This window comes from Streptomyces chisholmiae, from assembly GCF_031845445.1.
GTDB lineage: Bacteria > Actinomycetota > Actinomycetes > Streptomycetales > Streptomycetaceae > Streptomyces > Streptomyces chisholmiae.
In genome coordinates, this window is record NZ_JAVREO010000009.1 from 1 (window position 1) to 115,343 (window position 115,343).

At 73.7% G+C, this 115,343-nt stretch carries 95 protein-coding genes, 1 tRNA gene, 1 rRNA gene, 1 other RNA gene and 2 pseudogenes (1 of these 100 running past the window's edge); 65 read left to right on the forward strand and 35 right to left on the reverse strand.

Annotated features, from left to right (window positions below):
* The first annotated feature begins 9 nt into the window (after positions 1–9).
* Positions 10–126: ribosomal RNA gene (rrf, locus tag RM844_RS16150) — 5S ribosomal RNA — on the forward strand.
* Between the two features lie 116 nt (positions 127–242).
* Here rrf and RM844_RS16155 read toward each other — a convergent pair.
* From RM844_RS16155 to RM844_RS16175, 5 genes are read right to left on the reverse strand one after another with little or no spacing between them, the layout of a single operon-like run.
* Positions 243–1,550: a DUF58 domain-containing protein gene (locus tag RM844_RS16155; protein ID WP_311667903.1), complete on the reverse strand. Its 1,308-nt coding sequence runs from the start codon at positions 1,548–1,550 to the stop codon at positions 243–245.
* Positions 1,550–2,515 (reverse strand): AAA family ATPase, encoded by a 966-nt coding sequence (locus RM844_RS16160; RefSeq protein ID WP_311667904.1) that lies wholly within the window; start codon positions 2,513–2,515, stop codon positions 1,550–1,552. The genes RM844_RS16155 and RM844_RS16160 overlap by 1 nt, the downstream gene beginning before the upstream one ends.
* Entirely contained in the window at positions 2,512–3,750 is a 1,239-nt protein-coding gene (locus RM844_RS16165) for a DUF4350 domain-containing protein (protein WP_311667905.1), read from the reverse strand. The genes RM844_RS16160 and RM844_RS16165 overlap by 4 nt, the downstream gene beginning before the upstream one ends.
* Complete coding sequence (locus RM844_RS16170) at positions 3,747–4,409, reverse strand: DUF4129 domain-containing protein (protein ID WP_311667906.1); 663 nt, start codon at positions 4,407–4,409, stop codon at positions 3,747–3,749. Before RM844_RS16170 ends, RM844_RS16165 begins: the two co-directional genes overlap by 4 nt.
* A gap of 4 nt (positions 4,410–4,413) precedes the next feature.
* A complete protein-coding gene (locus RM844_RS16175) occupies positions 4,414–5,577 on the reverse strand; it encodes a hypothetical protein (protein ID WP_311667907.1) in 1,164 nt (387 codons plus the stop codon).
* 160 nt (positions 5,578–5,737) lie between these two features.
* Between RM844_RS16175 and mtnA the strand changes: the two genes are divergently transcribed.
* The 7 genes from mtnA (at position 5,738) to RM844_RS16210 (ending at position 14,006) form a co-directional block, all read left to right on the forward strand.
* Positions 5,738–6,832, forward strand: a complete 1,095-nt coding sequence (mtnA, locus tag RM844_RS16180) for an S-methyl-5-thioribose-1-phosphate isomerase (protein ID WP_311667908.1) — start codon at positions 5,738–5,740, stop codon at positions 6,830–6,832.
* Positions 6,829–7,506 carry a two-component system response regulator MtrA gene (gene mtrA, locus RM844_RS16185; protein WP_062203694.1) on the forward strand — a complete coding sequence of 226 codons (678 nt, stop codon included), beginning with the start codon at positions 6,829–6,831 and terminating at the stop codon, positions 7,504–7,506. Before mtnA ends, mtrA begins: the two co-directional genes overlap by 4 nt.
* Before the next feature lie 13 nt (positions 7,507–7,519).
* The gene (mtrB, locus tag RM844_RS16190) at positions 7,520–9,310 is read left to right on the forward strand and encodes an MtrAB system histidine kinase MtrB (RefSeq protein ID WP_311668151.1); all 1,791 of its coding nucleotides are present in this window, start codon (positions 7,520–7,522) and stop codon (positions 9,308–9,310) included.
* A complete protein-coding gene (locus RM844_RS16195; RefSeq protein WP_311667909.1) occupies positions 9,310–11,169 on the forward strand; it encodes an LpqB family beta-propeller domain-containing protein in 1,860 nt (619 codons plus the stop codon). Before mtrB ends, RM844_RS16195 begins: the two co-directional genes overlap by 1 nt.
* Before the next feature lie 266 nt (positions 11,170–11,435).
* The gene (locus tag RM844_RS16200) at positions 11,436–12,143 is read left to right on the forward strand and encodes a ComF family protein (RefSeq protein ID WP_311667910.1); all 708 of its coding nucleotides are present in this window, start codon (positions 11,436–11,438) and stop codon (positions 12,141–12,143) included.
* Positions 12,144–12,427: 284 nt separating this feature from the next.
* Positions 12,428–13,123, forward strand: coding sequence for a ribosome hibernation-promoting factor, HPF/YfiA family (gene hpf, locus RM844_RS16205; RefSeq protein ID WP_311667911.1), 696 nt, complete (start codon positions 12,428–12,430; stop codon positions 13,121–13,123).
* Between the two features lie 163 nt (positions 13,124–13,286).
* A complete protein-coding gene (locus RM844_RS16210) occupies positions 13,287–14,006 on the forward strand; it encodes a response regulator (RefSeq protein ID WP_394814533.1) in 720 nt (239 codons plus the stop codon).
* 85 nt (positions 14,007–14,091) lie between these two features.
* Here the strand turns inward: RM844_RS16210 and RM844_RS16215 are convergent, their stop codons facing one another.
* Positions 14,092–15,294 carry a winged helix-turn-helix domain-containing protein gene (locus RM844_RS16215; protein WP_311667912.1) on the reverse strand — a complete coding sequence of 401 codons (1,203 nt, stop codon included), beginning with the start codon at positions 15,292–15,294 and terminating at the stop codon, positions 14,092–14,094.
* Between the two features lie 133 nt (positions 15,295–15,427).
* On the opposite strand from RM844_RS16215, the gene secA reads away from it, so the two are divergent.
* A complete protein-coding gene (gene secA, locus RM844_RS16220; RefSeq protein ID WP_311667913.1) occupies positions 15,428–18,253 on the forward strand; it encodes a preprotein translocase subunit SecA in 2,826 nt (941 codons plus the stop codon).
* A gap of 113 nt (positions 18,254–18,366) precedes the next feature.
* Here secA and RM844_RS16225 read toward each other — a convergent pair whose 3' ends face one another.
* Positions 18,367–18,789, reverse strand: coding sequence for an Rv3235 family protein (locus RM844_RS16225; protein WP_311667914.1), 423 nt, complete (start codon positions 18,787–18,789; stop codon positions 18,367–18,369).
* A 190-nt stretch (positions 18,790–18,979) separates the two neighbouring features.
* Here RM844_RS16225 and RM844_RS16230 point away from each other — a divergent pair, with 190 nt between their 5' ends.
* The 4 genes from RM844_RS16230 to RM844_RS16245 all read left to right on the forward strand — a co-directional run bounded on the left by RM844_RS16230 (position 18,980) and on the right by RM844_RS16245 (position 26,499).
* Positions 18,980–19,483 carry a DUF6912 family protein gene (locus tag RM844_RS16230; protein WP_311667915.1) on the forward strand — a complete coding sequence of 168 codons (504 nt, stop codon included), beginning with the start codon at positions 18,980–18,982 and terminating at the stop codon, positions 19,481–19,483.
* 58 nt (positions 19,484–19,541) lie between these two features.
* Positions 19,542–20,228, forward strand: a complete 687-nt coding sequence (locus RM844_RS16235; RefSeq protein WP_311667916.1) for an HAD family hydrolase — start codon at positions 19,542–19,544, stop codon at positions 20,226–20,228.
* Positions 20,229–20,486: 258 nt separating this feature from the next.
* The gene (locus tag RM844_RS16240) at positions 20,487–25,442 is read left to right on the forward strand and encodes an NAD-glutamate dehydrogenase (RefSeq protein ID WP_311667917.1); all 4,956 of its coding nucleotides are present in this window, start codon (positions 20,487–20,489) and stop codon (positions 25,440–25,442) included.
* 193 nt (positions 25,443–25,635) lie between these two features.
* On the forward strand, positions 25,636–26,499 hold the full coding sequence (locus tag RM844_RS16245) for a class I SAM-dependent methyltransferase (protein ID WP_311667918.1): 864 nt from the start codon (positions 25,636–25,638) through the stop codon (positions 26,497–26,499).
* A gap of 115 nt (positions 26,500–26,614) precedes the next feature.
* Here RM844_RS16245 and RM844_RS16250 read toward each other — a convergent pair whose 3' ends face one another.
* The 4 genes from RM844_RS16250 to RM844_RS16265 all read right to left on the reverse strand — a co-directional run bounded on the left by RM844_RS16250 (position 26,615) and on the right by RM844_RS16265 (position 33,240).
* Positions 26,615–27,526 carry a carbohydrate ABC transporter permease gene (locus RM844_RS16250; RefSeq protein WP_311667920.1) on the reverse strand — a complete coding sequence of 304 codons (912 nt, stop codon included), beginning with the start codon at positions 27,524–27,526 and terminating at the stop codon, positions 26,615–26,617.
* Between the two features lie 11 nt (positions 27,527–27,537).
* Positions 27,538–28,836 (reverse strand): carbohydrate ABC transporter permease, encoded by a 1,299-nt coding sequence (locus RM844_RS16255; protein WP_311667921.1) that lies wholly within the window; start codon positions 28,834–28,836, stop codon positions 27,538–27,540.
* 21 nt (positions 28,837–28,857) lie between these two features.
* Positions 28,858–30,192 (reverse strand): ABC transporter substrate-binding protein, encoded by a 1,335-nt coding sequence (locus tag RM844_RS16260; protein WP_311667922.1) that lies wholly within the window; start codon positions 30,190–30,192, stop codon positions 28,858–28,860.
* 363 nt (positions 30,193–30,555) lie between these two features.
* Positions 30,556–33,240, reverse strand: a complete 2,685-nt coding sequence (locus RM844_RS16265; RefSeq protein ID WP_449657327.1) for an FHA domain-containing protein — start codon at positions 33,238–33,240, stop codon at positions 30,556–30,558.
* 632 nt (positions 33,241–33,872) lie between these two features.
* On the opposite strand from RM844_RS16265, the gene RM844_RS16270 reads away from it, so the two are divergent.
* The 4 genes from RM844_RS16270 (at position 33,873) to RM844_RS33745 (ending at position 39,460) form a co-directional block, all read left to right on the forward strand.
* Positions 33,873–35,621 (forward strand): serine/threonine-protein kinase, encoded by a 1,749-nt coding sequence (locus RM844_RS16270; protein WP_311667923.1) that lies wholly within the window; start codon positions 33,873–33,875, stop codon positions 35,619–35,621.
* Between the two features lie 233 nt (positions 35,622–35,854).
* A complete protein-coding gene (locus RM844_RS16275; RefSeq protein ID WP_311667924.1) occupies positions 35,855–37,171 on the forward strand; it encodes a serine/threonine-protein kinase in 1,317 nt (438 codons plus the stop codon).
* A 102-nt stretch (positions 37,172–37,273) separates the two neighbouring features.
* On the forward strand, positions 37,274–38,380 hold the full coding sequence (gene prfB / locus RM844_RS16280) for a peptide chain release factor 2 (protein ID WP_311667925.1): 1,107 nt from the start codon (positions 37,274–37,276) through the stop codon (positions 38,378–38,380).
* A gap of 246 nt (positions 38,381–38,626) precedes the next feature.
* Complete coding sequence (locus RM844_RS33745; RefSeq protein WP_311667926.1) at positions 38,627–39,460, forward strand: LPXTG cell wall anchor domain-containing protein; 834 nt, start codon at positions 38,627–38,629, stop codon at positions 39,458–39,460.
* 94 nt (positions 39,461–39,554) lie between these two features.
* Here RM844_RS33745 and RM844_RS16290 read toward each other — a convergent pair whose 3' ends face one another.
* Positions 39,555–39,749, reverse strand: coding sequence for a hypothetical protein (locus RM844_RS16290; protein ID WP_311667927.1), 195 nt, complete (start codon positions 39,747–39,749; stop codon positions 39,555–39,557).
* Between the two features lie 217 nt (positions 39,750–39,966).
* On the opposite strand from RM844_RS16290, the gene ftsE reads away from it, so the two are divergent.
* The 6 genes from ftsE (at position 39,967) to RM844_RS16320 (ending at position 46,030) form a co-directional block, all read left to right on the forward strand.
* Positions 39,967–40,656 carry a cell division ATP-binding protein FtsE gene (gene ftsE, locus RM844_RS16295; protein ID WP_311667928.1) on the forward strand — a complete coding sequence of 230 codons (690 nt, stop codon included), beginning with the start codon at positions 39,967–39,969 and terminating at the stop codon, positions 40,654–40,656.
* Between the two features lie 21 nt (positions 40,657–40,677).
* On the forward strand, positions 40,678–41,586 hold the full coding sequence (gene ftsX / locus RM844_RS16300) for a permease-like cell division protein FtsX (protein WP_311667929.1): 909 nt from the start codon (positions 40,678–40,680) through the stop codon (positions 41,584–41,586).
* 79 nt (positions 41,587–41,665) lie between these two features.
* Entirely contained in the window at positions 41,666–42,826 is a 1,161-nt protein-coding gene (locus tag RM844_RS16305) for a S41 family peptidase (RefSeq protein WP_311667930.1), read from the forward strand.
* Positions 42,827–42,861: 35 nt separating this feature from the next.
* Positions 42,862–43,341, forward strand: a complete 480-nt coding sequence (smpB, locus tag RM844_RS16310; RefSeq protein ID WP_311667931.1) for an SsrA-binding protein SmpB — start codon at positions 42,862–42,864, stop codon at positions 43,339–43,341.
* A 137-nt stretch (positions 43,342–43,478) separates the two neighbouring features.
* Positions 43,479–43,847: a transfer-messenger RNA gene (gene ssrA, locus RM844_RS16315) on the forward strand.
* A gap of 302 nt (positions 43,848–44,149) precedes the next feature.
* Positions 44,150–46,030, forward strand: coding sequence for a penicillin-binding transpeptidase domain-containing protein (locus RM844_RS16320; protein ID WP_311667932.1), 1,881 nt, complete (start codon positions 44,150–44,152; stop codon positions 46,028–46,030).
* A gap of 202 nt (positions 46,031–46,232) precedes the next feature.
* On the opposite strand, the gene RM844_RS16325 is transcribed toward RM844_RS16320, so the two are convergent.
* Together RM844_RS16325 and RM844_RS16330 are read right to left on the reverse strand one after the other, a co-directional pair.
* The gene (locus RM844_RS16325) at positions 46,233–47,336 is read right to left on the reverse strand and encodes a helix-turn-helix transcriptional regulator (RefSeq protein WP_311667933.1); all 1,104 of its coding nucleotides are present in this window, start codon (positions 47,334–47,336) and stop codon (positions 46,233–46,235) included.
* Positions 47,337–47,503: 167 nt separating this feature from the next.
* A complete protein-coding gene (locus RM844_RS16330) occupies positions 47,504–48,412 on the reverse strand; it encodes a helix-turn-helix transcriptional regulator (RefSeq protein WP_311667934.1) in 909 nt (302 codons plus the stop codon).
* A 412-nt stretch (positions 48,413–48,824) separates the two neighbouring features.
* Here RM844_RS16330 and RM844_RS16335 point away from each other — a divergent pair, with 412 nt between their 5' ends.
* The 7 genes from RM844_RS16335 (at position 48,825) to RM844_RS16365 (ending at position 59,611) form a co-directional block, all read left to right on the forward strand.
* A complete protein-coding gene (locus RM844_RS16335; protein ID WP_311667935.1) occupies positions 48,825–50,063 on the forward strand; it encodes an ATP-grasp domain-containing protein in 1,239 nt (412 codons plus the stop codon).
* A 106-nt stretch (positions 50,064–50,169) separates the two neighbouring features.
* Positions 50,170–51,081 (forward strand): DUF1015 family protein, encoded by a 912-nt coding sequence (locus RM844_RS16340; RefSeq protein ID WP_394814524.1) that lies wholly within the window; start codon positions 50,170–50,172, stop codon positions 51,079–51,081.
* 228 nt (positions 51,082–51,309) lie between these two features.
* On the forward strand, positions 51,310–52,710 hold the full coding sequence (locus tag RM844_RS16345) for a nitrate/nitrite transporter (protein ID WP_311667936.1): 1,401 nt from the start codon (positions 51,310–51,312) through the stop codon (positions 52,708–52,710).
* A 138-nt stretch (positions 52,711–52,848) separates the two neighbouring features.
* On the forward strand, positions 52,849–54,045 hold the full coding sequence (locus tag RM844_RS16350; protein ID WP_311667937.1) for a uroporphyrinogen-III synthase: 1,197 nt from the start codon (positions 52,849–52,851) through the stop codon (positions 54,043–54,045).
* A gap of 445 nt (positions 54,046–54,490) precedes the next feature.
* Positions 54,491–56,824: a HelD family protein gene (locus RM844_RS16355; RefSeq protein ID WP_311667938.1), complete on the forward strand. Its 2,334-nt coding sequence runs from the start codon at positions 54,491–54,493 to the stop codon at positions 56,822–56,824.
* Positions 56,825–57,433: 609 nt separating this feature from the next.
* Positions 57,434–58,837, forward strand: coding sequence for an NAD-dependent malic enzyme (locus RM844_RS16360; RefSeq protein WP_311667939.1), 1,404 nt, complete (start codon positions 57,434–57,436; stop codon positions 58,835–58,837).
* Between the two features lie 492 nt (positions 58,838–59,329).
* Entirely contained in the window at positions 59,330–59,611 is a 282-nt protein-coding gene (locus RM844_RS16365; RefSeq protein ID WP_062203791.1) for an HU family DNA-binding protein, read from the forward strand.
* Between the two features lie 134 nt (positions 59,612–59,745).
* Here the strand turns inward: RM844_RS16365 and murA are convergent, their stop codons facing one another.
* Positions 59,746–61,065 carry a UDP-N-acetylglucosamine 1-carboxyvinyltransferase gene (gene murA, locus RM844_RS16370; protein WP_311667940.1) on the reverse strand — a complete coding sequence of 440 codons (1,320 nt, stop codon included), beginning with the start codon at positions 61,063–61,065 and terminating at the stop codon, positions 59,746–59,748.
* A gap of 131 nt (positions 61,066–61,196) precedes the next feature.
* On the opposite strand from murA, the gene RM844_RS16375 reads away from it, so the two are divergent.
* The 11 genes from RM844_RS16375 to RM844_RS16425 all read left to right on the forward strand — a co-directional run bounded on the left by RM844_RS16375 (position 61,197) and on the right by RM844_RS16425 (position 72,831).
* A complete protein-coding gene (locus tag RM844_RS16375; RefSeq protein WP_311667941.1) occupies positions 61,197–61,754 on the forward strand; it encodes a YqgE/AlgH family protein in 558 nt (185 codons plus the stop codon).
* 11 nt (positions 61,755–61,765) lie between these two features.
* Positions 61,766–62,074 (forward strand): DUF3039 domain-containing protein, encoded by a 309-nt coding sequence (locus RM844_RS16380; RefSeq protein WP_311667942.1) that lies wholly within the window; start codon positions 61,766–61,768, stop codon positions 62,072–62,074.
* A gap of 262 nt (positions 62,075–62,336) precedes the next feature.
* Complete coding sequence (locus RM844_RS16385) at positions 62,337–63,230, forward strand: FAD binding domain-containing protein (RefSeq protein ID WP_311667943.1); 894 nt, start codon at positions 62,337–62,339, stop codon at positions 63,228–63,230.
* Positions 63,227–64,471: a 2Fe-2S iron-sulfur cluster-binding protein gene (locus RM844_RS16390; protein WP_311667944.1), complete on the forward strand. Its 1,245-nt coding sequence runs from the start codon at positions 63,227–63,229 to the stop codon at positions 64,469–64,471. The genes RM844_RS16385 and RM844_RS16390 overlap by 4 nt, the downstream gene beginning before the upstream one ends.
* Positions 64,471–66,804, forward strand: coding sequence for a molybdopterin cofactor-binding domain-containing protein (locus tag RM844_RS16395; protein WP_311667945.1), 2,334 nt, complete (start codon positions 64,471–64,473; stop codon positions 66,802–66,804). Before RM844_RS16390 ends, RM844_RS16395 begins: the two co-directional genes overlap by 1 nt.
* Positions 66,805–66,911: 107 nt before the next feature.
* Positions 66,912–68,450 (forward strand): MFS transporter, encoded by a 1,539-nt coding sequence (locus RM844_RS16400; RefSeq protein WP_311667946.1) that lies wholly within the window; start codon positions 66,912–66,914, stop codon positions 68,448–68,450.
* A 41-nt stretch (positions 68,451–68,491) separates the two neighbouring features.
* Positions 68,492–68,695, forward strand: a complete 204-nt coding sequence (locus RM844_RS16405; RefSeq protein WP_311667947.1) for an Arc family DNA-binding protein — start codon at positions 68,492–68,494, stop codon at positions 68,693–68,695.
* Positions 68,696–68,699: 4 nt separating this feature from the next.
* On the forward strand, positions 68,700–69,083 hold the full coding sequence (locus tag RM844_RS16410) for a type II toxin-antitoxin system death-on-curing family toxin (RefSeq protein WP_311667948.1): 384 nt from the start codon (positions 68,700–68,702) through the stop codon (positions 69,081–69,083).
* A gap of 79 nt (positions 69,084–69,162) precedes the next feature.
* Positions 69,163–70,980, forward strand: a complete 1,818-nt coding sequence (locus RM844_RS16415) for a DEAD/DEAH box helicase (protein ID WP_311668154.1) — start codon at positions 69,163–69,165, stop codon at positions 70,978–70,980.
* A 312-nt stretch (positions 70,981–71,292) separates the two neighbouring features.
* Complete coding sequence (locus RM844_RS16420) at positions 71,293–71,937, forward strand: IclR family transcriptional regulator (protein ID WP_311667949.1); 645 nt, start codon at positions 71,293–71,295, stop codon at positions 71,935–71,937.
* Between the two features lie 57 nt (positions 71,938–71,994).
* Entirely contained in the window at positions 71,995–72,831 is an 837-nt protein-coding gene (locus RM844_RS16425) for a S16 family serine protease (protein WP_311667950.1), read from the forward strand.
* Positions 72,832–72,917: 86 nt separating this feature from the next.
* Here the strand turns inward: RM844_RS16425 and hppD are convergent, their stop codons facing one another.
* Positions 72,918–74,051, reverse strand: a complete 1,134-nt coding sequence (hppD, locus tag RM844_RS16430; RefSeq protein WP_311667951.1) for a 4-hydroxyphenylpyruvate dioxygenase — start codon at positions 74,049–74,051, stop codon at positions 72,918–72,920.
* Positions 74,052–74,194: 143 nt separating this feature from the next.
* Here hppD and RM844_RS16435 point away from each other — a divergent pair.
* A pseudogene (locus tag RM844_RS16435) lies at positions 74,195–74,665 on the forward strand (Lrp/AsnC family transcriptional regulator); the annotation flags it as partial.
* A gap of 432 nt (positions 74,666–75,097) precedes the next feature.
* Here RM844_RS16435 and RM844_RS16440 read toward each other — a convergent pair.
* Positions 75,098–75,562: pseudogene (locus RM844_RS16440) on the reverse strand (SsgA family sporulation/cell division regulator); the annotation flags it as partial.
* 504 nt (positions 75,563–76,066) lie between these two features.
* On the opposite strand from RM844_RS16440, the gene RM844_RS16445 reads away from it, so the two are divergent.
* Together RM844_RS16445 and RM844_RS16450 are read left to right on the forward strand one after the other, a co-directional pair.
* Complete coding sequence (locus RM844_RS16445; protein ID WP_311667952.1) at positions 76,067–77,977, forward strand: RDD family protein; 1,911 nt, start codon at positions 76,067–76,069, stop codon at positions 77,975–77,977.
* Positions 77,978–78,033: 56 nt separating this feature from the next.
* A complete protein-coding gene (locus RM844_RS16450; RefSeq protein ID WP_311667953.1) occupies positions 78,034–78,717 on the forward strand; it encodes an RDD family protein in 684 nt (227 codons plus the stop codon).
* A gap of 420 nt (positions 78,718–79,137) precedes the next feature.
* Here RM844_RS16450 and RM844_RS16455 read toward each other — a convergent pair whose 3' ends face one another.
* Positions 79,138–79,434, reverse strand: coding sequence for a hypothetical protein (locus tag RM844_RS16455; RefSeq protein ID WP_311667954.1), 297 nt, complete (start codon positions 79,432–79,434; stop codon positions 79,138–79,140).
* A gap of 332 nt (positions 79,435–79,766) precedes the next feature.
* Between RM844_RS16455 and RM844_RS16460 the strand changes: the two genes are divergently transcribed.
* The gene (locus RM844_RS16460; RefSeq protein ID WP_311667955.1) at positions 79,767–82,118 is read left to right on the forward strand and encodes an immune inhibitor A domain-containing protein; all 2,352 of its coding nucleotides are present in this window, start codon (positions 79,767–79,769) and stop codon (positions 82,116–82,118) included.
* Between the two features lie 181 nt (positions 82,119–82,299).
* Positions 82,300–82,620 (forward strand): hypothetical protein, encoded by a 321-nt coding sequence (locus RM844_RS16465; RefSeq protein ID WP_311667956.1) that lies wholly within the window; start codon positions 82,300–82,302, stop codon positions 82,618–82,620.
* A gap of 46 nt (positions 82,621–82,666) precedes the next feature.
* Here the strand turns inward: RM844_RS16465 and RM844_RS16470 are convergent, their stop codons facing one another.
* Together RM844_RS16470 and RM844_RS16475 are read right to left on the reverse strand one after the other, a co-directional pair.
* Complete coding sequence (locus RM844_RS16470) at positions 82,667–83,257, reverse strand: isochorismatase family protein (RefSeq protein WP_311667957.1); 591 nt, start codon at positions 83,255–83,257, stop codon at positions 82,667–82,669.
* A gap of 130 nt (positions 83,258–83,387) precedes the next feature.
* Entirely contained in the window at positions 83,388–84,728 is a 1,341-nt protein-coding gene (locus RM844_RS16475; protein WP_311668155.1) for a nicotinate phosphoribosyltransferase, read from the reverse strand.
* A 105-nt stretch (positions 84,729–84,833) separates the two neighbouring features.
* Between RM844_RS16475 and clpS the strand changes: the two genes are divergently transcribed.
* The 12 genes from clpS (at position 84,834) to rdgB (ending at position 94,222) form a co-directional block, all read left to right on the forward strand.
* On the forward strand, positions 84,834–85,145 hold the full coding sequence (gene clpS, locus RM844_RS16480; protein ID WP_311667959.1) for an ATP-dependent Clp protease adapter ClpS: 312 nt from the start codon (positions 84,834–84,836) through the stop codon (positions 85,143–85,145).
* Entirely contained in the window at positions 85,145–85,750 is a 606-nt protein-coding gene (locus RM844_RS16485) for a DUF2017 domain-containing protein (RefSeq protein WP_311667960.1), read from the forward strand. Before clpS ends, RM844_RS16485 begins: the two co-directional genes overlap by 1 nt.
* Before the next feature lie 59 nt (positions 85,751–85,809).
* Entirely contained in the window at positions 85,810–87,393 is a 1,584-nt protein-coding gene (locus RM844_RS16490) for an alanine/glycine:cation symporter family protein (RefSeq protein ID WP_311667961.1), read from the forward strand.
* Positions 87,394–87,444: 51 nt separating this feature from the next.
* Positions 87,445–87,882, forward strand: coding sequence for a M67 family metallopeptidase (locus RM844_RS16495; protein ID WP_311667963.1), 438 nt, complete (start codon positions 87,445–87,447; stop codon positions 87,880–87,882).
* Positions 87,883–88,142: 260 nt separating this feature from the next.
* Positions 88,143–88,421 (forward strand): MoaD/ThiS family protein, encoded by a 279-nt coding sequence (locus tag RM844_RS16500; protein WP_311667964.1) that lies wholly within the window; start codon positions 88,143–88,145, stop codon positions 88,419–88,421.
* Entirely contained in the window at positions 88,421–89,371 is a 951-nt protein-coding gene (locus RM844_RS16505; protein WP_311667965.1) for a PLP-dependent cysteine synthase family protein, read from the forward strand. The genes RM844_RS16500 and RM844_RS16505 overlap by 1 nt, the downstream gene beginning before the upstream one ends.
* Before the next feature lie 259 nt (positions 89,372–89,630).
* Positions 89,631–90,164 (forward strand): EF-hand domain-containing protein, encoded by a 534-nt coding sequence (locus tag RM844_RS16510; RefSeq protein ID WP_311667966.1) that lies wholly within the window; start codon positions 89,631–89,633, stop codon positions 90,162–90,164.
* Between the two features lie 59 nt (positions 90,165–90,223).
* Positions 90,224–91,435, forward strand: a complete 1,212-nt coding sequence (rodA, locus tag RM844_RS16515; protein WP_394814526.1) for a rod shape-determining protein RodA — start codon at positions 90,224–90,226, stop codon at positions 91,433–91,435.
* Positions 91,436–91,570: 135 nt separating this feature from the next.
* Positions 91,571–92,335 (forward strand): MBL fold metallo-hydrolase, encoded by a 765-nt coding sequence (locus tag RM844_RS16520; protein ID WP_311667968.1) that lies wholly within the window; start codon positions 91,571–91,573, stop codon positions 92,333–92,335.
* A gap of 64 nt (positions 92,336–92,399) precedes the next feature.
* A complete protein-coding gene (gene rph, locus RM844_RS16525; protein WP_311667969.1) occupies positions 92,400–93,128 on the forward strand; it encodes a ribonuclease PH in 729 nt (242 codons plus the stop codon).
* A 40-nt stretch (positions 93,129–93,168) separates the two neighbouring features.
* Positions 93,169–93,543: a hypothetical protein gene (locus tag RM844_RS16530; RefSeq protein ID WP_311667970.1), complete on the forward strand. Its 375-nt coding sequence runs from the start codon at positions 93,169–93,171 to the stop codon at positions 93,541–93,543.
* A gap of 70 nt (positions 93,544–93,613) precedes the next feature.
* The gene (gene rdgB / locus RM844_RS16535; protein ID WP_311667971.1) at positions 93,614–94,222 is read left to right on the forward strand and encodes an RdgB/HAM1 family non-canonical purine NTP pyrophosphatase; all 609 of its coding nucleotides are present in this window, start codon (positions 93,614–93,616) and stop codon (positions 94,220–94,222) included.
* 41 nt (positions 94,223–94,263) lie between these two features.
* On the opposite strand, the gene RM844_RS16540 is transcribed toward rdgB, so the two are convergent.
* The 4 genes from RM844_RS16540 to bcp form a co-directional block, all read right to left on the reverse strand.
* Positions 94,264–94,914 (reverse strand): class F sortase, encoded by a 651-nt coding sequence (locus tag RM844_RS16540; RefSeq protein WP_311667972.1) that lies wholly within the window; start codon positions 94,912–94,914, stop codon positions 94,264–94,266.
* Positions 94,911–95,900, reverse strand: a complete 990-nt coding sequence (locus RM844_RS16545; protein ID WP_311667973.1) for a hypothetical protein — start codon at positions 95,898–95,900, stop codon at positions 94,911–94,913. The genes RM844_RS16540 and RM844_RS16545 overlap by 4 nt, the downstream gene beginning before the upstream one ends.
* A gap of 121 nt (positions 95,901–96,021) precedes the next feature.
* Positions 96,022–96,801, reverse strand: coding sequence for an HAD-IIA family hydrolase (locus RM844_RS16550; protein ID WP_311667974.1), 780 nt, complete (start codon positions 96,799–96,801; stop codon positions 96,022–96,024).
* A gap of 31 nt (positions 96,802–96,832) precedes the next feature.
* A complete protein-coding gene (gene bcp / locus RM844_RS16555) occupies positions 96,833–97,300 on the reverse strand; it encodes a thioredoxin-dependent thiol peroxidase (protein ID WP_311667976.1) in 468 nt (155 codons plus the stop codon).
* A gap of 146 nt (positions 97,301–97,446) precedes the next feature.
* Between bcp and RM844_RS16560 the strand changes: the two genes are divergently transcribed.
* Together RM844_RS16560 and RM844_RS16565 are read left to right on the forward strand one after the other, a co-directional pair.
* A complete protein-coding gene (locus RM844_RS16560) occupies positions 97,447–97,791 on the forward strand; it encodes a DUF3618 domain-containing protein (RefSeq protein WP_311667977.1) in 345 nt (114 codons plus the stop codon).
* 73 nt (positions 97,792–97,864) lie between these two features.
* Positions 97,865–98,167: a GroES family chaperonin gene (locus tag RM844_RS16565; RefSeq protein ID WP_311668156.1), complete on the forward strand. Its 303-nt coding sequence runs from the start codon at positions 97,865–97,867 to the stop codon at positions 98,165–98,167.
* Between the two features lie 81 nt (positions 98,168–98,248).
* On the opposite strand, the gene RM844_RS16570 is transcribed toward RM844_RS16565, so the two are convergent.
* Entirely contained in the window at positions 98,249–100,762 is a 2,514-nt protein-coding gene (locus RM844_RS16570) for a transglycosylase domain-containing protein (RefSeq protein ID WP_311667978.1), read from the reverse strand.
* Between the two features lie 220 nt (positions 100,763–100,982).
* Positions 100,983–102,299, reverse strand: coding sequence for an SGNH/GDSL hydrolase family protein (locus RM844_RS16575; protein ID WP_311667979.1), 1,317 nt, complete (start codon positions 102,297–102,299; stop codon positions 100,983–100,985).
* A 179-nt stretch (positions 102,300–102,478) separates the two neighbouring features.
* Here RM844_RS16575 and RM844_RS16580 point away from each other — a divergent pair, with 179 nt between their 5' ends.
* Together RM844_RS16580 and RM844_RS16585 are read left to right on the forward strand one after the other, a co-directional pair.
* Positions 102,479–103,792, forward strand: coding sequence for a DUF445 domain-containing protein (locus RM844_RS16580; protein ID WP_311667980.1), 1,314 nt, complete (start codon positions 102,479–102,481; stop codon positions 103,790–103,792).
* A gap of 74 nt (positions 103,793–103,866) precedes the next feature.
* Positions 103,867–103,954 (forward strand) — tRNA-Leu (locus RM844_RS16585).
* 92 nt (positions 103,955–104,046) lie between these two features.
* Here RM844_RS16585 and RM844_RS16590 read toward each other — a convergent pair.
* Positions 104,047–104,475 (reverse strand): OsmC family protein, encoded by a 429-nt coding sequence (locus RM844_RS16590; RefSeq protein WP_311667981.1) that lies wholly within the window; start codon positions 104,473–104,475, stop codon positions 104,047–104,049.
* 214 nt (positions 104,476–104,689) lie between these two features.
* On the opposite strand from RM844_RS16590, the gene RM844_RS16595 reads away from it, so the two are divergent.
* Positions 104,690–105,013 carry an antibiotic biosynthesis monooxygenase family protein gene (locus tag RM844_RS16595; RefSeq protein WP_311667982.1) on the forward strand — a complete coding sequence of 108 codons (324 nt, stop codon included), beginning with the start codon at positions 104,690–104,692 and terminating at the stop codon, positions 105,011–105,013.
* 48 nt (positions 105,014–105,061) lie between these two features.
* Here RM844_RS16595 and RM844_RS16600 read toward each other — a convergent pair whose 3' ends face one another.
* The 8 genes from RM844_RS16600 to RM844_RS16635 form a co-directional block, all read right to left on the reverse strand.
* Entirely contained in the window at positions 105,062–105,847 is a 786-nt protein-coding gene (locus tag RM844_RS16600) for an IclR family transcriptional regulator domain-containing protein (RefSeq protein WP_311667983.1), read from the reverse strand.
* 154 nt (positions 105,848–106,001) lie between these two features.
* Positions 106,002–106,808 (reverse strand): ectoine/hydroxyectoine ABC transporter ATP-binding protein EhuA, encoded by an 807-nt coding sequence (ehuA, locus tag RM844_RS16605; RefSeq protein ID WP_311668157.1) that lies wholly within the window; start codon positions 106,806–106,808, stop codon positions 106,002–106,004.
* 79 nt (positions 106,809–106,887) lie between these two features.
* The gene (ehuD, locus tag RM844_RS16610) at positions 106,888–107,541 is read right to left on the reverse strand and encodes an ectoine/hydroxyectoine ABC transporter permease subunit EhuD (RefSeq protein WP_311667984.1); all 654 of its coding nucleotides are present in this window, start codon (positions 107,539–107,541) and stop codon (positions 106,888–106,890) included.
* Positions 107,538–108,284 carry an ectoine/hydroxyectoine ABC transporter permease subunit EhuC gene (gene ehuC, locus RM844_RS16615; protein ID WP_311667985.1) on the reverse strand — a complete coding sequence of 249 codons (747 nt, stop codon included), beginning with the start codon at positions 108,282–108,284 and terminating at the stop codon, positions 107,538–107,540. The genes ehuD and ehuC overlap by 4 nt, the downstream gene beginning before the upstream one ends.
* Positions 108,284–109,195, reverse strand: coding sequence for an ectoine/hydroxyectoine ABC transporter substrate-binding protein EhuB (ehuB, locus tag RM844_RS16620; RefSeq protein ID WP_311667986.1), 912 nt, complete (start codon positions 109,193–109,195; stop codon positions 108,284–108,286). The genes ehuC and ehuB overlap by 1 nt, the downstream gene beginning before the upstream one ends.
* Before the next feature lie 72 nt (positions 109,196–109,267).
* On the reverse strand, positions 109,268–110,566 hold the full coding sequence (gene nhaA, locus RM844_RS16625; protein ID WP_311667987.1) for a Na+/H+ antiporter NhaA: 1,299 nt from the start codon (positions 110,564–110,566) through the stop codon (positions 109,268–109,270).
* A gap of 238 nt (positions 110,567–110,804) precedes the next feature.
* Entirely contained in the window at positions 110,805–111,533 is a 729-nt protein-coding gene (locus tag RM844_RS16630) for a potassium channel family protein (protein WP_311667988.1), read from the reverse strand.
* Between the two features lie 120 nt (positions 111,534–111,653).
* Positions 111,654–113,030 carry a TrkH family potassium uptake protein gene (locus tag RM844_RS16635; protein ID WP_311667989.1) on the reverse strand — a complete coding sequence of 459 codons (1,377 nt, stop codon included), beginning with the start codon at positions 113,028–113,030 and terminating at the stop codon, positions 111,654–111,656.
* Positions 113,031–113,192: 162 nt separating this feature from the next.
* Between RM844_RS16635 and RM844_RS16640 the strand changes: the two genes are divergently transcribed.
* On the forward strand, positions 113,193–113,846 hold the full coding sequence (locus tag RM844_RS16640; RefSeq protein WP_311667990.1) for a DUF1449 domain-containing protein: 654 nt from the start codon (positions 113,193–113,195) through the stop codon (positions 113,844–113,846).
* A 257-nt stretch (positions 113,847–114,103) separates the two neighbouring features.
* On the forward strand, positions 114,104–115,343 hold the 5' portion of the coding sequence (locus RM844_RS16645; RefSeq protein WP_311667992.1) for an SPFH domain-containing protein. 839 nt of this gene lie beyond the right edge of the window; the window shows 1,240 of its 2,079 coding nt (coding positions 1–1,240); it begins with the start codon at positions 114,104–114,106; its stop codon lies off the right edge, out of view.

A 115,343-nucleotide genomic window follows, 5' to 3' on the forward strand; every position in this document is an offset into this window, starting at 1 on the left:
TTTTAGGGTTCCGGTGGTCATGGCGGAGAGGAAACGCCCGGTTACATTCCGAACCCGGAAGCTAAGCTCTTCAGCGCCGATGGTACTGCATGGGGGACCGTGTGGGAGAGTAGGACGCCGCCGGACAATTTTTGAATGAGGAGTGGTGGGGTTTATCCGAGGAATCGGGTAGTCCCCACCACTCCTTTTTGCGTTGCGCCACCCCCCGTTATGCACCGGCCTTTCGCCTCACCCGCCGGTTCTCACAGCCGGCCGGCGGCCTTGAGGGCCAGGTAGGCGTCGGCCAGCGCCGGGGCCAGCGTCGCCGGAGGCGCCTCGACCACCGTGACCCCCAGGGACCTGAGGCGTTGCGCCGTCGCCTGACGCTCCGCCTGGTGGCGGGCGGCGGCCGCGGCCTCGTAGACGGCGCTCACCGTGCCTCTGCCGGCGGCTAGCTCGTCGATACGGGGGTCGCTCACCGCGGCGATCAGCACCGGGTGGCGTTCGGTCAGTCGCGGAAGCACCGGGAGCAGGCCGGCCGTCACGGGGGCCGCGTCCAGGCCGGTGAAGAGGACCAGCAGGGAGCCGCGCGGCGCCTGGGCCAGGGCGGTCGCCGCCATCGCCGAGGTGTCGGTCTCCACCAGCCTGGGCTCCAGGGTGGTCAGCGCGTTCACGGTGGCCGGCAGCACGTCGCCGCCGGTCCGGCCGCGGACGGTGGCCCGGGGCTCGCGGTCGAAGGCCAGCAGGTCGACGCGGTCCCCGGCGCGGGTGGCCAGGGCGGTCAGCAGCAGCGCCGCGTCCATGGCGGCGTCCAGGCGCGGGATGTCGCCCACCCGGCCGGCCGAGGTGCGGCCGGTGTCCAGTACCAGCAGCAGCTGCCGGTCCCGCTCCGGGCGCCAGGTACGCACCGCGACGGCGGACTGCCGGGCGGTGGCCCGCCAGTCGATGGACCGGACGTCGTCACCCGGGACGTAGTCCCGGAGGCTGTCGAACTCGGTGCCCTCGCCCCGGGTCAACAACGTGCTGCGGCCGTCGAGTTCGCGGAGCCGGGCGAGCTTGGCCGGCAGGTGCCGGCGGCTGGTGAACGGCGGCAGCACCCGGACCGTCCAGGGCACCACATGGCTGCCCTGCCGGGCGGCCAGGCCCAGCGGGCCGTGCGAGCGGACGGTGATCCGGTCCGGCCGGTGGTCGCCGCGGCGGATCGGGTGCAGCGTGGTGGTGACCCGGCGGCGCTCGCCGGGCGGCACGGTCAGCCGGTGCCGGGCCGCGGCGAACGCCTCGCCCGGCTGCCAGGCGCTGGGTGCCCAGGCGTCGCGCAGCTCGGCGCGGAGCGGGCGGCGGCTCGGGTTGGCGACGCTCAGCCGCACCTCGGCCGGCTCGCCCAGGCGGGCCGAGGTGGCGCCGTCCCTGGCGAGCCGCAGGGTGCGGACCGGGGCGGCGCCGGCCAGGTCGAAGAGCACCGCGGCGAGCAGCGGCAGCGCCACGGCGAGGAGGCCGTGCCAGCCGGGCAGCAGGCCGACGACGGGGGTGCCGAGTGCGGCGAGCAGCGCGGTGCGGCCGGTGAGCGCCATCAGCGGGGGACGGCGACGCGGGCGAGCAGACCGGTCAGCACCCGGTCGGCGGTGACGCCCTCCATCTCGGCCTCGGGCCGGAGCCGGACGCGGTGCCGCAGGGTCGGCAGGGCAAGCGCCTTCACGTCGTCCGGGGTGACGTAGTCGCGGCCGGAGAGCCAGGCCCAGGCGCGCGCGGTGGCCAGGAGCGCGGTGGCGCCGCGCGGCGAGGTGCCCAGCGCGAAGGAGGGGGAGTCGCGGGTCGCACGGCACAGGTCCACCACGTAGCCGGCGATCTCCGGGGAGACGCCGACCCGTGCGACGGCCGCGCGGGCGGTGGCCAGATCGGCCGCGCCGGCGACCGGGCGGACGCCGGCGGCGGCCAGGTCCCGGGGGTCGAAGCCGGCGGCGTGCCGGGTGAGGACGTCGACCTCCTGCTCGCGGGAGGGCAGCGGGAGGGTGAGCTTCAGCAGGAAGCGGTCCAGCTGGGCCTCGGGCAGCGGGTAGGTGCCCTCGTACTCGACCGGGTTCTGGGTGGCGGCGACCATGAACGGGTCGGGCAGCGGGCGGGGCTCGCCGTCCACCGTGACCTGGCGTTCCTCCATGGCCTCCAGCAGCGAGGACTGGGTCTTCGGCGGGGTGCGGTTGATCTCGTCGGCGATCAGCAGGTGGGTGAAGACCGGCCCGGGCTGGAAGGAGAACTCGGCGCTGCGGGTGTCGTAGACCAGCGAGCCGGTGACGTCGCTCGGCATCAGGTCGGGGGTGAACTGGACCCGCTTGGTGTCCAGTTCGAGGGCGGTGGCGAGGGTGCGGACCAGCAGGGTCTTGGCGACCCCTGGGACGCCTTCGAGCAGCACGTGGCCGCGGCAGAGGAGGGCGACCACGAGCCCGGTGACGGCGGCGTCCTGGCCGACGACGGCCTTGCCGATCTCGGCGCGGAGGGACTCCAGGACCGCGTGCGGGGCGGCGGCTGATGGGGCGGTCACGGGCTGGGCTCCTCGCCTGTCGTCGGGTCGTCGTGGTCGGTCGGGGGTGGGTCCTGGGCGACGGCGTGGGCCAGCGCGTCCAGGTCGTCGGCGAGCCGCACCAGGGTGCGGTCGTCGGCGGGGGCCGGGCCGAAGAGGAGGGCGCGGACGTCGGCCGGCGGGCTCTCGGTGTGGGCGGCGACGGCCCGGGGCAGCGCCTCGGGGTCGTGGGTCTCGGCCGGCGGGACGCCGACCAGGGGGGCGAGCCGGGCGCGGCTGGCGGCGCGGAGCGCGTCGGCGGCCTGGGCCCGGGCGTGGGTCTGGTGGTAGAGCCGGGCGCGGCCCTCGGTGGTCTCGGCGGCCGGGACGGTGACCGGGAGCGGTTCGCGGACCACCGGGCCGAGGCGGCGGGCCCGCCAGAGGGCGGTCAGGCCGCCGGCGATGGCGAGCTGCGCCGCGGCCCACCGCCAGCCGGCGGGCAGCAGCTCGGTGAGGGAGCGTTCCTCGCCCTGGTGGGGGGCCTCCTCGCCGGTGGGCAGGTACCAGACCAGGGTGGGGTGGGCGCCGAGAAGCTGGAGGGCGAGGGAGGCGTTGCCGGCCTGGTCGAGTTGGTCGTTGTAGAGGATGTCGGGGGAGCCGAGCAGCACGGTGTCGCCGCCCCGCGGGTCGGGGAGGGTGACCAGGCTGGGGACCCCGGCGGCCGGGTAGCAGGCGTCGGCGTCGGTGGTGCCTTCGAGGAGCGCGTAGCCGTAGCCGCCGAGTCGGGCGGTGCCGGCGCGCTGGGCCGGGGGCCAGGCGCACTCGGGGGCGCGTTCGGTGGCTTCGGCGGGGGGCGCGATGGTGAGTTGGGGGGCGAAGGCCGCGGTGGCCTCGGGGCCGGGGGCGATCAGCACGGTGCGGCCGCCGGCGTGCTGGCTGGCCCGGAGCAGGCGGTCGCGGACGCCGGGGGTGAGGGCTTCGGGCTGGGCGATCAGCAGGGTGGTGTCGGGGCCGGTGGCCTCGATGGCCTCGGTCGCGGTGCCGGCGAGGGTGGTGGTGACGCCGCGGTCGGCGAGGAGTTCGGCGACGGCGCGGCTGCCCTTGGGGACGGCGGAGCGGGGGTTGAGGGTGCCGCTGGCGCCGGAGTTGAGGACGGCGAGCAGCAGGCCGGCCAGGAGCAGCGCGCCGGCGGCGATCAGCAGGGGGCGGGCGCGGTGCCAGAGTTGCCGGGCGTCGGGGGAGACGGCGGTGCCGGCCGGGGCTGCGGGGGGCGTCATGGGCTGGTCCAGCCGGCGGCGGTCAGGTCGGGGGTGGCGCGGCGCTGGTCGTCGTCGAGCTGGGCGAGCCGGGCGTGGTCCTCGGCGGTGGCGGGGTGTTCGCCGTAGGCGACGGCGTCGAAGAGGGCGGCGGCCTGGTGGAGGCGCGGGCCGAGGTCGGGGAGGGCGTGGGCGGCCTCGGCGGCGGCCTCGGTCGCGGTGCGGCCGGGGCGTGGGTCGAGCAGGGTGCGTTCCTCCAGGGCGCGGACGATGGCGCGCATCCGTTCGCGGACGGCCGGGCCGAAGCGGCCGGCGGCGGCGTGTTCCTCGGCGGCGGCGCGGTGTTCGGCGGCGGTGCGGGGGCGTTCGGTGAAGAGCGCGCCGCCGGCGCGGGGGCCGGCCGCGGTGCGGAGGGCGCCGAGCCGGAGCCGGATGGCGAGCAGGATCCCGGCGGTGATCAGCAGGATGACGAGGAGGCCCAGCCAGCCGCCCGGGGCGTGGAAGGCGGCTGACTCCAGGACGCCGAAGAGGCGTTCCCACAGCCAGTCCCAGGCCCGGCGGACGGGGCCCGGCTGGTGCTGGGTGTAGAGGTGCTGGGAGAGCTCGCGTTCGGCGGCCTCCCTGGCCGGGTCCCGGGGGATGGTGAGTGGGGGCCCCGGGTCGTCCGCCGCCGGCCTCATGGGGTCAGCGCTCCGGCCCGGGGTCGGTCTGGTCGGGGTTGGTGAGGCCGGCGGCGCGGGCGAGTTCGAGGTCGAGGGCCTCGCGGCGGATGCGCTGGTCGATGTAGAGCAGCGCGGTGACGCCGGCGCTGATGGGCAGGGTGATGGTGGCGGCGATGACCGCACCGATGCCGGTGAGGATCAGGTAGGTCCAGGTGAGGTCGCTCATGCCGCCGGTGAGGGCGTCGGTGCCGCCGCCGTCGATGAGGCCGGCGATGGCGGCGACGGGAAACTCGATGACGCTGCTCACGACGAGGACGAGCAGCAGCATCAGCACCTGGATGCCGAAGACCCGCCACCAGGCGCCCTCGACGAGCTTGGCCGAGCGGCGGAGGGAGGCGATGACGCCCTGGCGTTCCAGCATCAGGGCGGGGGCGGCGAGGGAGAGCCTGACGTAGAGCCAGACGGCGAGGACGAGGCCGCCGATGATGCCGAGCGCGGCGAGGCCGCCGGAGCCGCCGAGGCCGAGGAGCAGCCCGGGGAGGGCGACGGCGAGGACGGCGAGCAGCGGCACGAGCGTCACCACGCCGAGCAGGCGCAGGAGTCGGCTGCGGGAGTCCTCCCAGGTCTCGCCGAGGGTGACCGGGCGGCCGAGGACGGCGCGGCTGACGACGATGGTCAGCATGGCGGTGGCCAGCACGCTGCCGAGCAGGGTGACCACGCCGGTGACCGAGCCGAAGGCGGCGAAGTCGCCGAGGGCCTGGGCCAGTTCCTCGTCGGTGGGGTCGGGGTTGTTCTCCAGGGCGGCGAGGCCCTCGCTGTCGCTGAGCCACAGGCGCATGGCGATGGTCGCGACGACCTGGGTGACGATGGCGATGCCCAGGCTGATGACCAGCACGGTGCGCCAGTGGGCGCGGGCGGTGGAGACGGCGCCGTCGAAGAGTTCGCCGAGGGTGAGCGGGCGGAGCGGGACGACGCCCGGCTTGGGGGCGGCCGGCGGGAAGGGGCGGCGTCCGCCCCAGCCGGGGGGCGGGGTCTGGCCCCAGCCGGGGGGCGGGGTCTGGCCCCAGCCCGTCGGCTGTTGGCCCTGGCCCTCGGGCGGTTGGCCGCCGGACTGTGGGCTGGGGGGCCCGGACTCCGGGCCGGGGGGCGGAGATCCGGGCGAGGTCCAGCCCGGCTTGTCGCTCACGGTGACTCCCTTTTCGAGTGAATTCCCCGGTGGCCGATGTGACGGCCCCGCCGTACTGCCTTGGCGCCCATCGTGCCATGGCGGCGGCGCGGCCGGGTGGGGTGTGTGCGGCGCGCGGTCGCGCCTTCTCTCTGCGGGGTCCGGGCGGCAGACTGGGGCAATGGCTGATCAGAGACTCCCCACCCTGCGTTGGGCCGAGCCGCCTGACGGTCCGGTGCTGCGGCTGCTGGACCAGACCCGACTGCCCGCCGAGGAGGTGGAGTTGACGGTCACGGATGTGCCGGGGCTGGTGGCGGCGATCCGGTCGTTGGCGGTGCGGGGGGCGCCGGTGCTGGGCGTGGCCGGGGCGTACGGGGTGGCGTTGGCGGCGGCCCGGGGGTTCGACGTGGCCGAGGCGGCCCGGCTGTTGGCGGGGGCGCGGCCGACCGCGGTGAACCTGGGGTACGGGGTGCGGCGGGCGGTGGGTGCCTACGAGGCGGCCGGTGGGTCGGGGGAGGTGGCCGCGGCGGCGGCGTTGGCGGAGGCCAGGGCGGTGCACGAGGAGGACGTGGCGGACAGCGAGCGGATGGCGCGGCTGGGGCTGGAGCTGTTGGGGGAGTTGCTGCCCGGGGGACGTTACCGGCTGTTGACGCACTGCAACACGGGCGCGTTGGTGTCGGTGGGGGGTGGTACGGCCTTCGGGGTGGCGCGGGCGGCGCACCGGGCGGGGTCGCTGCGCCGGTTGTGGGTGGACGAGACCCGGCCGCTGTTGCAGGGGGCCAGGCTGACGGCGTGGGAGGCGGCGCGGGAGGGGATGCCGTACACGGTGCAGGTGGACGGGGCGGCGGGGTCGCTGTTCGCGGCGGGTGAGGTGGACGCGGTGCTGGTGGGGGCGGATCGGATCGCGGCCGACGGGGCGGTGGCGAACAAGGTGGGTACCTACGGGCTGGCGGTGTTGGCCCGGCACCACGGGGTGCCGTTCGTGGTGGTGGCGCCGGTGAGCACGGTGGATCTGGCGACGCCGGACGGGGCGGGGATCCGGATCGAGCAGCGGTCCGGGCACGAGGTGACGGAGCTGGCGCCCGGGGTGTCGGTGGCGCCGGTGGGGGCGCACGCGTACAACCCGGCCTTCGACGTGACGCCGCCCGAGCTGGTGACGGCGATCGTCACGGACCGTGGAGTGGTGGCGCCGGTGGATCACGGCGGGCTGGTCGAGGTGTGTTCCAGATCACGTTCATATCAGCTGCCATCGGGCAATGGGATGATGGGCGCATGAAGGGACGCGTACTCGTCGTCGATGACGACACCGCGCTGGCGGAGATGCTGGGCATCGTGCTGCGTGGGGAGGGGTTCGAGCCGTCGTTCGTGGCGGATGGCGACAAGGCGCTCGCGGCCTTCCGGGAGATCAAGCCGGATCTGGTGCTGCTGGACCTGATGCTGCCTGGGCGTGACGGGATCGAGGTGTGCCGCCTGATCCGTGGCGAGTCGGGGGTGCCGATCGTCATGCTGACGGCGAAGAGCGACACGGTGGACGTGGTGGTCGGCCTTGAGTCGGGCGCCGACGACTACATCGTCAAGCCGTTCAAGCCGAAGGAGCTGATCGCCCGGATCCGGGCGCGGCTGCGGCGCTCCGAGGAGCCGGCGCCCGAGCAGCTGGCCATCGGGGATCTGGTGATCGACGTCGCCGGGCACTCGGTGAAGCGGGGTAGCCAGGCGATCTCGCTGACCCCGTTGGAGTTCGACCTGCTGGTGGCGCTCGCCCGCAAGCCGTGGCAGGTGTTCACCCGGGAGGTGCTGCTGGAGCAGGTGTGGGGGTACCGGCACGCGGCGGACACCCGGCTGGTCAACGTGCATGTGCAGCGGCTGCGCTCCAAGGTCGAGCGGGACCCGGAGCGGCCGGAGATCGTGGTGACCGTGCGGGGCGTCGGCTACAAGGCCGGATCGAGCTGAGGTGTCGGACCGGATGTGGTGGCACGGCTCCCGACTGCTGTCCGAAGGGGCGAACAGCGGTCGGGTGCAGCCAGCCATCCGGATTTTCGGTCGGGTGGCGCGGGGTCCGCTGCTGTCCGTGATGCGGCTGTGGCGGCGCAACATCCAGCTGCGGGTGGTGGCCAGCACGCTGCTGCTGTCGATGGCGGTGGTGCTGGTGCTCGGCGTGGTGGTGGTCGGGCAGGTGCGCAACGGGCTGCTGGAGGCGAAGCGGCAGACGGCGCAGAGCCAGGCGGACGGCGGGTTCGCGGTGGCCGAGGACCTGGCGGCGGACGCCGACGAGAACGCGGACGCCAGCGCCGGGCAGAGCCTGGACACCAGCACCTGGTTGAACAGCATCGTGGAGCAACTGGCCAGTGGTGGACAGGGCGTCTACTACGTGGTGGCGCTCAGCTCGGAGCTGTCCCGCCCGCCGTTCGGCTCGGACGCCTCGCCGGCGCCGCCGCGCGGGACGCGTTCCATCGGGGACATCCAGGCGGCCGAGAGCATCTCGCCCGAGCTGCGGGAGGCGGTGGACCGGCACTCGGCGACGCACCGGCAGTACGGCACGGTGGTGCGGCAGAACGGCGAGACCGAGGCCGCGCTGGTCATCGGCAAGCGGCTGCCGGACAACGAGGGCAACCAGTACCAGCTGTACTACCTGTTCCCGTTCACCCAGGAGGAGAAGTCGCTGAGCCTGGTCACCGGGACGCTGGCCACGGCCGGCCTGTTCCTGGTGGCGCTGCTGGGGGCGATCGCCTGGCTGGTGGTGCGGCAGGTGGTGACGCCGGTGCGGATGGCGGCGCGGATCGCGGAGCGGCTGGCCGCCGGCCGGCTCCAGGAGCGGATGAAGATCAGTGGCGAGGACGACATCGCGCGGCTCGGCGAGTCCTTCAACAAGATGGCGCGGAACCTCCAGACGCAGATCCAGCAGTTGGAGGAGCTGTCCCGGATGCAGCGCCGGTTCGTCTCGGACGTCTCGCACGAGCTGCGCACCCCGTTGACCACGGTGCGGATGGCCGCCGACCTGATCCACGAGGCGCGGTCGGACTTCGAGCCGGCGACGGCGCGTTCGGCGGAGCTGCTGCTCAGCCAGCTGGACCGGTTCGAGTCGCTGCTGGCCGACCTGCTGGAGATCAGCAGGTTCGACGCGGGGGCCGCCCATCTGGAGGCGGAGCCGACGGACCTGCGGGATGTGGTGCACCGGGTGGTCGAGGGCGCCGAGCCGCTGGCCGAGCGGCGGGGCGGGCGGCTGCTGGTGCGGGGCGACGGTTCGCCGGTGGTGGCCGAGGTCGATCCGCGGCGGATCGAGCGGGTGCTGCGCAACCTGGTGGTCAACGCGATCGAGCACGGCGAGGGCCGGGACGTGGTGGTGCGGCTGGCGGCCGGCCGGGACGGCCAGGCGGTGGCGATCGCGGTGCGGGACTACGGCATCGGGCTGAAGCCGGGCGAGGCGGAGCGGGTCTTCAACCGCTTCTGGCGGGCCGACCCGGCGCGGGCCAGGACGACCGGCGGCACCGGCCTGGGGCTGTCCATCGCGGTGGAGGACGCCCGGCTGCACGGCGGGCTGTTGGAGGCGTGGGGTGAGCCGGGCGGTGGCGCGCAGTTCCGGCTGACGCTGCCGTGCACGGTGGGGGCGACGCCGCGGCGTTCGCCGTTGCCGTTGGAGCCGGACGACTCGCGGGCCAGGCGCGCGGTGCGGGCCGGCGCGGTGTCGGCGGCGCGCGCCGTCTCGGCGGGTCCTGGCGGCCCGGGGGCGCCGGGCGTGGCCGGGGAGGAGCGGTGATGAGCGGTGCGGTGGACCGGCGCTGGCCGGTCGCGGTGCTGGCGCTGGCGCTGCTGCTGACCGGCTGTGCCGCGATGCCCGGCAGCGGTTCGGTGCAGCGGGTGGACTCCTCGCAGCGGGCCGAGGGCGACTCGCAGGTGCGGGTGGACGGGGTCAGCCCGCAGGAGAACGCCTCCCCGCAGGAGATCGTGCGCGGCTTCCTGGAGGCGACCACCAGCGACGACGCCGAGTACGAGACGGCCAAGGAGTACCTGACGCCGGGGCGGCGGGAGCAGTGGGACCCGTTCGCCGGGACCACGGTGCTGGCCGTCGGCCCGGACTTCAACCTGGCGGAGGCGGACCCGGTGCCCGGCGCCGGGGCGGGCGCGGCGGCCGTCGGCACCGAGCCGGAGCGGGAGACCAGCCAGGTGGAGATCACCGGCAGCTGGCTCGCCGAGGTGGACGCGGGTCACGTGTACACGCCGCGGGACGAGGAGTACAGCACGCTCTTCCAGCTGCGGCTGGTGGACGGCCAGTGGCGGATCGACGCGCTGCCGGACGGCCTGGTCATGGGCGAGGCCGACTTCCGGCGGATCTTCCACGCGGTGAACACCTACTACTACGCGGACCTGCGGGTCGAGGCGGAGCGTGCCGAGCGGGCCGACCGGGTGCTGGTGCCCGACCCGATCTACGTGCGGCGCCGGGTGGAGCCGGTCTCGGAGGCGGTGCGCACCCTGCTGGCCGGGCCGAGCGAGTGGCTGAGCCCGGTGGTGACCTCGGCCTTCCCGACGGGCGTGCGGCTGGCCGGGGACGGCGTCAACATAGACGGCTCAGGTCGGCTCAGCGTGCGGCTGGACGGGGTGCCGGACGACTGGCCGCGGTCCCGGTGCGAGCGGATGGCGGCGCAGTTGCTGCACACCGCGCAGGATGTCGCCTCGGTCGACGTGACGGAGGTCCGGCTCAGGACGGGGTCCGGGGAGCTGCTCTGTGACGAGACGGCGTCCGAGGCGCGCGAGCTGGCGCCCGGGCTGCTGGACGGTGACTCGGGCCGCGGGTACTTCCTGGACGAGGACGCCCGGCTGGTCTCGCTCTCCCCCGACCACGACGAGAAGCCCTACCCGGTCAGTGGGCCGCTGGGACAGCGCAGCGCCGAGCTGCGCAGCGCGGCGGTCAGCCGGGGCGGCGACCTGGCGGCCGGGGTCAGCGCGGACGGCTCGACCCTGTTCGTCGCGCCGCTCGAAGAGCGGGACGCCGAGCCCGAGGCGCTGCCGCTGGCCGCGCCGGCGGACGAGGCGGGCGGCCTGACCACGCCCAGCTGGGACGGTCTTGGCGACCTCTGGGTCGCCGACCGGGACGCGGAGCAGCCGCAGCTGTTGCGGCTGACCGGCGGCGAGGGCACCCCTCGGGAGGTGCCGGTGCACGGGCTGCGCGAGGGGCAGCGGATCGAGGCGCTGCGGGTGGCGCCCGATTCGGTGCGGATCGCCATGCTGGTGGGCAACGGGGAGCGCAGCACGCTGCTGCTCGGCCGGATCGAGCGGGACCAGAACGCGGAGGGTGTCTCCGTCGCGGTCAACGAGCTGCGGCCGGTGGCGCCCCAGCTGGCGGACACGGTGGCGGTCTCCTGGGCCGGGGAGAGCGGGCTGGTGGTGGTCGGCCGGCCGGTGGACGGCGTCGAGCAGATCAGCTACGTGGAGGCCGACGGTTCCACTGGGGGCGGGCCCAGCGTGCCGGGGCTCAACGACGTGCAGGCGGTCGCGGTGTCGGAGCAGGAGGGGCGGCCGATGCTGGCGGCGACGGGCAACCGGATCGCGCGGCTGGGCGAGGACGGCCAGTGGAAGTTGGTCGCCGAGGGCGGCTCGGCGCCCTTCTACCCGGGCTGAACGGGGCCGCGGCGCGGCGGACCGGCTTCGGGTCGGGTTCGGGTCGGGCTGTGGCGGTGCCGGTCGGGTCGGTATCGCGTCGGGTCGCTCGGGTTCGGCTGGGTTCGGGTTCGGGTTCGGGTTCGCGTTTTTTGGGTGCGGGCCGTGGCGGTTCGGGTCGCGGCCGGTTGACCGGGTGGGGCTTCCTCGTTGACCGGCGTCGCTCGTCCGGGTGGTGGCCGGGGGCCGGCGGTTCGACGGCCCGGCCGGTCGGTCACGGTGGGGCCATGCGCGGATGGTGGCGGGAGATCTGTTCCCTGGTGCTGCCCCTGGAGTGCCCCGGCTGCGGCCGGGGGCGGGCCGGGGTGTGCGAGAGCTGTGCGGCCGCGGTGGGCGCCGGCGGCGCGCGTCGGGTGCGGCCGGTGCCGACGCCGGCCGGCCTGCCGCCGGTCTGGGCGGCCACCGCCTACGCGGACGCCGGCCGGGGGCTGCTGCTGGCCCACAAGGAACGTGGAGTGCTGTCCCTGGCCGGCCCGTTGGGCACGGCGCTGGCGGGCGCGGCGCGCGCCGCGCTGGCCGCGGTACCCGGCCCGGCGGTCGGGCCCTGGGCGCTCGTGCCGGTGCCGTCGGCGCGGGCCGCGGTGGCCCGGCGGGGGCACGACCCGACGCGGCGGATCGCGGTGCGGGCGGCGGCGCTGCTGCGCCGGGACGGCACGGCGGCGCGGGTGCTGCCGGTGCTGCGGCAGATCCGGGCGGTGGCGGACCAGGCGGGGCTGCCCGGCCGGGCGCGCGCCGAGAACGTGGCGGGCGCCCTGGCCGCGCGCCCCGGCGCGCTGCCGGCCGGGACGCGGGTGCTGTTGGTGGACGACGTGGTGACCAGCGGCGCCTCGCTCGCCGAGGCGGCGCGCGCGGTGCGCCTGGCGGGCGCCGAGCCGATGGCGGCGGCGGTCGTCGCGGGCCCGGCCCAGGCGTGGATCGGGCGTACGCGTGGGTAGGGGTGCCGTAACGGGGCGGACAGCGGTACGTTCGAAGGAGAGCCGATGCTTCGCATTCCGGCTTATATCGACCTAACTGAATTCCGCATATGTTCGCGAAGGATCGGCTCTGACCGTTGATCCCCCGGTTAAGTGGGTGTTGATCTTCCGCACCGGGGAAGAGGAGGTGAAAGTCCTCACCCCGTCGTAACGCCGGACACGAGGCCGTGGACACCGGCCGTCCGGCGCACATGCACCAAGGAGGACCCCGCAGAGGCGCGGGGCTCTCCGGGAACGGAGTTCGCGTGGACATCGTCGTCAAGGGTCGTAAGACCGAGGTACCGGAGCGGTTCCGTCGGCACGTGGCCGAGAAGTTGAAGCTGGACAAGATCCAGAGGATCGACGGCAAGGTGACCCGTCTCGACGTGGAGGTGTCCAAGGAGCACAACCCGCGTCAGGCCGACCGTTCCGACCGGGTGGAGATCACCATGCGGCACCGGGGCCCGGTGGTCCGCGCCGAGGCGGCGGCCGCCGACCCGTACGCCGCGCTCGACCTGGCCGTGGAGAAGCTGGAGGCACGGCTGCGCCGGGAGAATGACAAGCGCACCTCGCGGCGCGGCCGTGGGCGTATCCCGGCCAGCGAGGTCGCCGAGGTGGTGCCGGACGCGGCGCCGCTCAACAGCACCGGGCTGCTGCCGGCGCCGGCCCCGACCCCGGAGCCCGAGGTGCCGGTGCGTCGGATGGGGTCCGTGGTGGTGGAGGGCGAGGGCCCGCTGGTCGTCAGGGAGAAGACCCACACCGCCGCCCCGATGAGCCTGGACCAGGCGCTCTACGAGATGGAGCTGGTCGGCCACGACTTCTACCTCTTTGTCGACGCCGAGTCCAAGCAGCCCAGCGTGGTCTACCGACGGCACGCCTACGACTACGGCGTGATCCGGTTGGAGACCGACCCGCTCAGCGAGGTCACGCCGGAGGGCGCGGGGGGCGCGCTGGGCGGCTGACGCCGTCGGTCACCACCTGGCGCCGGAGCGCCCACCCGGATGCGCACCCCTTGGCCGGATCATGGATTCGGCCGGGGGTGCCGCCGTGAAATCATGGGGTTGCCGAGGGTGGCGACGTGGCGGCCAGGGGGAGGAATCGACGGTGGAGACATTCGGTCCCAGGATGCCCAGGGGGCGGCCGGCGCTTCGCGAGGAGCCGGAGCCGGTCATCGCGCGGGAGCCGATCCGGGTCCTGGTGGTGGACGACCACGAGCTGTTCCGGCGCGGGCTGGAGATCGTGCTCGCCCAGGAGTCCGACATCGAGGTGGTCGGGGAGGCGGGGGACGGCGCCGAGGCGGTGGAGAAAGCCGCCGACCTGCTGCCCGACATCGTGCTGATGGACGTGCGGATGCCCAGGCGCGGGGGGATCGAGGCGTGCACCTCGATCAAGGAGGTGGCCCCCAGCGCGCGGATCATCATGCTGACGATCAGCGACGAGGAGGCCGACCTCTACGACGCGATCAAGGCGGGGGCGACCGGCTACCTGCTCAAGGAGATCTCCACCGACGAGGTGACCGCCGCGATCCGCGCCGTGGCCGACGGGCAGTCGCAGATCAGCCCCTCGATGGCGGCGAAGCTGCTCACCGAGTTCAAGTCGATGATCCAGCGCACCGACGAGCGCCGGCTGGTGCCGGCGCCCCGGCTGACCGACCGGGAGCTGGAGGTGCTGAAGCTGGTGGCCACCGGGAAGAACAACCGGGACATCGCCAAGGAGTTGTTCATCAGCGAGAACACGGTCAAGAACCACGTGCGGAACATCCTGGAGAAGCTCCAGCTGCACTCCCGGATGGAGGCCGTGGTCTACGCGATGCGGGAGAAGATCCTGGACCTGGAGACCGGCTGACCGGCCGCCCCGGCCCAGGGCCGGCTCCCGCCGCGCCCAGCCCGGGGCCGGCGCCGCCCGCCGGCGGCGCCCCGCCGGTGCCGGGTCAGGTCAGCGCCGCCAGCTCGGCGGTCAGCGGGCCGGCCAGCTCGGCCGGGGTGCAGCGCTCCACCCTGACCTGGTCGCAGCCCACCCAGGCGGCGGCCTCCACCAGCGCCTGGGCCATCGCCGGGGCGGCCTTGCCCGCCTGGGCGAGCGGGCCCTCGAAGGCGGCGTGCCGAGCGACCAGCGTCCGGCCCTCGCGCGCCGGGTCCACCCGGCCGAGCAGCCGGCCCCCGGCGAGCAGCGGCATCGCGAAGTAGCCGTATATCCGCTTGGGCCTGGGCACATACGCCTCCAGTCGGTGCACGAAGCCGAAGATCCGCTCCGTGCGCGGGCGGTCCCAGACCAGCGAGTCGAACGGGGAGAGCAGGGTCGTGCGGTGCCGGCCGCGCGGCGCGGCGGCCAGCGCCGCCGGATCCGCCCAGGCCCGGTGCCGGCTGCCGCGGCCAGCTGGCGCCGGCCAGCCGGCGACCTCGACCGGCACCAGCCCCGACTCCTCGACCACCGCGTCGACCTCGGCCGCCCGCAGCCGGTGGTAGTCCGCGAGATCGGCCTGGGTGGCCACCCCCATCGCGGCGCCCGCCTGGGCGACCAGCTGTCGCAGGCACTCCTCGTCGGTCAACCGATCGTGGTAAAAAACCTCCGGCACCGCCCGCTCGGGCAGGTCGTAGACGCGCTTCCAGCCGCGGCGCCTGGTGACCACCACGTCGCCCAGCATCAGCGCCCGCTCCACCGCGATCTTGCTCTCGCTCCAGTCCCACCACAGCCCGCCGTTCTTGGCGCCGCCCAGCTCGGTGGCCGTCAGCGGGCCCCGCGCGCGCAGGCTCTCCAGCACCTGGCGGTAGGCGGCCGGCGGCACTTCCTGGGACCAGCTCTCCCTGGCCCGGTAGGCACGCCGGCGGAAGGCGAACAACGGCCACTCCTCCATCGGCAGCAGGCACGCCGCGTGGGACCAGTACTCGAAGGCGGTCTCGCCGGACCAGTACGCCGACTCCACCGCGGGGCGGCCCACCGCGCCGAGCCGGGCGTAGGGCAGCAGCTCGTGGGAGCGGGCCAGCACGGAGATGGTGTCCAGCTGGACCGAGCCGAGCTGGCGCAGCACCCCGCGCACCCCGGCGCGGCGGTCGGGCGAGCCCAGCAGACCCTGCGCCCGGAGGGCGATCCGGCGGGCCTCGTCGGCGGAGAGGGACAAGGAAGCGGCAGTCATGGGGGGATCGTAGGGCCGACCACTGACACCCGTGTGGGCGCTCGCATACCATGGCCGGTGCGGCGGGGCCATCTCGCTGTGCCACCCGCGCCATCAGTCGCGCCAGGCCCGACCGGCAAGGAGACCAGCCCTCGTGTCCGTCTTCAACAAGATCATGCGTGCAGGCGAAGGCAAGATCCTGCGCAGGCTGCAGCGCCTCGCCAAAGAGGTCAACTCGATTGAAGAGGACTTCGTCAACCTGACCGACGCCGAGTTGCGCGCGCTCACCGACGAGTACAAGGAGCGGTACGCCGGCGGCGAGAGCCTGGACGACCTGCTGCCGGAGGCCTTCGCCACGGTGCGGGAGGCCGCCAAACGCGTGCTGGGGCAGCGCCACTACGACGTGCAGCTGATGGGCGGCGCGGCGATGCACCTCGGCTATGTCGCCGAGATGAAGACCGGTGAGGGCAAGACCCTGGCCGGCACGCTCCCCGCCTACCTCAACGCGCTCTCCGGCAAGGGCGTGCACATCATCACGGTCAACGACTACCTGGCCCAGCGTGACTCCGAGTGGATGGGCCGGGTGCACCGCTTCCTGGGCCTGTCCGTCGGCTGCATCACCTCCGGGATGCGCCCGGCGCAGCGTCGCGAGAAGTACAACTGCGACATCACCTACGGCACCAACAACGAGTTCGGCTTCGACTACCTCCGGGACAACATGGCCTGGTCCAAGGAGGAGCTGGTCCAGCGGGGGCACAACTTCGCCACCGTGGACGAGGTCGACTCGATCCTGATCGACGAGGCCAGGACCCCGCTGATCATCTCCGGCCCGGCCGACCAGGCCACCAAGTGGTACGCGGACTTCGCCAAGCTGGCCAAGCGGCTGGAGAAGGGCGAGCCGGCCGTCCCCACCAAGCAGCAGGCCGAGACCGGCGACTACGACGTGGACGAGAAGAAGCGCACGGTCGCCATCCACGACGCCGGGGTCAGCAAGGTCGAGGACTGGCTGGGCATCGACAACCTCTACGAGTCGGTCAACACCCCGCTCGTCGGCTACCTCAACAACGCCATCAAGGCGAAGGAGCTGTTCAAGCGGGACAAGGACTACGTGGTCATCGACGGCGAGGTGACGATCGTCGACGAGCACACCGGCCGCATCCTGGCCGGCCGGCGCTACAACGAGGGCATGCACCAGGCGATCGAGGCCAAGGAGGGGGTGAAGATCAAGGACGAGAACCAGACGCTCGCCAAGATCACCCTCCAGAACTACTTCCGTCTCTACGACCGGCTCTCCGGCATGACCGGTACGGCGATGACCGAGGCCGCCGAGTTCCACCAGATCTACAAGCTGGGCGTGGTGCCGATCCCGACCCACCGGGCGATGGCCCGGATCGACCAGGCCGACCTGATCTACCGCACCGAGCCGGCCAAGTTCGCCGCCGTGGTCGACGACATCGTCGAGCGGCACGAGACCGGCCAGCCGGTGCTCGTGGGCACCACCTCGGTGGAGAAGTCCGAGTACCTCTCCCAGCAGCTCAACAAGCGCGGGGTGCGGCACGAGGTGCTCAACGCGAAGAACCACGAGCGGGAGGCGGCGATCGTCGCCAAGGCCGGGCGCAAGGGCGGCGTCACGGTGGCCACCAACATGGCCGGCCGTGGCACCGACATCAAGCTCGGCGGCAACCCGGACGACATCGCCGAGGACGAGCTGCGCGGCAAGGGCCTGGACCCGGTGGAGAACGCCGAGGAGTGGGCGGCGGCGCTGCCCGGCGCCCTGGAGCGGGCCGAGAAGGCGGTACGGGCGGAGTTCGAGGAGGTCAAGTCCCTCGGCGGGCTCTACGTGCTGGGCACCGAGCGGCACGAGTCGCGGCGGATCGACAACCAGCTGCGTGGCCGCTCCGGCCGGCAGGGCGACCCGGGCGAGTCCCGCTTCTACCTGTCGCTCGGCGACGACCTGATGCGGCTCTTCAAGGCGCAGATGGTCGAGCGCGTGATGTCCATGGCCAACGTGCCGGACGACGTGCCGATCGAGAACAAGATGGTCACCCGCGCGATCGCCTCCGCGCAGGGGCAGGTCGAGCAGCAGAACTTCGAGATCCGGAAGAACGTCCTCAAGTACGACGAGGTGCTCAACCGGCAGCGTGAGGTGATCTACGGGGAGCGGCACCGGGTGCTCTCCGGGGAGGACCTGCACGAGCAGGTGCGCTTCTTCATGGACGACACCATCGAGGCGTACGTCCAGGCGGAGACCGTGGAGGGCTTCGCCGAGGAGTGGGACATGGATCGGCTCTGGGGCGCCTTCAAGCAGCTCTACCCGGTCCAGGTCACCGTGGAGGAGCTGGAGGAGGAGTGCGGCGGCCGGGACGGGCTGACCCCCGAGTTCCTCGCGGACTCCATCAAGGAGGACATCTACCGGCAGTACGACAAGCGCGAGGAGGAGCTCGGTTCGGAGGTCATGCGGGAGCTGGAGCGCCGCGTGGTGCTGTCGGTGCTGGACCGCAAGTGGCGTGAGCACCTCTACGAGATGGACTACCTCCAGGAGGGCATCGGGCTGCGCGCGATGGCGCAGCGCGACCCGGTCGTCGAGTTCCAGCGCGAGGGCTACGACATGTTCATCGCGATGATGGACGGCATCAAGGAGGAGTCCGTCGGCTACCTGTTCAACCTGGAGGTCCAGGTCGAGCGGCAGGTCGAGCAGGTGCCGGTGCAGGGCGGCGCCAAGGAGCAGGCCGAGGGCGCCCCGGAGCAGGAGGCGGTGCCGGCCGGTGCCCGGCCGGCGATCCTGGCCAAGGGCCTGGAGGCGCCGAAGCGGGCCGAGGGGCTGCGCTTCTCCGCGCCCTCGGTGGACGGCGCCGGCGGCGTCGTCGAGGGCGACTTCGCGGCGGGCGAGGGCGCTCCGGCGGCGACCAGCTCCGGCGAGGGGCAGACCCGCGCCGAGCGGCGCAAGGCCCAGAAGGGCGGCCGGCGCCGGAAGAAGTGACGCGGCGGTCGGCGGCCCCGTCGGGCCAGGGCCGGGTGGTCGGGGGCGTGTCCCGCAAGGGGCGCGCCCCCGCCGCGCGTCCGGGCGCCGGCGGCGGGGCGCGATACGGGCGGTCACGGGACGGTGTCCAGCTCGACGGCGGTGCAGCGCCAGCCGCCCGGCTGCTGCTCCAGCCGGAAGGCCAGGGCCCGGGTGCGCTCGCCGACGCTGATCACGGCGCACGCCTCGATCGCCGAGCTGCTCGGGCGGGTCCCCCTGACCAGCCGCAGCGCCGGCGCCGGATCGCCGTCGGCTGGGCGCAGCGGGGCCAGCGGCGCCAGGTGGGCGAGCAGCTCGTAGGCCGGGTCGCGGACGTGGCCGAGCAGGCTGGTGACCGGGCGCTGGCCGCTGAGCACCAGCAGCAGCTGGCCGGCGAACCACTCCTGCGGCCGGGGCCTGGCGCGCTCGCGAGGCCCTGGCTGTGGGCGGCGGGAGTCGACGCGCCGGCCGCCTGGCCCCGTCGGCCGAGGGCCCCGATGACCCCGTTGAGTGCGCATGGTTGGTGGACCGTCCCCCTGAGTTCGGTGCTGCTACCGACCAGTAACGAATGCGGAGTGTAATCAACTCCCTACCGGGCGGCAAGGCTTGGTCGGAGCGTGCGGGAGAGCGGAGTGCGGCGCGCGGGCCCGCTGTGCGCCCCCTGGTAGGGTGAGGCGGCTTTGAGTGTCAGGAAGGGAGCGTCGGACAGTGCGCGTCTATGTCCCCCTCACGCTCTCCGGGCTCGCCCGGCTGCACACCGCTCGGGAGCTGGGCCCCGCCCCGCTGACCGCCTACGCGGTCACCCCGGCGCTGCGGGAGTGGTACCTCTCGGGCAACGAGGAGGAGCTGGAGTACGCGGCGCTCAGTCGGGCGGCCGCGGCCTCGCTCCGGTTGGTCGCGACCGATCCCGCGGTGGCCAGGCGGCGGGTGGTGGTGGCCGCCGAGGTGCCGGACCGGGTCGCGGTCGCCGACCCCGACCTGGCGCTCTCCGCCGAGTCCCTGGGCGAGGTGCGGCTGACCGAGCCGGTGCCGGTGGTCTGGCTGGCCGCGGTGCACGTGGACGCCGAGGAGGCCGCCGCGGACATCCGGGCGGCCGCCGACGCGGTGGGCGCCGCCGACCAGGGCGACGACGACGCCAGGTTCACGGTGGACGGCGCGGCCGACCACGAGCTGCTCTGGTACGGCGTGCAGGAGCTGGACCGACTGCTCTGACCAGCGGCGATCCGGGCCCACTGTCCGACTGTCAGTGGTACGTCGTACCGTGCTCGGCATGGCTACCGCACACCGCCCGGAGATCACCCCGCACCTCGTGTGGGACTGGAACGGCACGCTGCTGCACGACATCCACGTCGTGCTGGCGGCGACCAACGCCGCGTTCGCCGAGTTGGGGATAGCCGAGATCACCCTGGAGCGGTACCGCGAGCTGTACTGCGTGCCGATCACCGAGTTCTACCGCCGGCTGCTGGGCCGGCTGCCGGGCGAGGACGAGTGGGAGGTGCTGGACGCCACCTTCCACCGGCACTACTTCGCCAGGGCCGACTCGGCGGGCCTGACGGACGGCGCGGCGAAGCTGCTCGCCGACTGGGTCGGTGCCGGGCGGACGCAGTCCGTCTGCTCGCTCGCCGAGCACGACCGGCTGGCGCCCTGGTTGACCAGGCTGGGGGTGGCCGATCACTTCATACGCGTCGACGGGAACCGCGGCCGGGGGCCGGTGGTCGGCAAGGCGGAGCAGATGGCCCGTCATCTGGCGGCCATGACCGGGGTGACCCCCGAGCGGGTGGTGGTGATCGGGGACGCCACGGACGACGCGCTGGCCGCAGCGCACGCCGGGGCCAAGGCCGTGCTGTACACGGGGGGTTCGCACAGTCGGCGCAGTCTGGCCAGGGCCGGGGTGCCGGTGGTGGACAGCCTGGCCGAGGCGGTGGCGCTGGCCTCCGAGGTGGTGGGGCGCGGCTGACGCGCCCGCGCTGTTCAACTGGCGCCCGTCCACGATTCGATGTGGGGCGATAGCCTGGGCTCGTGATCAGTGCGATATTCGCCGTGCCTCCGGTCGGGGGGCAACGTGGCCTCCCTGGGCGCTCCGCCACCGCCGGGCCGGCCTGTCGGCTGATTCTCGCCATCGGGACCACCGGAAGCATCCCCGCCAGCCAAGCGAGCGCTGTCCGGTGACCGTTTCTCGACGTCACGCGACGGTGCGCGACAGGAGCAAGAGGACATGCACAGCAAGCTGGACGAAGCCAAGGACGAACTGCTGGCACAGGCGGCCCGGGTAGCCGAGCACGGGCCGAACCAGGGACAGTCACCCGCGCACGGGATGGACGCCGACGCGCTCCACTCCTACCTGCGGCGCTACTACCTCTTCATCGCCCCCGAGGACGTCACCGGGCGTGACCCGGTCGACCTGTACGGGGCGGCGTTGGCCCACCACCGGCTGGCCGCCGAGCGCCCGCAGGGCACGGCCAACGTCCGCGTCTACACCCCGTCGGTCGACGAGATCGGCTGGACCTGCACCCACACCGTGGTCGAGGTCGTCACGGACGACATGCCGTTCCTGGTGGACTCGGTCACCAACGAGCTGTCCCGCCAGGAGCGGGGCATCCATCTGGTGGTGCACCCCCAGATCGTGGTCCGGCGGGACGTCACCGGCCGGCTGCTGGAGGTGCTGGACGCCGGCCGGGACCTGGACGGGACGCCGGCCGCCGAGCAGCTGCCGCCGGACGCGGTGGTGGAGTCCTGGATCCACGTCGAGATCGACCGGGAGACCGACCAGGAGAAGGCGCACCAGGTCGAGGCGGACCTGCGCCGGGTCCTGGGCGACGTCCGCGAGGCCGTCGAGGACTACCAGAAGATGCGGGCCACCGCGCTGCGGATCGCCGAGGGGCTGACCAAGGAGCCGCTCTCCACCGAGCTGCGCCAGCAGGACGTCGACGAGGCCGCCGAGCTGTTGAGCTGGCTGGCCGCCGACCACTTCACCTTCCTCGGCTACCGCGAGTACGAGCTGGACCGGGAGGACAACGGCGGCGCGGGCGACGTGCTGAGCCCGGTGCCTGGCACCGGCCTCGGCATCCTCCGCTCCGACCCGCCCTACGTCGGGGACGACGACCACCCGGCCGCGTCCGCCGCGTTCAACCGGCTGTCGCCGACCGCGCGCGCCAAGGCCAGGGAGCCCAGGCTGCTGGTGCTGACCAAGGCCAACAGCCGGGCCACCGTGCACCGCCGCTCCTACCTGGACTACCTGGGCGTCAAGAAGTTCGACGAGCAGGGCCGGGTGGTCGGGGAGCGCCGCTTCCTCGGCCTGTTCTCGGCCGCGGCCTACACCGAGTCGGTGCGCCGGGTGCCGGTGATCCGCCGGCGGGTCGCCGAGGTGTTGCAGGCGGCCGGCTTCAGCGAGCAGAGCCACAGCGGCCGCGACCTGCTCCAGGTGCTGGAGACCTACCCCCGGGACGAGCTGTTCCAGACCCCGGTGGCGACGCTGCGCAGCATCACCACCGCCGTGCTCCACCTCCAGGAGCGCCGCCGGCTGCGGCTCTTCCTGCGGCAGGAGGAGTACGGCCGCTACTACTCGGCGCTGGTCTACCTCCCCAGGGACCGCTTCACCACCTCGGTCCGGCTGCGGCTGACCCAGATCCTCCTGGAGGAGCTGGACGGCAACAGCGTGGACTTCACCGCGTGGAACACCGAGTCCGTGCTCTCCCGGCTGCACTTCGTGATCCGGGTGGCGCCGGGCACCGAGCTGCCCGAGCTGACCGAGTCCGACCTCGACCGGATCGAGGCGCGGCTGGCCGAGGCGTCCCGGTCCTGGACCGACGGCTTCACCGACGCGCTGCTGGCGGAGTGCGGCGAGGAGCAGGCGGCCGAGCTGGGCCGCCGTTTCGTCGGCGCCTTCCCCGAGGGCTACAAGGCGGACTTCCCGCCGCGTGCCGCCGTCGCCGACCTCCAGCACGTGATCGGGCTGCGTCCGGAGTCCGGGCAGGACTTCGCGCTCAGCCTCTACGAGCCGGTCAACGCGGCGCCGGGGGAGCGGCGGTTCAAGATCTACCGGGTCGGCGAGCCGGTGACCCTCTCCGCGGTGCTGCCGGTGCTCCAGCACCTGGGCGTCGAGGTGGTGGACGAGCGTCCGTACCACCTGCGGCCGACGGACGGCGCCCCCGCCTGGATCTACGACTTCGGCCTCCGGCTGCCCGAGGCGCTGGCCGAGGGGCTGGGCGGCGGCGCCAGGCAGCGGTTCCAGGACGCCTTCGCCGCCGCCTGGACGGGGGCGGCCGAGGACGACGGCTTCAACGCCCTGGTCCTGAGCGCCGGGCTGACCTGGCGCGAGGCGATGGTGCTGCGCGCCTACGCCAAGTACCTGTGGCAGGCCGGCGCGCGGTTCACCCGGGAGAACATGGAGGCCACGCTCCGCCGCAACGTGCACACCACCCGGCTGCTGGTGAACCTCTTCGAGGCGCGGCACGCCCCACAGCGGCAGAGCGCCGGGCGGGAGTTGACGGACGGGCTGCTGGAGGAGCTGGACGGCGCCCTGGAGCAGGTGCAGAACCTCGACGAGGACCGCATCCTGCGCGCCTTCCTCACCGTCATCAAGGCCACCCTGCGGGTCAACTACTTCCAGCACGACACCCGGGGCGAGCCGCACGGCTACCTCTCCATGAAGCTCGACCCCAAGGCCATCCCCGAACTGCCCGAGCCGCGGCCGGCGTTCGAGATCTGGGTGTACTCGCCCCGGGTCGAGGGGGTCCACCTGCGGTTCGGCAAGGTCGCCCGGGGCGGGCTGCGCTGGTCGGACCGCCGGGAGGACTTCAGGACGGAGATCCTGGGCCTGGTCAAGGCGCAGGAGGTGAAGAACACGGTGATCGTGCCGGTGGGCGCCAAGGGCGGCTTCGTCGGCAAGCGGCTGCCCAGCCCGGCGACCGACCGGGACGCCTGGCTGGCCGAGGGCATCGCCTGCTACCGCACCTTCATCTGCGGCCTGTTGGACATCACGGACAACCTGGTGGACGGCGCCGTGGTGCCGCCGGCCGACGTGGTCCGGCACGACGAGGACGACACCTACCTGGTCGTCGCCGCGGACAAGGGCACGGCCACCTTCTCCGACATCGCGAACGAGGTCGCGCAGTCCTACGGTTTCTGGCTCGGGGACGCCTTCGCCTCCGGCGGCTCGGCCGGCTACGACCACAAGGGCATGGGCATCACGGCCAAGGGCGCCTGGGAGTCCGTCAAGCGGCACTTCCGCGAGCTGGAGCACGACACCCAGACCGAGGACTTCACGGTCGCCGGGATCGGTGACATGTCGGGTGACGTCTTCGGCAACGGCATGCTGCTCTCGGAGCACATCAGGCTGGTGGCGGCCTTCGACCACCGGCACATCTTCCTCGACCCTGACCCGGACCCGGCGGTCGGCTACGCGGAGCGCCGGCGCCTCTTCGAGCTGCCGCGTTCCTCCTGGGCCGACTACGACGCCGCGCTGATCTCCAAGGGCGGCGGGGTGCACTCCAGGAACGCCAAGTCGATCCCGCTGACCCCCCAGGTCCGCGCGGCGCTCGACCTGCCGGACAGCACCGCCTCGCTCACCCCGGCCGAGCTGATGCGGGCGATCCTGCGGGCCCCCGTCGACCTGCTGTGGAACGGCGGCATCGGCACCTACGTGAAGGCGGCGGCCGAGTCGCACGCCGACGTGGGGGACAAGGCCAACGACGCGATCCGGGTCAACGGCCGGGACCTGCGCGCCAAGGTGGTCGGCGAGGGCGGGAACCTGGGCCTGACCCAGCTCGGCCGGATCGAGTTCGCGCTGGCCGGCGGCCGGTGCAACACCGACGCCATCGACAACAGCGCCGGCGTGGACACCTCGGACCACGAGGTCAACATCAAGATCCTGCTCAACGCGGTGGTGGCCAACGGCGACCTGACGGTCAAGCAGCGCAACGCCCTGCTGGCCGAGATGACCGAGGAGGTCGGCCGCCTGGTGCTGCGTAACAACTACGCGCAGAACGTCGCCCTGGCCAACGGCGAGGCGACGGCGCCCGGGCTGGTGCTCGCGCACCAGCGGATGATCGGGCGGCTCGGCGAGCGGGGCCTGCTGGACCGGGAGCTGGAGTTCCTGCCGTCGGACGACGAGTTCCGGGAGCGGCGGGCCGCCGGCCGCGGGCTCTCCCAGCCGGAGATGTCGGTGCTGCTGGCCTACGGCAAGCTCACCACCACGGCGGAGCTGCTGACCACCGGCCTGCCGGACGACCCCTACGTGGGCCGGCTGCTCTCCGCCTACTTCCCGGCCGCCCTGCGGGAACGATTCCCCGAGCTGATCGAGAAGCACGCGCTGCGGCGCGAGATCATCACCACCCTGCTGGTCAACGACACGCTCAACGTGGCCGGTTGCTCCTTCATCCACCGGATGCAGGAGGAGTCGGGGGCCTCCACGGAGGAGATCGTCCGGGCGCACACCGCGGCCCGGGACATCTTCCAGCTGCCCGCCATCTGGGACACCGTGGAGGGCCTGGACAACGAGGTCGCCGCCGAGACGCTGATCCGGGTCCGGCTGCACGCCCGCCGGCTGGTGGAGCGGGGCGCCCGTTGGCTGCTGAACAACCGCCCGCAGCCGCTGCGGCTGGCCGAGACCACCGAGCTGTTCGGTGACCGGGTGGGTCGGGTCTGGGAGGAGCTGCCCAAGCTGCTGCGCGGCCAGGAGCTGGACCGGCTGTCCTCGCAGCACGACGAGCTGGCGGGGGCCAGGATCCCGGACGAGCTGGCCCGCCGGGTCGCCGGCTTCTCCGCGGTCTTCCCGGCGCTGGACATCGTGGCGGTGGCCGACCGGACGGGCCGGGAGCTGCTCGACGTCGCCGAGGTGTACTACCACCTCAGCGACGAGCTGAGCATCTCCCGACTCCAGGAGCGGATCAGCGAGTTGCCGCGGGCGGACCGCTGGCAGTCGATGGCGCGCACCGCGATCCGGGAGGACCTCTACGCGGCGCACCAGCTGATCGCGGCCGACGTGCTGGCCGAGGGCGGGCCGGAGGCCTCGCCCGACGAGCGGTTCACCGCCTGGGCCGAGCGGAGTGCCGCGGTGCTCAGCCGGGCCAGGGCCACGCTGCGGGAGATCCACTCCTCGGAGAGCTTCGACCTGGCCAACCTCTCGGTGGCCATGCGGACGATGCGGACCCTGCTGCGCAGCAACCGCTGACCGGGTGCGCCCGCCCGTGGGTGGCCGACACGTGTCGGCCACCCACGGTCCGGTCGGCCGGGTGGTTTGCTGTCGGTGCGTGGGTGCGTGGGTGCGTGGGTGCGTGGGTGCGTGGGTGCGTGGGTGCGTCGGCGCGTCGGCGCGCGCGGGTCGGGCACCGGCTCCGGTCGAGGCGAGGGAAGGGCGTTGCGTTGTGAGCGGTCACCGGCACCACGGGCCGACGGAGATCGACTGGTCGGCGGAGGGCGAGCGGCTGGTCAGGGGCGCCGAGACGCACGAGGCGGAGCTGCGCGCGACGCTGGCCTGGCTGCGCGAGGAGCAGCCGGCGGCGCGCCGGGTGGTGGACGCCGGCAGTGGGCCCGGCGTGCTGAGCTGTCTGCTGGCCGAGGTCTTCCCGGCGGCCGAGGTGCTGGCCGTGGACGGCACCCCCGAGCTGCTGCGGCTGGCCGCGGAGCGGGCCGCCGCGCGGGGCCTGGCCGGCCGGGTGCGCACCCGGGTGGCCGAGCTGCCCGGCGGGCTGGCCGGGCTGACCGATGTCGACCTGCTCTGGGCGAGCCGGGTGGTGCACCATCTCGGCGACCAGCTGGCCGGGTTGGGGGAGCTGGCCGGGACGTTGCGCCCCGGCGGGCTGCTGGCCCTGGCCGAGGGCGGGCTGCCAATCCGCTTCCTGCCCCGGGACTTCGGTCTGGGCCGGCCGGGCCTGCAGGCGCGGCTGGACGCGGCCAACGAGGAGTGGTTCGCCGGGATGCGGGCGGCGCTGCCCGGCGCGGTCGCGGTGGTCGAGGACTGGCCCTCGTTGCTGACCAGGGCCGGCCTGGCGCCGGTCGGGTCGCGTACCTTCCTGACCGAGCTGCCGGCGCCGCTCGGGCCGGCCGCCCGGGAGCTGCTGCGGGACCGGCTGGCCAGGCAGCGCGAGGTGCTCGGGGAGCTTCTGGCGCCCGATGACCTGGCCACCCTGGAGGTCCTGTTGGACCCGGACGCGCCGGACGGGCTGCGCCGCCGCCCCGACGCGTTCCTGCTGAGCGCCACCACCGTGCATCTGGGCCGGGCGGGCTGATCGGCCGCCGCACCGCGACGGCCGGTGGGCCGGCCCCGGTATCGCCCGGGGCCGGCCCACCGGCCGTTCTCGTGTGCTTGAGGGGGCGCGGACGGATCGCCCGCGCCCCCTCGGGTCACTTCACGCCGCCGGCCATCACGCCGGAGACGAACTGCCGCTGGAAGGCGAAGAAGATCGCCAACGGCACCAGCATGGTGAGGAACGCGCCGGGCGCCAGCACGTCGAAGTTGCTGCCGAACTGCCGCATCTCCTGCTGGAGCGCCACGGTCATCGGCGGCGAGCCGGCGTCCGCGAAGATCAGCGCCACCAGCATGTCGTTCCAGACCCACATGAACTGGAAGATGGCCAGTGCCGCGACGGCCGGGCCGCCCAGCGGGAGCACCACCCGGAAGAACAGCCGCAGTTCACCCGCGCCGTCCAGCCGGGCCGCCTCCAGCAGCTCCCGTGGGATCTCCGCGAAGAAGTTCCGCAGCAGGAAGATCGCGAACGGCAGCCCGAACGCCGAGTGGAAGAGCACCACGCCCAACGTGGTCTCGAAGATCCCCAGGGTGTTGAAGAGCCGCGCCACCGGGATCAGGGCCACCTGGATCGGCACCACGAGCAGTCCGACGACCACCAGGAAGAGCCAGTCACGGCCGGGGAAGTCCAGCCAGGCGAAGGCGTAGGCGGCCAGCGCCCCCAGCACGATCACCAGCGCCGTGGCCGGCAGGGTGATCGCCACCGTGGTCCACACGGAACCGGTGAAGTTCGCGTTGCCGAGCAGACTGTCGTAGTTGCTGAACGACCACTGGCCGGGGTCGGTCAGCGCCTCCCACCAGCCGGTGGAGGCGATGTCCCTGGGGTCCCGGAAGGAGGACACCAGCAGGCCGGCGGTGGGCAGCAGCCAGAGCACGCCCAGGACCACCAGCACCACCCGCACCACCGTGCCGGAGGCGAGGGCGGCGAGGCGGCTGCCCCAGGACTGGCGGGGCGGGCCGGCGGTGGCCGACGTCGGCGTCTTCGCCGGGTCGGGTACGTGTGCGGTCATGGTGGGAGCGGTCACCGCTTGTTCTCCCGTCGCAGCCGGCGCAGGTTGACGATCATCACGGGAACCACCAGCAGCAGCAGGAACACCGCGATGGCGCTGCCCACGCCCTGGTCGGCGCCCGTGCCGAAGGAGGACAGGTAGAGCTGGAGCGCCAGTACGTTGGCGTCCGCCTGACTGGAGCTGGGGGCGATCACGTAGACCAGGTCGAAGATCTTCAACACGTTGATCATCAGGGTCACCATCACCACCCCGAGCACCGGGGCCAGCAGCGGCACGGTGATCCGGCGGAAGACCTGCCACTCGTTGGCACCGTCCATCCGGGCGGCCTCCAACGTCTCCCGTGGCACGCTGGCCAGGCCGGCGGCGATCAGCACCATGGCGAAGCCGGCCCACATCCAGACGTAGCTGGCGATGATCGCCGGGGTGACGATGTTGGGGCCCAGCCACTCGACGCCGCCGTAGCGGGAGGTGAAGTTGTCCGCCGCCAGTCTGAGTTGGGCTCCGTCGGCCTCGGCTGGCAGTTGGAAGGTGCCGTCCGGGCCGGTCGTGGCGTCGGCCACCACCTCGCCGTCCCTGACCGCCTCGACGGTGATCCCGGACAGCGCCAGTTCCTCGGGGTCGATCGTGCCCTCGGTGCCCTGCCCGCCGCGGGTGAAGTCCATCCAGACGGTGCCGGTCACCCCGTCGGTGGCGCTGTCCGCCACCCGGGCCGGCTCGGCGTCGGCCAGCTCCGGCTGCGGCACCGCCACCAGCGGCAGCAGCGCCGGGGAGCCGGCCGTGACCGGCTCCTGGAGCAGGTAGGAGCCGTCGGGCTCGACGGTCAGCGGACCGCCGGGCCGGGGCTCCGCGTCCGGCCAGCTGGAGGTGTCGGCGAAGGTGTCGTGCACCGTCGTCACGACCGCGTTGGCCAGCCCCCGGTCCGGGTTCTGCTCGTAGACCATCCGGAAGATGATTCCGGCGGCCAGCATGGAGATCGCCATCGGCATGAAGACGATCAGCTTGAAAACGGTCGCCCAGCGGACGCGCTCGGTCAGCACCGCGAAGAGCAACCCGAGCGCGGTGGCCACCGTCGGCGCCACCACGATCCAGATCAGGTTGTTCTGGAGCGCGGTCCTGATCGCGTCGTTGGCGAATATCTCCTTGAAGTTGTCCAGGCCGACGAAGCTGTCGCCCGAAGCGTCGAACAGGCTGCGCTGCACCGAGTACCCGATCGGGTACACGACCAGCGCGCCGAGCAGCAGCAGTGCCGGGAGCAGAAAGCTCGCCGCCACCCAGGGACGAGCCCTGATCACCGCCTTGCCGGATGCCATGGGTAGTCAGTCTCCGTCCGTTCAGTGGCCGTAAGCGTCGGCGGCCTGGGACTCCAGGTACTCCTGGGCCCCTTCGATGTCGTCGGGTGCGCGCAGGAAGTTCTGCAGTCCCTGCCACATGCCCTGTCCCGTGGTACCGCCGAACGCGGCCGGGGTCTGGTCCGACATGTCGAACCTGAAGTCGTCGCCGGCCGCGATCAGCGCCTCGGCGATGCCCCGTTGGACGTCGTTGGGATAGACGTCGAACTCCAGGGACTTGTTGGGCGAGACGAAACCGCCCGGCTCCGCCCAGATCGCCGCGGCGTCGGTGGAGGCGAGGAAGGTCAGCAGGGCCTCCTGGGCCTCGCTCATCTCACCGTCCGGCGCCACCGCGACGGCCGCGTCGCCCGCGCTCACCACCGGGGGAGCCCCGTCGCCGACGGCCGGGAACGGGAAGACCCGGGCGTCGACCCCGATCTCCGCGTCCGTGTTGTCGGTGATCACCGAGCCGACGAAGTCGGCCTCGAAGACCATCCCGGCGGCCGGGCTGGTCAGGTCGATGAACGTGTTGGTGACCGAGGTCGGGAAGTCGGTCTGCAACGAGCCGCCGGAACCGCCCAGCAACAGCCGGTTCTCACCGTAGAGCTCGCCGAGGGTGGTGAGCGCGTCGGTGACGCTCTCGTGCGTCCAGGGGATCTCGTGGGCCGCGAGCTGGTCGTACATCTCGGGCCCCGACTGGGAGAGATAGATGTTCTCGAACCAGTCGGTGAGCGTCCAGCCGTCCGCGCCCGCCACCGAGACCGGGGTGGTGCCCGACTCCCACAGCGTCCACGCGGTGTCCACGAAGCCGTCCCACGAGGTGGGCGGCTCGACGCCGGCGTAGTCGAACGCCGTGGCGCTGTACCAGACCAGCGACTTGTTGGCCGCCTTCACGTAGACGCCGTACAGCTCGCCGTCGGCGGTGCCCGCCAACTGCTGCCAGCCCGGGGTGTAGTTGGCGTCCAACTGGGCCCGGGTGGTCTCGCCCAGCGGGGCGATCCAGCCGTTCTCGGCGAACTCCCGCAACACCCCGGGCTGCGGCACCATCACCACGTCGGGCGGCGCGCCGCCCTCGATCTTGGTGCCGACGAACTGCGACACGTTGTCCCCGCTGGGTATCACGCTGATCGACGCGCCGGTGCGTCGTTCGAACTCCTCGGTGACCCGGACGAAGTTGTCGCGTTCGGCGCCGGTCCACACCGCGCCGACCTCAAGGGACTGCCCACTCAGGTCGGGCAGTTCGACGGTGGCCGGGCGCTCGCCGCGCTCGCCCTCGTCACTGTCGCCGCCGCAGGCGGTCAGGGTCAGCGCCGTACCGGCGACCACCGCCGCCGCCATTCGTTTCGCTTTCCGGCCAGGGCTTGGGCCCGAACCGCGCATGTGTACCGCCTCGTCTAGATGCGGCAACCCCCGTTAGCGCAGGGCCTGCCACGTCGCATGTCCTACGCCGCCTGTTCCTACGCCCGAGTCGGTTATCCGATCAAGGCGGTGGTGGGTGTAACTCGCCTTTGTGATGGGGCTGTTACCCCGATGCGAGGACATTGCGGGGCCAATGTGCCAGGCGGGGCGGCGGTGGCCTGAAGTGACCTATCAACGGGCGTGACGGACATGGCCATGACCAGCTTGGACGGCTGTCGGGCCGGCCGCCGGCCCGGCCGGCGACGCTGTCCGGAAAGCGCCCCCGGCGGGGGCGGGGCCGGCTCAGACCGGGGTGGCCGGGGCCGCCTCCCGGGTGCGGGCGGCCCGCGCCGCGGCGCTGGCCAGCAGCGCGATGTCGGTGGGGCCGTTGCCCAGCTCACGGACCGGACGGCGGGCCGGCGGATCGCCGAGCCGGGCCCAGTCCAGCCGGGTGACCGTCGGCCGCAGCGTCGCCGTGCGCGGGATCCGGCCGGTGATCCGGCCGACCTGCACCGGGGTGCGCGCGCCGTCCGGCGCCCACAACTCGCCCCGCCCCGGCGGCGTCCCGGTCAGCGAGAGGCGGGTGGCCGAGGCCAACCGCAGCGGATCCTCCACCGTCGGCCGGGCCCCGGCCAGCACGAGGCGCACCCCCAGCGCCTGACCCTCCCGGCGCACCGCGTCCAACGCCCGCAGCATGGACCCCGCGGACTGCCGGCCGGGCGCGCCCAACGGCGGCGCCAGCAGCGCCGGCAGATCATCCACCAACACCACCAGCCAGGGCAGCGGGGCACTCCCCTCGGCCCGCATCGGCGGCTCCGGCACGGCGGCCTCCCGGGCCGCCCACCCCACCGGCTCGCCGCCGGAACGCGGCGCCACCACCCGGCCCTCAGCCGCCTCACCGCCGGCCAGCGCGGCCTCCGCGAGGCCGGCCCCCGCCGCCTCGGCGGCGAGCCGGCGGGCCACGAAGTCGGAGCCGCCCAACAGCAGCGCCCGGCGCTTCAACTCGGCCCGCAGCGCCTGGGCGAAGGCCCGGATGCGCAGCGGGTCCGTGGCCGTGAGGTAGGACGCGACCTGCGGCAGCTCGGCCGACGGCGCCAGCCCCTCGCCGGCCCCCTCGACCAGCAGCAGGGACAGCTCGCGCGGACCCAGGGTGGCCGCCAGCGAGGCGGCCAGCGCGTTCAACGACTCCGTGCGGCCGGCCCTGGACCCGCCCTCGACCAGCAGCGGGCCGCCGAGCGCGGCCAGGCCGAGGGTGACCGGGCCGCGCTCCCCGGCACCCAACGTCAGCGGCAGCTCGGTGCCGGCGGCCCACCGCTCCCGCAGCGCCCCCGGCGTCACCCGGGACAGCTCCAGCACGTCCAGCAGGCGGCAGCTCTCCGGCAGCGGCGCCCCCGGCTGCGCCGCCGGGCCGGCACCGCCGCCCACCCGCTCCTCGCGCAGCGGCGCCAGCGCCCGCGCGAACCGCTCGGCCCAGGCCGGCGAGACCGCGTCCGCGCTGGCCGGCGGGCCGGGGCTGTCGTCCGGGCCGACCAGCCGCACCGCCGTCGCCACCGCGCCGCTCAGCAGCCCGACCGCGCCACAGGCGGCGAAGGCCGGCGCCGCGGCCCTGGCCGCCGCCAGCGTGCTGGCGACCGGGGAGGACGGGGTGGCCGGCGGCGTCTCGGCCAGACAGAGCAGATGCACCCCGGCGGCCGGCCCGTCGGCGGCCAGCCGGGCCACCGCCTGGCCGGCGGCGCCGGCCAGCGGGCCGTCCACCAGCACCACCGAGCGGCGACGCGGCGCGCCGCCGGCCGGCGCCGCCGTCAGCTCGGCCAGCTCCGCGAGCCGGGCCGCCACCTGCTCGTCGTCGAAGCCGAGGAGCAGCCGGCAGTCCTGGCCGCGGGCCGGGCGGGTGTGCGGCAGCCAGCCGAGCCAGGACCACTCGGCGGCCCGGCCGGGGGCCAGCACCACCAACTCCAGCGCGCTGGGCGGCTGGAGGGCGGCCAGCTGCGCCAACACCGCCCGGGCCAGCCCGGCGATCCGCTCCCTGGGGCCGGCCAGCCCCAGCGAGCCGACCGCCGGCAGGCTGACCGTGACCGGCACGAGGCCGTCGGCCGGACTGGGGGCCGTGCCCAGCCGTATGCCGTAGGCGTCCGGGCTGTCGGGGCCGCGCTCCCAGAGCCGGGGGCCGGACTCGACGGCCAGCAACAGCAGGGCGGCGAGATCCGGCCAGCGGGACTCGTCCGCCGCGCTCGGCCGCGCCACGGGACCGCCGGCGCCCGGGGCCGGCGGCGCCGGCGCGCCCGCTGGCTCGGCCACCGGCCCGCGCCGCCCGCGCGCCCAGCCGGCGCGCCGCGCCGCCCGACCGTCCGCGTCCGCGGCCGGCGGCGGGCTCGGCGCCGCCCCCGCGGCCGGCGGCGGCCCGCCGGCCGCCGGCTGTCTCTCGTCGGTCAGCACCCGCAGCGCGGACTCGCCGAGGCGCAGTATCCCGCCCGGCGGCACGGCCACCGGCCGCTCCCGCACCGGCCGGCCGTCCAGCGAGGTGCCGTTGGTCGAGCCGAGGTCGGCGACGGTGATCGCGCCGTCGGCGCCGAGCGTCAACGCGCAGTGCAGCCGGGAGACATCGGGGTCGTCCAGCGGGATGTCCGCGTCGGCGGAGCGGCCGATGGTGGCCGTGCCGCCGCGGAGCAGGTGGACACCGCCGGCGTCCGGGCCCGAGGCGACCAGCAGCCGGGCCGGCACCGGCTCGGCGCCCGGGCCGTCCAGCGGCCGGTGCAGCGAGAGCACCGCGCCGTCGACCAGCGGCGGCTGACCCAGCGGGGTCTGCGCCGGATCCAGCCGGCGGTCCTCGCAGAAGACCGCGCCCGGGGTGGCGCCGCCGGGCGAGACCGCGCTGGCCAGGGAACCGAGAACGGCGGAGAGCTGGGTCCCGCCCGGGGCCGCGATCGACACGTCGACGCCGTCGGCAACGCCGGGCCCGAGAACGGTCACCTTGATCTGAATCGGCATCGGCCCTCCCGGTCGTCCCCGGCTGTCGGCTCCCGATCCGCGTCGGAAGCAGATGCTGCCCGCATCCTTGCACCCACCACTGACACCGGTACGCGCCTCTGATGCTTAATGATCTTGATTGGCCATATCTGACCAGATCCGATCGGTGAGTGTCACGCAGGGCGGTAGATATTTCCGCCCGGCCCGTGCCACCCGCCGTTTCTGCCCACCCGTGATGTCCCGCACCCGGGTCTCTCTCGCCATTTCGCGCCCCATCATCGCCCGGGCCGGCGGGCACCCGGCACGCGACCCTCCATCGACGCGCCCGCCCGGGGGGCGACACGCCCCGAAGCACCGCAAAGCGCGTCCCGGGCGCCCCCGACGCGCGTCCGAGCGCCCCCGCGCACCACCCCGCGCCCGGCCGGAAGACCATCCGCGCGCCACCCCGTGACCACCCCGTGAGCCCCCCGCCCCCGGCCGGCGCCCGCCGCGCGGGCGGAACGCGGGGCAACCGACCGGCCCCCCTGGCGCGTCTCACCCGCGAGGGCCGGGCCGCCGGCCGCCATCCCGATGTCACCCGGCGGCATTACAGTGCGGCACTACAGTAGGGGCGTCGGGTCCCGTCACCATCTGCGAAGCATCAGGGAGCTAGCGTGCGGCCGGTAGGCAGCAAGTACCTGCTTGAGGAGCCGCTCGGACGCGGTGCCACGGGCACCGTCTGGCGCGGTCGCCAGCGCGAGGCCGCCGGGGCGGACGCGGCGGTCCAGGGAGAGCCGGGCGAGCTGGTGGCCGTCAAGATCCTCAAGGAGGAGCTGGCCCACGATCCGGACGTGGTGATGCGCTTCCTGCGCGAGCGCTCCGTCCTGCTGCGGCTCGCCGCCGCCAACCACGCCAACATCGTGCGCACCCGCGACCTGGTGGTCGAGGGTGAGCTGATAGCCCTGGTGATGGACCTGATCGACGGCCCCGACCTGCATCGCCACCTCTACGAGAACGGCCCGATGACCCCGGTCGGCGCCGCCCTGCTCACCGCCCAGATCGCCGACGCGCTGGGCGCCGCGCACGACAAGGGCATCGTGCACCGGGACCTGAAGCCGGCCAACGTGCTGCTCGCCGGCGGCCAGGACGGCCAGCCGCTGCGCCCGATGCTCACCGACTTCGGCATCGCCAGGCTCGCCGACACGCCCGGGGTCACCCGGGCCCACGAGTTCGTCGGCACGCCCTCCTACGTCGCCCCCGAGTCCGCCGAGGGCCGCGAGCAGACCTCGGCCGTCGACATCTACGGCGCCGGCATCCTGCTCTACGAACTGATCACCGGGCAGCCGCCGTTCGGCGGCGGCAACACCCTCCAGGTGCTCCAGCGGCACATCACGGAGGCACCGCGCCGCCCGGACGGCGTGCCGGGTCCGCTGTGGACGGTGATCGAGCGCTGTCTGCGCAAGTCGCCCGGCGAGCGCCCGGCGGCGGCCAGCCTGGCCCGCGCGCTGCGCACCGTCGCCGCCGGCATCAACGAGAACGCCACCCCGGAACAGCGGAACGCGGCCCTGGGCGTCGGCGCGCTGCTGCTGCCGGCGTCCGCCCCGGTCAAGGTGGCGGGCACCGGGCTCGGCCCGGACGGCTCGGCCGAGCCGACCCAGGTGCTGCCCGGCGGGTCCAGGAGCGAGGGCGACGGCCCGGCGGACGGCGGCTTCGACCCCAACGCGGCCACCAGCGTGCTGCCCAGCACCGGCGCTGGCCCCGGCGCGGACGACGAGCTGAACACCACCCGCGCCCTGCCGGCGCAGGACCCGGTGCGCCCGCAGCCGGAGGACCCCCACCCCTGGGGGGACCAGATGCGTGCCGCCCGGGACCGGAACGAGCCGACCCGGGTGCAGCCCGTGCAGCCGGCCCAGGACCCGCTGCACCGCGCGCCGCAGCGGCGCCCGCAGCGCCGCCCGGCGCAGCGCCAGCCGCAGCCGCCGCCCCAGGACGGCTACGGCTACCCGGCGCAGCAGCCCCAGCAGCGCTACCAGCCGGCGCCGCCCCCGCCCCAGCAGTACCAACAGCAGCAGTACCAGCAGCCGCAGCAGTACCAGCCGCCGGTGCCGCCGCCCTACCAGGAGCCGGCGCCGCGCCGCTCGGCCGAGCCGCGGCCCGAGCGGGAGCCGCGTGGCCGGTCCCGCGGCGCCAACCCGATGCGCATTCCGGGGCTGGGCTGTCTCAAGGGCTGTCTCTTCATGGTGCTGATTCTGGTCGTGATCGGCTTTCTGGTCTGGAACTTCACGCCGCTCCAGGACTGGATCGCGGACGGCAGGAGTTTCTGGAACACGGTGACCGACTGGTTCGACGACATCCGCGAGAAGCTCGGCCTGATCGAGGAAGCGGGACAGAACGTCGAGGAGATCCAGGACAACCTGCCGTAATAACGAATGCCCCGACGGGTCACGTCGTCGAATGCGATCGACACCGTCGGGGAAGATCGCCGAACGGCGGTCGAGAAGTCGGCACACCGGCCGGAAGTAGCCGTCAACTCCCTGATGACCTCGGCGATTTATCGACTTCCTGTCAGATAATTTCGACCGGACATCGCAGCAAACCCGGACAAGGCCGACGCTCCGGGGCGGTGGGTGACAGAGCCGCGTCGTAGCCTCACGCCATGGCACGGAACATCGGCAGCCACTACACCGCCCACCGTGTGCTCGGCCGCGGCAGCGCCGGAACGGTGTGGCTCGGAGAGGGCCCGGACGGCCCCGTCGCGATCAAACTGCTCCGGGAGGATCTCGCCGCCGACCCCGATCTGGCCGAGCGCTTCGCCCACGAACGGCACGCGCTGCTCGGCCTCGAACACCCGCACATCGTCGGTGTCCGGGAGCTGGTCGTCCCGTCCGGCGAGACCGGCGCCGGGTCGGCCGCCGCGGCGGGCCCGGCCGACGGGCCGCCCGCCGGCGACGGCGCCGGCGGCGAGATCGCGCTGGTAATGGACCTGGTGCGCGGCCCCGACCTGCGCACCCACCTGACCCGCGAACGCCGGCTGGCCCCGGCCGAGGCGGTGGCCATCACCGCCGGCGTGGCCAGCGGCCTGGCCGTGGCGCACGCGGCCGGCATCGTGCACCGGGACGTCAAGCCGGAGAACATCCTGCTCGACACCTCGGGCGAGCAACCGCGCGCGCTGCTCACCGACTTCGGGGTCGCCAAGCTGATCGACGAGCCGCGGCACGGCGGCAAGTCCGGGGTGGTCGGCACGCCCGACTACATGGCCCCGGAGATCGTCGAGGGCCTGCCGCCGCGCGCGGCCGTCGACATCTACGCCCTGGTCACCGTGCTCTACGAGCTGCTGGCCGGCTTCACCCCGTTCGGTGGCGGGCACCCGGGCGCGGTGCTGCGCCGCCAGGTCACGGAGCAGGTCGCCGCCCTGCCGGGGCTCCCCGACGAGCTGTGGGAGCTGATGCAGCAGTGCCTGGCCAAGGCCCCGGCCTCCCGGCTGCGCGCCGCCGAGCTGGCCTCCCGGCTGCGGGAGCTGTACCCCGCGCTCCGCGGCCTGCCGCCGTTGGACCTCGGCGACCCCACGCTGGACGAGGAGCGGGAGCGGCCGGCCGACGAGGAGCTGGTCTCGGCCGCGCCCGCCAGGGCCGCCGTGCCGCTGGTGCGGGGCGCCGCGCCGGACTCCGAGCGGGCCACGCACACGAGGATGCGGGTGCCGGACGCCGACGAGCTGGCCGGCGGCGCGCACGGTACGGCACGTGCGCCCCGCGCGCCCGGCCAGCCACGCGCCGGTTCCGCGCGCCACAGCACCGCCGGCGCCCGGCGGCGCCGCCGGCTGGCCGTGACGGTGGCCGGCGCGGCCGTGCTGGCCGCGCTGGTCGGCTGGCTGCTCTCGTCCGGCGGCGGGGCCGACGGCCCGGCCGAGGAAGGTGGCGACGGCCGCGCCCCGGCGGCCGAGATCGCCGTCGTCGAGGGCCCGCCGACCAGCTGAGGGCCGTCCGGACCGCCGCTCGGGCCGCCGCCCGGTCCCGCTCGCCGGGATCGGGCGGTCCGGGGGCCGGTCGTCCCGGACGCCAGCGGTTACGCTGGGGGGGTGGCAGTCGTCGATGTTTCCGAAGCGCTGAAGTCCCTCTCCTCCACCATGGAGTCCATCGAGGCCGTGATCGACCTCGACCGGTTGCGGGCCGACATCGCCCAGCTCGAAGAGCAGGCCGCGGCCCCGACCCTGTGGGACGACCCGGAGAGCGCCCAGCGGGTGACCAGCCGGCTGTCGCTGCTCCAGGCCCAGCTGCGCAAGATCGAGGAGCTGCACAGCCGGATCGAGGACGTGGAGGTCCTCTTCGAGCTGGCCGAGGCCGAGAGCGACGCGGACGCGCGCCGGGAGGCCGAGGCGGAGCTGGCCTCGGTGCGCAAGTCGGTGGACGAGCTGGAGGTGCGCACGCTGCTCTCCGGCGAGTACGACCCGCGGGAGGCCATGGTCAGCATCCGCGCCGAGGCCGGCGGGGTGGACGCGGCGGACTTCGCGGAGCAGCTCCAGCGGATGTACCTGCGCTGGGCCGAGCGCCGCGGGTACCCGACCGAGGTGCTCGACACCTCCTACGCGGAGGAGGCGGGCATCAAGTCCACCACCTTCACGGTCAAGGCCCCCTACGCCTACGGCACGCTCTCCGTCGAGCAGGGCACCCACCGGATGGTGCGGATCTCCCCGTTCGACAACCAGGGCCGCCGCCAGACCTCCTTCGCCGGCGTCGAGGTGCTGCCCGTGGTGGAGCAGACCGACCACATCGAGGTCCCGGAGAACGAGATCCGGGTGGACGTCTTCCGCTCCTCGGGCCCGGGCGGCCAGTCGGTCAACACCACGGACTCCGCGGTCCGGCTCACCCACCTGCCGACCGGCATCGTGGTCTCCTGTCAGAACGAGAAGTCCCAGATCCAGAACCGCGCCGCCGCGATGCGCGTCCTCCAGGCCCGGCTGCTCGCCCACCAACGGGCGGCGGAGCAGGCCAAGATGGACGCGCTCAAGGGCGACGGGGGGAACTCCTGGGGCAACCAGATGCGCAGTTACGTTCTCCAGCCGTACCAGATGGTCAAGGACCTGCGTACCGAACACGAAGTCGGAAACCCGCAGGGCGTGTTGGACGGGGATATCGATGACTTCCTCGAAGCCGGAATCCGGTGGCGTAAACAGCACGAGAAGTAACCTTCACACAACTTCTTCTCTTCCCGGGCCACTTAGCGGACATCCTGCTTGACTCGGATGCCTTCAACGGGAAGGCTGTTCACTCGGCATGCCTGTGATCCGTGGGTGCGAGTTGCGCAAGGGGCGCGTGAGAGTGAAAGCAAGCCCCCACCGCACTTCCGCTGCCCTTGCGTGAGGCTGCCCCATTGACGGGACACTGTGAGGGATACCCGTCATAACCCAATAGCTACAGGGGGTAGTGGATAGATGGCCAGTCCCAAGACCCGGGCCAACGTGGCGCGCATCGCCGCGGCCGCGGTGTTCGCGGCGGGCGCTTCGCTCGCCGTGGTCGGTACCGCGTCCGCGAGCAACAACGCGGCCAAGCCGGCGGCCAACACCCCGGGGGATGCCAGCATCGTCGGCGTCATCGAGGGGAGCGACGGCGGGATCCTCGGCCTCGTCGAGGGTGCTTCCGAGGGTGACACCGAGGGCGAGAACGAGGGCGCCAACGAAGGCACCGACGAGGGCGTCAACGAGGGCACCAACGAAGGCGCGAACGAGGGTGCCAACGAGGGCGCCAACGAAGGCGCGAACGAGGGCGCCAACGAAGGGGCCAACGAAGGCACCAACGAGGGCGCCAACGAAGGCGCGAACGAGGGTGCCAACGAGGGCGCCAACGAGGGTGCGAACGAGGGCGCCAACGAAGGGGCCAACGAAGGCACCAACGAAGGCACCAACGAGGGCGCCAACGAAGGCACCAACGAGGGCACCAACGAGGGCGCCAACGAGGGGGCGAACGAGGGCGACACCGACGGTGACGACGGCGGCGACGGCCCGCAGGGTGTCACCGAGGGTGGAACCACCAGCGGTGGTCTGGAGCCCGACACCCAGGGCGGCAGCAGCCCAATCGAGCAGGACACTCCCACCGAGGACCTGACCGAGACGGAGGTCCCGGCTGAGGAGGAGCGGGGCGAGCTGGCCGAGACCGGTTCCTCCACCAACGAGACGCTGCTGATCATCGGCGCCGCCACCATGATCGCCGGTGGGGTGGGCTTCCGCTACCTGCCGCGTCTGATCAACAAGGGTGCCGCCACCGCCTGAACCGCGGGGTAGGCGCTTGCAAGCGCACAGAGTAACGGGCCCGGAACGCATTGTCGTTCCGGGCCCGTCTCCGTCCGGCGGACCCGGCCCGGCGTCAGGCCGGGCGGGCCACCAGCAGCGCCACGGCCGCCAGGCCAAGCAGCAGCGCGAGCAGCGCGCCCTGGAGGCCCAGCGCCGCCCAGGGGCCGCGTTCCTGGCGCAGCCGGGCCAGCTCGGCGCGGCACACCGCGCACCGGCCCTCGCTCACCCGGCCCGCGCAGTTGGCGCACACCAGCCAGTCGGCGGTCATGCGATCGTCTCCTCTCGTTCCCCCACGCTCTCCACTGTGCCAGGCACGGCGCCGGTACGCGCACGAGGAGGGCCGCCGGCGGGCGCGCAACCCCACCAAGAACGGACAAGAGGGGTGGCGCGGCGGGCACTGACTGCGGGCCGCGCGGCGCTTCGCGTAGGGTCTGCCAAGCAAGGAGGAACCTCCTGCACGTACCCAGTCCCGACTTGGTGTAACCATGATTCGATTCGACAACGTCTCCAAGACTTATCCCCGGCAGCAGGCGCCGGCCCTCAGCGGCGTCTCGCTGGAGGTCGAACGTGGCGAGTTCGTCTTCCTGGTGGGCTCCTCGGGCTCGGGGAAGTCCACCTTCCTGCGGCTGTTGCTGCGGGAGGAGCGGGCGAGCACCGGCACGGTGCATGTGCTCGGCAAGGACCTCGGCCGGCTCTCCAACTGGAAGGTCCCCCAGGTGCGGCGCCAACTCGGCACCGTCTTCCAGGACTTCCGGCTGCTCCCCAACAAGACGGTGGGGGAGAACGTCGCCTTCGCGCTGGAGGTGATCGGCAAGCCGCGGGGTCAGATCCGCAAGACGGTGCCCGAGGTGCTCGACCTGGTGGGTCTCGGCGGCAAGGACGACCGGATGCCCGGCGAGCTGTCCGGTGGTGAGCAGCAACGCGTCGCCATCGCCCGGGCGTTCGTCAACCGGCCGCTGCTGCTGATCGCGGACGAGCCGACCGGCAACCTGGACCCGCAGACCTCGGTCGGCATCATGAAGCTGCTCGACCGCATCAACCGCACGGGCACCACGGTCGTCATGGCGACCCACGACGCCCAGATCGTGGACCAGATGCGTAAGCGTGTGATCGAACTCGAACGCGGTCGGTTGGTGCGTGACCAGACCCGCGGTGTCTACGGCTACCAGCACTGACTCGACCACGGAAAGGACGCCATGCGCGCCCACTTCGTCCTCTCGGAGATCGGGGTCGGTCTCCGTCGGAACCTCACCATGACCTTCGCGGTGATCGTCTCGGTCGCCCTCTCCCTGGCCCTGCTCGGCGGCGCGTTGCTGGCCCGTGCGCAGGTCAACAGCATGGAGGACTTCTGGTACGACCGGGTCGAGGTGTCGATCTTCCTCTGCAACGAGGTCGACGCGGAGACCGACGCCGCCTGCTCCCGCGGGCCGGCGACCGCGGAGCAGCGGGACGAGATCTGGGCCGAGTTGGAGGACCTCGCGCTGGTCGAGGAGGTCCACCACGAGACCGCCGACCAGGCCTACGAGCGCTACCAGGAGCAGCAGGCTGACTCGCCGTTCGCCGCGGTGGTGACCCCCGACCAGATGCAGGAGTCGCTGCGGGTCAAGCTGCACGATCCCACCAAGTACGAGGTGATCTCCTCCGCCTTCGCCGGCCGCGAGGGCGTGCAGTCGGTGACCGACCAACGCTCGCTGCTGGAGAACCTGTTCAACCTGTTGAACGGCGTGAACATCGCCGCGGTCGGGCTGATGATGCTGATGCTGGTGGTGGCGGTGCTGCTGATCGTGAACACGGTCCGGGTCTCCGCCTTCAGCCGCCGCCGGGAGACCGGGATCATGCGGCTGGTGGGCGCCTCCAGCTTCTACATCCAGCTGCCGTTCATCCTGGAGGCCACCATCGCGGGACTGTTGGGCGCGCTCTTCGCCTGTCTCCTCCTGGTCGGCGTCTACCTCGGGATCGACGGTTTCCTGGCCGAACGCATCCCGGTGATCGACTTCGTCGGCTGGGACGCGGTTCTCTCGGTGCTGCCCTACGTGTTGGTGACCGGCATCGCGATGCCGGCCCTTGCAGCATTCTTCGCTTTGTACAAGTACCTGAAGGTGTGATCCGAGTGTGATCTATCCCCGGCGTGCGTCACCCTGCCCACTACCGTGCGCCCGCCGGGGATGTCCTACACTCCGCACCATGTCACGTCCGTCTCACCGTGGTTCGTCCCGGAGCGTCCGGCGCGGTGTGGCCCTGGCGGCCGTCTTCACCGGGGTGCTGGTGGCGGGTGCCGCGACCGGCTCCTGGCCGGAGGCGGCCGACGGTGCCGACCCGGCGGTGCTGGCCTCGGGTACCGGTCCCGGGGGCGGCGGCGAGGAGCAGCCGCGCCCCGGCGAGGAGATCGACGACGCCAGACGGCTGGTGAGCCGCAGCGGAGACCGCTGGTCGGCCGCCTACACCGCGGAGGAGTACGAGCGGCTGCGCAGCGGCCTCGAAGGGGAGTACGTCGGCACCGGCATAGCGGTCCTGCGCACCGCGGACGGTCGGATCGAGGTCAACGAGGTGCACGCCGACAGCCCCGCCGAGCGGGCCGGCATCGAGCCGGGCGACGAGATCCGCGCCATCGACGGGGTCCCGCTGGCCGGCGGCCCGGTCACCGACGTGGTCAGCCGGCTGCGCGGCAGCGACCAGCCGGAGCGCGCCGGGCCCGGCAGCACGGTCGAGCTGGGGCTGGCGCGGGACGGCCGGCGGTGGGAGCTGTCGGTCGAACGGGCCAGGCTCACGCTGCGGAACGTGGTGGTCGCCGAGCGCGGCGACGCGGTCACCCACATCGTGCTGCGCTCCTTCACCCGGGGCTCGGCCGAGCTGCTCAGGGAGGCCGTCGCCGAGGTGCCGGACGGCCACGGCATCGTGCTCGACCTGCGCGGGAACGCGGGCGGGCTGCTGGGGGAGGCGGCCGACGCGGCCGCCGTCTTCCTGGACGGCGGGCTGGTCGCCACCTACGACGTGCACGGCGAGGAGCGCGCCCTGCACGCGCCCCCCGGCGGTGACACGGACACCCCGCTGGTGGTGCTGGTGGACGGCGGCACCATGAGTTCGGCCGAGATGTTCACCGGCGCCCTCCAGGACCGTAACCGCGCGGTCACCGTGGGGCAGCGGACCTTCGGCAAGGGCACGGTGCAGATGCCCAGCGAGCAGCCGGACGGTTCGGTGGCCGAGCTGACCGTCGGCCACTACGTGACCCCGTCCGGGCGGACCGTGGACCAGGACGGGATCGTCCCCGACCTGGTGGTGAGCCCGGGGGCCGACCCGCTGGCGGAGGCCGGCACGGTGCTCGACGGCCTCTCCGGAAACGCCTAGGTCGCCGGCGTGGCGGTGGGTAGACTTGCCGGGCCATGGCTAAGGAAAAGGGTCGCAAACTCATCGCACAGAACAAGCGCGCGCGGCACGACTACCACATTCTGGATACGTACGAATGCGGTCTGGTGCTCACCGGCACCGAGGTGAAGTCGCTGCGCGCCGGCCGGGCCTCGCTGGTCGACGGCTTCGGTCAGATCGACGGTGCCGAGGCGTATCTCCACAATGTGCATATCCCGGAGTACGCGCAGGGCACCTGGACGAACCACAGCGCCCGGCGCAAGCGCAAGCTGCTGCTGCACCGCTCGGAGATCGACAAGCTGATCGGCAAGCTGCAGGAGAGCGGGCTCACGCTGGTGCCGCTGTCGCTGTACTTCGTCAACGGGCGGGCGAAGGTCGAGATCGGGCTGGCCAGGGGCAAGCGCGAGTACGACAAGCGGCAGACGCTGCGGGAGAAGCAGGACCGCAGGGACGCGGAGCGGGCGGTCTCGGCCGTCCGCCGGCGGCAGCGCGGCTGAGAAACCCGGGGCACGTCCGGCCCGGCCGCGCTACACTGGACGACGGAGCACACGCACGGGTCGTGCGGGTGGTCCCCGGCAGCCGCCAGAGGCGTCTTCGGGGAATGCCCATCACGGTTCGTTTGTTAACTCAACATGGGGATGATCGGTTTCGACAGCGAATGTTGAAGCAGGGGAAGCGAGCCGAGGAAGCGGTAATGATCTCGTTAACCATATGCCGCAAAAAAATAATCGCCAATACCAAGCGCGATTCCTTCGCCCTCGCTGCCTGAGCAGCGAGCGTGAGGTGTCAGTCCGGGCTTGTTCCCGTCCCGGGTCCTGGCATCAGCTAGGGGACTCACCGTCCACTCCGGTCACGGGGGTGTACGGGACAACAAACAGTGACTGAGCCCGTCGGAGACTTGTCCGCGTGATCTCCGGGGCCGAGAAACTCGTAGCGGACTGCGCTCGGAGAAGCCCTCCTTCTGCTTCGTTGGACGCGGGTTCGATTCCCGCCATCTCCACTGCTCCGTGCCTGGTCACACCAGGTGCACAAGGCCCCGGCCCGGGTTTCCCGGCCGGGGCCTCGTCATGTCCGGACCCGCCGTCCGGCCGTCGGCGGCCGTCGGCCCCGCTTGCTCCGCCCGCCTTGCCCAGGTCGGATTTCGGCCGGCCGCTCGGCGTGCTTTCGCTACTCGCCGCCGTCCGACCGGAGTTGATCAGGACTGTTTCCCGGTGATGTCGGCCGGTCTAGAGCGTTAGCCGGTCTTTTGTCAGTGGCGCCCGGTAGGGTCGCGACATGGCGAACAGCGGATCGAGGTGGACTTCCGTGCGAGCGAACGGAAGTTGGTGGACCCAACGGGTCACGCTGATCGGTGCCGCCGCCGTGGTGACGGTGCTCGCGGTGGTGGCGGTGCTGTTGTTGCGGGGCGGTGGGGAGGACGAGGGGGCGGAGCGGGCCCGCGCGGTGACCCAGCGCTTCCTCGACGCCTGGGCGGACGGGGAGTTGGCGGCGGCCGCCGAGCTGACCGACGATCCCGCCGCCGCCGAGTCGCTGCTCGACTCGGTGCGGACCAACACCGCGCCCGAGGAGGTCTCCTTCGAGGTGACGGGCCCGGTCGACCGGCCGGCGGACGCCCCCGACGACGCGCGGGCGGTGGGCTTCACGGCCCGCTTCCTGCTGCCCGGGCTGGGCGAGGTCGTCTGGGACAGCGTGGCGGTCGCGCTGCCGGGCGACGGCTCGGGGTGGCGGCTGCGCTGGGAGTCGGCGCTGGCGCACCCCGAGTTGGCCGAGGGGGAGACGCTGGTCAACTCGGTGCGGCCGGCCGAGCGGGCGCCGCTGCTGGCCGCCGACGAGACCCCGGTCGCCGGCCAGGGCGCCGTGTGGCGGGTGAGCATATGGCCGGCCCAGCTCACCGACGAGGAGCGGGCCTGGGACGTGCTGGCGGAGTTGGACGCGGGGATAGACGTGGCGGCGCTGGCCGAGCGGGTGGCCGAGGCCGAGCCGGACCAGGCGGTCCCGGTGGTCACCCTGCGGGACGAGGTCTACGCCGAGCACGCCGAGGAGTTGGGCGCGGTGCCGGGCCTCCAGTTCGCCGAGGAGGAGCGGACGCTGGCGCTGGCGGCCCGCGCGGTGGTCGGTGCCGTCGACCCGGAGACCGGGGAGGGCGCCTCGGGGCTGCAGGCCAGATACCAGGACGTGCTCGCCGGCACGCCGGGCGCCGAGTTGGTGGTCGCCGACCGGGAGTCGGGGGAGGCGGTGCGGACCCTTCTGGAGGAGGCGGGGGAGCCGGGCCAGGCGGTGGTGACCACGCTCGACCCGGCCACCCAGCGGGCGGCCGAGGAGGCGCTGGCCGAGGCGGAGAGCGCGGGGTCGATCGTGGCGCTGCGGCCCTCAACCGGCGAGGTGCTGGCGGCCGCCGACACCCCGGTGGACGGCTTCGCCCGGTCCCTGGAGGGCCAGTTGGCGCCCGGTTCCACCTTCAAGATACTCAGCGCGGCCCACCTGCTGGAGAGCGGCACAGCGGTGGACGACGCGCTCGGCTGCCCGCGCTATGTCACGGTCAACGGCCAACGCTTCGAAAACCAGGGCGAGTTCGAGCTGGGTCCCGACACCAGCCTGCGGGAGGCCTTCACCGCGTCCTGCAACACCGCGTTCATCGAGCAGTTGGACCGCTTCGAGCACGACTCGCTGGCCGGGGTGGCGGAGAGCTTCGGCGTCGGCGGCGCCTGGGAGGTCGGGGCGGCCACCTTCGACGGCTCGGTGCCCGCCACGGCGGAGCCCAACGAGCTGGCCGCCTCGCTGATAGGCCAGCACCAGGTGCAGGCCAGTCCGCTGGTGATGGCCTCCGTCGCCGGCACGGTCGCGGCGGGCGGCTTCCACCAGCCGGTGCTGGTGCCGGCGGCGGTGGAGTCCCCGCACCAGGCCGGGGGCGAGCTGTCGGCGGAGACGCTGGACGCGCTGGCCGGCCTGATGCGGGCCACCGTGACCGAGGGCTCGGCCTCGGCCCTGGCCGGGGTGCCGGGCGAGCCGCATGCCAAGACCGGCACCGCCGAGTTCCAGGACGAGGACGGCGAGTTGGCCACCCACGCCTGGATGATCGGCTATCTCGGCGCGGACGACCTGGCGTTCGCCGTGGTGCTGGAGGACGGCGGCTCCGGCGGTCGGGACGCGGGGCCGGTGGCCGCCGACTTCCTGACCCGCCGCTGAGCGCGCCGCACCGCCGGTCGGCGCCGGCGCGGTGGCCGGCATCGGACTCGGCCGGCGGCGGACCGGGTGGATCCGCTCCCCGGCGGGGCCGGTCGGCGCCGCCGCCTGCCCGGTCGGGCTCCGGCAGACCGGTGCCGGATCTCCGGGGAGGCGGTTTCGACCGGGAGCGGTGGCCGGCGGGCCGTGCGCCGGGCCGGGCGGGTCAGTTGGTGAGCCAGCCCAGGGAGGCGGCTTCGACGCCGGCCTGGAAGCGGTTGGTCGCGTTCAGGCGGTCCATCAGGTGGGCCACCACCCGGCTGACCGAGCGCTGGGAGACGCCCAGCCGGTCCGCGATCTCGTCGTTGGACAGGCCGGCGGCCATCATCAGCAGCACGTCCCGCTCCTGGCCGATCGGTGCCTCGTTCGGCGCGGCCGTGGTCTCGTCCGGTCCGCCGTCGCCCGTCGGGCCGTCGAAGTCCAGCGCGTCGTCCCAGCTGAGCTGGAAGAACTGGCTGGCGTAGCCGACCACCGACGGGTCGCGGACCAGCGCGACGCCGGCGGCCGAGTCCTCCGGCCGCAGCGGCACGACCACGACCTCGCCGTCGTAGATCTGGAGTCGGGAGCCCAGCACCCCCGCGGTGCGCACCTCGGCGCCGGCGGCGGTGATGCGTTCCACGTGGTGCGCGGTGGCCCGGTGGCGGCGCGCGCTGTGCTGGAAGAGCGACCGGATGCGGACCCCGCGCTTGAGCAGCTCGAGGTCGAGGGGGGCGGCGGCGCGCAGGGCCGCGCCGCTGAGGCCGCCGCCGGGGACGAGGGCGTCGAGGGACTCGGTGCAGGTGCGGGCGAGGTCGTCGATGACGGCGCGGATGTTCTCGATGCCCTCGACGGCCTCGATGCTGCTCTTGGCGGAGCGCATCGAGCGGGCCTCCAGGTAGTCCCCGGAGAGGGCGTGCAGCCGTTCCCTGGTGGCGGCCATCGCCACCCGCTGGCGGAGGATGTCGCTCTCGATCGGGGCCAGCAGGCCCTCGGCCGCGTTCTCCGGGTTGATCGCCACCCAGCCGCCGCCGGGCGACGGTTGCAGCAGGCCGAGTCGGGAGAGCCGGCGTTCCGCCGCGCGCACCTCGTCCGGGGTCAGCCCGGCCCGGGCGGCCAGCCGGCCGGCCTGGTCGGTGGGGTGCGTGGCCCGTAACTGGTAGACGCGCACGGTGGCGGCGTCGATCTGCTGCTCGATCACCGTGTCCTCCTGCTCGATCAGCACGTCCGGGACCCGGCGGGGCGCCGGCTCCGCCGGGCGTCTGGTCGCCGTGTCCGTCCGGCGGTCGGTCATCGGGTCTGCCGTCCCTTCGCTGCTGGGGTCTGGGGGCCGCCGTGCCTCGGTGCGCCACGTCCGCCTCGCGGAGGCGTCGGGGCCGCCGGGATCGCCGGGGCCGTCGGGGTGGGCGGCCCGGGGTGGTGCGGTGGCGTCGGCCCCGTCGGCCCCGTCGGCCCCGGTGGTCAGGAGAGCCAGCCGTGCAGCGCCGCGCGGGCGCCCGCCTGGAACCGGCTGTCCGCGCCCAGGCGTTCCATCAGCCGGGCCACGATCCGGCTCACCGACCGTGGCGACATGCCGAGTTGGTGCGCGATGGCCTCGTCCTTCTTGCCGGCCGCCATCAGGACCAGGACATCCCGCTCGACGTCGGACGGTTCGCTGCCGGAACGTTGGTCCTCCTCGGCGAAGTCGATCGCCCGGTCCCAGTAGTGCTCGAAGAGCTGTTGCAGGAAGTTGAGCACCGCCGGGGCCCGGACCAGGGCCACGCCGGCCGCGGTGTGCAGCGGGTCGATCGGCAGCACCGCGCAGCCCGCGTCGTAGATCAGCATCCGGGACGGCAGCACGCTCACGCTGCGTACCTGGGCGCCGGCCGAGATCAGGGTGCCGCCGTAGACCACCGTGGCCCGGTGTTTGCGGGCCGTGTGCTGGAAGAGCATGCGCGTCTTCACACCACGTTCCAGCATCTCCAGGTCCAGCGGGGTGGCCGCGCGGATGGCGCCCTCGGGCTGGCCGCCGCCGGGGACGAGGGCGTCGAGGGACTCGGTGCAGGTGCGGGCGAGGTCGTCGATGACGGCGCGGATGTTCTCGATGCCCTCGACCACCTCGATGCTGCTCTTGGCCGAGCGCATCGAGCGGGCCTCCAGGTAGTCCCCGGAGAGGGCGTGCAACCTTGCCCTGGTGGCGGCCATCGCGATCCGGCGCTGGAGGATGTCCTGTTCCAGCGGGGCCAACAGGGCGTCAGCGGCGCTCTCCGGGCTGATGGCGACGCGTCCGCCGCTCGGCGAGGTGCGCAGCAGACCGAGTGTGAAGAGCCGCTCCTCGGCCGTGTTGACCTCGTCCTCGGTCAATCCGGCGCGGGTCGCGATCTGACTCACAGAATCTGTGGGATGGATCACGCGGAGCCGGTAAACTCGGGTCGCCGCTGCGTCTATTTCGCCGGATTCGTGCACGCTCTTCTTCCTCGAACGACGTCGGCCAGCCCCTTGGCGTCAACTTGACAGGCGAGATGATGCCACAGTGACTCTATCGACTTCTCCGTGAATGCTCGTGAGCATGATTGCGCCAGCATGCCACTCATGTTCGTCTATGTGGACACGGAAGAGGGAACCCGTGAAGAAGTTTGCTCTCAGCCTTATCGCAGCCCTTGCCGTCGTGGCTGTGGCCGGTGGGGTCGCCACCGCTCAGGGCTCCGGTGTCGAGTCCAGCACGAGCCAGGCCGCCGTCACGACGGGGAACATCTGGGCCTGATCAGGTCTTCGGAGGGTCGGTGGACGCAGCGAGGGCGGCATGACCAAGCCATCGGCGCCCCTGGCGGTGCTGCTCAGCCCGCGACGCTCGGTGGTCGAGGCGGCCAGCGCCGTTGGCGCCAGCACCCTGGTCCTCGCCCCTGACCTTTCGAAGCCCGGTGTCCGGGAGGCGGTCGAGGCGGCCGATGAGGCCATGACCGTGGAGTGGCGCGACCACTCGCGGTTGATGATGTCCATCGGTCATCTCGGCGACCTCCCGGCCAGGATCTCCGTCTTCGGATTCGCCGAGGCCAGCGCCCTCGCGGCGGCCCGCGCGAACGAGGCCCTTCGCTTTCCCGGCAACCCCCATGCGGCCGTCGCGTACCTCACGGACAAGGCGGCCCTGCGCGGCAAGGTCAACCAGCTCACCGGTGCCCCCGTCCGGTTCGAGCACTGTGACCGTGCCGCGCGGTTGGAGGCCGCCGCCCTGCGCGTCGGCTTCCCGTGCGTGGCCAAGCCACGCACCGGGTTCGGCGGTCAGGACGTCCATCTGCTGCGTGACGTGGCGGACGTGGCGTTCCTGGCCGCCGGACTCCCCCCGGAACCGGCCCTGATCGTCGAGGAGTTCCTCGAAGGGCCGGAGTACAGCGTGACGGCCCACTCGCGGGCCGGCGCGCACACCGTGTTGGCCGTGTCCCGGAAGTACCCCTCCGCCTCCGGGGTCGCGGCGGATCGGGAGACGGGCTACGACCTGCCGGCGGAGCTGGACCCGGAGACCACGACCCAGATCCACCAACTGGTGGTCGCCACGCTCAACACGGCGGGCCACCGCAGCGGACCGTCGCAGACCGAGGTGATCCTCACCCCGGCCGGACCGCGGCTGGTCGAGTCCCACGCCCACCCGGGCGACGAACGGATCAGTGACCTGCTGTTGCTGGCCCGGGGGATCGACCTGGCCGCGTTGACCATCGCCTCGGCCCTGCATCTCCCCCCACCCATCGACCAGCCCCGGGAACGCTACGCCGGAATCCGTCAACTGCGACTCCCCCCCGGAGTGTTGGTCGCGGTGGACGGGATCGACGAGGCGTTGGCGCTGCCCGGGGTCACGGGCGTCGAGATCTCCGTCCCGTTGGGCGGCCATGTTCCGGAGACCACCAGCCGGGTCGCCGGACATGGCTGCGTCACCGCGGTGACCGACGGACCACCGGAGTTGGAAGCCGTCCTCAGAAAGGCCCAGGACGCCCTGCGGCCGGTCGTGGTGCCCGTGTCCTCGAACGAGGAGGAGCACTCTGCTGCCTGAGCTGTCCCGTCCGCTGGTCACGCCGGAGACCCCGGCGCCGCGCACGGATCTACTGCTCCCCTTTCACGGCGTCCTCAGCCGGCCCCTGGGCCGGGCCAGTTACTACGTGCTGGAACGCATGGACCCGGTCGGTACCGTCGAACAGCGCGGTGTGGTGGGCGCGTTGGCCCTGCACGGAGTGGAGAGCGGACATGTGCTCCGGCACCAGCGGGTCGGCGAGAACGCGGTCCGGCACCAGACCCGACTCCTGAAGGAACGCGGCGGCAGCGTCGAGCCCCTGCTGCTGGCCGCGCACGACCTGGGCGCCTTCCACGCCTGTGTCGAGGAGACCGTCCGGCGGCCCGCCGACCAGGAGGTGCTGATCCCGGAGGGCGGCCTGCAACGGCTCTGGGCGTGCGACGTGTCCTGGACCCTCGACCCGCCGGCGCTGCCCCCGCTGCTGCTGGCCGACGGTCACCACCGGCTGGAGGCCGCCAGGCGGCTGCACCGGGTGCACCCGGGCGCGGTGGGCGACCGGCTGCTGGCGCTGGTGGTGGACTACCGCCGCTACCCGTTGACGCTGGCGGCGACCCACCGGGTGGTGCCCGGCCTCGACCTGGAGCGGGCGGTGCGGGCGGCCGGCCGGATCGCCCGGGTGCGGGAGCTGCCCTCGGTGCGGCGGCCGGTGCCGCGGCCCGGCACCTACCTGCTGACCGGGCAGGGCCGGACCTGGGGGCTGTCGGACATCTCGCCGGCCGCGCTGGCCGGCCGGTTGCGGACGCTGCCGGCCGAGTGGGTCGAGCTGCCGGCGGCGATCAGCGACCACGTGCTGATCCCGGCGCTCTGCGAGGACCAGCAGCTGGCGCCGGCGCCGCGCTACACGAGTCACTACCCGGCGCCGGACGAGGTGGGGCTGATCCTGCCGGCGCCCACCTGGGACCAGATCTGGGCGGGCGCGGCCAGCGGCGCCGGGATGCCGCCCAGGAGCACCCACCTGGGGCCGTCCCCGATCCCCGGCCAGCTGGGCGCGCCGGGCTGACCGCCGGGGCGCGCGGGGCCGGTCCGTGCGCGGCGGCGCACGGGCGCGTGCTGACTGGTCGGCCGCCGGCACGCGGGGCGTCTGTTCGACCGCCGGGGCGCGCGCTCACCGTCGCGCGCCGGAGCGGGTGAGCCCAAGGTTTCGTCGGTGTCACCTGCTGCCAACAGCGCGGAATCGCGGTGTTCCTAGCGTCGTTCCCACGACCCACCGCACCGCGCTGGAGGCGCCATGTCAGACGACGTCAGGTCCACGGCCACCCGCCGGGGTGGGCGCTGGATCGAGGAGTGGGAACCGGAGAACGAGGAGTTCTGGCGGACCAGGGGGGAGCCGATCGCCCGACGGAACCTCGCGTTCTCCATCCTGTCCGAGCACATCGGCTTCTCCGTCTGGTCGTTCTGGTCGGTGCTGGTCCTCTTCATGGGCGACGAGTACGGGATCGACGCGGCCGGCAAGTTCTTCCTGGTCTCGACCGCCACCCTGGTCGGCGCGGTGGTCCGGGTGCCCTACACCTTCGCGGTGGCCCGCTTCGGCGGGCGGAACTGGACCGTCTTCTCCGCCGCCATGCTGCTGCTGCCCACCGGCGCCGCCTGGCTGGTGCTGGAGCCGGGCACCTCGTACACCACGTTCCTGCTGGTGGCGGTCCTGACCGGGGTCGGCGGCGGGAACTTCGCCTCCTCGATGACCAACATCAACGCGTTCTTCCCGCTGCGGAAGAAGGGCTGGGCGCTGGGCCTGAACGCGGGCGGCGGCAACATCGGGGTGCCGGTGGTGCAGCTGGCCGGCCTGCTGGTGATCGCCACCGCGGGCGACGGCAGCCCCCGGGTGCTGCTGGCCGCCTACACGCCGCTGATCGTGCTGGCCACCGTGCTGGCCTGGCGGCACATGGACAACCTGGCGCCGGTCACCAACGACACCGGGGCCGCCCGGGAGTCGGTCCGGGACGCGCACACCTGGATCATGTCGTTCCTCTACGTCGGCACCTTCGGCTCGTTCATCGGCTACAGCTTCGCCTTCGGGCTGGTGCTCCAGACCCAGTTCGACCGGACCCCGCTGCAGGCCGCCTCCGTCACCTTCCTCGGGCCGCTGCTGGGCTCGCTGGTGCGGCCGCTGGGCGGCTTCTGGGCGGACCGGTTCGGCGGCGCCCGGATCACCCTGGTCACCTTCCTGGGGATGGCGGTGGCCACCGGGGTGGTGATCGCCGCCTCGCGCGCCGAGTCGCTGCCGGTCTTCCTGGTCGGCTTCATCGCGCTGTTCACGCTGAGCGGCGTCGGGAACGGTTCGACCTACAAGATGATCCCGGGGATCTACCACGCCAAGGCGCTGGCGCGCGGGCTGACCGGGGAGCGCGCCGCGGCCTACGGGCGCCGGCTCTCCGGGGCGGCCATCGGGCTGATCGGCGCGGTCGGCGCGCTCGGCGGCCTCGGCATCAACCTCGCCTTCCGGCAGTCCTTCCTGGCCACCGGTTCCGGGGTGCGCGCCTTCGCCGCCTTCCTCGCCTTCTACGCCCTCTGCTCGCTGGTCACCTGGGCCGTATACCTGCGCGGCGCCCGCCGGCCGGCGGCCCGGGCCGGCGACCCGCGGGTCGCGGCCGGCCACGCCGGCGAGCAGCCCGCCTACGCTGGGGTCTGACCGGTCGGGCCGGCCCGGCGGGAGGGGCCGGCCCGCGCCGGGTAACGCGGGGGAAACCCACCGGAACCGAGCCCGTCACGCCCGCTTGACAGGCTCGACCGCACGTCAGCGATCACTCAGGGTGGAACGGTCAGACCGATGCCGCACGACAAGCAGCACCAGGAAACCGACGTTCGGCCGCTGGACGGCTTCGCCGTCGGGGTCACCGCCGCGCGGCGCGCCGAGGAGCTGGGCGCGCTGCTGCGCCGCCGCGGCGCCGAGGTGACGCACGCGCCGGCGCTGCGCATCGTGCCGCTGGCCGACGACGACGAACTGCTCGCCGCCACCCGGAAGCTGGTCGACGACGCGCCCGACCTGGTGGTGGCCACCACCGCCATCGGCTTCCGCGGCTGGGTGGCCGCGGCCGACGGCTGGGGGCTGGGGGAGCCGCTGCTGGCCACCCTGGCCCGCGCCGAGGTGCTGGCCCGTGGGCCCAAGGTGCGCGGCGCGATCCGGGCGGCCGGGCTGACCGAGAGCTGGTCGCCGGCGTCCGAGTCGATGGCCGAGGTGCTGGACCGGCTGCTGGCGCAGGGCGTGGCCGGCCGCCGGGTGGCGCTGCAACTGCACGGCGAGCCGCTGCCCGGTTTCATCGAGGCGCTGCGCGAAGCCGGCGCCGAGGTGGTGGACGTGCCGGTCTACCGCTGGATGCCGCCGGCCGACCTGGCCCCGCTGGACCGGCTGATCGACACGGTGCTGGCCGGCGGCCTGGACGCGGTGACCTTCACCTCGGCGCCCGCGGCGGCCTCGCTGCTGCGCCGGGCCGGGGAGCGGGCGCTGCTCGAACCGCTGCTCGACGTGTTCCGGCGGCAGGTGCTGGTGGCCTGCGTGGGGCCGGTCACCGCGCTGCCGCTACAGGCGCACGAGGTGCCGACCCGGCAGCCGGAGCGGTTCCGGCTGGGGCCGCTGGTCCAGCTGCTCTGCGCCGAACTCCCTTCCCGGGTCCCGGTGTTGCCGGTGGCCGGGCACCGGCTGGAGATTCGGGGGCGCGCGGTGGTGTTGGACGGCGCGCTCCGGCCGGTCGCGCCGGCTGGTATGGCCCTGCTGCGCGCCCTGGCGCGCCGCCCCGGCTGGGTGGTGCCCCGCGCCGAGCTGCTGCGCGCGCTCCCCGGCGCGGGCCGCGACGAGCACGCCGTGGAGACCGCGATGGCCAGGCTGCGGACGGCGCTGGGCGTGCCCACCGTGGTGCAGACCGTGGTCAAACGCGGCTACCGACTGGCCATCGACCCGGCGCTGGACAGCGCCAAGTACTCCCCCCTCACCCCGCCCGACGGCCCCCCACCCCAGCCGACCTCCTGACGGGCCGACACCACGCGAGGCGTCCGACGGCGGGCCGGTCGTCCCCGGCCGACGCCCGTCCGGGAGACCCCGCCACCCGGCGCGCGGGCTGACGGGTCGGCGCCGCCCCGCCGGAGGCCCACGCGCCGAAGGCCCGTCCCGGCGCGCGGGGCTGACGGACGGTCGGCCGGGCCCCGGGCGGCCGACCGCCCGGCGGGGCCCGCGTCCCCGTCTCGTCCGGGGCACCCGCACCAACCGCGGCGGCCGGCGCGGGAACGTTCCACCCCGGTCGCCCGACCGACGAACCGGCCGTGCCCCCCCGGCGGTCGGCTGTCCGCGCGCCTCCCCCCGGGGAAGGGCGCACGCCGCCGGCCGTGGCCGGACCGGGGTGCCCCGGCCGCCCGGGCCCCGGACTTCGCGTACGGTAGACGGCCGCCTGCCACAGCAGCTGAAGGGGGCCGAGGCGTTGGACCTGCGGGACCGGGAGATCCGGGACGAGCAACGGCATCTGGACGCCGTCTACGGACGGTTGACCGAGAAGATCCACGAGGCCGAGTACCTGATGGCCGACGCCGCCCGGCGCGGCCAGGTCGGCACCCCCGGCGCGCTCGCCGAGCGGGATGCCCAGGTCTTCCAGGCCGGGCTCCATCTCTCCCGGCTCAACCGCGAGTTCGAGGACTTCCTCTTCGGCCGGATCGACCTGCTCGCCGGCAAGGACGGGGTGCGCGGCCCGGACGGCGCCTCCACCTCGGTGGAGCCGGCCGACGACGCGGTCCGCGAGGAGCCGGGCGGGCCGGTCGCCGACATCGCCGAGACCCTGCACATCGGCCGGCTCGGCGTGCTGGACGCCGACTACGTGCCGCTGGTCATCGACTGGCGGGCACCGGCCGCGGCGCCGTTCTACCGGGCCACCCCGCTGCGCCCCGGCCGGGTGGTGCGCCGGCGGGTGATCCGCAGCCGCGGGCGCCGGGTGCTGGGCGTCGAGGACGACCTGCTGCGCCCCGGGCTGCGCGCCCGGCTGGCCGGCGCCGAGCTGCCGGTGGTCGGCGACGGCGCCCTGCTGGCCGCGCTGGGCCGGGAGCGCGGGCACCGGATGACCGACATCGTCGCCTCCATCCAGGCCGAGCAGGACGAGGTGATCCGCGCCCCCGCCGGCAAGGTCACCGAGGTCACCGGCGGCCCCGGCACCGGCAAGACCGCGGTGGCGCTGCACCGCGCCGCCTACCTGCTCTACCAGGACCGCCGCCGGTACGCCGGCGGCATCCTGGTGGTCAGCCCCACCCCGCTGCTGGTCTCCTACACCGAGGGCGTGCTGCCCGCGCTGGGCGAGGAGGGTCAGGTGGTGATCCGCGCCCTCGGCGGGCTGGTCGAGGGGGTCGAGGCGGACGCCTACGACGAGCAGCGGGTGGCCGCCGTCAAGGGGGCGGCCGTGATGGCGCGGGTGCTGGCCAGGGCGGCGCGCGGCGCGGTCGAGGCCGCCGACGGGCCCCGGCTGCTGCGAGTGGTCGCCTTCGGCCGCCGGGTCGAGCTGACCGCAGACGACCTGGCCGAGGTCCGCCGCCAGGTGCTCGGCGGCAGCGCGCCGGTCAACCTGCTGCGGCCGCGCGCCCGCCGGCTGCTGCTGGAGGCGCTGTGGGCCAGGTCGGGCGCCGCCGGCCGGTACCAGGACCGGGAGTTGGCGGCCGAGGCGAAGGAGGGTTTCTTCGACGACATCGGCGGCGAGGACGTCTTCCAGGAGTTCCTCGCCGCCTGGTGGCCCGAACGCACCCCGCTCCAGGTGCTGCGCGCGATGGCCGACGAGCAGCGGCTGGGCCGCTGGGCCAGGCGGCTGCTGCGCCCGCGCGAGGTCCGGCTGTTGGCGCGCTCGCTGCGCCGGGTGACGCCGGCCGGCGGCGGGCTCTCCGCACACGACGTGGCGCTGCTGGACGAGCTGCGGGCGCTGCTCGGCGCCCCGCCGCGGCCGGCGCCGGCCAGGGCCGGCAGCGGCGGCCTTGACGAGCTGGACGTGCTCGGCGGGGTCGCCGAGCTGACCACCTACGCCGAGCGCCAGGAGCGGCGCGGCGACCGGCGGGAGCGGGCCGACCAGGACGAGGAGCGCCTCGACTACACGCACGTGATCGTGGACGAGGCGCAGGACCTGACGCCGATGCAGTGGCGGATGGTGGGCCGGCGTGGCCGGCAGGCGAGCTGGACGGTGGTCGGCGACCCGGCGCAGAGCTCCTGGACGGCTCCGGAGGAGGCGGCGGCCGAGCGGGCCGCGGCGCTCGGCGGCCGCTCGCACCGAAGGTTCGAGCTGACCGTCAACTACCGCAACCCGGCCGAGATCGCCCGGGTCGCCGACGGGGTGCTGGCCCGGGCGCTGCCCGGCGCCACGCCGCCGCGCGCGGTGCGGGCCACCGGCGTGCTGCCGCGCTACCTGGTGGCCCCCGACGCGGCCGGGCTGCCGGCGGCGGTCCGCGCCGCGGCGGCCGAGTTGCTGGCCGAGGTGCCCGGCACGGTGGGCGTGGTGGTGGCGATGGGGCTGCGGGCCGACGCGGCCGGCTGGCTGGCGGAGCTGGCCGACGACCGGCTGGTGGTGCTCGGCAGCCTGGAGGCCAAGGGTCTGGAGTACGACGCGACGCTGGTGGTCGGGCCGGCCAGGATCGCCGGGGAGTCGCCGGCCGGGCTGCGGGTGCTCTATGTGGCGCTGACCCGCTCCACGCAGCGGCTGACGGTGCTCTCCGAGCCGGAGGACCGCCCGGACGCGGCCGGGGTGCCCGAGCTGCTGACGCCGGCCGAGCCGGGCGCCGAGCCGCGCTGAGCCGGCCGGCGGGCCGCGCTCCCGGCGGCGGCCCGCCGGGCCGGGCCGCCGCTCTGACCGGCGGTGGCGCACCGCGCTGACCTGCGCACTGAGCCCGGTTGACCCCCGGGCTCAGTGCGGTAGCCTGGAAGTGGCGTCGGCCCGTTCCATGCCCCCGGGCCCAACCATTGTCGCTAAGAGCGACCACTTGCCGCGAGGCGAGCTGGCGGGTCGGCGCCCCTTTTCTCTCCCTTCGCGCGCGACCCCGCACCGCCCCGTACCGCCCCGTACCGTCGGGGACGGTCACCGCGGGTGTCCGGTCGGCAGCGCGCGCCACCCGGCCGCGCGCCCCGCGCGTCCCTCACCCCACGCGACCCCACTCCGCGCGTTCACCACCGCGCGTCCGCCCCCCGTTCACCCGGCGTACGCCCCGGCGTCGCGCGGCCGGATTCCGCCGTGCCGAACGCGTTTTCCGGCGTGCGACGGCGCTGTTACCGTCGTGCCGGTCGGGCGGTCCTGGCTTTCACCACACCCGGGGCCTCTCGTAAGGTGACAACGGCTCGCCCGGCGGGCGGTCGGCTCACGCCCACGTGGGTGGCGGGGGCGAAGGAAAGTGAAGGAAGTTCGGCCATGGCAACGGCGCCCAGTGTCTCGTACTCGATGACCGTCCGGTTGGAGGTGCCGGCCAGTGGCACGGCCGTCAGCCAGTTGACCACCGTGGTGGAGTCCTCGGGCGGCTCCGTCACCGGCCTCGACGTCACCGCGTCCGGGCACGAGAAGCTGCGCATCGACGTGACCATCGCGGCCAGTTCCACGGCGCACGCGGACGAGATCGTCCAGAAACTGCGCGGCATCGACGGGGTGGCGCTCGGCAAGGTCTCGGACCGGACCTTCCTGATGCACCTCGGCGGCAAGATCGAGATGACCTCCAAGCATCCGATTCGCAACCGTGATGACCTGTCGATGATTTACACCCCGGGCGTCGCCCGGGTCTGCACCCAGATCGCCGCGCACCCCGAGGACGCCCGGCGGTTGACCATCAAGCGGAACAGCGTCGCCGTGGTCACCGACGGCTCGGCCGTGCTGGGCCTGGGCAACATCGGCCCGCACGCGGCGCTTCCGGTGATGGAGGGGAAGGCCGCCCTCTTCAAGCGGTTCGCCGGCATCGACGCCTGGCCGCTCTGCCTGGACACCCAGGACCCGGACGCCATCGTGGAGATCGTCAAGGCCATCGCGCCCGGCTTCGCCGGGATCAATCTGGAGGACATCTCCGCCCCGCGCTGCTTCGAGATCGAGGCCCGGCTGCGGGAGGCGTTGGACATCCCGGTCTTCCACGACGACCAACACGGCACCGCCATCGTGGTGCTCGCCGCCCTGCACAACGCGCTGCGGGTGGTGGGCAAGGAGCTGGGCGACGTGCGGGTGGTGATGTCCGGCGCCGGCGCCGCCGGCACGGCCATCCTGAAGCTGCTGTTGGCGGCCGGCGTGAAGCACGCGGTGGTCGCCGACATCCACGGCGTGGTGCACGCCGGCCGGCCGGACCTGGTGGGCGCGGACGGCGACTCGCCGCTGCGCTGGATCGCCGACAACACCAACCCCGACGGGGTGACCGGCACGCTGAGCGACGCCATCACCGGCGCCGACGTCTTCGTCGGCGTCTCCGCGCCCGACGTGCTGACCAGCGCGGACGTGGCCGCGATGGCGGACGGCGCGATCGTCTTCGCCCTCGCGAACCCGGACCCGGAGATCGACCCGGCGCTGGCCAGGCAGACCGCCGCCGTGGTCGCCACCGGCCGCTCCGACTTCCCCAACCAGATCAACAACGTGCTGGTCTTCCCGGGGGTGTTCCGGGGACTGCTGGACGCCCAGTCCCGTTCCGTCAGCACCTCGATGATGCTGGCCGCCGCCCGCGCGCTGGCCGACGTGGTGGGCGAGGACGAGCTGAACGCCAACTACATCGTGCCCAGCGTCTTCAACGAGCGGGTCTCCGGCGCGGTCGCCGAGGCGGTGCGGGAAGCCGCCCGCCAGTCCTGAGCCGACCGGCCAGCCCCGACCCCACCCGCGCGCCCCGGAGGCGAGGCCCGCGCCCCGGGGCAACTGGGCGCCGGGCGAGGGCAGTCGGGCCGCAGGTTCGGGGCCCGGCGCCGGGCGCGCGCCGTGCCCGGCGCACAACCCCGCGATGTTCGGCGGACGCTGGCGGCCCGTCGCGTCGTGCCGCGCCGGCGGCTCGGGCCGCCCGACGGGGCAGCCGCGGGGGCGCGGGGCGGCGAGTCGGTTGCCAACGGGCTCCGGCTGCCCCTTAGGGTGACCGGGAGGCACGGCCTCGGGCACGTCGCCACCCGCCGGACCTGGGCGCTCTTCGAGTGCCCGGCCAGGACCTCGGATTGGCCTTCCCCCCACTGGTGAGGGCAGGATGCGTATCCGGGTGCCAGGGAGGACCCCTGGTCCTGGCAGTGTCAGTGGGTCCTGGCAGCATCGGCGTCGATCTCACGCCTCATTGGCAAGATGAACTTGGGAGTACGAAATATGAACCGCAGTGAGCTGGTGGCCGCTCTGTCCGAGCGCGCCGAGGTGACTCGGAAGGACGCCGACGCCGTGCTGGCGGCCCTGGCCGAGACCGTGGGGGAGGTCGTGGCCAAGGGCGACGAGAAGGTCACCATTCCCGGTTTCCTGACCTTCGAGCGCACCCACCGCGCCGCTCGCACCGCGCGCAACCCGCAGACCGGCGAGCCCATCCAGATCCCGGCCGGGTACAGCGTCAAGGTCTCCGCCGGCACCAAGCTGAAGGAAGCCGCCAAGGGCAAGTGACCCTCGGCTGAGGCGGACTGAAGGGGTGGCCCCACAACGGGGCCACCCCTTACGTGTGTTCGTTCACCCGTCGCTCACCTGTGCCCACGTGTGCCAACGGGAGCCGGCGCCGGGCGGTGGCGCCGGCGCCGGCGTCAGGGGCGCTCGACCTTGGCGCCCAACTCGTGGAGCTTGTCGAGGAAGTTCTCGTAGCCGCGGTTGATCAGCTCGATGCCGTGCACCCGCGAGGTGCCCTGCGCCGCCAACGCGGCGATCAGGTAGGAGAATCCGCCGCGCAGGTCCGGGATGACCAGGTCGCCGCCCTGCAGCGTGGTCGGCCCGGAGACCACCGCCGAGTGCAGGAAGTTCCGCTGACCGAAGCGGCAGGGGGTGCCGCCCAGGCACTCCCGGTAGAGCTGGATGTGCGCGCCCATCTGGTTGAGCGCGCTGGTGAAGCCGAGCCGCGACTCGTAGACCGTCTCGTGCACGATGGACAGCCCCGACGCCTGGGTCAGCGCCACCACCAGCGGCTGCTGCCAGTCGGTCTGGAAGCCCGGGTGCACGTCGGTCTCCAGCGCGATGGCGTTCAGCGGCCCGCCCGGGTGCCAGAAGCGGATGCCCTGCTCGTCCACCTCGAACGCGCCGCCGACCTTGCGGTAGACGTTCAGGAAGGTCAGCATCTCCCGCTGGCTGGCGCCGCGCACGTAGACGCTGCCCTTGGTGGCCAGCGCCGCGCTCGCCCAGGACGCGGCCTCCAGCCGGTCCGGGAGCGCCCGGTGGGTGTACCCGCCGAGCTGGTCGACGCCGGTGATCCGGATGGTGCGGTCGGTGTCCAGCGAGATGATCGCGCCCATCTTCTGGAGCACGCAGATCAGGTCCTCGATCTCCGGCTCCACCGCGGCGTTGGTCAGCTCCGTCACGCCCTCCGCCAGCACCGCGGTCAGCAGCACCTGCTCGGTGGAGCCGACCGAGGGGTAGGGCAGCCGGATCTTGCAGCCGCGCAGCCGCTGCGGCGCCTCCAGGTACTGGCCGTCGGCGCGCTTCTCGATGGTGGCGCCGAACTGCCGCAGCACGTCGAAGTGGAAGTCGACCGGCCGGCCCCCGATGTCGCAGCCGCCCAGGCCGGGGATGAAGGCGTGCCCCAGCCGGTGCAGCAGCGGCCCGCAGAACAGGATCGGGATGCGCGACGAGCCGGCGTGCGCGTCGATGTCGGCGACGTTCGCGCTCTCCACGTGCGAGGGGTCGAGCACCAGCTCACCCGGCTCCTCACCGCTGCGGACCGTCACCCCGTGCAGCTGGAGCAGCCCGCGCACCACCCGCACGTCGCGGATCTCGGGGACGTTCCGCAGCCGGCTGGGGGCGCTGCCGAGCAACGCCGCCACCATCGCCTTGGGCACCAGGTTCTTCGCCCCGCGAACCCGGATCTCGCCCTCGATCGGGGTGCCGCCGTGGACAAGGAGTACGTCGTCGGTCATGGGCTCGCGATCTGTTCTGGAGGGATGCGGGGGGACCAAACGGAATGGTAGTGGCCCGAACCCGGGGAGCGACCCCGGCCCGGCCGGGGTCACCCCTCCCGGCGTTCACCCGGATGCGGAATCATGGGCGCATGTCCGAGGTCTCCTCGCTCACCGGGCGGCTGCTGGTGGCCACCCCAGCCCTGTCCGACCCCAACTTCGACCGGTCCGTCGTGCTGCTGCTCGACCACGACGACGAGGGCGCCCTCGGGGTGGTGTTGAACCGCCCCACCCCGGTGGACGTGGCCGAGGTGCTGGCGCCCTGGGCCGAGCTGACCGGCGAGCCGGGGGTGGTCTTCCAGGGCGGCCCCGTGGCGCTGGACGCGGCGCTGGCGCTGGCCGTGGTGCCCGGCGGCGGCCCGCTGGGCTGGCGGCGGGTGCACGGCTCGATCGGCCTGGTCGACCTGGAGGCGCCGCCCGAGGTGCTGGCCGCCGAGGTGGGCTCGCTGCGGATCTTCGCCGGCTACGCGGGCTGGGGCGCCGGGCAGCTGGAGCGCGAGCTGGCGGAGGGCGCCTGGTACGTCGTGGACTCCGAGCCGGGCGACGTCTCGGCGCCCGACCCCGAGCGGCTCTGGCGGGCCGTGCTGCGCCGCCAGCGCGGCAGTCTGGCACTGCTCACCACATACCCGGACGACCCCTCGCTCAATTAGGCTGGGTCCCCATGAGCACTGTTGAGGAGCCCGAGCGCGGAGCGGGCACCGGCACGATCGTCGAGCCCACCCCGCAGACCACACACGGTGACGGCGATCACGAGCGGTTCGCGCACTATGTCCAGAAGGACAAGATCATGGCCAGCGCGCTGGACGGCACCCCCGTCGTCGCGCTCTGCGGCAAGGTCTGGGTCCCCGGGCGCGACCCCAAGAAGTACCCGGTCTGTCCCACCTGCAAGGAGATCTACGAGTCCATGGGCTCGTTCGGTGGCGGCAAGGACGGTAAGGGTGGCAAGGGCGGCAAGGGCGGCGGCAAGTAGCCCGCGGACGTGCGCCCCGGACGCGGGGGGCCGGCGGCGTTCGAGCCACGGCCCGGCCGCGTTCGAGCGGATGCCCTGATCGTGTGGCTGCCCTGATCGGGTGAGCCCGCCCCAACGCCCCGGCGGGCGGCGGCCGTTCCTTCCGCGGGAGCCGCCCCTGGGCGTCTGCGGCGGCGAAAAATGTGCCAGAGTTGCCACGTCCGGGCCCGGAGCACGTACCGTACGGCTCGGCAGCCGGGACCACCGGAAAGGGGCAGCTGGATTGAGCACGCACGCGCCGGAGGCTCAGCTCGTCGCGCAACCGGCCACCTTGGACGAGGCCGTGGCCGCGCTGGCCGACGTGCCGGCGGCCGTGCCGGTCGCCGGCGGCACCGACCTGATGGCCAGCGTCAACGCCGGGCTGCTGCGGCCCGCCGCGCTGGTGGGGCTCGGCCGGCTCACCGAGCTACGCGGCTGGGCGTACCAGGACGGCCACGCGCTGCTGGGGGCCTGTCTCACCCACTCCCGGATGAGCCGCCCCGACTTCTCCGCGCTGATCCCGGCGCTCGCCGCCGCGGCGAGATCCGCCGGCCCGCCGCAGGTCCGCAACGCCGGCACCCTCGGCGGCAACATCATCTCCGCCGCACCTTCGGGTGACACGCTGCCGGTGCTCGCGGCGCTGGAGGCGACGCTGCTGGTCGCGGTGCCCGGCGGCGAGGGCAGACAGATCCCGATCAGCCACCTGCTGGCCGGCCGGGACCGGCTCAACCCCGGCGAGCTGCTCGCCCACGTCCGGGTCCCGCTGCTGCACGCCCCGCAGACCTTCCTCAAGGCCACCTCGCGGACCGGCCCGGCCCGCGCCCTGGCCTCGGTCGCGGTGGTGCTCGACCCGCTGCGCCGCGAGGTGCGGTGCGCGGTCGGCGCGGTGGCGCCGATGCCGCTGCGCCCGCTGGACGCGGAGCGCTGGGTGGCCTCGCTGGTGGACTGGGACGGCCAACGCGGGCTGGCGCCCGAGGCGTTGGCCGCCTTCGGCGACTACGTCGGGATGGCCTGCATCCCCGACCCGCGCCCCGGGAAGGACGGCGGGGAACCCGCCCAACTCCCGCCCGCGGTACTGCATCTGCGGCGTACCGTGGCAGCACTGGCCCGCCGTGGACTCGGAAGGGCTCTTCGATGAGCAACGAGCACCTGCCTGACCCCAACGCCCCCGGGCCGCAGCCCAACTGGGGCGGTGAGTACGACTCGGAGGCCACCGGCTTCCTCGAGCTGCCCGGCGGCCTGCCGGAGCGCGGCGGCAGCGAGCCGCTGGCCGCGCCCGGCCAGGGCTACCAGCCGCCGGTGATCGAGCCGGCCGCCCCGCTGCCGACCCCGGGCCCCAGCATGGACCCGGCCGCCACCGGCCAGTGGACGCTGCCGTTCGCCGCCCAGGGCGGCCCGCCGCCGGTGGCGACCGGACCGGACGCGCCGGCCGGCCCGGCCGAGCCGTTCCAGCCCGTCGAGCGGAGCGAGCCGCCGCGGCACCAGGCCATGGGCCAGGGTGCCGCCGCCGCGCTCGCCGGCTCGCACGAGGGGCGCGCCGAGCGCGGCGCCGCCGACGGCGCGCCGGACGCGCCGGAGCCGCACCAGGCCGAGCCCGACGCCTGGCGCCCGCCGGGCGGCCGGGCGGACGAGCCGCCGGCGCCCGCGCCCTGGTCGGCGCCGGCCGACGGCGAGCCGCACCCGGCGGAGCCGGCCGAGCCGCCGGCCGCCGGGCCGGGCCCGGCGGCCAGCAGCAGCGAACACCCGGAGACCTCCTACGTGTTGCGGGTCAACGGCGCCGAGCGGCAGGTGACCGACGCCTGGATCGGCGAGTCCCTGCTCTATGTGCTGCGCGAGCGCCTCGGCCTGGCCGGCGCCAAGGACGGCTGCGCGCAGGGCGAGTGCGGTGCCTGCTCGGTGCAGGTGGACGGCCGGCTGGTGGCGGCCTGCCTGGTGCCGGCGGCCACCGCGGCCGGCAGCGAGATCCGCACGGTCGAGGGGCTCGGCGCGGACGGCGAGCCGTCCGACGTGCAGCGCGCCCTGGCCGGCTGCGACGTGCAGTGCGGGTTCTGCCTGCCGGGCATGGCGATGACGGTCCACGACCTGCTGGAGGGCAACCACGCGCCCACCGAGCTGGAGACCCGGCACGCGCTCTGCGGCAACCTCTGCCGCTGCGGCGGCTACCGCGGGGTGCTCGACGCCGTCGCCGAGGTGGTGGCCGAGCGGGCCGCCAGGTCGGCGGCCGAGCACGCCGAGCCGGCCGGTCCCGTGGACCACGTCGGGACCGACGCCGCGGCCGGGCCGGTCGGGCCGGCGCCGGACGCGGTGCCCCCGCGCATTCCCCACCAGTCGGGCCCGCCGGCGGCCGCCGGCGGGTATCCCCAGGCAGGAGGCATGTGATGGCGGAATCCCACGGCTCGGCCGACCCGGCGGCCACCGTCACCCTGCACGCCGCGGGCCCCGCCACCGCCAGGACCACCCGCAGCGACCCGCACGGCGTCGGCGCCTCGCTGCCGGCGGCCGACGCCGCGGCCAAGGCCAGCGGCACCTTCCCCTACACGGCCGACCTGTGGGCCGAGGGCCTGCTGTGGGCCGCGGTGCTGCGCGCCCCGCACCCGCGGGCCCGGATTCTGGGCATCGACACCGCCGCCGCCCGGGAGATGCCGGGGGTGCGCGCGGTGGTGACGCACGAGGACGTGGCCGGCGACGGGCTGCTGGGCCGGCAGGTCACCGACCGGCCGGCGTTCGCCTCCGACGAGGTCCGCTACCACGGCGAGCCGGTGGCCGCGGTGGCCGCCGACCACCCGGAGACCGCCCGGCTCGCCGCGGCGGCCATCGCCGTCGAGTACGAGCCGCTGGAGGCGGTCACCAACCCGCAGCGGGCCTTCGAGGCCGAGCCGCTGCACCCGGACGGCAACGTCGTCCGGCACATCCCGCTGCGGCACGGCGACCCGACCGCCACCGGCGAGGTGGTGGTCGAGGGCTTCTACCGGATCGGCCGGCAGGACGCCGCGCCCATCGGGGCCGAGTCCGGGCTGGCCGTGCCCCGGCTGGACGGCGGCGTGGAGATCTACGTCGCCGCCACCGACCCGCACACCGACCGGGACCGGCTGGCCGGCTGCCTGGGCCTGGCGCCCGAGCAGGTCAAGCTCTACGTGACCGGGGTGCCCGGGTCGCTGGGGGACCGGGAGGACCAGACCTTCCAGCTGCCGCTGGCGCTGCTGGCGATGCAGACCGGCTGCCCGGTGAAGCTCGCCGCCACCCGCGAGGAGTCCTTCCTCGGCCACGCCCACCGGCACCCGACGCTGCTGCGCTACTGGCACCACGCCGACCGCGAGGGGAAGCTGGTCAAGGTCGAGGCGCAGCTGGTGATGGACGCGGGCGCCTACGCGGACGACTCGGCCGAGGCGCTGGCCGCGGCGGTCGCCTTCGCCGCCGGGCCCTACGTGGTGCCCAACGCGGTGGTCGACGGCTGGGCGGTGCGCACCAACAACCCGCCGGCCGGCTACCTGCGGGGCGAGGGCGCGCTCCAGGTGTGCCTGGCGCACGAGGGACAGATGGACCGGCTCGCCGCCCAACTCGGCATGGAGCCGGCCGAGTTGCGGGCCCGGAACGTGCTGGCCACCGGCGACGCGCTGCCCACCGGGCAGGCCGTGACCTGCCCGGCGCCGGTCGCCGAGCTGCTGACCGCGGTGCGGCAGGCCTCGCTGCCCTCGCTGCCCAAGGACGGCCCGATCGAGGACTGGCTGCTGCCCGGCGGCCCGGACGGCGCGGGCGACCCGGCCGCGGTGCGCCGCGGCGTGGGCTACGCGCTGGGCATGGTGCACATGCTGGGCGCCGAGGGCACCGACGAGGTGTCGACGGCCACCGTCCGGGTCGAGGGCAGCGTGGCCACGGTGCACTGCGCCGCCGTGGAGACCGGCCAGGGCTTCACCACCCTCGCCCGGCAGATCGTGCAGGAGGTGCTGGGGATCGACGAGGTGGTGGTCGCGCCCGTGGACACCGACCAGCCGCCGGCCGGCCCCGGCGGCCGGGGCCGGCACACCTGGGTCTCGGCCGGCGCGGTGGAGCGCGCGGCGCGCATGGTGCGCACCCAGCTGCTCCAGCCGCTGGCCGCCAACTTCGGGATGACCGCCGAGCTGCTGGACATCGAGGACGGCCGGATCACCTCCTACGACGGGGTGCTGTCCACCCCGGTGGTGGAGGCGCTGGAGGGCAAGGAGCTGTGGGCCACGGCCCAGTGCCGGCCGCACCCGACGGAGCCGCTGGACGCCTCGGGGCAGGGCGACGCCTTCGTCGGGCTCTCCTTCGCCGCGGTGCGCGCCGTGGTCGACGTGGACGTGGAGCTGGGCTCGGTCCGGGTGGTGGAGATGGCGGTCGCGCAGGACGTGGGCCGGGTGCTCAACCCGCGGCAGCTGCGGGCCAGGATCGAGGCCGGCGTCATCCAGGGGGTGGGCGCGGCGCTCACCGAGCACCTGCGGGTGGTGCGGGGTGAGGTGCGGCACGCCGACCTGACCGGATACCAGCTGCCCACCGCGCTGGACGCGCCGGAGGTGCGGATCGTGGCGCTGTTGGAGGAGCGGGACGTGGTCGCGCCGTTCGGCGCCAAGGCGGCCGGCTCGGTGCCGCTGGTGGTCGCCCCGGCGGCGGTCGCCTCGGCGGTGGGCGCGGCCACCGGCCGGCCGGTCAACCGGCTGCCGATCAAGCCACAGTTCGCGGTCGGCGCCAACTGACCGGCCGGGCCGGCCGGCCCGGGGCTCGCGGACGGGCCGGCGGGACCAGCGGATCCCGGCCCCCGGCACATAGGCAGCCGGGGGGTTCGGTCCTTACCGTGGGGGTCATGCAACCACCCACGCAGGCCACCGGCGCCGAGGCCGCCCAGCCGGAGGAGACCGGGGGGCCGGGCCAGCCGGTCCCCCCGCGGCACGTCGTCGCCCACGACCCGCCAGCCGAGCCGACCGGCGGGGTGCTGAGCGCCCCCTACCGGGCGCTGACCCTGGGCTGTGTCGCCACGGTGCTGCTGATCGCCTTCGAGGCGATGGCGGTGGGCACCGCGATGCCGGCCGCCGCCGAGGCGCTGGACGGGGTCTCGCTCTACGCGTTCGCGTTCTCCGCGTTCTTCACCACCAGCCTGCTGGGCATGGCGGTCTCCGGTCAGTGGTGCGACCGGTCCGGGCCGCTGCCGCCGGTGCTCAGCGGGATAGCCACCTTCGCGCTGGGGCTGCTGGCCTCCGGCGCGGCCCAGTCGATGTGGGTCTTCGTGCTCGGCCGGGCGCTCCAGGGGGTGGGCGGCGGACTGGTCATCGTCGCCCTGTACGTCACGGTCCGGCTGGCCTTCCCCGAGCGGCTGCGGCCGGCGGCGCTGGCCGCGTTCTCGGCGTCCTGGGTGGTGCCGTCCATGGTGGGCCCGGTGATCGCCGGCACCATCACGGAACAGCTGGGCTGGCGTTGGGTGTTCCTCGGCATCACGGTGCTGGTGGTGCTGCCCCTGCTGGTGCTGCTGCCGGCGCTGCGCCGGTCGGTGTCCGGGCCGCCGGAGGGCGCGGCGCGGCGGCTGGACCGGCGGCGGCTGCGGCTGGCGGTGGCGGTCGCGGTGGGCGCCGGGCTGCTCCAGTACGGCGGGCAGGAGCCGCGCTGGCTCGCGCTGCTGCCGGTCGGGGTCGGCCTGGTGCTGCTGGCGCCCTCGGCGGCCCGGCTGCTGCCGGCCGGCACCTTCCGGCTGCGCCGCGGGCTGCCCTCGGTGGTGGCGCTGCGCGGGGTGATCTCGGCCGCCTACCTCGCCACCCAGACGTTCCTGCCGCTGCTGCTGGTGACCCAGCGGGACCTGTCCTACACCCAGGCCGGCCTCTCGCTGGCCGCCTCCGGCGCCACCTGGGCGCTCGGCTCGTGGGCCCAGTCCCGGCCCTGGGCGGAGCCGCACCGCTTCGAACTGGTCAGGTTCGGCACCGTGTTGATCGCCCTGGGGGTGGGCAGCACGCCGCTGGTGCTGCTGTCGGCGGCGCCGGTCTGGCTGCCGGTGCTGACCCTGGGGGTCGGCGCGTTCGGGATGGGCCTGGTGGTCTCCACGCTGGGCGTGCTGGTGCTGCGCTTCTCCACGCCGCGCGAGGCGGGCGGCAACGTGGCCTCGCTGCAGCTCTGCGACAGCCTGGCCAACGTGGTGATGCTCACCACGGTGGGCGCGCTCTTCGCCGCGCTCGGCGGCGACGCCTCGGCCGCCACCGCGCACGCCGCCGAGGCCACGACGGCCGGCGCCGGCCAGGCGATCGGCGTCGGGGCGTTCGTCGCGGTTTACACGGCGACGGCGGTGGTCGCCCTGCTCGGCATCCTGGTCGGCGGCCGCCTGCGCGAACCGGCCCCGGCGGGGTCGGCAGGCGCCTGAGAGAGGTACCAGACTGGTACCACTCCTGGTACCTTTTTGGTATGGCGATGAATGTGCGTTTGCCCGAGGAGACCCAGCGAGTCCTGCGGGAGCGTGCGGAGCGCGAGGGGCGCAGTATGCACGCCATAGTGGTTCAGGCGGTTGAGCGCTATCTCGTCGAGGAAGCCGACCGGGAGACGGTCCGCAAGCTGGGGGCCGCCTATGCCACCCGCCACGCGGATCTGCTGCGCAGGCTGGGGGAGTAGCGCGGTGAAGTACCTGACCGTCGCCGAGGCGCTGGACCTGGCGACGCTGGCCTGCGGTGCCCAGCCGGTCGTGGTGCGGGATCTGGGCCTGCTCTCCTCCGCGTCGCACAGGCCGGCGTCCGAGATGTACGGCGTGCCGGCCTATCCCGACCTGTTCGAGAAGGCCGGGGCGCTGCTCCAGTCGCTGGCCGGCAACCACCCGCTGGTCGACGGCAACAAGCGGCTCGCCTGGCTGTGCACGGCGGTCTTCCTCGACCTGAACGGAGTGTCCCTGCTCGACGTCGACCAGGAACGCGCCTACGACCTGGTGATGGAGGTGGCGGCCGGGAAGATCGAGGACGTCGGGGTGGTCGGCCACGCGTTGCGGGAGTTGTCGGGGGCGGGGTGAGGTCGACGGGGCTCCCGCGGGAGCGGTTAGGCTGGCTCGGTTGCCGATCGACCGTGTCATCGAGACCGCACCGGAGACCGTGACTACCACCGCCCCCTCCTCGTCGTCCTCGCCCGCCTCCCCGGCCCCCTCCTCCCAGCTGTCGCCGGCCTTCCCCGGGCGGGCGCCCTGGGGTACGGCCAGCAAGCTCCGCGCCTGGCAGCAGGCGGCGATGGAGGAGTACCTGCGGACGCAGCCCCGGGACTTCCTCGCCGTCGCCACCCCCGGCGCCGGCAAGACGACCTTCGCGCTGACCCTGGCCTCCTGGCTGCTCCACCACCACGTGGTGCAGCAGGTCACCGTGGTGGCGCCGACGGAGCACCTGAAGACGCAGTGGGCCGAGGCCGCCGCCCGGATAGGCATCCGGCTGGACCCGGAGTACAGCGCCGGCCCGCTGGGCCGGAGCTACCACGGGGTGGCCATCACCTACGCCGGCATCGGGGTGCGTCCGATGCTCCACCGCAACCGCTGTGAGCAGCGGAAGACGCTGGTGATCCTGGACGAGATCCACCACGCGGGGGACTCCCGCTCGTGGGGCGAGGCGTGCCTGGAGGCGTTCGAACCGGCGACCAGGCGGCTGGCGTTGACCGGCACGCCGTTCCGCTCGGACACCAACCCGATCCCGTTCGTCGGCTACGCCGAGGGCACCGACGGGGTGCGGCGCTCGGTCGCCGACTACACCTACGGGTACGGCAGCGCGCTGGCCGACGGTGTGGTGCGGCCGGTGATCTTCCTCTCCTACAGCGGCAACATGCGCTGGCGGACCAAGGCCGGCGACGAGGTGGCCGCCCGGCTCGGCGAGCCGATGACCAAGGACGCGATCTCGCAGGCCTGGCGCACCGCGCTCGATCCGCGCGGCGAGTGGATGCCGGCCGTGCTGCGCGCCGCCGACCGGCGGCTCCTGGAGGTCCGCCGGTCCATCCACGACGCGGGCGGGCTGGTGATCGCCACCGACCAGGACTCCGCGCGTGCCTACGCCAAGCTGCTGCGGGAGATCACCGGCGAGGCGGCGACGCTGGTGCTCTCCGACGACGCCGGCGCCTCCGGCCGGATCGAGGAGTTCCGGGACTCGGACGCCCGCTGGCTGGTCGCGGTGCGGATGGTCTCCGAGGGGGTGGACGTGCCCCGGCTGGCGGTCGGGGTCTACGCCACCACCATCTCGACGCCGCTCTTCTTCGCCCAGGCGGTCGGCCGGTTCGTGCGGTCCAGGCGGCGCGGCGAGACGGCCTCCGTCTTCCTGCCGACGATCCCGTCGCTGCTGGGCTTCGCGCACGAGCTGGAGCTGGAGCGCGACCACGTGCTGGACAAGCCGAGGCGGGAGGGCGAGGAGGACCCGTTCGCCGAGGAGGCGAAGGAGCTGGCCGAGGCGGAACGGGAGCGGGACGAGCCCGGCGCCGAGGAGCAACTGCCGTTCGAAGCACTGGAGTCGGACGCGGTCTTCGACCGGGTGATGTACGACGGGGCCGAGTTCGGGATGCAGGCGCATCCGGGCAGCGAGGAGGAGCAGGACTACCTGGGCATCCCCGGGCTGCTGGAGCCGGACCAGGTGCAGATGCTGCTGCAGAAGCGCCAGGCCCGGCAGATCGCGCACAGCCGCCGCCGGCCGGACGCCGAGGCCGACCTGATCGAGCTGCCCGCCGAGCGGCGGCCGGTGCTCTCCCACAAGGAGCTGATGGAGCTGCGGCGGGAGCTGAACTCCCTGGTGGGCGCGTACTCACACCAGTCGGGCAAGCCGCACGGGGTGATCCACACCGAGCTGCGCCGGGTCTGCGGCGGCCCGCCGACGGCGGAGGCCACGCCGGGGCAGCTGGAGCAGCGGATGCGCAAGGTCCGGGAGTGGGCCACCCGGATGCGCTGACCGGCGGGCGCGGGCGGGGAGTTGGGGCGGGTTCGCGCCGCTGGGGCGGGTTTCGGCGGTTGCCGGCCGGCTCGGGGCGCTTGGCGTGGTTCGGCCGCGGCGGGACGCTCGGATTCTGGACAGCCCCTTCCGCTGAGCGGTAACCCTGGCTACATTTCCGGTCACGCGTACACCCCGGGTGCAGAGCCGCTTCCGGGAAGTGCAGCCGGCTTGTGCCACCAGGCAACCGCGCCGTCGTCCCGCGCGCGTGCCGCGGCCGGGTCGGGTGGCGCGGGCGACGTGGGTGGCGGGCTCACCTGAGAAGGGGGCGTCGTGACCACGGAGACCTCTCAGACGCTCGACCGAGGACTGCGCGTCCTCAAACTGCTCGCGGAGACGGACCACGGCCTGACCGTGACCGAGCTGTCCCGCCGGCTCGGCGTGAACCGGACGGTGGTCTACCGTCTGCTGGCCACCCTGGAACAGCACTCGCTGGTCCGCCGCGACGCCAGCGGCCGGGCCCGGGTCGGCATCGGGGTGTTGGGGCTGGGGCGCCAGGTCCATCCGCTGGTGCGGGACGCGGCGTTGCCGGCGCTGCGCACCCTGGCCGAGGAGCTGGGCGCGACCGCCCACCTGACGGTGGTGGACGGCACCGACGCGCTGGCCATCGCGGTGGTCGAGCCCAGCTGGACGGACTACCACGTGGCCTACCGCACGGGGTACCGGCACCCGCTGGAGCGGGGCGCCGCCGGCCGGGCGATCCTCACCCGGCGCTGCAAGGACATCGACAACGAGGACGGGTTCGTCGCCACCCACGGCGAGTTGGAGGCAGGGGCCAGTGGGGCGGCGGCGCCGCTGCCGGCCGAGTGCGGGATCGAGGGCAGCGTCGGCGTGGTGATGCTCAGCGAGACGGTGCCGCCCGAGGTGGGCCCCCGGGTGGTGCGGGCCGCCCGCGAGGTGGCCGAGGCGCTGCGGTAGCGCGCGGCGGGGCGGGCGCCGGCGCGGCCGGCGGGGCGCTGCGTTAGATTCGCTGCCATGCCCGCAGCGCCGCCCGCCTCGAAGGCCCCCGCCAGCCCAGCCGACAAGGCGCCGCCCGAGCGGCGCAGGCGGTGGGTGCTCGCCGGCTGCGGCGCGGCGTTCGCCGCGCTGCTCGGGGTGACCGCGCTGGCGCCGCTGCCCTTCGTGGTCACCGAGCCGGGCATGACGGCCGACGTGCTCGGCGAGCACGCCGACGAGCCGGTGATCCGGATCAGCGGCGCCGAGACCCGGCCGGTCTCCGGCGAGCTGCGGATGACCACCATCAACGCCACCTCGCCCGGCGAGACCGTCCGGCTGGCGGACGTGCTCGGCGGCTACCTCGCCGGCGACCGGGCCGTGCTGCCCAGCGAGTCGGTGTACCCGGTGGGGGAGAGCCCCGAGGAGATCACCGAGCACAACGAGACGCAGATGCGCCGGTCGCAGGACGCGGCGACGGCCGCCGCGCTGGGCTTCCTGGACCGGGCGGACGAGGGCATCGAGGTGTCCCTGGAACTCTCCGACGTGGGCGGCCCGAGCGCCGGGCTGCTCTTCGCCCTCGGGGTGGTGGCGCTGCTGGACGCCGGGGACGAGCTGACCGGCGGGGCGGTCGTCGCCGGCACCGGCACCATCGACGCGGACGGCACGGTGGGCGCGGTCGGCGGGGTGGCGCTGAAGACCCACGCGGCCCGGCAGGACGGCGCCACGGTCTTCCTGGTGCCGCGCGACGAGTGTCCGGCGGCCGAGGGCAACGCGCCGGACGGGCTGCGGCTGGTGCCGGTGGACGACCTGGCCGGCGCGGTGACGGCGCTGCGGGCGCTGGCGGCCGGCGACGACGGGGCCGTGCCCGGCTGCTAGGTCGCCTGGCCGACGCCGGGGCCGCCCGGAACGGGGACCGCCCCCGCGAGTGCAGGTCGCGGGGGCGGTTGTGGGGGGTGGTGTAGTTACAGATTCCCCCGCCGCGCCTGTTCACGCTCGATTGCCTCGAAGAGAGCTTTGAAGTTCCCTTTGCCAAACCCCATCGACCCGTGCCGTTCGATCAACTCGAAGAAGACGGTCGGGCGATCCTGTACCGGCTTGGTGAAGATCTGCAAGAGGTAGCCGTCCTCGTCCCGGTCGGCGAGCACCCGGCGTTCGCGCAGGGTTTCCACCGGCACCCGGGTCTCGCCCACCCAGGAGCCCAACTCGTCGTAGTAGGAGTCCGGCACGTCGAGAAACTCCACCCCGGCGGCCCGCATCTCGTCGACGGTGCGCACGATGTCGTTGGTGGCGAGCGCGATGTGCTGGACGCCGGCGCCGCCGTAGAACTCCAGGTACTCGTCGATCTGCGACTTCTTCCGGCCCGGGGCCGGCTCGTTGATCGGGAACTTCACCTTCCGTGAGCCGTCGGCCACCACTTTGGACATCAGGGCCGAGTACTCGGTCGCGATGTCGTCGCCGACGAATTCCTTCATGTTGGTGAAGCCCATCACCCGCTGGTAGAACTCCACCCACTCGTTCATCCGGCCGAGTTCGACATTCCCCACGCAGTGGTCGACGGCCTGGAAGAAGCGCCGTTCGGGGCGGGCGACCAGCGGGCGCGCCGGGTGGTAGCCCGGCAGGTAGGGGCCCTTGTAGTCGCGGCGCTCCACCAGGGTGTGCCGGGTCTCGCCGTAGGTGGCGACGGCCGCCAGCACCACCGTGCCGTGCTCGTCCGTGACCTCCTCCGGCGGCTGGATCGGCCGGGCGCCCTGCGCGGTCGCGTAGGCGAAGGCGGCCCTGGCGTCCGGCACCTCGATGGCCAGGTCCACCACGCCGTCCCCGTGCTCGGCGACGTGCCGGGCCAGCGCCCGGGCCTCCTCGCCGGCCGCCCTGACCACCGAGGTGAGGACGAACCTGGCGCCGCCCGACTCCAGGACGTAGGAGGCGAGTTCGGGGCTGCCGTGCTCCGGCCCCCGGTAGGCGACGAGGGTCATCCCGAACGCCGTCGAGTAGTAGTGCGCGGCCTGTTTGGCGTTGCCCACCGCGAAGACCACCGCGTCCATGCCCCGCACCGGGAAGGGGTCGTCCAGGCTGTGTCCAGTCGTGTGCGCAGTCATGCTCGCAGGGTGCGCCGCCCTGGCATTCTGTGCAATAGCCGACGTTTTTTGTGGGCATGTTGTACACCCATGGCCGGGTCACGCCGGTCGTTTCGCACAGGCTGCCCAGGGCTCGGTGAGCCCTGGTACGGGAGGGGTGGGGGATGGCGATCGACGCGCTGGACGCCCGGCTGATCGAGCTGCTCGCGCGGGAGCCGCGGATCGGGGTGCTGGAGGTGTCCCGCCGGCTCGGGGTGGCCCGCGGCACGGCCCAGGCCCGGCTGGAGAAGCTGCGGGCCCGCGGCGTGATCCGGGGCTTCGGGCCCGACGTGGACCCGGCCGCGATCGGCTTCCCGGTCACCGCCTTCGTCACCCTGGAGATCACCCAGGGGGTGGGCGAGCGGGTCCGCCGGCACCTCAGCCGGGTGCCCGAGGTGCTCGAACTGCACACCATCACCGGCCAGGGCGACCTGCTGTGCCGCCTGGTGGCCCGCTCCAACGAGGACCTCCAGCGGGTGATCGACCAGGTCGTCGGGTTCGCCGGCATCGTCCGCTCGTCCACCGTGATCGCCCTCTCCAACCCGGTGCCCATGCGCGTGATACCGCTGGTGCGGCACGCCGCCGGCTCAGCCGGCCGCCTCCCCGGGCTCCTCCCGGCGGCCGCCGCGGTCGGTGCCGTCGCCCCGGTCGGGGCGGTCGGGGAGGTCCGAGACACCGGAGATGTCGGAGAGGTCGACCCGGCGTTCGGCGGGGATGTCGGGGGACAGGTCGACGGCGCGCTCGGGCAGGTCGGCGAGGTCGCCGAGCCGGCTGACGTCGTGCCGGGCGGTCGGCGGCTCGGCGGGACACCGGCCGACGAACTCCTGGAGCCCCACCAGGTCGGTGAGGTCGGTCAGCCGGGAGAGGTCGGCCAGCCCCGGCGCCCGGGGCAGGCCGGGCGGTAGCTCGGCCGGGCCGGCCGGCTCGCCGGCCCGGTCGTGCCGCTCCTCCGGCTCCGGCCGGCCCGCCTCCCCGTCCGCCGGGAACGGCGCGCCCTCCGTGGCGAACGAGGCCGAGTCCGCGGTGAACGGGGACGCCTCCGTCGGGTAGGGGGCGGCGTCCGTGGTGAACGGGCTGGCCAGCAGCGCCCGCAACTCCCCGTCCAGGTCGCAGTCGCGCGCCTCGCGCCCGGGCGGCACCACCCGCATGGTCCGCTCCAACCAGGCCGCCACGGTGTGGCCCGGGATGCGCAGCAGCGCGTCGCCGTCCGGGGAGCGCAGCGAGAGGCACACCCGGGTCTCCAGCCGCTGGCACTCCTCCGGCACCTCCGGCCACACCCGCACGTCGCCCTGCCCGGCCGGCCGGAAGATCCCCTCCACCAGCAACTCCCGGGCGAAGGTCCAGTGCACGGGCGCGTCCGAACCGATGTGGAAGGTGATGTGCACGGCGTAGGGGTCGTCCGAACGGTAGGTGAGCCGGGCGGGCACGGGAATGCTCCGCTCGACGGAGAGCACCAGCTGGACGTCCAACTCCCGCTCGATGATGGTCTGCATGGCAAGACCCCCTTGTTCTCTGGTCCGTTCCTTGGGTCACCGCGCGACGGTGAACGCCGCTGGGGGAAGAGAGGGGACCGGATGCCGACTCTTACACGGGTTCGCCGGACTTTTCTCGCTTTCTTTCGTCGGCCGCCTTACCGGGTGCCACGACGGGCCGTTCACGGCGTGCCGGTTCGCGCTTCGCGGTACGGGGGCGGGGGGCTCGGCCGTGGCGCTGACGGGGACCCGGACGGGGTCCCGGCCGGGCCCGGCAGGGGGCGCGCGGCGGGCGGCGGGGGCGTGAACAGGCCGTCGGGCGACGGGAGTAGCGCGGTCGCCGGGGGCCGCGGCGGGCCGACCGCGGACGGAGAGGTGCCTCGGTTCCCCGGTACCGGCGGCTGTTGGTTAAGGTCCGTGGTACGACAGACTGATGAGGGGTACCGCCGTCCGCGCGGCGACGTAGCATCGTATCCCGCAGCGACCATTCAGCAGGATGCACGGACGAGGAGATTCGGCCCGCCTATGAGCCTCCCACCCGCAGGAAACGCCAGCGGCGGCCCGGGGCCCAACTGGTATCCAGACCCGTCCATTCCGGGCTATATCCGGTACTGGGACGGCCAGACCTGGGTGGCCGGCAGCAGCCGGCCGGAGCCCAGGGAAGGCGAGCCGCTGCCCACCCCGCCGTCGGCCGCCGCCGCCCCGGCGACGCCGCCGGCGACCCCGCCCGCGCAGGACGGCGGGGACGGCCGCGCCGCGCTGCCGGTGCGGGAGAACCGCGCGGAGATCGCGGCCAGCCGCGACCAGCGCGGTGGTTCCTGGCGCCCCGACGAGGACGCCAGCACCTCCCCGGTGGCCGCCGCCGGCCGCGTCGACCCGCGGGGCCAGTTCCTGCGTGCGCCGTCCGAGGGCTCCGAGCCGCCGGCCGTGCCGCGGCAGGCGGCCGCGCCGGCCGCGGACGCCGAGCCCCGCGACGAGCGGACCTTCGGGTCGCGGCAGGCCGATCCGCCGCAGCAGCCGGCCGCCGCGGCCGGGCCGCCCGGGCTCGGCCTGCCGGGCCAGCCCAAGCCGGCCGACGCCGGCGCGCCGCCGAGCGTCCCCGACGCGGCCGCGCCGGCGGCCGGTTCGGCCCCGCAGCCGCAGCCGCTGGCGCCGACCGCGCCCCAGACCGCACCGCAGACCGCGCCGGCCGCGGCCAGCCAGCCGCCGGCCGCCGGCCCGCCCGGGCTCGGCCTGCCGGGCGCGGCGGGCCAGGCCGCCGCGCCGGCGGCGGCGCCGCGGCAGCCGGCCCAGCCGGCGGTGCCCGCGCAGCAGCCGCCGGCGCAGGCCGGGCCGCAGGCGCCGGGGCCCGCCGCCGGGCCGCCCGGGCTCGGGCTGCCGGGCGCGCCGGCGCAGGCCGCCCAGGCCAGCGCGCCGACCGCGCCGCAGGCCCAGCCCGGCCAGCCGGGTCAGCATCCGGGGCCGCTGGGCCAGCAGCCCGGCCAGCAGGCGCCGCCCGGCCAGGGCGGGTTCGGGGCGCAGCCCCCGGCCGCCGGTACTCCGCAGCCGGGCCAGGGCTTCCCGCCCGCCGCCGGCGGCCCGGGCGGCCAGCCCAGCCCGGCGCAGGGCGTCCCGCAGCCAGGACAGCTCTTCCCGCCGCAGGCCGGTGGTCCGCAGGGCGGTGGCTACGGCTTCCCGCCGCCGGCCGCCGGCGCCCCGCAGGGCGGCGGTTACGGCTTCCCGCCGCCGGCCGGTGGTCCGCAGGGCGGTCCCCCGCAGGGGGGCGGCTACGGCTATCCGCCGCCGGCCGCCGGTGGTCCGCAGGGCGGCGGCTACGGGTACCCGCAGCAGCAGTCGCCGCAGGCGGCGCAGTCCGCCTACCTCCAGTCCCACGAGGGCTCGCCGCTCACCATGATGGCGAAGTTCAGCGGGCCGGAGCAGAAGTACCCGGCGACCTCCGGGCGGCGGCTCTTCGCCCGGATCATCGACTCGCTCCTCCCGTTGGGTGGCGCCATCGCGCTGGCGGTGCCGCTGCTCGGCGACGCGCGGGACCACCTCAGCGACCGCGTCGACGCCATCGAGCACGCCGGGGTCAACGAGACGGTCTGGCTGATCGACGGCACCACGGGCGGCTATCTCGCCATGGTGCTCGGCGTCTTCTTCGGCGTCGGCCTGCTCTTCGAGGTGCTGCCGGTCGCGCTCTGGGGCACCACCCCGGGCAAGGCGATGCTCGGCCTCAAGGTGCTGGACATGGAGAGCCAGGAGGCGCCCTCCTTCGGGCGGGCGATCGTGCGCTGGTTGGTCTACAACTCGCTGTCGCTGGTCCTGGTCGGGATCGTCAACATGATCCTGGCGACCCGGGACCAGCCGTGGCGTCAGGGTTGGCACGACAAGGCGGCGCGTACCTTCGTCGCGGGCCGGGGGCAGCCGGCTGACCCGGTCGGCCCAGCCCAGTAGCCCGTCCGCCGCCCGCCCGGATGCGCGGTCGCCGGGGTCGGGGTGGACTCGCTGCCATGAGCACCGAGCAGCCCCAGCCAGGCCCCGGCGGCGAGCCGGAACGAAACCGGCCCCCCGACGCCGAGCCGGGCCGGCACCGGCCCGTCGATCCGGCCAACTCCCGCGACCCGGGCCTGCCGCCGGCGCCGCCGCCCCCGGCGGCCGGCGACACCACGGGGGTGGCCGGCGTCGGCGGGGCCGACCGTTACGGGAGCAACCCGTACGGCGGGCCGCAGGGCGCCGCCGACCCGCTGGCCGGGATGCCGCCGCTGGCCCCGCTGGGCCGCCGCCTGCTGGCCCGGATCATCGACATGCTGGTCGTCGGCATCCCGATGACCCTGCTGCTCTGGCCGATCATCGGTGCCTACGACTTCGACGACGGCGGCGGTGGCGAGGGCTACCTGCGGCAGGCCGTGATCATCCTGGTGTACTTCGTCTACGAGGGGCTGATGTTGAGCGCCCGGGGGCAGACGCTGGGCAAGATGGCGATGCGGATCCGGGTGGCGATGCTGGCCGACGGCTCCGTACCGCAGGGCCGCCCCGGGTGGCTGCGCGCCGCCGTCTACTCGCTGCCGCAGCTGGTGTCCTGCGTGGGCTTCGTCTTCTGGCTGGTCAACGTGCTCTTCTGCACCTGGGACCAGCCCTACCGGCAGTGTCTGCACGACAAGGCGGCCCGCACCGTCGTGGTCACCGCCCGCTGACCGCCGCCCCCCGAACCGGCCCGAACACCCCTGCCGGCCGGGCCGTCGCCCGATCAGACCCGGACCCGATCAGACCCGGACCCGATCAGACCCGGACCCGGTCGGACCCGGACCTGACCTCGTCCGGACCCGGACCCGGTCAGCCCCGTCAGCCCTCGGTCACCCGAGACCAACCCCGGACCGGATCGGACCCAACCCGGTCCCCGCACCCGGTCAGCTGCCGTCGGCCCCGACCAGGACCAACCCCGGACCCGAACCGGTCAGCCTCCAGCAGCCCTGGCCAGCGCCCGGTCATCCCAGGACAAGCCTTGGCTCCGACCAGAGCAACCCCGAACCGCAACCGGCCACTCGGCGACGGTCCCGGTCATCCATGGTCATCCCTGGTCGGTCCCGGTCAGCCCGGCCACGCCGTCAGTCCGGTCAGGCCCGGACCTGCACCCGGCGGCGGTCGGCGGGCGTCCGCCGGGGCGTCGCCGGCGCGGTCCCGGCCGGCCGGTCGTCCGGCTCCGCCGGGGCCGCCGGCGCCGCGTCGGGGCGGCCGGCCCGGCGCCCGGCGCCGAACCGCAGCGCCACCGCGGTGCCCGCCGCCAGCGCCCCGGCCGCGACCAACAGCGCGGCCGGGCCCGGGAGTTCGGGCGCGACGAACAGCGCCAGCAGGGTGAGGGAGACCACGGTGACCGAACCGTAGACGAGCTGCGCGGCGGTCGGGTGCGGCATGGCGGGTTCCGTCCTCGGATGGAGTGCTGTAGCCGGCCGGAGAGCCGAGGGGAGGCCCCTCGGCGACGACTCTACGAGCCTCGATGCCCGCCGGACGAACGGGGTAAGCACCCGGTCAGTGCCGCGGTGGGAGCACGGGGGGCGCACCGGTTCACCCGGACGGGGCGACCGCCGGGCCGCGTCGCTGACGGTACGCCGACAGGCCGCCGAAAAACGGTAGTTGGCTCCCAACCCGGAATCAAGGGCTGTCTTTTTCTGTCTTACTCATGTCAAATGCGTCCCGTTAGAACACTGCGAGAACACTGCGTGCGCAGGGGAGGACTGGCGAACAGGTGAAGCTAGGAAAGAGATCCACGAGATCCACGACCGCCGCCGTCGCGACGGTGATCGCCGCACTCGGTGCGGCGGCTCTGGTGCCGACCGGTACCGCGCAGGCGCAGCCGCCGGCCCAGGGCACCGAGGAACCGGCCCAGGACCTGCGATTCAACGCCGCCGAGCACGAGTTGGAGAACCCGCTCGCCGAGAAGCGCGACGCGCGGCGGCAGCAGGCGTACCAGCAGCTCATCTCCGGTGAGTCCGACGCCACCACACTGGCCGGCTCCGAGGTCGTCGAACTGAGCGAGGGCGAGTTCGTCGAGGTGGCCACCACCGGCACCGACAAGATCTTCACCGTGCTGGTGGAGTTCGGCGACCAGGTCGACCCCGTCTACGGCGGCGACCCGGGCCCGTTGGCCAACGAGATCGCGGAGCCCGACCGGGAGGTGGACAACTCCACCATCTGGCAGGAGGACTTCGACCGCCAGTACTACGAGGACATCTACTACTCGGACGACCCCGACGTACCGTCCGTCAAGCAGTACTTCGAGCAGCAGTCCTCCGGCCGCTACTCCATCGACGGCCACGTGACCGACTGGGTGAAGGTCGACTACAACGAGGCCAGGTACGGCACCAACATCTGCGGCAGCAACGTCTGCGAAGAGGTCTGGGACGTCATCGCGCACGGCGTCACGGTCTGGTACGAGGACCAGCTCGCGGCCGGCGTGAGCCCGGAGGAGATCGCCGAGATCCTGGCCGAGTACGACGTCCAGGACCGCTACGACTACGACGGCGACGGCGACTTCAACGAGCCGGACGGCTACCTGGACCACTTCCAGATCGTGCACGCCGGCGAGGACGCGTCGGCCGGCGGCGGGGCGCAGGGCGACGACGCCATCTGGGCGCACCGCTGGTACGCCTACAACGACCAGATCGGCCACACCGGTCCGGACTACAACCTGGCCGGCGGCACCCAGATCGGCGACACCGGGCTGTGGATCGGTGACTACACCATCCAGCCGGAGAACGGCGGCGTCGGCGTCTTCGCCCACGAGTACGCCCACGACCTCGGGCTGCCCGACCTCTACGACACCGCGGGCGGCGAGAACGGCACCGCGTTCTGGTCCGCGATGTCCTCCGGCTCCTGGCTGGGCAACGGGGACGGCGCGATCGGCACCCTGCCCAACGACATGGGTTCCTGGGAGAAGCTGCAACTCGGCTGGCTGGACTACGAGGTGGCGCAGGCCGCGTCCACCTCGCTGCACCTGCTCGGCCCGTCCAGCGAGGTCTACCCGCAGCGGGACAGCACCCAGGCGGTGATCGTCGAGCTGCCGGAGAAGACCGTCACCCACGAGATCGCCGAGCCCGCCGAGGGCGAGTCCCAGTGGTGGAGCGGCTCGGGCGACGACCTGAGCAACACCCTCACCCGGACCGTCGACCTCACCGGCGCCAGCACCGCCTCGCTGGACCTGACCGGTTGGTGGTCCATCGAGGAGGGGTACGACAACCTCTACATCGAGGCGTCCACCGGCTCGGGTTGGACCCCGCTGGACGGCACCGTGGACGGCGAGCCGCTGCCCAGGGACAGCGCCGACCGCCCGGTGATCACCGGCGTCTCGGACGGCCACCGGGCCGTCTCCGTCCCGCTGGACGCCTACGCGGGCGGCAGCGTGGACGTCCGGTTCCGCTACCAGACCGACGGCGCGCTGGCCGAGACCGGCTTCACCGCCGACGAGATCACCATCACCGCCGACGGCGAGGTCGTCTTCAGCGACAACGCCGAGGACGGCGAGGGTGACTGGCAGGTCAACGGGTTCTCCGTGGTCGGCGCCTCGATCACCGACGACTACCCGCAGTACTACATCGTGGAGAGCCGTCAGTACGTCGGCTACGACACCACGCTGGAGAACGGCCCGTACAACTTCGGCTGGCTGGACGAGCGGCCGGACTGGGTCGAGCACTACTCCTACGAGAACGGCATGTTGGTGTGGCTGTGGGACACCTCGCAGACCGACAACAACACCAGCCAGCACCCGGGCGAGGGCCTGATCCTGCCGGTGGACGCGCACCCGACGGCCGAGACGTGGGCGGACGGTTCGCCGCTCCGCAACCGTTTCCAGGCCAGGGACGCCACCTTCGGCCGGTCCGACACCGCCGAGCTGACCGTCCATCAGAACGGCGTGCCCACCACCCTGCCGAGCCAGGACGCGGCCCGCGCCTTCGACGACCGTCGGGGGGACTACTACGACGAGGCCAACCCCGGGAACAGCGTGATCGTCCCGAACACCAACACCCGGATCTCGGTGCTCGTGGAGCCGAGGAACGAGACCCGGCCGCTGGTGGTGCTGGTCTCGCGCAGCGGGTTCTGACCGGACACGTCCGGTGATGATCGGGTCGCAGTGCGTTCATGATCGTCGGGTGTCACTGTGACCAACTAGAAAACCGCAGGTCAGAGCATGTATCGGCCGCCGCCCCTCGACGGGCGGCGGCCGATCGCGTAAGGATGTCGTAAGCCATCATCGAAGGAGAACGAGCCGGGAAAGGTGTCCGATGACCGACGGAGGGTTTGTGCGGCTGCCGGACGGCAGCGTCGTCGTCGCGCTGGCCGTGCCGAGGCCCGACGCGTCAGGCCGCACGGTGCGGGTGCTGGTGCACGCGGCGAACCGCCCCAGGGCGCTGACCCGGGTGCGGAACCTCGGCCTGCGGGAGGTCTACCTCAGGGGCAACGCGGCCCCGCCCACCCCGGACGAGATCTCCGCCGTGCTGCACCACCCGGAGGGCGTGGTCTGGCGGTCGGCGCCGTGCGGCCTCACGGAGGGCTGGCACCCGATGACGCACCTGCTCCGCCCGGCCGCCCGGCTGGCCTCCTGACCGTCCGGGGGCCGGCCGGTCAGGCCCGTCAGCCCGGTCAGTCCCGTCAGGCCCGGACCACCGGGCTGCCGGTCAGCTCCACGCCGGCGCCGGCCAGCTCGGTCAGCGCCTGCTCGACGGTCTGCCCCGCCACCCCGGCGGTGAGCCCCAGCAGCACCCGGGTGCGGAAGCCGGCCTCGGCCGCGTCCAGCGCGGTGGCCTTCACACAGTGGTCGGTCGCGATGCCCACCACGTCCACCTCGGTCACGTCCCGGGCCCGCAGCCACTCGGCGAGGCCGGTGCCGGACTCGTCCCGGCCCTCGAAGCCGCTGTAGGCGGCCTCGTGCGCGCCCTTGTCGAAGCAGGCCTCCACGGCGCCCGAGGCGACGGCGGGGGCGAAGTTCGGGTGGAAGCCCACCCCCTCGGTGCCGGCCACGCAGTGCCGCGGCCAGCTGGTCCGGAAGTCCGGGTCGGCCGAGAAGTGCCCGCCCGGGTCGATGTGCCGGTCCCTGGTGGCCACCACATGCCGGTAGCCGGGCGTCGCCGCGCCGATCAGATCGGTGATCGCGGCGGCGACGTCGGCGCCGCCGGCGACGGCGAGGCTGCCGCCCTCGCAGAAGTCGTTCTGCACATCGACGACGATCAACGCGCGGTACATCGCCAGCACCTCGTTCTCTCGATGAACCCGATGGACCCGGTCAACCCGGTGGACCTGGTGGACCCGGTAAAGCCGGTGAACCCGGTGACCATGGAACCCGGGCCGGGCCCGAGCCTACTAAGCGTCGGCCTCATGCGGTGGGTGTCAGGTAGCGGGTCGGGAGGACGGGCTCGCCGCGGGACAGCTGGGTGGCCGACAGCGGCAGCCCGGCGCGGGCCCGGACGTGCCGCTCCCGGGCGGCGTCGAGCGACTCCCGGCCGACCGGCTCGCCGTTCCGCACCAGCTCGACGCCCAGCCGCCGGTCGGCCAGCTCGGCCGGCACCTCGCCGGTGCCGATCACCTCGGCCTCGGCGTACCCCTCCGGGTCGGTCGGCCGGGCGGCCCACTTGACGCCGGCCACCGAGAGCTTGCCGCCCAGCGACTTCTTGGCGACCGGCCGCATCGGCGCGTCCGGCCCCTCCCCTTCGGCCCGGGCGACCAGCTTGTAGACCATCGAGCAGGTGGGGTGGCCGGAGCCGGTGACCAGCTGGGTACCGACGCCGTAGGCGTCCACCGGGGCGGCGGCCAGCGAGGCGATGGCGTACTCGTCCAGGTCGCTGGTGACCACGATCCTGGTCTCCTGGGCGCCCAGCTCGTCCAGCTGCCGGCGCACCTGGTGGGCGACCATCAGCAGGTCCCCCGAGTCGATCCGGACCGCGCCCAGCTCGGGCCCGGCGACCTCGACCGCGGTGCGCACCGCCTCGGCCACGTCGTAGGTGTCCACCAGCAGCGTGGTGCCGCGGCCCAGCGAGTCGACCTGGGCGGTGAACGCGTGCCGCTCGGTGTCGTGCAGCAGCGTGAACGCGTGCGCGCTGGTGCCGACGGTCGGGATGCCGTAGCGGTAGCCGGCGGCCAGGTTCGAGGTGGTCGAGAAGCCGCCCACGTAGGCGGCGCGGGCCGCGGCCACCGCGCTCAGCTCGTGGGTCCGCCGGGCGCCCATCTCCATCAGCGGGCGGTCGGCCGCGGCCACCGCCATCCGGGAGGCGGCGGCGGCGACCGCCGAGTCGTGGTTGAGGATGGAGAGCACCACCGTCTCCAGCACCACGCACTCGGCGAAGGTGCCCTCCACCTGGAGGATCGGCGAGCCGGGGAAGTACACCTCGCCCTCGGGGTAGCCGCGGACCGTGCCGCGGAAGCGGTAGTCGGCCAGCCAGTCGAGGGTGGGGCCGTCGACCACCTCGTTGCGGTCGAGGAAGTCGAGCATCTCGGGTTCGAAGCGGAAGTTGGTCACCGCGTCCAGCACCCGGCCGGTGCCGGCCACCACCCCGTAGCGGCGGCCCTCGGGCAGTCGCCGGGTGAAGACCTCGAATACGGAGCGGCGGTGCGCGGTGCCGGCCCGGAGGGCGGCGCGCAGCATGGTCAGCTCGTACTGGTCGGTGAAGAGCGCGGTCGAGGGCACCGTCACCAGCGGCCCCGGCCGCCTGTGGTCCATGACGTCCATGGCCTCAGCGTACCCCCAATCTCGTCAGATTGACGATATCTCTCTGGTGGGTCGCCGCCCGGGCCGTTTGGGTCGGGGGGTGGGGGTGGTGGCAGCATGGGGGGTGTGACTGCCATGCCCGTGGAGATCGAACGCACCGAGGAGCAGGCCGCGCCCGACCAGGCGCTGGCGCCGGACGTCCCATGGGTCACCGTGGTGCACAACGACCCGGTGAATCTGATGAGTTACGTGACCTACGTCTTCCAGACCTATTTCGGCTATTCGAAGGACAAGGCCAAGAAACTCATGCTTGACGTCCACCACAAGGGCCGGGCCGTGGTGTCCCAGGGCACCCGGGAGGAAATGGAGCGGGACGTGCAGGCGATGCACGGATACGGGCTCTGGGCGACGCTCCAGCAGGACCGCTGATGTCCGGCTATTTCGAGCCGGCCGGCGGCCGGGACGGCGGCGCCAGGGTCGTGCTCGACGAGGTCGAGATCTCCATTCTGCGCAGCCTGGCGGTGCAGCTGCTGGAGCTGATCGGGCCCGAGGAGACGGTGGCCGAGGACGCCGACCCGCTGGCCGCGCTCTTCGCCGAAGGCCCCACCGAGCCGCCCACCGACCCGGCCCTGGCCCGGCTCTTCCCGGACGCCTACGTGGACCCGGAGCGGGGCGCCGGCCCCGAGGGACGCACCCGTTCGGCCGAGTTCCGCCGCTTCACCGAGAGCGACCTGCGCGCCCAGAAGCGGGAGCGGCTGCTGGCCATGGTCCGCGACCTGGACGGGGCGGCCGCGCGCCGCCCCCCGGGGGCCGAGGGGGCCCCGCTGACGCTGGCCGGGCCGGCCGCCGAGACCTGGCTCGGCGGGCTCAACGACCTGCGGCTGGTGATCGCCGCGCGGCTCGATATCGAGGACGAGTCCACCACGGAAAAGCTGTTCGAACTGCCGGACGAAGACCCGAGAAAACCCATGGTGATGGCCTTTCTCTGGCTCGGCGGACTCCAGGAGTCACTGGTGGCGACACTTCTGCCGTGACCTTCGTTCACGGATAACCTGACGGTGCTTTTATTTCGCGCACCGTCAGGAGTCCGTTTATGGCGAGCCCACACTCCTGGACCGACGGGATCGACCGGACGGTCAACGACCTCGTCGAACCCGTCAGCTCCGCGCTCACCGGCGTGGTGTTCTACGAGGTCGAACTCTTCGGCGGCGGCTTCCCCCTGATCGTGGGGTGGCTGGCGGTGGCCGGGCTGGTCTTCACCCTGCTCTTCGGCTTCGTGCAGATCCGGCACCTGCCGCTGGCCGTCCGGCTGGTGCGGGGCCGCTACGAGCAGCCGGACGCGCCCGGCGAGGTGACCCACTTCCAGGCGCTGACCTCGGCGGTCTCCGGCACCGTCGGGCTCGGCAACATCGCCGGCGTGGCCATCGCCGTCTCGATCGGCGGCCCCGGCGCCACCGTCTGGATGATGCTCTGCGGCTTCCTCGGCATGGCCAGCAAGTTCGTCGAGTGCACGCTGGGCGTCCGGTACCGGGAGATCGACCAGCGGGGGCGGGTCTCCGGCGGGCCGATGCAGTACCTCCGCAAGGGGCTCGCCGAGCGCGGGCTGCCCCGGCTGGGCGGCGCGCTCTCGCTGCTGGCCGCCGTGATGATCCTGTTCTTCGCGTTCTTCGGCGGCAACCTCTTCCAGGTCAACCAGAGCCTGGAGCAGCTGGTCGCGGTCACCGAGGACCACACCACGTTCTTCGCCGGCTCCGCCGGGGCGCTGCTCTTCGGCGCGCTGGTGGCCGTCCTCGCCGGGCTGGTGCTGCTCGGCGGCATCCGGGCGATCGGCCGGGTCACCAGCCGGCTGGTGCCGGCCATGGCGATCCTCTACTGCGCCGCCTGCCTGGTGGTGATCGGCTGCAACGCCACCGCGGTGCCCGGCGCGGTGAGCACCATCTGCCGCGCGGCGGTCAGCCCCGAGGGGGTGGCCGGCGGCCTGGTCGGCGCGCTGATCGTCGGCTTCCAGCGGGCCGCGTTCTCCAACGAGGCGGGCGTCGGCTCGGCGCCGATCGCGCACTCGGCGGTCAAGACCAAGCGGCCGGCGACCGAGGGCCTGGTCGCGCTGATCGAGCCGTTCCTGGACACCGTGGTGATCTGCACCATGACCGCGCTCACCATCGTGGTGGCCGGCGGCCCGCTCTACCAGGAGGCCAGGGAGCGGGCGGCGGCCGGCGAGTCGGTCGAGGGGAACGCCGTCGGCATCTCGATCACCTCGGACGCCTTCGAGACCGCGCTGCCCGGCTTCCCCGTGGTGCTCACCGTGGCCGTCTTCCTCTTCGCCTTCGCCACGATCATCACCTGGGGCTACTACGGTCTCAAGGCGTGGACGCACCTGTTCGGCGCCGGCCGGTTCGCCGACGGCAGCTACAAGGTCCTGTTCTGCCTGCTCACCGTCGGCGGCGCGCTGCTCTCGCTGGGCACCCTGGTGGAGCTGGCGGACGCCTTCCTCTTCCTGGCCGCGGTCTGCAACATCATCGGGCTCTACCTGCTGGCCCCGGTGGTGCGGGCGGAGCTGCGCAAGGTGCTGGTCTACGTGCGGCGGCGGGACGCGGGGGACTCCGAGGAGGAGATCGAGGCCGCCGAGCTGGCCGCCGAGCAGGCCGAGTCGGCGGACGACATCACGCTGGCCAAGTAAGCCGCCCGGCCCCGTGGCGTCCCGCCGGAGGCCGCGGCTTATGGTGGCCCCATGTTGACCATCACGGCGGAACTGCGGGACCAGATCATCGCCCACGCCCGGGCCGACCACCCGGACGAGGCCTGTGGCGTCGTCGCCGGCCCGGCCGGCTCGGACCGCCCGGAGCGGTTCGTGCCGATGCTCAACGCGGCCCGCTCGCCCACCTTCTACGAGTTCGACTCGCAGGACCTGCTGCGGCTCCACCGGGAGATGGACGACCGGGACGAGGAGCCGGTGGTCATCTACCACTCGCACACCGCGACCGAGGCGCACCCCTCCCGCACCGACATCTCCCTGGCCAGCGAGCCCGGCGCGCACTACGTGCTGGTCTCCACCGCCGAGTGCGGCAACGACGAGGGCCCGGTCTCCTTCCGTTCGTTCCGCATCGTGGACGAGGTGGTCACCGAGGAGGAGGTCCGGGTGGTCGACGCCTACCCGGCCGCCGGGTAACGCCCGCCGTACCCCCCGTCACGCCCCACCGCCGGCCGCCGCCCTCGCCGTGCCGACCGCCAACGACGCTGGTCAGCCGTGGTCTTGCCGGCCGCTGAGACGGAGGCGTTCGCATGCTGAACGCTCTCGATCGGCTGCTCGGGAATCGATACGATGACGCCATGGTTCTCCCGGACGTGCGCGACATCCGACCACCAGCGGCCGGTCGCCCGTCGTCGTAGCCAGTCCCGCGTCCGTCCGTCTTCTTCTGGAGTCCTTTCATGGCCATCGAGGTCCGCATCCCGACCATCCTCCGTACCTACACCGACGGCGAGAAGGCCGTCACCGGCAACGGGAAGACCATCGACGAGCTGTTCTCCGACCTGGAGGCCAACCACCCGGGCATCCGGGAGCGGCTGGTGGACGGCGCCGAGCTGCGCCGCTTCGTGAACGTCTACCTGAACGACGAGGACGTCCGCTTCCTGGACGGCATCGGCACCGCGCTGAAGGACGGCGACAGCGTCACGATCCTCCCGGCGGTCGCCGGGGGCATGCGCTGATGCGTTTCGACAGCGCGCTGGCGTCGGTGGGGAACACCCCGCTGGTGCGGCTGCCCCGGCTCTCGCCGAGCGACTCGGTGCGCGTCTGGGCCAAGCTGGAGGACCGGAACCCGACGGGTTCGATCAAGGACCGTCCCGCGCTGTACATGATCGAGCAGGCGGAGAAGGACGGCCGGCTCACCCCCGGGTGCACCATCCTGGAGCCCACCTCGGGGAACACCGGGATCTCGCTGGCCATGGCGGCCCGCCTCAAGGGATACCGGATCATCTGCGTGATGCCGGAGAACACCTCGGCCGAGCGGCGCCAGCTGCTGGCCATGTGGGGCGCCGAGATCATCTCGTCGCCGGCCGCCGGCGGCTCCAACACCGCCGTCCGGGTGGCCAAGGAGCTGGCCGCCGAGCACCCGGACTGGGTGATGCTCTACCAGTACGGCAACCCGGACAACGCCGGCGCGCACTACGCCACCACCGGCCCGGAGATCCTCGCCGACCTGCCCTCGGTCACCCACTTCGTGGCCGGCCTGGGCACCACCGGCACCCTGATGGGCGTCGGCCGCTACCTGCGGGAGCAGCGCCCCGAGGTCGAGATCGTGGCCGCCGAGCCGCGCTACGACGACCTGGTCTACGGCCTGCGGAACCTGGACGAGGGCTTCGTGCCCGAGCTGTACGACGACTCCGTGCTGACCACCCGGTACTCGGTGGGCTCCGAGGACGCGGTGCGCCGGGTGCGGGAGCTGCTGGACCAGGAGGGCGTCTTCGCCGGCGTCTCCACCGGCGCCGTGCTGCACGCCGCGCTGGGCGTGGCCCGCAAGGTGGCCGACGCCGGCCGGTCGGCGGACATCGTCTTCGTGGTCGCCGACGCCGGCTGGAAGTACCTCTCCACCGGGATCTACGAGGCGGCCTCCGTCGAGGAGGCCGTGGCCCGGCTCCAGGGCCAGCTCTGGGCCTGACCGCACCCTGCCGCGCCGACGGCCCCGCCGCTTCCGAGCGGCGGGGCCGACGCCGTTTCGCCTGGCCGGCCGCCGGCGTCCCCCTTTCGGATGAGTGAGCCGGCTTTCCCTGGGCAACCGCCCTGCCCGGCCCGATAGTTGGGGGGCCGTCCGGATCGTCGGGCGGCTGTTCCGGAGCCGGGTCCCGGTGCGCGACCGCGCGCCGGGACCGCGCTCCGCCGCGCCCGCGCGCGCGGCCGACTGAGAGGTGAACGGTGCCATGCACGCAGCGGCGGTCAACCGGGTCAGGGTGGTCTTCGACCTGTTCGACGCGGACGGTAACGGGGTGCTGGAGCCCGTGGACTTCGAGCTGATGGCCGACCGGGTGGTGGCCGCCGCCCCGCACTCCGCCGCCGCCGACCACCAGGCGCTGCGCGCGGCCTTCCACCGGTACTGGACGACGCTGGCCGACGTCCTGGACACCAACGGCGACGGCCGGATCGACTTCGACGAGTACACCGCCTGCGTGCTCTCCCCCGAGCGGTTCGAGGCCACCATCGACGAGTTCGCCGAGGCGCTGGCCGCCCTCGGTGACCCGGAGGGGCTGGGCACGGTCGGGCGGGCCGACTTCATGGCGCTGATGCTGGCGATCGGCTTCGAGGAGGAGCGGATCGACGCGCTCTTCGACGCCTTCGAGCCCTCGGCGGACGACCGGATCGGCGTCGACACCTGGGCGGTCGGCATCCGGGACTACTACGCCCCGGACAAGGCGGGCATCCCCGGCGACCACCTGGCCGGCGGCGTCGCGGCCTGACCGCCGAGGGGGCACGCGCCCGGGGCGACTGCTGACGCTCCGCAGCGCATCGGACACGTATGGTCATATGTGTGACCGTACGCAGTTACTCCCTCTCCGCACCGCAGGCCGGCGAGCAGAGCGTCTGGCGCATCCTCACCGCCAGGGGCTCGCTCGCCCGCCTGCTGGACTGGCCGCTCACCCTCGCGGCAGTGACGCTCACCACCCTCGGCACCCTGCTGGTTTACTCGGCCACCCGCAACCGCACCGACCTGAACAACGGTGAGCCCGAGTTCTTCCTGATGCGCCAGCTGCTCAACGTCGGCATCGCGCTGGCGCTGGCCGGCCTGATCGTCTGGTACGGCTACCTGCGGCTGCGGGCCGCCGTGCCCGTGCTCTACCTGGCCTGCGTGGCCCTCTCGCTGCTGGTGCTGAGTCCGCTGGGCGCCACGGTCAACGGCTCCCGCAGCTGGCTGCAACTGCCGGGTGGCTTCGCGTTCCAGCCGTCCGAGCTGCTGAAGATCGGGGTGATCCTCGCCATGGCGCTGCTGCTGGCGGCGCCCGGCGGCAACCAGCGGCGGCACGGCCCCGACGTCCGCACCGTGCTCCAGGCGCTGCTGGTGGTCACGGTGCCCGCGGTGCTGGTGATGCTGATGCCGGACGTGGGGCAGACCATGGTGCTGGCGGTGATCGCGCTGGGCGTGCTGGCCGCCGCCGGCACCGGCCGGGCCTGGTTGCTGGGCCTGGTGGGGCTCGGGGTGGCCGGGGCGATCACGGTCTGGCAGGTCGGGCTGCTGGACGAGTACCAGATCAACCGGTTCGCCGCGTTCGCCAACCCGGCCCTGGACCCGGCCGGTGTGGGGTACAACACCAACCAGGCCAGGATCGCCATCGGCTCCGGCGGGCTGACCGGGCAGGGGCTCTTCCACGGCAGTCAGACGCTGGGTCAGTTCGTGCCGGAGCAGCACACCGACTTCATCTTCACCGTGGCCGGCGAGGAACTCGGCTTCCTCGGCGCCGGCCTGGTCATCGCGCTGCTCGGGGTGGTGCTCTGGCGCGGCTGCCGGATCGCCGCCGAGGCGCCCGACCCGTACGGCACCATCGTGGCGGTCGGCATCGTGGCCTGGGTCGCCTTCCAGACCTTCCAGAACATGGGGATGGCGCTGGGAATCATGCCGGTGACGGGTCTTCCGCTGCCGTTCCTCTCCTACGGCGGTTCCTCGATGTTCGCCATCTGGATCGCCGTCGGACTGCTGCTCGCCATCCGGATTCGCTCACGTACCAGAATGTGACCGAACTCTTCGAGCTGGTGTTTTGCCGGCTACCCCCGGGCTGGTGATTCCGCCCACACCCGGGGCCGGCGAGGGGCGGCCGGCCATTCGGCGACTTACAGTCGTTCGAACCCCACCACGGAGGTTCCCCCGTATATGAAGCTCACCGTCGTCGGCTGTTCCGGGTCGTTCCCCTCAGCGGACTCGGCCTGCTCCAGCTACCTCGTCGAGGCCGAGGGCTACCGGCTGCTCCTCGACCTGGGCAATGGCGCCCTCGGCGAGCTACAGAAGTACTGCGGGCTGTACGACGTGGACGCCATCGCGCTCAGCCATCTCCACCCCGACCACTGCATCGACATGTGCGCCTACTTCGTCGCCCGCTACTACCGGCACGACGGCGGGCGGCCGGCGCCGGTCCCGGTCTACGGGCCGGCCGACACCGCGGCGCGGCTGACCACCGCCTACGGCGACGTGCCCGACGAGTCGGCGATGCGGGAGGTCTTCGACTTCCACACGCTGGGCGCGCCCGGCGCCCCCGACGTGCTCACCCTCGGCCCGTTCTCGGTCCGCACCGCCCGGGTGAACCACCCGGTGGAGACCTACGGCTTCCGGATCGAGCACGCCGGCGGCTCGCTCTGCTACTCGGGGGACACGGGCGACTGCGCCGAGCTGGCCCAACTCGCCGCCGGGGTTGACCTGTTCCTCTGCGAGGCGTCGTTCACCCACGGCAAGGAGCACGCGCCGGAGGTGCATCTCAACGGCCGGGAGGCCGGCGAGTGCGCGCAACGGGCCGGCGCCGAGCGGCTGGTGCTCACCCACATCCCGCCGTGGACCGAGGCCCAGGTGAGCCTCGGGGACGCCAAGGCCGCCTTCGACGGGCCGGTCGAGCTGGCCCGCCCGGGCGCCGTCTACGAGATCTGACGGCCCGGCAGCCGCCCCGGAATCCGGGGATCGTCGCTGGCTGGACGCCCTATAGGCTCCTTTCATGTCTCGCATCGACGGCCGGACGGCCGAACAGCTCCGCCCCGTGACCATCGAACGCGGTTGGAGCAAGCACGCCGAGGGTTCGGTACTGGTCTCCTTCGGCGACACCAAGGTCCTGTGCACCGCCAGCTTCACCGAGGGGGTGCCCCGCTGGCGCCGGGGCAGCGGCTCCGGCTGGGTCACCGCCGAGTACGCGATGCTGCCGCGGGCCACCAACACCCGGGGCGACCGCGAGGCGGTGCGCGGCAAGATCGGCGGCCGGACGCACGAGATCTCCCGGCTGATCGGCCGCTCGCTGCGCGCCGTCGTCGACTTCAAGGCGCTCGGCGAGAACACCGTGGTGCTGGACTGCGACGTCCTCCAGGCCGACGGCGGCACCCGCACCGCGGCCATCACCGGCGCCTATGTGGCACTGGCCGACGCGGTGTCCTGGGCCCGCCAGAAGAAGCTGGTCAAGGGCCGGAACGAGCCGCTGACCGGGCAGGTCGCCGCCGTCAGCGTGGGCATCGTGGACGGGCAGCCGCTGCTGGACCTGGCCTACACCGAGGACGTCCGGGCCGAGACCGACATGAACGTGGTCTGCACCGACGCCGGTACCTTTGTCGAGGTGCAGGGCACCGCCGAGGGCGCGCCGTTCCAACGGGCGGAGCTGGACGCCCTGTTGGACCTGGCCGCCGGCGGTTGCGCCGAGCTGGTCGCGGCCCAGCGTGCCGCCCTGGCCGCCGGGTAGGAAGCCCGTGGGGGCGGACGGGCCGCCCCGGGAGGGGGAGATGGTGAAGAGCATCCGGATGGCGCTGGCCGGCGGCGTGCTGGCGGCCACGGCCGCGCTCGGCGCGACCGCGTGCGACCCGCAACGGGCGGTGGACTGCGCCCGGTTGGCGCTTGAGGTGGGCGGCAGCGTGGACGACGTGGGCCGCGCCCTGGACTCGGAGGACCCGGCCGGGTTCACCGACGCGGCGGACGCCGCCCAGGAGGACCTCGGCGCGCTGCGCGACGACGTCTCCGACACCGACGTGCGGGCCGCCGCCGACTCGGTGGGCGAGGCCCTGGACAACCTGCGCGCGGTGGGCGACGGCGAGGTGCCGGACCTCTCGCCGCTCAACGACGCGATGGACGAGCTGACCTCGGCCTGCTCGCCGGGCTGACGCCCCCCACGCCCGGCCCGTGCCCGTCCCGGGTGCCGGCCGGGCGGCGGCGGGGTCGATAATCGGCGGCATGCACCGACTCGTTCTCGCCACCCGCAACGCCCACAAGGTCACCGAGCTGCGCGCCATCCTGGCCCAGGCCGGGATCACCCTCGAACTGCTCGGCGCCGACGCCTTTCCCGAGGTGCCGGACGTCAAGGAGACCGGGGTGACCTTCGCGGAGAACGCCCTGCTCAAGGCGCACGCCCTCGCCCGGGCCACCGGCCTGCCGGCGGTCGCCGACGACTCCGGGCTCTGCGTGGACGTGCTGGGCGGCGCGCCCGGCATCTTCTCCGCCCGCTGGGTCGGCCGGCACGGCGACGACCGGGCCAACCTGGAGCTGCTGCTGGCCCAGCTGGCCGACGTGCCGGACGCGCACCGCGGCGCCCACTTCGCGTGCGCCGCCGCGCTGGCGCTGCCGGACGGCACCGAGCGGGTCACCGAGGGCCGGCTGGCCGGCACCCTGCGCCGGGCGCCCAGCGGCGCCGGCGGCTTCGGCTACGACCCGATCCTCCAGCCGACCGGCTCCGACCGGACCTGCGCGGAGTTGACCCCCGACGAGAAGAACGCGATCAGCCACCGGGGCCTCGCCTTCCGCGCCCTGGCCCCGCTGGTCGGCGAGCTGGTCCCGAACGCCTGACCCCGCCGCCGGCCCGGGGCCGCGGCCCCGGGCCGGCCGGCTCAGCCGGCGTCCGTCAGATAGGCCGAGACGACCACGTTGGCCGCGTAGCCGCCGCCCGCCGGGTCGTAGGCGCCGCCACAGGTCAGCAGCCGCAACTCGGCCGCGCCCGGCGTGCGTTGACCGTAGACCCGGTCGGCGTCGAAGGCGTCCCGGTCCACCACATCGACGCCGTCCACGGTGAACACCGCCTCCCGCCCGTCGGCCCTGGCCACCCGCACCTCGTCGCCCGGCTCCGCCTCGGCCAGCTCGTGGAAGACCGCCGGCGCCCGCTCCGTGTCCAGGTGGCCGACCAGCACCGCCGCGCCCTCCGCGCCGGGCGGCACCCCGTCCGCGTACCAGGCGACCAGCTCCGGCGACTCGTACGGCGGCGGCTCCACCCCACCGTCCGCGTCCAGCCCGCGCGGCACCACCTCGGCGGCCACCCCGACGCTGGCCACCGTCACCGCCTCGGGCGCCGCCCGACCCGGCAACGGGGCGCGCGGCGGCGGCAGTTCGTCCTCCCGGACGGTCTCGGCCCGGCCCTCCCGCGGGCCGGTGTCCAGCCAGTTCGCCCCGGCACCGCCGGTCAGCTCCCGCGCCCACAGCCAGAGGCCGCACAGCAGCACGGCCCAGGCGACCAGCGAGGTCAGCGGACGGACGCCGGTGCTCACCGCCCGGCCCTGGTGCGCGACCGCAGCCAGCGCACCCCGGCCGTCGCCCCGGCGCCGGTCAGCAGCACCAGCCCGGCGGGGATCGTGTCGCCCCAGCTCACCGCCGGGTCCGCCGGGGCGGTCGCCAGGTCGGCGGTGCCCCCGCCGCCGGCCCGCACCGGGCCGGTCGGCCCGCTCCGGTGCTCTCCGCCGCCGTCCCCGTGGCACCGCTCGGCACCCTCGTCCCCCGGCCGCTCGGGGTGCCCCGGCTCATCGGGCCGCTCCGGCCGCTCCGGGCTTGTCGGGTCCTCGGAACGCCCGGGGTGCTCGGCCTGTCCCGGCCGTTCCGGCTTCTCCGGCCGTGCCGGCTGTTCGGGGGGCGCCGGCCGGTGCTGCTCCGGCTTCCGGTGCTCGGGGCCGCACCGGTCGCCGGCCCCGTGGTCGCGCTCCGCGCCGTCCGTCTCGCGCCCGGCGCCCCGGCCGGGCTCGCCGCGCTCACCGGGTTCGCCGAACGGGCGGACCGCGTCCGGGCTCGTGCTCGTCTCGCCCGTCGGGCCCGGGGACGACTCCGCGCCCGGGTCCGGGTCCGACCGCGGTGCTCGGCCGCCGCCCGCCCCGTCCTGCGCGGCGTCCCGCGTCCCGTCGCCCACCGACACCGTGCCGTGCAGCGCGCCCTCCGGCCGGCCACAGGTGACCTGGACGTCGTGCTCGCCCACCCGGGCGTCGCGTTCGATGTCGGCCTCGCCGACCAGCCCGGTGCCGGCCACGTTCGGCGTCAGCCGCACCGGCTGGGTGAAGGCCGGCGAGACGGCCGTGCCGCCCGTCGTCCCGGCACAGCCGGGAACCAGCAGCCCGACGCCCTCGCCCGGCAGCGGCGCCACCGGCGTGACCAACACCGCGTCACCGGCCGGTGGGCGGTCGGCCGCCAGGGCCTGGCCGGGGCCGACCGCGGCCGCCACGGTCGCCGCCGCGCACAGTACGAGGGTGAGAGAGCGGGAGATGCCCATGTCCAACCTCCGGGGTGGCTACCCGTCGAAGGTCTCCCGGCGCGCGGCCCGCCGCATCCGCTGCCGCCCGCGCTTGGGCCGGTCGGGGGAGAACCCCGGCCGGCCCGCGGGGGGCGGACGGTCAGATCCGGTCCACCAGGTCGGCGATGGAGTCCACCACCACCGACGGGGTGAACGGGAAGCGGTCCACGTCCGACCGCTCGGTCAGCCCGGTCAGCACCAGGAAGGTCTCCATCCCGGCCTCCAGGCCGGCCAGCACGTCGGTGTCCATCCGGTCGCCGACCATCGCGCTGGTCTCCGAGTGCGCGCCGATCATGTTCAGCCCGGTCCGCATCATCAACGGGTTGGGCTTGCCCACGAAGTACGGCTCCCGGCCGGTCGCCTTGGTGATCAGCGCGGCCACCGAGCCGGTCGCCGGCAGCGCGCCCTCGGCCGAAGGGCCGGTGTGGTCCGGGTTGGTGGCGATGAACCGGGCGCCCCCGTTGATCAGCCGGATCGCCTTGGTCAGCGCCTCGAAGCTGTAGGTGCGGGTCTCGCCCAGCACCACGTAGTCCGGCGAGACGTCGCTCAGCACGTAGCCCACGTCGTGCAGCGCCGTGGTCAGCCCGGCCTCGCCGATCACGTAGGCGGAGCCGCCGGGCCGCTGGCTGTCCAGGAACTGGGCGGTCGCCAGCGCCGACGTCCAGATGGCGTCCACCGGGACGTCCAGACCCATTCGGGCCAGCCGGGCGTGCAGGTCACGCCGGGTGTAGATGGAGTTGTTGGTGAGCACCAGGAACGGCATCCCGGACTCCCGGAGCCGCTTGAGGAACTCCTCGGCGCCCGGGATCGGCACTCCCTCGTGGATGAGTACCCCATCCATGTCGGTCAGCCAGGACTTGATCGGCTTACGCTCTGCCACGGCACACGGCTCCTTCAGATCCTCGGATCGCTCAGACGTCCAGGTCCTTGATCAGCTTGGCCACGTGCCCCGTGGCCCTGACGTTGTACAGCGCCCGGGCGACCCGGCCGTCCTCGTCCACCACGAAGGTGGACCTGATGACCCCGGTGACGGTCTTGCCGTAGAGCTTCTTCTCGCCGAACGCGCCGTAGGCGGTGAGCGTCTCCTTGTCCGGATCGCTGACCAGGGTGACCCGGAGGTCCTCCTTGGTACGGAACTTGGCGAGCTTCTCCGGCTTGTCGGGGGAGACACCGATCACGTCGTACCCGGCCTCGGCCAGCAGCTCCAGGTTGTCCGTGAAGTCGCACGCCTGCTTGGTGCAGCCGGGGGTGAGCGCGGCGGGGTAGAAGTACACGATGACCTTGCGGCCCGCGTGGTCGGCCAGCGACACGGGCCGGCCGTCGGCGTCGGGAAGGGTGAACGCGGGGGCCGCGTCCCCGGGTTGCAGACGCACGCTCATCGCGATGCTCCTTAGCGCTCGGTTTCTCGTCGTACCGGGGTGTTTCTCAGGGATTGTGCGCCACCCAGCCTAATCGGGGTATCCGACGGGCATCGCCACGGTGGAGCTGACACACTGTGCCGTAACCCCACAACCGTTTACCCCGTGTGGACGATGGAGGCATCGACGTGCCGGAAGCAGCCAGGACAACCGCGGAGATCGAGGAGCGGATCGCCCGCCGGCGGGAGCGCCTCGCGGTGACGCTCGACGAGATCGCGGTCCGGGTGCACCCCAGTACCATCGTCGGGGACGTCAAGGCCAGGGCGGCCGGCGCGGTGGACCGCACGGCGGGCCGGGCGGCGGTGGCCGTCACCCGCACCGTGGACGGCGTCCGCGCCCAGCTGGTCTCCGCCGAGGGCGGCCCCCGGCTGGACCGGGTGCTCCCGGTCGCCGCGTTGGCCGTGGCCGTCACCGGGCTGCTGGTGCTCTCCTCGCGACGCCGACGCCGGTAGGCAGCCGAGCCGGCCCCTGAGATACGGTCGTCCCGTGAGTTCCCATCCCACCCACGACAAGCTGCCCATCCGCATGCTGCACGACCGCGTGTTGGTCAAGGCGGAGAACGCCGAGGGCGAGCGCCGGTCCACCGGCGGCATCGTCATCCCGGCCACCGCCCAGGTCGGCCGCCGGCTCAGCTGGGCCGAGGTGGTCGCCGTCGGGCAGAACGTGCGCACCGTCGAGCCGAACGACCGGGTGCTCTACGACCCCGAGGACCTCGCCGAGGTCGAGGTGCGGGGCGTGACGTACATCCTGATGCGGGAGCGCGACGTGCACGCGGTGGCCGCCGAGCGGCTGGAGGGCTCGGACGACTCCACCGGGCTCTACCTGTGACGACGCTCCACCTGTGACGACCCGCGGCGACCCGTACTGATCTCCGTCGACCCCGGTTGACGCCAGGCCGTCGCCCCCGGCTCAGCCGCCGGGTGCGGCGGCCTCGTCGTGGGCGCCCGCCGGCGCGGCGGCCTCGACCGGCGCGGCCGCTCCGGCGCCTTCCGCCGGTGCGGCGGGCTCGGCCGGCTCCGCCGGGCCCGGGGGCGCGTTGTCCGTGCTGTCGGACGGGCCGGGCGCCGACTCGGACGAGCCCGATGAGCCGGGGGCGTCCGGAGACGTCGGCGACTCCGGGGACTCCGGTCCAAAGGACGTGCCGCCGTCGGGCGAGCCGGACTCGGCCGGGGAGCCGGACTCCGGTGACGCGCTGGACTCCGGGGCGTCGCTCTCCCCGCCGTCCTCGCTCTCCCCGCCGTCCTGGTCCTCGTCCCCGTCCTCGCCCTCGCCCTCGCCCTCCAGGTCCCCGTCGCTGTGCTCGCGGCGCTCCGGCTGCCGCAGGTCGAAGTCGGTGACCGGCTGCCCCTCCAGCGCCTCCCTGGTGTACTGGCCCCAGATCCGGGCCGGGAAGCCGCCGCCGCTGATCCGTTCCTGCCCGGCCGCCCCGTACAGCTCGCGCTGCACCCCGGTCTCCGGGTCCTGCCCGAAGATCGCGACCACGGTGGCCAGTTCGGGTGTGAAGCCGGCGAACCAGGCGGCCCGGTCGGCCTCCGCCGTGCCGGTCTTGCCGGCCGCCGGCCGGCCGGCGCTGCCGGCGGCGGTGCCGGTGCCGCCGCGCACCACCGCCTCCAGCATCGCGGTGGCGCCGTCGGCCGCCTCCCGGGAGATCACCTGGCGGGGCTCCGACTCCGGCAGGTCCAGCGACTCGCCGTCCTTGACCACCTCGGTGACCAGCACCACCGGCCGGTGCTCCCCGTGCCGGGCCAGGGTCGCGTAGGCGCCGGCCATGTCGAGGGTGCTGGGGGTGGCGGTGCCCAGCGAGATGGAGGCGTCGGCCTCGGTCAGCCCGGGCGTCTCGGCCGGCAGCCCCAGCGCCACCGCGGTGTCCCGCACCAGCTCCGGGCCGACGTCCACGCCCATCTGCGCGAACACCGCGTTGATGGACTTGTCCATGCCCTCGCTGACCTTGACGGTGCCGTAGTCGCGGTTCTGCTCGTTCTCCGGTGACCAGCCGGTGCCCTGGCCGCTGCGGCTGACCACCTCACGGCCGCTGTCGCCCTCGTACTCGGTGCTCGGGCCGATCAGCTCGCCGTCCCGGGTGCGGGAGTCGTGCTCCAGCGCCGCCGCGTAGACGAACGGCTTGAAGGTGGAGGCCGCCTGGTAGTCCCGCCGGGTGGCGTTGTTCACGTACTGGTCGATGTAGTCCCGTCCGCCGTACATGGCGACCACGTGCCCGCTCTCGGTGTCCACCGAGGTGGCCCCGGCGCGCACCCAGGAGTCCTGCTCGCGCTCCTCGTTGAGCGCGGTCTCCAACTGCGCCTCGACCGCCTCGGTCAGCGCCCGCTGCCGGTCCGGCTCGATGGTGGTGGTGATCCGGTAGCCGCCCTGGGCCAGTTGGTCGTCGTCGGCGATGCCGTGCTCGGCGAGGTACTGCCGGGTGGCCTCCACCAGGTAGCCGCGTTCGCCGCCCAGCCCGGCGGAGACGTTGCCCTCGTTCGGCTCGGGGAACTCCAGCTCCGCCCGCCGCCCCTCGTCCAGCCAGCCTTCGGAGACCATCCCGTCCAGCACGTACTCCCAACGGGCCACCGCCCGGTCCCGGCTCTGTGGGTTGGCCCGCACGTCGTAGGCGTTGGGGGAGTTGAGCAGCGCCGCCAGGTAGGCGCCCTCGGCCTCGGTCAGCTCCTTGGCCGGCTTGCCGTAGTAGGCGTGCGCGGCGGCCTGCACGCCGTAGGCGTTGCGGCCGAAGTAGCTGGTGTTGAGGTAGCCCTCCAGGATCTCGTCCTTGCTCACCTCGCGGTCCAGCTTGACCGCGATGAACAGCTCCTTGACCTTGCGGGTGACGGTCTGCCGCTGGTCCAGGTAGTAGTTCTTCACGTACTGCTGGGTGATGGTGGAGCCGGACTGCCGGCCGCCGCCGCGCAGCATGTTCCAGCCGGCCCGCATCATCGCCGAGAAGTCCACCGGCGGGGCGTGGTAGAAGTCGCGGTCCTCGGCCGCCAGCACCGCGTTCCGCACGTGCTCCGGCACCTCGTCCAGCGGCACGTTCTCCCGGTCGATCTCGCCCACCCGGGCCAGTTGGCTGCCGTCGGCGTAGAGGAAGACGTTGCTCTGCGCGGCGGCGGCCGACTTGGGCTCCGGGATGTCCACCAGCAGGTAGCCGGCGAGCACCGAGCCCAGCACGGCGACCAGCGTCACGGCGGCGGCCACCAGGGTGACCCGCCAGGTCGGCAGCAGCCGGCGCCAGCCGGTGCGCCGCGGGCGCGGCGGCAGCGCCGGGCGCGCGGCCCAGCCGGGCCACCGGCGGGACGGGGGCGCGGCGGCCTGGCCGGCGGGCGCGCCCGCCGGCGGGTCGGCGGGGGTGTCGCCGGGGGTGCCGGCGCGGCCGGCGGGCGGCTCGTCGGAGGGATCGTCGCTGCTGCTGGGCGGGCTTGCGTCGCTCATCGGGGCCCTCGTCGCGACCTGGTCGCGGTGCGTCGGCGGTACGTTTATCTGCCTTGGAGTTAACACTGTCGCACCGTGCGTAACGCAATCCCGGCGTCACCGGCTCCGCCGGCGCGTCCGCTGTCCCCCAGACGGGGGCGCGCGGGTGCGCTGCGCGGCGCAACGGCGCCGCCCGAGGCACGTCGGGGTGCGCCGGGGGCGCCCGGGGCCGGCGGTCGGCTCAGAGGGCCTGGGCCGAGGTGTCGTGGTCGGCCAGGGTGGTGAGGTCCACCGCCTGGGCCATGGCCTGGAAGCCGTGGTCGTTGGGGTGCAGCCCGTCGCCCGAGTCGAAGGCGGCCAGCATCAGGTGCGGGGCCGCCGGATCGTGCAGCGCCGCGTCGAAGTCCACCACCGCGTCGAAGATGCCGGCCGTCCTGATCTGCTCGTTCACCTGCTGCCGCAGCTGCTCCAACTCCGGCGTCCAGCCGCGGTGTCCGCCGAACGGGGCCAGCGTGGCGCCCAGCACCCGCAGTCCCTCCGCCCTGGACTCCTCGGCCAGCTGGTTCAGGCCGTGCACGATCAGCCGCGCGTCGCTGGCCCGCGGCTCCAACAGCAGGTCGTTGACGCCCAGCTGCACCACCACCGCGCTGACACCCGGCTGGTGCAGCACGTCGCTGTGCAGCCGGCTCAGCCCGCTGGCGCCGTTGAAGAGCCGGTCGGGGGCGCCGTCCCGGAGCAGCCGGTTCCCGCTGATGCCCTGGTTGAGCACCGCCATGTGGGGCGCGTCCGGCTCCTCGCGCAGCCGCGCCGCCAGGAAGTCCGTCCAGCGGCGGTTGGCGCCCGGCGTCGAGGTGATGCCGTCGGTCAGCGAGTCGCCCAGCGCCACCACGGCGCCGTCGCTCGCCGACGTGAAGACCTGCACCCCGGTCAGGTAGCGCCAGACGTCGCCGGCGTGGGTGAAGCCGGCGCCGGAGAGCTGGCTGCTCTGGTCACCCCTGGCGAGGTAGTTGGGCTGCTGCGCCATCCGGTGGTAGGTGACCGGCCCGGTCGCGTCCGGGGTGTAGAGGGAGACCAACAGGTCGGCGGCGGGCGGCAGGTCGAGCGGGACGGCGTCGGAGAGCACCGAGCCGCCGGCCGGGATGGTGACGGCGGTGCCGTCGCCGAACGTCACCCGGTGCATGGTGCCCTCGTGCGCGGTCGGGCCGCCGAGCGCGGAGGGCAGCGCGACGGTGACGTGGGTGAAGGTGACCGGGCGGCTGCCGTACCGGTTGGACAGCTCGACCCGCACCCCGCTGCCGCCGACGGAGGTGCGCACCACGTTTCTGATCGTCTGGCCGCCCAGGCCGTCCCTGGTGCCGGGCTCGGCGCCGGACGGGGACGCCGACCAGGTGCCCACCCACTCGCCGCGGGCCGCCGGCACCACCTCCGGCGCCGGCTGTTGCGCCGCGACCTCCACGCGTTCCCCCCGCCCCGTGCCGATGGCCAGGGCGATCCCGAGCAGTACCACAAGCAAAGCGGCGAGCAGGCCGAACGCCCCTCGCTTACTGACCACACCCACCCGTCGATGATCCCACGGCTCACTCGACCGGGTGCACCGGCCGGGGTGCGGCCGGGTGCGCCGGCGGGAACCGGCGCCCGGTTCGCCCGCCCGGCGGCGGGTCGGGGGATGATCGGGACGGGAACGCCGCGCGGGGCGCGGGTCGTTGCCAACGGCGAACGCGGAGGGAGTGGAAGGCGATGCGGACCAAGGGCCTCACCGGGAGGGCCGGGGACGCCGTGGCGACGGGTCCCGGCGCGCTCACCGCGGCCGACGAGCTGAAACGACGCGGGCTGCGGCGGATGAAGGGGGTCGCCACCGGGCTGCTGGTGGTGGTCGCCGTCGTCTACGCGCTGGCCACCTGGGCCGAGCACAGCGGTGCCGGGCCGTGGGCCGGCTACGTGGCGGCGGCCGCCGAGGCCGGGATGGTGGGCGCGCTGGCCGACTGGTTCGCGGTGACGGCGCTCTTCCGCCGGCCGCTCGGGCTGCCCATCCCGCACACCGCGATCATCCCCACCAAGAAGGACCAACTGGGCCAGTCTCTGGGCGAGTTCGTCGGGGAGAACTTCCTCGCCGAGCAGGTGGTCAGGGACCGGCTGCGCTCGGTGGCGCTGGCCCGGCGGGTGGGGGAGTGGCTCGCCCAGCCGGAGAACGCCGACCGGGTCACCGCCGAGTTGGGCACGGCGGTGCGCGGCGGGCTGCGGGTGCTGCGGGACGCGGACGTCCAGGCGGTGCTGGCCGAGTCGATCACCCGGCGGGCCGGCGCCACCGAGATCGCCCCGACGCTGGGCCGGCTGCTGGAGCGGACCATCGCCGACGAGGGGCACCGGCGGCTGGTCGACCTGGTGTTGGAGGCCTCACACAGCTGGCTGACCACGCACCGGGACGCGGTGCTCGACGCGGTCGCCGACGGCGCCCCCGGTTGGACGCCCAGGTTCGTGGACCGGCGGGTCGGCGAGCGGGTCTACCGCGAGCTGCTGCGCTTCGTCACCGAGGCCAGCCAGCAGCCGGACCACCCGGCGCGGGCCACCGTGGACCGCTTCCTGACCGACTTCGCGCAGCAGTTGCAGCACGACGCGGAGACCAGGCAGCGGGTGGAGCGGCTCAAGAGCGACCTGATCAACCGGCCCGAGGTGCAGGAGCTGATCGGCTCCGCGTGGGAGGCGCTGCGCGGCATGATCGTGGCCGCCGCGGAGGACGAGCGCAGCGCGCTGCGGCTGCGGGCCAGGGCCGCGGTGCTCAGCACCGGCGGGCGGCTGGCCGCGGACGCCGCGCTGCGGGACAAGCTGGACGGCTGGGTCGCGGACGCCGTGGTCCACGTGGTCAGCGGGTACCGGGGCGAGATCACCTCGCTGATCACCGACACCATCGCCGCCTGGGACGCGCCGACCACCTCGCGCAAGATCGAGCTGCACATCGGGCGGGACCTCCAGTTCATCCGGCTCAACGGCACGGTGATCGGGGCCCTCGCCGGGCTGGTGATCCACGCCACGACCCAGGCGCTGGGCGGCTGACCGGCCCGCCGGGCCACGGCCTTCGTCGCGGAACGGCCAGGCCGGGAGGGGCTGTCGTAGAATCGCCGGCACGAGCGGCCGTGATGGAACTGGCAGTCATGCTGGGTTTAGGTCCCAGTGCGCTTCACGCGCGTGAGGGTTCGAATCCCTCCGGCCGCACCACCCGGTGGTTCACCAACGCACAGGCCCCCGGCGCCCGTTGACGGAACGGGTGCCGGGGGCCTGGGGCGTCTCGGCCCCGGTGGGGGAGCGGCTCAGTCGAGCAGCTCCGCCTCCAGGCTGATCGGGGCGCCGGCCAGCGCCTTGCTCACCGGGCAGTTCTCCTTGGCGGTGGTGGCCGCCTCCTGGAAGCCCTCGGCGGTCAGGCCGGGGACCCGGGCGCGGACCTTCAGCACGATGCCGGTGATGCCCTGGCCCGGCTGGAAGGTGACGTCGGCCGAGGTCTCCACCGACTCCGGCGGGGTGCCGGCGCCGGCCAGGCCGTGCGAGAGGGCCATCGAGAAGCACGCCGAGTGCGCGGCGGCGATCAGTTCCTCGGGGCTGGTCCGCCCGTCGGGGGCCTCCGCGCGGGAGGGCCAGGTGAGGTCGAAGGTGCCGAGCCCGGACGAGTCCAGGTTCACCTTGCCGGCCCCCTCCATCAGGGAGCCTTCCCAGTTGGTCGTCGCGGTGCGTGTGGTTGCCATGGGCGATCCTCCCGAGGGGAAAAACCTGAGTACGGGTCGCCTACACGCTATCGCTGCGCGGCACCCCCCGAACAACACCGCCCGGCTGAACGCCTCGCGGCGCGAGGGGACGTCCGGCCGCCGGTCGCCGGGGTGGCGGGTGCAGACTGGGGATGTGTGGCCCGGGTCCGGTAGGTGGGCGTGGGCCGGTCGATGGGGAAGGTGGTGTGCGGCGGTGTCCGTGGTGAAGATCAACGTGCTGGAGGTTCCGGCCGACCAACGCGCCGAGCTGGAGCGCCGGTTCGCCGGGCGGGCCGGGATGGTGGAGAGCCAGGACGGCTTCGAGTGGTTCGAGCTGCTGCGGCCGGTGGAGGGGACGGACCGGTATCTGGTCTACACCCGCTGGCGGAGCGAGGAGGACTACCGGGCGTGGGCCGAGGGCTCCATGCGCCAGGCCCACGGCGCCGCCGGCGGCGACGGCGCCCCGCGCAAGCCGGCCGCGACCGGCTCCGAGCTGTGGTCCCTTGAGGTCGTCCAACAGACCGGCCCCGCCAACTGACCCCCGCGGCCCGGCCCGCCGGGGCGGCCGGGCCCCGGGCCGCGGAGGTCAGATGCTCAGGGAGAGGAGGGCCGTGGCGGCCTGGCGGTTGAGTTCCTCGGCGGCGTGCCGGAGGCGGTGGGCCTGGCCGACGGGCAGGGACAGGGCGAGGCAGCCGACCGTGGAGCCGGCGGTCAGCGGGACCGCCGCGCACAGCGTGCCCACCGCGTACTCCTGGAAGTCCAGCATCGGCATGGTGGGCGGCTGCCGCTCCAGCGTGCTGAGCAGCACCCGCCGGTCGGTGATGGTGCGGGAGGTGAGCCGGGCCGCGCGGTGGCGGGCCAGGTGGTCCTGCCGGCCGTCGTGGTCGAGCTGGCTCAGCAGGCACTTGCCGATGGCGGTGGCGTGCGCGGCGGACCTGAAGTCGACCCACTCGTTGACCACGGGGGCCTGCGGGGTGTCGGAGGTGCGCGGCACCTCCAGCTCGCCGTCCTGGTAACGGGCCAGGTAGACGGGGGCGTTGAGGGAGTCGCGGAGCGCGTCGAGGGCGGCCTGGAGCCGCTCGTCGCGGAACCGCCGGCGGCCGGACTCGCCGTTGGCGCCGGCGCCGTTTCCGCCGCCGCCGAGCAGCAGCAGCGTGTGGCCCGGGACGTAGACGCCGGCGACCGGCTCGTCCACATAGCCCTCGGCGAGCAACATCCGCAGCAGGTGGGCCTGTTGGTCCGGCGGTAGGCCGGTGGCCTGGGCCAGCTCCTCCGGGCGTATCCCGTCCGGGTGGCCGGCGATCACCTCCAGCACCCGCAGGGCGTATCGCACCGAGTGGAACGGAGCCGTGCGCCCGGACGTGTGTGCCACTTCGTCCTCCTGCCAGCGTTCACGAGGCCACGCGCCGGGGGAGCGCGGTGGGTCAGCGCCTACCAGCGTAGCGAGAACGCCCCGGGCGGCGCGCCGGTTCGCGGCGAAGGACCACCCCACCGGGTCGGGCCCGGTGGGGTGGCGGTCCGGCCGGTCAGAGCACCGTGGAGAGGAACTCCTTGGTGCGGTCGTGCTCGGGCTCGCTGAAGATCTTGTCCGGCGGGCCGGACTCCACGATCTTGCCCTGGTCGAACATCAGCACCGAGTCGGAGATGTCGCGGGCGAAGGACATCTCGTGGGTGACGACCAGCATGGTGATGTCGGTGGACAGCGCGATGTCCCGCAGCACGTCCAGCACGCCGGCCACCAGCTCCGGGTCGAGCGCCGAGGTGACCTCGTCGAGCAGCAGCACCTGGGGCCGCATCGCCAACGCGCGGGCGATCGCGACGCGTTGCTGCTGGCCGCCGGAGAGCTGGCTGGGGTACTTGTCCAGCTGTTCGGTGAGGCCGACCAGTTCGATGAGTTCCTTGGCACGCTCGGCGGCCTCGTCCTTGGAGAGGCCCAGCACGTGCACCGGGGCCTCCATCACGTTGCGCAGCACCCGCATGTTGGGGAAGAGGTTGAAGTGCTGGAAGACCATGCCGATCTTCTTGCGCACCTCGCGCACGTGCTTCTCGCCCGGCTTGACGAGCTTGCCGCCGCGTTCCTCGTGGGTGAGGTACTGCCCGTCGACGGTGATGGTGCCCTCCTCCGGGGTGAGGAGGGTCATCAGCAGCCGCAGGATGGTGGTCTTGCCGGAGCCGGACGGGCCGATCAGGGTGACGTGCTTCCCGGTGTTGACCGAGAAGTCGAGCTGGTCGAGGACGGTCACCTCGCCGAAGCGCTTGGTGACCTTGTCGAATCTGACCAGCTCCGTCCCGTTGGCGCGGCAGGTTGAGGCGTCGTCCACGGTGTTCTCCACGGTGCTGCCCGCGGGCTTCTCGGCCGCGGGGTCGGCGGTCTGCTCCGCCGCGTTGTCGGCGGGCTGGTCAGCGGGGTTTTCAGCTGGTGAGGGCAAGACGACGCTCCAGAACTCGGATCAGCAGAGAGGCCGGGTAGGCGATGACCAGGAAGGCGATGCCGACGATGGTGTAGGCCTCGGTGGTGAAGGTGGTGTCGCTGAAGTTCCTGGCCTCGCCGAGCATCTCCATCGCCCCGATGACCGCGATCATGGGCGAGTCCTTCAGCATCGAGATGACGTAGTTGCCGAGCGCCGGCACCACCCGGCGGATGGCCTGCGGCAGGATCACGGCGAGCCAGGTGCGGCCGCGCGGCAGGCTGAGCGCCGTGGCCGCCTCCCACTGTCCGACCGGCACGCCGCCGATCCCGGCCCGGTAGACCTCGGCCGTGTAGGTGGAGTAGTGCAGGCCCAGCGCGATGATGCCGGTGGTCAGCGCCGACATCGACGGGCCCCACTCGGGCACCACGTAGTAGAGGAAGAACAGCTGCACCAGCAGCGGCGTGTTCCGCACGAACTCGGTGAAGCCCGTCACCGGCCAGCGGATCCAGGCATGCTTGGAGCGTTGCGCCATGGCCCAGACCAGCCCGAGCGCGAACGCGATCAGGCTGCCGATGGCCAGCGCCTGCAGGGTGACGACCAGCCCGTCCCAGAAGGACGGCATGAAGTCGCTGACGACGTCCCAGTCCCAGTTCACTTGGCCGCACCCCCGGCGGTCAGCGCGCCCGAGCCCTCACCGGCGTTCTCCCGGACGGAGAGCTTCGCCAGCAGGCCGCCGCGCGGTTGCGGCTTTCCGACGCCGGCGTTGGCGCGTCGTTCCAGCACCCGCATGCCCCGGGTCATCACGAAGGCGAGCACGAAGTAGAGCACCAGCAGCAGCGTGTAGACGGGGGCGGACTCGTTGGAGCCGAGCCGCACCAGGTTGCCCGCGTAGGCCATGTCGGCCACGGTGATCACGGACACCAGCGCGGTGCCCTTGAGCAGCTCGATCAGCAGGTTGTTGAACGGCGGGATCATCTCCGGCCAGGCCTGCGGGATCTCGATCCGCCGCAGCCGCTGCCACCGGGTGAAGCTCAACGCGATCCCCGCCTCGCGCTGCCCTTCGGGTACGGCGGCCAGCGCGCCCCTGACCACCTCGGAGCCGTACGCCCCGTAGGTCAGGCCGAGCGCCACCACGCCGGCGAACATCGGCACCAGTCGCCACTCCAGCAGCAGGGGCAGCGAGAAGACCAGCCAGAACATCAGGACCAGCGAGGACATGCCCCGGAAGACCTCGAAGTAGCAGCCGGCCAGGAAGCGCACGATCCACAGCCGGGAGGTGCGCAGGACGCCGATCGCGAAGGCGACGACCACGCCCAGCAGGGCGCTGTAGACCGTCACCTGGATGGTGATCCAGATGCCGGGAAGGAAGTAGTTGGTGAACATCCCCTCGGTCATCATCAGCACAGCTCCTCAGCGGTGAGTTCGGTCATCTCCGCCTCGGTGAAGCCGAAGGGCGCCATGATCTCCAGCAGCTCGCCGCTGCCCTTCATCTCGTGCAGCTTCTCGTTGAACGCGTCCCTGAGGTTGCCCTCCGAGAGACGGAAGGCGAAGCCGCCGGCGCCGTAGGCCGGCTCGCCGTTGACGATCGGCACGAAGGCCTCGGTGGCCTCCACCCGGCTGTTGCCCTCGACCGTCCCGGTCACCGTGAGGTTGGTGCCGGCGAAGGCGTCGGCCCGGCCCTGGGAGACCGCGTCCAGGCCGGCGACCTGGTCGGGGAGGATCATCAGCCGGCTCTCCGGCACGCCGGCGGCCAGCGCGTAGTCGATCTCGGCGTACGCCTGGCCGGTGGCCAGGGTGAGGCCCTGCTCGGCGATGTCCTCGTAGCGGGTGATGCCGTTCGGGTTGCCCGCCGGGACGATGAAGGAGTCCGGCATCTGGTACTCGGGGTCCGCGAAGAGGACCTGCGCGCAGCGCTCCGGCATGATGTACATGCCGGCCGAGACCACGTCGAAGACCTGGGCCTTCAGCCCGGGGATCAGCGCGCTGAAGTCGACCGGCACGGGTTCCACGTTGTCCACGCCGAGGCGGCCGAAAATCACCTTGGCGATCTCCGGGGCCGTCCCGGTGGGTTCCCCCTCGTCGTTGATGTACCCGTAGGGGCGTTCGCTGGCGATGCCCAGCTTCACGGTCCCCCGGTCGCGTAGTCGCTCCAGCAGATCGCCCCCCTCTTCCTTTCCTTCGGCGGGCACCCGGCCGCAGCCGGCGGCCGCGAGGCCGCCGAACACCGCCAGTCCCGTCAGCAGGGAACGGCGGCTGAGTCCGGTGCCGCGGCGCCCGTTGGTTGGAAACTCTCTCTCTGGTGGAGCCATGGCGGCGCGGCTACCCAGACTCACGCCTTCCATGCGGGTCTTTTCGTGTGCTAGCTCTCGTCAAGGAGAGGTTTAGGCCGTCTCGGTGGACGCTTCGGTGGTTTTCCCGGCGGCAGCGGCGGCCGTCGCCGCGTCCCGCCGGTCCAGCGCCCGGCCCCGCAGGGTGAGCATCACGGCGGCGGTGGCGGCGGCCAGCAGCGAGGCGACCAGGACGGCCGCCTTGACGTGCTCGGTCAGCGTCGGGTCGTCGGCGAAGGCCAGCTCGGCGATGAGCAGCGACACGGTGAAGCCGATGCCGGCCAGCAGCGCGACGCCGGTCACGTCCGGCCAGCCCAGCTGGGGGTTGAGCCGGGCGCGGGTGAAGCGGACCATGAGATACGTCGCGCCGAGGACGCCGACCAGCTTGCCGAGGAAGAGGCCGAGCACCACGCCCAGCGCCTCCGGCTCGCCGGCCATCTCGCCGAGGGTCGAGGGCGAGACGGGCACCCCGGCCGCGAAGAAGGCGAAGACCGGCACCGCGAACCCGGCGGACACCGGGTGGACCAGGTGCCCGACGTGCTCGGCCGGGGTCTCGTCCTCGTCGTCCCCGGGGGTGGCCCGCAGCAGCAGGCCGAGGGCGACGCCGGCGATGGTGGCGTGCACCCCGCTGTGGTACATCAGCACCCAGACCGCGGCGGCCAGCGGCAGGTACCACCACCAGCCGCGCACCCCGCGGCCGTGCAGCAGGCGGAAGAGCACCAGGCCGGCGACCGCGCCGGCCAGCGCCGCGAGGTCCACGCCGGAGGTGAAGAAGACGGCGATCACCAGGATGGCGATCAGGTCGTCGACGATCGCCAGGGTGAGCAGGAAAACCCGCAGTGCGCTCGGCAGCCGCCGGCCGACCACCGCGAGCACGCCGAGCGCGAACGCGATGTCGGTGGCCATCGGCACCGCCCAGCCGTCCGTGCCACCCCCCTGTGACACCGCCCACACCAGGTAGAACAGCGCCGGGGTGAGCATGCCGCCGATGGCGGCGACCACCGGCAGCGCGGCGGCGGCCGGCCGGCGCAGCTCGCCGACGGTCAGCTCGCGCTTCAGCTCGGTGCCGGCGACGAAGAAGAAGATCGCCAGCAGCCCGTCCGAGGCCCAGTGCCCCACCGACAGGTCCAGGCCCAGGAACGGGATCGCCAGGTGGTGGTCGCGCAGTGATTCGTAGCCGTCCCCCCACGGGGAGTTGACCAGCACCAGGGCCAGGGTGGCGGCGATCAGCAGCAGCAGGCCGCCGGTGACCTCCAGGCGCAGGAACTCGGCGACGGAGCGCCGGTCCCGGTCGCGGAGGGTGAGCTTCTTCGCGGCTTTCGGCAGCTTCTGGGGCAGGCTGGGCGGGGTCATCGGGATCCTCCCTGGTACGGCGAACGACGTCACGGACAGCTCGCCGACCAGACTTCCCGGCACACCCAAGGCGCCCGGACGATCGTGCACCGATCGTCTCTTGACGCGCTCTTGACGCCCACCGTACCCCGCCGTCCTCCGGCGGAACCCTCAGGTCAGCCAGGGGTCGGCCGGCGGCGGTCGGGCGCCGCCCCGGGCGGGAGGGCCCGGCGGGACGGCCCCGGGCGGGAGGCCCGGGTCAGGTCAGCTCGGCGAACGACTCCACGGCCGAGGTGCGCCCGGTGACCACGATCACGTCCCCCGGCCGCACCTCGGTCTCGGCGGTGGCGTGGGTGAACTGCTCGCCGGGGCGCTTGACGCCGACCACCGTCACGCCGTGCCGGGCCCGCACCCCGGACTCGCGCAGCGGCATCCCGGTGACGGACTCCGGGGCGACGGTCTTGACCAGGGCGTAGTCGTCGTCGAACTCGATGAAGTTCAGCATCCGGCCGGTCACCAGGTGGGCCACCCGTTCGCCCATCTCGTGCTCCGGCAGGATCACGTGGTGGGCGCCCAGCCGTTCCAGGATCTTGCCGTGCTGGCGGCTGATCGCCTTGGCCCACAGGTTGGGCACGCCGGCCTCCAGCAGGTTGGAGGTGGTGAGGATGCTGGCCTCCACGTGGGAGCCGATCGCGACCACCGCGCGCGGGAACTCGTGCAGGGCCAGCTGTCCGAGCACCTCCTCGTCGGTGGCGTCGGCGAGCACCACCTGGGTCAGGGTGTCGCGGTGCTGCTGCACCAGCCGTTCGTCGGAGTCGATGCCGAGCACCTCCCAGCCGCGTCGCATCAGCTCCTCGGCCAGCGAGGTGCCGAACCGGCCCAGGCCGATCACGGCGATCCGCTGGTCGTGGCCGGTCTCGGCGGTCCCGTGCGGCATCGTCGGGTGCTTGCCGCGCCGGCGGCGCATGGCGTGCAGCTGTGAACTCATCGGCGTTCCCCTCGTTTCCCCTCGTTCCCGCTGGTCTTCCCGTTGTTGTCCGGGTGGTGCCCGCTCGCGCCCACTCGGGCCGTCCGGCCGTGGGCGGCCGGGGCCGGGCGGGTTCCTCGGTCAGCCAATGATCGGCCGCTCCTGCGGCAGCCGGTAGCGCTGTTCCCGCACCCGCATCGCCAGCGCGGAGACCAGGATGATCGGACCGACCCGGCCGACGAACATCAGCCCCATGATGATCCACTGGGCCGCCGGCTGGCTGTCGCCGATCAGTCCCGAGTGCAGCCCGGTGGTGCCGAACGCCGAGACCGCCTCGAAGACCACCAGGTCGGCCCTGGCCCTGACCAGCGACAGCAGCGCGACCGTGGCCACCAGCAGGAAGGCGGCGCTGAGCAGCGTCACGGCCAGCGCCTGCCGCACCACCTCCGGGCTGATCCGCCGCCCGAACAGCCCGATCTCGCGCTGCCCGCGGATCTCGGCCAGCACGGCGGCGCCGAGCACCGCGACCGTGGTCACCTTGATGCCGCCGGCGGTGCCGGCGCTGCCGCCGCCGACGAACATCAGCACCGCGGTGCCCAGCAGCGTCTCCGGCTCCATCGCGGACACCTCGGTGGTGTTGAAGCCGGCGGTGCGGGCGACGGTGGAGTGGAAGAACGCGTTGAGCAGCTTCTCGCCGACGCCGAACGGGCCGAAGGTGGCCCCGTTGCGCCACTCGAAGACCAGGGTCAGCAGCATCCCGGCGAGCAGCAGCAGGGCGCTGGTGGCCAGGGTCAGCCGCAGGTGCAGCGACCAGGGGCGGTGGGTGCGCACCCCGCCCGGGCCGCGGCGGTGGGCCCGGAGCAGCTCGATGACCACCGGGAAGCCGAGCCCGCCGAGCAGCGCGGCCAGCGCGACCGGCAGCAGGATCCAGGGGTCGTCGGCGAACGCGGTGAGGCTGTGCCGGTAGGGGCTCAGGCCGCCGTTGTTGAACGCCGAGACGGCGTGGAAGACGCCGTGGTAGAGCGCCCGGCCGAACGGCTGGCCGTGGCCGAGCGCGAAGCGGGCGGTCAGCAGCACGGCGGTGGCCGCCTCGACGGTGACGGTGATCAGCGCGATCCGGCCGAGCAGCCGGCGCAGGTCGCCGCTGCCGGCGCTGGTCTGGGTGGTCTGGCTCAGCGCGCTGCGCAGCCGCAGCTTCCCGGCGGCCAGCAGCGCCAGCATGGAGGCCAGGGTCATCACCCCGAAGCCGCCGATCTGCATCAGGGCCAGCAGCACCACGTCGCCGAAGCCGCTCCAGTAGCTGCCGGTGTCCACCAGCACCAGCCCGGTCACGGAGAGCGCGGAGGTCGCGGTGAACAGGGCGGTCAACAGGCTGGGGGCGACGTCCTCGGCGCTGGCCACCGGCAGTCTCAGCAGCGTGGTGCCGAGCACGATGACCATGCCCAGCGCCAGCATCACCAGGCGGGCCGGGTGCGATCCGGCGATCCAGCGTCGCAGGGGGACGGCGAGGTGCGCCACGACGTGCCCGTTTCCGTGAGAACTGACCGGGCGTCAGCATAGTCCCGCGGTGGGGTTTTGGGATGTTTTGGCGGGGTGCGTGGCCGGGGTGGCGGCGAAGTGCACTAGCGCACCCGGGTGTTAAGAGGGTATTAATATGGGCAGTGACCTTGGGGGGGTGGCATGGCGGAGTTCTTTTCCACGACGCTGGAGTTCCCCGCCGTCGTCTTCACCATCCCCTTCGCCGTGGTGCTGCTCTACTGGCTCTTCGCGCTCGCCTTCGGTGTCGGCGCCGGAGCGGTGGACGCGGCCGACGGCGGGGCCGACGCCGGCTCGGGAGCCGGCTCCGGCTGGTTCGGGCTCGGCGGGGTGCCGCTGACCGTCTCGCTGTCGCTGCTGATCGCGCTGGCCTGGTTCGCCGCCATGGCCGGCGGCGAGCTGATCGGCGACGGCGTCGGGCGGGCGCTGGTGCCGCCGGCCGCCTTACTGCTCGGCTGGGCCGGCAGCTGGCTGGCCGTCCGGCCGCTGCGGCGGCTCTTCCAGGCCGAGCCCGGCCTCTACCACCAGCACTTCGTGGGCCGGGTCTGCGAGGTGCGCACCAGCCGGGTGACCACGTCGTTCGGCCAGGCCGAGGTCACCGCGGACGACGGCGGCACCGCCATCGTCCAGATCCGCGCCGAGGGGCCCGAGGCCGCCGAACTGGCCTCCGGGCGACGGGCGTTGATCTACAGCTACGAGCCGGACGGCGGGTTCTTCTGGGTGGCGCCCTATGACGCCGGCCCGGTCGAGCCAGGCCCGGACGAATCGGGGCCCGGACGAAACCGGGCGCTCGACTGACGCGTCTTCACCCGTAGCCGACCGATCCATCGCACGTTCTCCGCACGATGGCGACGCCGCGCGCCGCCGGCCCGCCCGGCCGGCGCGGCCCGTCGCCGGCACACCGGGGCCGCCGCCGGGCGTCCGACCGGACACGTCGCCGCACGCGACGCCGGCCGGCCGCCACGCCGCGGCGCCCCACGACGGCAACGCGCCGCGACCCGTCGCGGCCACGCGGGCCAGCCGCCCGCCGACTCGAACCCAAAGGGGGGCCTCCCATGGAAACCATCGGGACCAGCCTAGGCGTACTGATCGCCGCGATCCTGATCATCGTCCTGGCCACGTTGTTCCTGCTCACCCGCCTCTTCCGCAAGGTCGAGCAGGGCAAGGCGCTGATCGTCTCCAAGGTGCGCAAGGTGGACGTCACCTTCACCGGCGCCGTGGTGCTCCCGGTGCTGCACCGCGCCGAGGTGATGGACATCTCGGTCAAGGCCATCGAGATCGGCCGCACCGGCCACGACGGGCTGATCTGCAAGGACAACATCCGGGCCGACATCCGGATCTCGTTCTTCGTGCGGGTCAACAAGACCGTCTCCGACGTGATCAAGGTGGCGCAGGCCATCGGCACCGAGCGGGCCAGCGACCGGGCGACCCTCCAGGAGCTGTTCAACGCGAAGTTCTCCGAGGCGCTCAAGACCGTCGGCAAGCAGCTCGACTTCGCCGACCTCTACACCAAGCGCGACGAGTTCCGGGACCGCATCATCGCCGTCATCGGCACCGACCTCAACGGCTACAGCCTGGAGGACGCGGCGATCGACTACCTGGAGCAGACGCCCCTCGCCCAGCTCGACCCGAGCAACATCCTGGACGCCCAGGGCATCCGCAAGATCACCGAACTCACCGCCGTGCAGCACGTGTTGACCAACGAGTTCCAGCGCAACGAGGAGAAGGAGATCACCCGGCAGAACGTCGACGCCCGGGAGGCCGTGCTGGAGCTGGAGCGCCGCCAGGCCGACGCCGAGATCAAGCAGCGCCGGGAGATCGAGACCGTCCGGGCCCGCGAGGAGGCCGAGACCGCCCGCGTCCAGGCCGAGGAGCGGCTCCGCGCGCAGACCGCGCACCTGAAGACCGAGGAGGTCCTCGGGGTGCAGAACGAGAACCGCGAGCGGGAGGTCGCCGTCGCGCGCCTCAACCGTGACCGGGTGGTCGCCATCGAGAACGAGCGGATCGAGAAGGACCGCATGCTGGAGGTCATCGCCCGCGACCGGGAGACCTCGCTGACCAGGATCTCCGCCGACAAGGAGATCGAGGGCGAGAAGCGGGACATCGCCGACGTGGTCCGGGAGCGGATCGCGGTGGAGAAGACCGTCGCCCAGCAGGAGGAGGAGATCAAGCGGCTGCGCGCCGTCGAGGAGGCCGAGCGCAACCGGCAGGCCGTCATCATCGCCGCCGAGGCCGAGGCCCAGGAGCGGCTGGTCAAGGACATCAAGGCGGCCGAGGCCGCGGAGGCCGCCGCCA

Bases quoted from the DNA above. Each gene is read 5' to 3' on its own strand.
- RM844_RS16155 (WP_311667903.1), bottom strand. From the start codon at position 1,550: ATGGCGCTCACCGGCCGCACCGCGCTGCTCGCCGCACTCGGCACCCCC.
- RM844_RS16165 (WP_311667905.1), bottom strand. From the start codon at position 3,750: ATGACGCCCCCCGCAGCCCCGGCCGGCACCGCCGTCTCCCCCGACGCC.
- RM844_RS16170 (WP_311667906.1), bottom strand. From the start codon at position 4,409: ATGAGGCCGGCGGCGGACGACCCGGGGCCCCCACTCACCATCCCCCGG.
- mtnA (WP_311667908.1), top strand. From the start codon at position 5,738: ATGGCTGATCAGAGACTCCCCACCCTGCGTTGGGCCGAGCCGCCTGAC.
- mtrA (WP_062203694.1), top strand. From the start codon at position 6,829: ATGAAGGGACGCGTACTCGTCGTCGATGACGACACCGCGCTGGCGGAG.
- mtrB (WP_311668151.1), top strand. From the start codon at position 7,520: ATGTGGTGGCACGGCTCCCGACTGCTGTCCGAAGGGGCGAACAGCGGT.
- RM844_RS16195 (WP_311667909.1), top strand. From the start codon at position 9,310: ATGAGCGGTGCGGTGGACCGGCGCTGGCCGGTCGCGGTGCTGGCGCTG.
- RM844_RS16200 (WP_311667910.1), top strand. From the start codon at position 11,436: ATGCGCGGATGGTGGCGGGAGATCTGTTCCCTGGTGCTGCCCCTGGAG.
- RM844_RS16210 (WP_394814533.1), top strand. From the start codon at position 13,287: ATGCCCAGGGGGCGGCCGGCGCTTCGCGAGGAGCCGGAGCCGGTCATC.
- RM844_RS16215 (WP_311667912.1), bottom strand. From the start codon at position 15,294: ATGACTGCCGCTTCCTTGTCCCTCTCCGCCGACGAGGCCCGCCGGATC.
- RM844_RS16225 (WP_311667914.1), bottom strand. From the start codon at position 18,789: ATGCGCACTCAACGGGGTCATCGGGGCCCTCGGCCGACGGGGCCAGGC.
- RM844_RS16235 (WP_311667916.1), top strand. From the start codon at position 19,542: ATGGCTACCGCACACCGCCCGGAGATCACCCCGCACCTCGTGTGGGAC.
- RM844_RS16240 (WP_311667917.1), top strand. From the start codon at position 20,487: ATGCACAGCAAGCTGGACGAAGCCAAGGACGAACTGCTGGCACAGGCG.
- RM844_RS16250 (WP_311667920.1), bottom strand. From the start codon at position 27,526: ATGACCGCACACGTACCCGACCCGGCGAAGACGCCGACGTCGGCCACC.
- RM844_RS16255 (WP_311667921.1), bottom strand. From the start codon at position 28,836: ATGGCATCCGGCAAGGCGGTGATCAGGGCTCGTCCCTGGGTGGCGGCG.
- RM844_RS16260 (WP_311667922.1), bottom strand. From the start codon at position 30,192: ATGGCGGCGGCGGTGGTCGCCGGTACGGCGCTGACCCTGACCGCCTGC.
- RM844_RS16265 (WP_449657327.1), bottom strand. From the start codon at position 33,240: ATGCCGATTCAGATCAAGGTGACCGTTCTCGGGCCCGGCGTTGCCGAC.
- RM844_RS16275 (WP_311667924.1), top strand. From the start codon at position 35,855: ATGGCACGGAACATCGGCAGCCACTACACCGCCCACCGTGTGCTCGGC.
- RM844_RS33745 (WP_311667926.1), top strand. From the start codon at position 38,627: ATGGCCAGTCCCAAGACCCGGGCCAACGTGGCGCGCATCGCCGCGGCC.
- RM844_RS16290 (WP_311667927.1), bottom strand. From the start codon at position 39,749: ATGACCGCCGACTGGCTGGTGTGCGCCAACTGCGCGGGCCGGGTGAGC.
- ftsE (WP_311667928.1), top strand. From the start codon at position 39,967: ATGATTCGATTCGACAACGTCTCCAAGACTTATCCCCGGCAGCAGGCG.
- ftsX (WP_311667929.1), top strand. From the start codon at position 40,678: ATGCGCGCCCACTTCGTCCTCTCGGAGATCGGGGTCGGTCTCCGTCGG.
- RM844_RS16305 (WP_311667930.1), top strand. From the start codon at position 41,666: ATGTCACGTCCGTCTCACCGTGGTTCGTCCCGGAGCGTCCGGCGCGGT.
- smpB (WP_311667931.1), top strand. From the start codon at position 42,862: ATGGCTAAGGAAAAGGGTCGCAAACTCATCGCACAGAACAAGCGCGCG.
- RM844_RS16325 (WP_311667933.1), bottom strand. From the start codon at position 47,336: ATGACCGACCGCCGGACGGACACGGCGACCAGACGCCCGGCGGAGCCG.
- RM844_RS16335 (WP_311667935.1), top strand. From the start codon at position 48,825: ATGACCAAGCCATCGGCGCCCCTGGCGGTGCTGCTCAGCCCGCGACGC.
- RM844_RS16345 (WP_311667936.1), top strand. From the start codon at position 51,310: ATGTCAGACGACGTCAGGTCCACGGCCACCCGCCGGGGTGGGCGCTGG.
- RM844_RS16350 (WP_311667937.1), top strand. From the start codon at position 52,849: ATGCCGCACGACAAGCAGCACCAGGAAACCGACGTTCGGCCGCTGGAC.
- RM844_RS16360 (WP_311667939.1), top strand. From the start codon at position 57,434: ATGGCAACGGCGCCCAGTGTCTCGTACTCGATGACCGTCCGGTTGGAG.
- RM844_RS16365 (WP_062203791.1), top strand. From the start codon at position 59,330: ATGAACCGCAGTGAGCTGGTGGCCGCTCTGTCCGAGCGCGCCGAGGTG.
- murA (WP_311667940.1), bottom strand. From the start codon at position 61,065: ATGACCGACGACGTACTCCTTGTCCACGGCGGCACCCCGATCGAGGGC.
- RM844_RS16375 (WP_311667941.1), top strand. From the start codon at position 61,197: ATGTCCGAGGTCTCCTCGCTCACCGGGCGGCTGCTGGTGGCCACCCCA.
- RM844_RS16380 (WP_311667942.1), top strand. From the start codon at position 61,766: ATGAGCACTGTTGAGGAGCCCGAGCGCGGAGCGGGCACCGGCACGATC.
- RM844_RS16390 (WP_311667944.1), top strand. From the start codon at position 63,227: ATGAGCAACGAGCACCTGCCTGACCCCAACGCCCCCGGGCCGCAGCCC.
- RM844_RS16395 (WP_311667945.1), top strand. From the start codon at position 64,471: ATGGCGGAATCCCACGGCTCGGCCGACCCGGCGGCCACCGTCACCCTG.
- RM844_RS16400 (WP_311667946.1), top strand. From the start codon at position 66,912: ATGCAACCACCCACGCAGGCCACCGGCGCCGAGGCCGCCCAGCCGGAG.
- RM844_RS16405 (WP_311667947.1), top strand. From the start codon at position 68,492: ATGGCGATGAATGTGCGTTTGCCCGAGGAGACCCAGCGAGTCCTGCGG.
- RM844_RS16425 (WP_311667950.1), top strand. From the start codon at position 71,995: ATGCCCGCAGCGCCGCCCGCCTCGAAGGCCCCCGCCAGCCCAGCCGAC.
- hppD (WP_311667951.1), bottom strand. From the start codon at position 74,051: ATGACTGCGCACACGACTGGACACAGCCTGGACGACCCCTTCCCGGTG.
- RM844_RS16445 (WP_311667952.1), top strand. From the start codon at position 76,067: ATGAGCCTCCCACCCGCAGGAAACGCCAGCGGCGGCCCGGGGCCCAAC.
- RM844_RS16450 (WP_311667953.1), top strand. From the start codon at position 78,034: ATGAGCACCGAGCAGCCCCAGCCAGGCCCCGGCGGCGAGCCGGAACGA.
- RM844_RS16455 (WP_311667954.1), bottom strand. From the start codon at position 79,434: ATGCCGCACCCGACCGCCGCGCAGCTCGTCTACGGTTCGGTCACCGTG.
- RM844_RS16465 (WP_311667956.1), top strand. From the start codon at position 82,300: ATGACCGACGGAGGGTTTGTGCGGCTGCCGGACGGCAGCGTCGTCGTC.
- RM844_RS16470 (WP_311667957.1), bottom strand. From the start codon at position 83,257: ATGTACCGCGCGTTGATCGTCGTCGATGTGCAGAACGACTTCTGCGAG.
- RM844_RS16475 (WP_311668155.1), bottom strand. From the start codon at position 84,728: ATGGACCACAGGCGGCCGGGGCCGCTGGTGACGGTGCCCTCGACCGCG.
- clpS (WP_311667959.1), top strand. From the start codon at position 84,834: ATGGGGGGTGTGACTGCCATGCCCGTGGAGATCGAACGCACCGAGGAG.
- RM844_RS16485 (WP_311667960.1), top strand. From the start codon at position 85,145: ATGTCCGGCTATTTCGAGCCGGCCGGCGGCCGGGACGGCGGCGCCAGG.
- RM844_RS16490 (WP_311667961.1), top strand. From the start codon at position 85,810: ATGGCGAGCCCACACTCCTGGACCGACGGGATCGACCGGACGGTCAAC.
- RM844_RS16495 (WP_311667963.1), top strand. From the start codon at position 87,445: ATGTTGACCATCACGGCGGAACTGCGGGACCAGATCATCGCCCACGCC.
- RM844_RS16500 (WP_311667964.1), top strand. From the start codon at position 88,143: ATGGCCATCGAGGTCCGCATCCCGACCATCCTCCGTACCTACACCGAC.
- RM844_RS16505 (WP_311667965.1), top strand. From the start codon at position 88,421: ATGCGTTTCGACAGCGCGCTGGCGTCGGTGGGGAACACCCCGCTGGTG.
- RM844_RS16510 (WP_311667966.1), top strand. From the start codon at position 89,631: ATGCACGCAGCGGCGGTCAACCGGGTCAGGGTGGTCTTCGACCTGTTC.
- rodA (WP_394814526.1), top strand. From the start codon at position 90,224: ATGGTCATATGTGTGACCGTACGCAGTTACTCCCTCTCCGCACCGCAG.
- RM844_RS16520 (WP_311667968.1), top strand. From the start codon at position 91,571: ATGAAGCTCACCGTCGTCGGCTGTTCCGGGTCGTTCCCCTCAGCGGAC.
- rph (WP_311667969.1), top strand. From the start codon at position 92,400: ATGTCTCGCATCGACGGCCGGACGGCCGAACAGCTCCGCCCCGTGACC.
- RM844_RS16530 (WP_311667970.1), top strand. From the start codon at position 93,169: ATGGTGAAGAGCATCCGGATGGCGCTGGCCGGCGGCGTGCTGGCGGCC.
- rdgB (WP_311667971.1), top strand. From the start codon at position 93,614: ATGCACCGACTCGTTCTCGCCACCCGCAACGCCCACAAGGTCACCGAG.
- RM844_RS16545 (WP_311667973.1), bottom strand. From the start codon at position 95,900: ATGGGCATCTCCCGCTCTCTCACCCTCGTACTGTGCGCGGCGGCGACC.
- bcp (WP_311667976.1), bottom strand. From the start codon at position 97,300: ATGAGCGTGCGTCTGCAACCCGGGGACGCGGCCCCCGCGTTCACCCTT.
- RM844_RS16565 (WP_311668156.1), top strand. From the start codon at position 97,865: ATGCTGCACGACCGCGTGTTGGTCAAGGCGGAGAACGCCGAGGGCGAG.
- RM844_RS16570 (WP_311667978.1), bottom strand. From the start codon at position 100,762: ATGAGCGACGCAAGCCCGCCCAGCAGCAGCGACGATCCCTCCGACGAG.
- RM844_RS16580 (WP_311667980.1), top strand. From the start codon at position 102,479: ATGCGGACCAAGGGCCTCACCGGGAGGGCCGGGGACGCCGTGGCGACG.
- RM844_RS16590 (WP_311667981.1), bottom strand. From the start codon at position 104,475: ATGGCAACCACACGCACCGCGACGACCAACTGGGAAGGCTCCCTGATG.
- ehuC (WP_311667985.1), bottom strand. From the start codon at position 108,284: ATGATGACCGAGGGGATGTTCACCAACTACTTCCTTCCCGGCATCTGG.
- ehuB (WP_311667986.1), bottom strand. From the start codon at position 109,195: ATGGCTCCACCAGAGAGAGAGTTTCCAACCAACGGGCGCCGCGGCACC.
- nhaA (WP_311667987.1), bottom strand. From the start codon at position 110,566: ATGACCCCGCCCAGCCTGCCCCAGAAGCTGCCGAAAGCCGCGAAGAAG.
- RM844_RS16630 (WP_311667988.1), bottom strand. From the start codon at position 111,533: ATGAGTTCACAGCTGCACGCCATGCGCCGCCGGCGCGGCAAGCACCCG.
- RM844_RS16640 (WP_311667990.1), top strand. From the start codon at position 113,193: ATGGCGGAGTTCTTTTCCACGACGCTGGAGTTCCCCGCCGTCGTCTTC.